At 57.1% G+C, this 115,343-nt stretch carries 103 protein-coding genes and 2 pseudogenes (1 of these 105 running past the window's edge); 66 read left to right on the top strand and 39 right to left on the bottom strand.

Annotated elements, in window-relative coordinates; genetic code table 11:
• From ASF29_RS00005 to ASF29_RS24805, 3 genes and pseudogenes are all read left to right on the top strand, one after another.
• Positions 1-636: electron transfer flavoprotein subunit beta/FixA family protein (locus ASF29_RS00005; protein WP_062447168.1), on the top strand; the 636-nt coding region annotated here is incomplete at its 5' end.
• Between the two features lie 23 nt (positions 637-659).
• Positions 660-1,420 (top strand): electron transfer flavoprotein subunit alpha/FixB family protein (locus tag ASF29_RS00010; protein ID WP_244473452.1); only part of this gene is annotated, 761 nt, incomplete at its 3' end.
• A 1-nt stretch (position 1,421) separates the two neighbouring features.
• Positions 1,422-1,689, top strand: a pseudogene (locus tag ASF29_RS24805) (FAD-binding protein); the annotation flags it as partial.
• A gap of 212 nt (positions 1,690-1,901) precedes the next feature.
• On the opposite strand, the pseudogene ASF29_RS23720 reads toward ASF29_RS24805, so the two are convergent.
• Both ASF29_RS23720 and ASF29_RS00020 read right to left on the bottom strand, forming a co-directional pair.
• Positions 1,902-2,382, bottom strand: a pseudogene (locus ASF29_RS23720) (DDE-type integrase/transposase/recombinase); the annotation flags it as partial.
• A 259-nt stretch (positions 2,383-2,641) separates the two neighbouring features.
• A complete protein-coding gene (locus ASF29_RS00020) occupies positions 2,642-3,355 on the bottom strand; it encodes a GntR family transcriptional regulator (RefSeq protein ID WP_062447175.1) in 714 nt (237 codons plus the stop codon).
• A gap of 232 nt (positions 3,356-3,587) precedes the next feature.
• Here ASF29_RS00020 and ASF29_RS00025 point away from each other — a divergent pair, with 232 nt between their 5' ends.
• From ASF29_RS00025 to ASF29_RS00060, 6 genes are all read left to right on the top strand, one after another.
• Positions 3,588-4,679 carry an ABC transporter ATP-binding protein gene (locus ASF29_RS00025; RefSeq protein WP_062447177.1) on the top strand — a complete coding sequence of 364 codons (1,092 nt, stop codon included), beginning with the start codon at positions 3,588-3,590 and terminating at the stop codon, positions 4,677-4,679.
• A 36-nt stretch (positions 4,680-4,715) separates the two neighbouring features.
• A complete protein-coding gene (locus tag ASF29_RS00030; RefSeq protein ID WP_062447180.1) occupies positions 4,716-6,005 on the top strand; it encodes a PotD/PotF family extracellular solute-binding protein in 1,290 nt (429 codons plus the stop codon).
• Between the two features lie 117 nt (positions 6,006-6,122).
• Positions 6,123-7,007, top strand: coding sequence for an ABC transporter permease (locus ASF29_RS00035; RefSeq protein WP_244473470.1), 885 nt, complete (start codon positions 6,123-6,125; stop codon positions 7,005-7,007).
• 4 nt (positions 7,008-7,011) lie between these two features.
• Positions 7,012-7,830, top strand: coding sequence for an ABC transporter permease (locus tag ASF29_RS00040; RefSeq protein WP_062447186.1), 819 nt, complete (start codon positions 7,012-7,014; stop codon positions 7,828-7,830).
• Positions 7,831-7,840: 10 nt separating this feature from the next.
• On the top strand, positions 7,841-8,587 hold the full coding sequence (locus ASF29_RS00045) for an aspartate/glutamate racemase family protein (protein ID WP_062447189.1): 747 nt from the start codon (positions 7,841-7,843) through the stop codon (positions 8,585-8,587).
• A gap of 1,052 nt (positions 8,588-9,639) precedes the next feature.
• Positions 9,640-10,149, top strand: coding sequence for a hypothetical protein (locus tag ASF29_RS00060; protein WP_156462484.1), 510 nt, complete (start codon positions 9,640-9,642; stop codon positions 10,147-10,149).
• A gap of 402 nt (positions 10,150-10,551) precedes the next feature.
• Here the strand turns inward: ASF29_RS00060 and ASF29_RS00070 are convergent, their stop codons facing one another.
• The 6 genes from ASF29_RS00070 to ASF29_RS00090 all read right to left on the bottom strand — a co-directional run bounded on the left by ASF29_RS00070 (position 10,552) and on the right by ASF29_RS00090 (position 17,472).
• The gene (locus ASF29_RS00070; RefSeq protein WP_062447202.1) at positions 10,552-11,397 is read right to left on the bottom strand and encodes a DUF4167 domain-containing protein; all 846 of its coding nucleotides are present in this window, start codon (positions 11,395-11,397) and stop codon (positions 10,552-10,554) included.
• A 95-nt stretch (positions 11,398-11,492) separates the two neighbouring features.
• Positions 11,493-11,762 (bottom strand): hypothetical protein, encoded by a 270-nt coding sequence (locus ASF29_RS24235; RefSeq protein ID WP_156462485.1) that lies wholly within the window; start codon positions 11,760-11,762, stop codon positions 11,493-11,495.
• A gap of 23 nt (positions 11,763-11,785) precedes the next feature.
• Positions 11,786-12,610 carry a peptide chain release factor N(5)-glutamine methyltransferase gene (gene prmC, locus ASF29_RS00075; protein ID WP_062448533.1) on the bottom strand — a complete coding sequence of 275 codons (825 nt, stop codon included), beginning with the start codon at positions 12,608-12,610 and terminating at the stop codon, positions 11,786-11,788.
• A gap of 38 nt (positions 12,611-12,648) precedes the next feature.
• Complete coding sequence (gene prfA / locus ASF29_RS00080) at positions 12,649-13,728, bottom strand: peptide chain release factor 1 (RefSeq protein WP_062447204.1); 1,080 nt, start codon at positions 13,726-13,728, stop codon at positions 12,649-12,651.
• Positions 13,729-13,757: 29 nt separating this feature from the next.
• Complete coding sequence (ptsP, locus tag ASF29_RS00085; RefSeq protein ID WP_062447206.1) at positions 13,758-16,025, bottom strand: phosphoenolpyruvate--protein phosphotransferase; 2,268 nt, start codon at positions 16,023-16,025, stop codon at positions 13,758-13,760.
• Between the two features lie 166 nt (positions 16,026-16,191).
• Positions 16,192-17,472, bottom strand: coding sequence for an aspartate kinase (locus ASF29_RS00090; protein ID WP_062447208.1), 1,281 nt, complete (start codon positions 17,470-17,472; stop codon positions 16,192-16,194).
• Positions 17,473-17,816: 344 nt separating this feature from the next.
• On the opposite strand from ASF29_RS00090, the gene ASF29_RS00095 reads away from it, so the two are divergent.
• Complete coding sequence (locus ASF29_RS00095; RefSeq protein ID WP_062447211.1) at positions 17,817-19,670, top strand: DEAD/DEAH box helicase; 1,854 nt, start codon at positions 17,817-17,819, stop codon at positions 19,668-19,670.
• Between the two features lie 58 nt (positions 19,671-19,728).
• Here ASF29_RS00095 and ASF29_RS00100 read toward each other — a convergent pair whose 3' ends face one another.
• Complete coding sequence (locus tag ASF29_RS00100) at positions 19,729-20,559, bottom strand: SH3 domain-containing protein (protein ID WP_062447214.1); 831 nt, start codon at positions 20,557-20,559, stop codon at positions 19,729-19,731.
• Positions 20,560-20,779: 220 nt separating this feature from the next.
• On the opposite strand from ASF29_RS00100, the gene ubiG reads away from it, so the two are divergent.
• Positions 20,780-21,526: a bifunctional 2-polyprenyl-6-hydroxyphenol methylase/3-demethylubiquinol 3-O-methyltransferase UbiG gene (gene ubiG / locus ASF29_RS00105; protein ID WP_062447216.1), complete on the top strand. Its 747-nt coding sequence runs from the start codon at positions 20,780-20,782 to the stop codon at positions 21,524-21,526.
• Positions 21,527-21,552: 26 nt separating this feature from the next.
• Here the strand turns inward: ubiG and ASF29_RS00110 are convergent, their stop codons facing one another.
• The 4 genes from ASF29_RS00110 to ASF29_RS00125 are packed head-to-tail and all read right to left on the bottom strand — an operon-like array spanning position 21,553 to position 23,903.
• A complete protein-coding gene (locus ASF29_RS00110) occupies positions 21,553-21,981 on the bottom strand; it encodes a DUF1178 family protein (protein ID WP_062447219.1) in 429 nt (142 codons plus the stop codon).
• On the bottom strand, positions 21,978-22,838 hold the full coding sequence (locus ASF29_RS00115) for a carbon-nitrogen hydrolase family protein (protein WP_062447222.1): 861 nt from the start codon (positions 22,836-22,838) through the stop codon (positions 21,978-21,980). The genes ASF29_RS00110 and ASF29_RS00115 overlap by 4 nt, the downstream gene beginning before the upstream one ends.
• Before the next feature lie 33 nt (positions 22,839-22,871).
• The gene (gene grxC / locus ASF29_RS00120) at positions 22,872-23,126 is read right to left on the bottom strand and encodes a glutaredoxin 3 (RefSeq protein ID WP_062447225.1); all 255 of its coding nucleotides are present in this window, start codon (positions 23,124-23,126) and stop codon (positions 22,872-22,874) included.
• Positions 23,127-23,171: 45 nt separating this feature from the next.
• On the bottom strand, positions 23,172-23,903 hold the full coding sequence (locus tag ASF29_RS00125) for a ComF family protein (protein WP_062448535.1): 732 nt from the start codon (positions 23,901-23,903) through the stop codon (positions 23,172-23,174).
• A 106-nt stretch (positions 23,904-24,009) separates the two neighbouring features.
• Between ASF29_RS00125 and ASF29_RS00130 the strand changes: the two genes are divergently transcribed.
• Positions 24,010-24,906, top strand: coding sequence for a methyltransferase domain-containing protein (locus ASF29_RS00130; RefSeq protein ID WP_062447228.1), 897 nt, complete (start codon positions 24,010-24,012; stop codon positions 24,904-24,906).
• Between the two features lie 10 nt (positions 24,907-24,916).
• On the opposite strand, the gene ASF29_RS00135 is transcribed toward ASF29_RS00130, so the two are convergent.
• Positions 24,917-25,114 (bottom strand): Flp family type IVb pilin, encoded by a 198-nt coding sequence (locus ASF29_RS00135; protein ID WP_062447231.1) that lies wholly within the window; start codon positions 25,112-25,114, stop codon positions 24,917-24,919.
• 210 nt (positions 25,115-25,324) lie between these two features.
• Here ASF29_RS00135 and ASF29_RS00140 point away from each other — a divergent pair, with 210 nt between their 5' ends.
• The 3 genes from ASF29_RS00140 to ASF29_RS00150 are packed head-to-tail and all read left to right on the top strand — an operon-like array spanning position 25,325 to position 29,720.
• Positions 25,325-25,900, top strand: a complete 576-nt coding sequence (locus tag ASF29_RS00140; RefSeq protein WP_200925495.1) for a PAS domain-containing protein — start codon at positions 25,325-25,327, stop codon at positions 25,898-25,900.
• Between the two features lie 33 nt (positions 25,901-25,933).
• Positions 25,934-29,344 carry a chemotaxis protein CheB gene (locus ASF29_RS00145; protein WP_062447236.1) on the top strand — a complete coding sequence of 1,137 codons (3,411 nt, stop codon included), beginning with the start codon at positions 25,934-25,936 and terminating at the stop codon, positions 29,342-29,344.
• Complete coding sequence (locus ASF29_RS00150) at positions 29,334-29,720, top strand: response regulator (protein WP_062447239.1); 387 nt, start codon at positions 29,334-29,336, stop codon at positions 29,718-29,720. Before ASF29_RS00145 ends, ASF29_RS00150 begins: the two co-directional genes overlap by 11 nt.
• 695 nt (positions 29,721-30,415) lie before the next feature.
• Here ASF29_RS00150 and ASF29_RS00160 read toward each other — a convergent pair.
• Positions 30,416-30,610, bottom strand: a complete 195-nt coding sequence (locus ASF29_RS00160) for a hypothetical protein (protein WP_062447246.1) — start codon at positions 30,608-30,610, stop codon at positions 30,416-30,418.
• A 377-nt stretch (positions 30,611-30,987) separates the two neighbouring features.
• Here ASF29_RS00160 and ASF29_RS00165 point away from each other — a divergent pair, with 377 nt between their 5' ends.
• Positions 30,988-31,773: a ThuA domain-containing protein gene (locus tag ASF29_RS00165; RefSeq protein ID WP_062447248.1), complete on the top strand. Its 786-nt coding sequence runs from the start codon at positions 30,988-30,990 to the stop codon at positions 31,771-31,773.
• Positions 31,774-31,779: 6 nt separating this feature from the next.
• Positions 31,780-32,829, top strand: coding sequence for a Gfo/Idh/MocA family oxidoreductase (locus ASF29_RS00170; protein ID WP_062447253.1), 1,050 nt, complete (start codon positions 31,780-31,782; stop codon positions 32,827-32,829).
• A gap of 56 nt (positions 32,830-32,885) precedes the next feature.
• Here ASF29_RS00170 and ASF29_RS00175 read toward each other — a convergent pair whose 3' ends face one another.
• Positions 32,886-33,149 carry a hypothetical protein gene (locus ASF29_RS00175; protein ID WP_062447256.1) on the bottom strand — a complete coding sequence of 88 codons (264 nt, stop codon included), beginning with the start codon at positions 33,147-33,149 and terminating at the stop codon, positions 32,886-32,888.
• Positions 33,150-33,298: 149 nt separating this feature from the next.
• Between ASF29_RS00175 and ASF29_RS00180 the strand changes: the two genes are divergently transcribed.
• Positions 33,299-33,808, top strand: a complete 510-nt coding sequence (locus ASF29_RS00180) for a 2'-5' RNA ligase family protein (protein ID WP_062447259.1) — start codon at positions 33,299-33,301, stop codon at positions 33,806-33,808.
• Positions 33,809-34,026: 218 nt separating this feature from the next.
• Complete coding sequence (locus ASF29_RS00185; protein ID WP_062447261.1) at positions 34,027-35,388, top strand: hypothetical protein; 1,362 nt, start codon at positions 34,027-34,029, stop codon at positions 35,386-35,388.
• A gap of 79 nt (positions 35,389-35,467) precedes the next feature.
• On the opposite strand, the gene ASF29_RS00190 is transcribed toward ASF29_RS00185, so the two are convergent.
• Entirely contained in the window at positions 35,468-36,367 is a 900-nt protein-coding gene (locus ASF29_RS00190) for a LysR family transcriptional regulator (RefSeq protein ID WP_062447264.1), read from the bottom strand.
• Positions 36,368-36,593: 226 nt separating this feature from the next.
• Here ASF29_RS00190 and ASF29_RS00195 point away from each other — a divergent pair, with 226 nt between their 5' ends.
• The 6 genes from ASF29_RS00195 (at position 36,594) to ASF29_RS00220 (ending at position 42,931) form a co-directional block, all read left to right on the top strand.
• The gene (locus ASF29_RS00195) at positions 36,594-37,283 is read left to right on the top strand and encodes a hydrolase (RefSeq protein WP_062447268.1); all 690 of its coding nucleotides are present in this window, start codon (positions 36,594-36,596) and stop codon (positions 37,281-37,283) included.
• A gap of 69 nt (positions 37,284-37,352) precedes the next feature.
• On the top strand, positions 37,353-37,640 hold the full coding sequence (locus ASF29_RS00200) for a XapX domain-containing protein (RefSeq protein WP_062447272.1): 288 nt from the start codon (positions 37,353-37,355) through the stop codon (positions 37,638-37,640).
• A complete protein-coding gene (locus tag ASF29_RS00205; RefSeq protein ID WP_062447274.1) occupies positions 37,640-39,622 on the top strand; it encodes an amidohydrolase in 1,983 nt (660 codons plus the stop codon). The genes ASF29_RS00200 and ASF29_RS00205 overlap by 1 nt, the downstream gene beginning before the upstream one ends.
• A gap of 148 nt (positions 39,623-39,770) precedes the next feature.
• The gene (locus tag ASF29_RS00210) at positions 39,771-40,214 is read left to right on the top strand and encodes a DoxX family protein (protein WP_062447277.1); all 444 of its coding nucleotides are present in this window, start codon (positions 39,771-39,773) and stop codon (positions 40,212-40,214) included.
• Positions 40,211-41,809: an MFS transporter gene (locus ASF29_RS00215; protein WP_062447280.1), complete on the top strand. Its 1,599-nt coding sequence runs from the start codon at positions 40,211-40,213 to the stop codon at positions 41,807-41,809. The genes ASF29_RS00210 and ASF29_RS00215 overlap by 4 nt, the downstream gene beginning before the upstream one ends.
• A 285-nt stretch (positions 41,810-42,094) precedes the next feature.
• A complete protein-coding gene (locus tag ASF29_RS00220) occupies positions 42,095-42,931 on the top strand; it encodes an alpha/beta hydrolase (RefSeq protein ID WP_156462512.1) in 837 nt (278 codons plus the stop codon).
• A 75-nt stretch (positions 42,932-43,006) separates the two neighbouring features.
• Here the strand turns inward: ASF29_RS00220 and ASF29_RS00225 are convergent, their stop codons facing one another.
• Entirely contained in the window at positions 43,007-43,897 is an 891-nt protein-coding gene (locus ASF29_RS00225) for an AraC family transcriptional regulator (protein WP_062448537.1), read from the bottom strand.
• Positions 43,898-44,181: 284 nt separating this feature from the next.
• Here ASF29_RS00225 and ASF29_RS00230 point away from each other — a divergent pair, with 284 nt between their 5' ends.
• The gene (locus ASF29_RS00230) at positions 44,182-45,015 is read left to right on the top strand and encodes an AraC family transcriptional regulator (RefSeq protein WP_062448540.1); all 834 of its coding nucleotides are present in this window, start codon (positions 44,182-44,184) and stop codon (positions 45,013-45,015) included.
• Between the two features lie 218 nt (positions 45,016-45,233).
• Complete coding sequence (locus ASF29_RS00235; protein WP_156462486.1) at positions 45,234-46,502, top strand: EAL domain-containing protein; 1,269 nt, start codon at positions 45,234-45,236, stop codon at positions 46,500-46,502.
• Positions 46,503-46,514: 12 nt separating this feature from the next.
• On the opposite strand, the gene ASF29_RS00240 is transcribed toward ASF29_RS00235, so the two are convergent.
• Complete coding sequence (locus tag ASF29_RS00240) at positions 46,515-47,039, bottom strand: flavin reductase (RefSeq protein ID WP_062447288.1); 525 nt, start codon at positions 47,037-47,039, stop codon at positions 46,515-46,517.
• 282 nt (positions 47,040-47,321) lie between these two features.
• Between ASF29_RS00240 and ASF29_RS00245 the strand changes: the two genes are divergently transcribed.
• From ASF29_RS00245 to ASF29_RS00295, 11 genes are all read left to right on the top strand, one after another.
• Positions 47,322-48,293, top strand: a complete 972-nt coding sequence (locus ASF29_RS00245; RefSeq protein ID WP_062447291.1) for a LysR family transcriptional regulator — start codon at positions 47,322-47,324, stop codon at positions 48,291-48,293.
• The gene (locus ASF29_RS00250; protein ID WP_062447294.1) at positions 48,277-49,779 is read left to right on the top strand and encodes an NAD(P)/FAD-dependent oxidoreductase; all 1,503 of its coding nucleotides are present in this window, start codon (positions 48,277-48,279) and stop codon (positions 49,777-49,779) included. The genes ASF29_RS00245 and ASF29_RS00250 overlap by 17 nt, the downstream gene beginning before the upstream one ends.
• A 34-nt stretch (positions 49,780-49,813) precedes the next feature.
• Positions 49,814-50,731 carry an ABC transporter permease gene (locus ASF29_RS00255; protein WP_062448542.1) on the top strand — a complete coding sequence of 306 codons (918 nt, stop codon included), beginning with the start codon at positions 49,814-49,816 and terminating at the stop codon, positions 50,729-50,731.
• Between the two features lie 10 nt (positions 50,732-50,741).
• A complete protein-coding gene (locus tag ASF29_RS00260) occupies positions 50,742-51,599 on the top strand; it encodes an ABC transporter permease (RefSeq protein ID WP_062447295.1) in 858 nt (285 codons plus the stop codon).
• Positions 51,596-52,780 carry a Xaa-Pro peptidase family protein gene (locus ASF29_RS00265; protein WP_062447298.1) on the top strand — a complete coding sequence of 395 codons (1,185 nt, stop codon included), beginning with the start codon at positions 51,596-51,598 and terminating at the stop codon, positions 52,778-52,780. Before ASF29_RS00260 ends, ASF29_RS00265 begins: the two co-directional genes overlap by 4 nt.
• 8 nt (positions 52,781-52,788) lie before the next feature.
• Complete coding sequence (locus tag ASF29_RS00270) at positions 52,789-53,799, top strand: ABC transporter ATP-binding protein (RefSeq protein ID WP_062447301.1); 1,011 nt, start codon at positions 52,789-52,791, stop codon at positions 53,797-53,799.
• A complete protein-coding gene (locus tag ASF29_RS00275; RefSeq protein ID WP_062447305.1) occupies positions 53,796-54,731 on the top strand; it encodes an oligopeptide/dipeptide ABC transporter ATP-binding protein in 936 nt (311 codons plus the stop codon). Before ASF29_RS00270 ends, ASF29_RS00275 begins: the two co-directional genes overlap by 4 nt.
• Positions 54,732-54,734: 3 nt before the next feature.
• Positions 54,735-56,996, top strand: coding sequence for a molybdopterin-dependent oxidoreductase (locus tag ASF29_RS00280; protein ID WP_062447307.1), 2,262 nt, complete (start codon positions 54,735-54,737; stop codon positions 56,994-56,996).
• A gap of 141 nt (positions 56,997-57,137) precedes the next feature.
• Positions 57,138-58,643 (top strand): ABC transporter substrate-binding protein, encoded by a 1,506-nt coding sequence (locus ASF29_RS00285; RefSeq protein WP_062447310.1) that lies wholly within the window; start codon positions 57,138-57,140, stop codon positions 58,641-58,643.
• 79 nt (positions 58,644-58,722) lie between these two features.
• The gene (locus ASF29_RS00290) at positions 58,723-60,453 is read left to right on the top strand and encodes a DUF885 family protein (RefSeq protein ID WP_062447312.1); all 1,731 of its coding nucleotides are present in this window, start codon (positions 58,723-58,725) and stop codon (positions 60,451-60,453) included.
• On the top strand, positions 60,441-61,289 hold the full coding sequence (locus ASF29_RS00295; protein ID WP_062447314.1) for an alpha/beta hydrolase: 849 nt from the start codon (positions 60,441-60,443) through the stop codon (positions 61,287-61,289). The genes ASF29_RS00290 and ASF29_RS00295 overlap by 13 nt, the downstream gene beginning before the upstream one ends.
• 154 nt (positions 61,290-61,443) lie before the next feature.
• Here the strand turns inward: ASF29_RS00295 and ASF29_RS00300 are convergent, their stop codons facing one another.
• The 5 genes from ASF29_RS00300 to repA form a co-directional block, all read right to left on the bottom strand.
• Positions 61,444-62,433: a tripartite tricarboxylate transporter substrate binding protein gene (locus tag ASF29_RS00300; RefSeq protein WP_062447316.1), complete on the bottom strand. Its 990-nt coding sequence runs from the start codon at positions 62,431-62,433 to the stop codon at positions 61,444-61,446.
• A gap of 104 nt (positions 62,434-62,537) precedes the next feature.
• A complete protein-coding gene (locus tag ASF29_RS00305; protein ID WP_062447318.1) occupies positions 62,538-63,152 on the bottom strand; it encodes a biliverdin-producing heme oxygenase in 615 nt (204 codons plus the stop codon).
• A gap of 59 nt (positions 63,153-63,211) precedes the next feature.
• Positions 63,212-64,516: a plasmid replication protein RepC gene (repC, locus tag ASF29_RS00310; RefSeq protein ID WP_082453316.1), complete on the bottom strand. Its 1,305-nt coding sequence runs from the start codon at positions 64,514-64,516 to the stop codon at positions 63,212-63,214.
• A gap of 195 nt (positions 64,517-64,711) precedes the next feature.
• On the bottom strand, positions 64,712-65,725 hold the full coding sequence (repB, locus tag ASF29_RS00315) for a plasmid partitioning protein RepB (RefSeq protein ID WP_062447321.1): 1,014 nt from the start codon (positions 65,723-65,725) through the stop codon (positions 64,712-64,714).
• Positions 65,722-66,936, bottom strand: a complete 1,215-nt coding sequence (gene repA, locus ASF29_RS00320; protein WP_082453317.1) for a plasmid partitioning protein RepA — start codon at positions 66,934-66,936, stop codon at positions 65,722-65,724. Before repA ends, repB begins: the two co-directional genes overlap by 4 nt.
• Positions 66,937-67,250: 314 nt before the next feature.
• Here repA and ASF29_RS00325 point away from each other — a divergent pair, with 314 nt between their 5' ends.
• On the top strand, positions 67,251-68,621 hold the full coding sequence (locus tag ASF29_RS00325; RefSeq protein ID WP_062447324.1) for an FAD/NAD(P)-binding protein: 1,371 nt from the start codon (positions 67,251-67,253) through the stop codon (positions 68,619-68,621).
• Positions 68,622-68,863: 242 nt separating this feature from the next.
• Here the strand turns inward: ASF29_RS00325 and ASF29_RS00330 are convergent, their stop codons facing one another.
• Complete coding sequence (locus ASF29_RS00330) at positions 68,864-69,934, bottom strand: NAD/NADP-dependent octopine/nopaline dehydrogenase family protein (protein WP_062447327.1); 1,071 nt, start codon at positions 69,932-69,934, stop codon at positions 68,864-68,866.
• Between the two features lie 42 nt (positions 69,935-69,976).
• A complete protein-coding gene (locus ASF29_RS00335) occupies positions 69,977-70,438 on the bottom strand; it encodes an Lrp/AsnC family transcriptional regulator (protein WP_062447329.1) in 462 nt (153 codons plus the stop codon).
• A gap of 684 nt (positions 70,439-71,122) precedes the next feature.
• Between ASF29_RS00335 and ASF29_RS00340 the strand changes: the two genes are divergently transcribed.
• From ASF29_RS00340 to ASF29_RS00385, 10 genes are all read left to right on the top strand, one after another.
• Positions 71,123-72,223: an extracellular solute-binding protein gene (locus tag ASF29_RS00340; RefSeq protein WP_062447331.1), complete on the top strand. Its 1,101-nt coding sequence runs from the start codon at positions 71,123-71,125 to the stop codon at positions 72,221-72,223.
• 90 nt (positions 72,224-72,313) lie between these two features.
• A complete protein-coding gene (locus ASF29_RS00345; RefSeq protein WP_062447332.1) occupies positions 72,314-73,297 on the top strand; it encodes an ABC transporter permease in 984 nt (327 codons plus the stop codon).
• Between the two features lie 10 nt (positions 73,298-73,307).
• Positions 73,308-74,099 (top strand): ABC transporter permease, encoded by a 792-nt coding sequence (locus ASF29_RS00350; RefSeq protein ID WP_062447335.1) that lies wholly within the window; start codon positions 73,308-73,310, stop codon positions 74,097-74,099.
• A 4-nt stretch (positions 74,100-74,103) separates the two neighbouring features.
• On the top strand, positions 74,104-75,174 hold the full coding sequence (locus ASF29_RS00355; protein WP_062447338.1) for an ABC transporter ATP-binding protein: 1,071 nt from the start codon (positions 74,104-74,106) through the stop codon (positions 75,172-75,174).
• 79 nt (positions 75,175-75,253) lie between these two features.
• Positions 75,254-76,720 carry an NAD(P)/FAD-dependent oxidoreductase gene (locus ASF29_RS00360; RefSeq protein WP_062448546.1) on the top strand — a complete coding sequence of 489 codons (1,467 nt, stop codon included), beginning with the start codon at positions 75,254-75,256 and terminating at the stop codon, positions 76,718-76,720.
• Between the two features lie 101 nt (positions 76,721-76,821).
• A complete protein-coding gene (locus tag ASF29_RS00365) occupies positions 76,822-77,328 on the top strand; it encodes a CMD domain protein (RefSeq protein WP_062448548.1) in 507 nt (168 codons plus the stop codon).
• A gap of 1 nt (position 77,329) precedes the next feature.
• Positions 77,330-77,908, top strand: coding sequence for a peroxidase-related enzyme (locus ASF29_RS00370; RefSeq protein WP_062447340.1), 579 nt, complete (start codon positions 77,330-77,332; stop codon positions 77,906-77,908).
• Positions 77,908-79,251 carry an MATE family efflux transporter gene (locus ASF29_RS00375; RefSeq protein ID WP_062447343.1) on the top strand — a complete coding sequence of 448 codons (1,344 nt, stop codon included), beginning with the start codon at positions 77,908-77,910 and terminating at the stop codon, positions 79,249-79,251. Before ASF29_RS00370 ends, ASF29_RS00375 begins: the two co-directional genes overlap by 1 nt.
• Positions 79,252-79,477: 226 nt before the next feature.
• Positions 79,478-80,545: a D-alanyl-D-alanine carboxypeptidase family protein gene (locus tag ASF29_RS24810; RefSeq protein ID WP_082453318.1), complete on the top strand. Its 1,068-nt coding sequence runs from the start codon at positions 79,478-79,480 to the stop codon at positions 80,543-80,545.
• A gap of 15 nt (positions 80,546-80,560) precedes the next feature.
• Positions 80,561-81,373, top strand: coding sequence for a hypothetical protein (locus ASF29_RS00385; protein WP_062447345.1), 813 nt, complete (start codon positions 80,561-80,563; stop codon positions 81,371-81,373).
• Positions 81,374-81,397: 24 nt separating this feature from the next.
• Here the strand turns inward: ASF29_RS00385 and ASF29_RS00390 are convergent, their stop codons facing one another.
• The gene (locus ASF29_RS00390; RefSeq protein ID WP_062447347.1) at positions 81,398-82,045 is read right to left on the bottom strand and encodes a GntR family transcriptional regulator; all 648 of its coding nucleotides are present in this window, start codon (positions 82,043-82,045) and stop codon (positions 81,398-81,400) included.
• Between the two features lie 152 nt (positions 82,046-82,197).
• Between ASF29_RS00390 and ASF29_RS00395 the strand changes: the two genes are divergently transcribed.
• From ASF29_RS00395 to ASF29_RS00405, 3 genes are all read left to right on the top strand, one after another.
• Positions 82,198-83,592, top strand: coding sequence for a malonyl-CoA decarboxylase (locus ASF29_RS00395; RefSeq protein ID WP_062447350.1), 1,395 nt, complete (start codon positions 82,198-82,200; stop codon positions 83,590-83,592).
• Positions 83,593-83,618: 26 nt separating this feature from the next.
• Positions 83,619-85,133 carry a malonyl-CoA synthase gene (locus tag ASF29_RS00400; protein WP_062447351.1) on the top strand — a complete coding sequence of 505 codons (1,515 nt, stop codon included), beginning with the start codon at positions 83,619-83,621 and terminating at the stop codon, positions 85,131-85,133.
• Between the two features lie 91 nt (positions 85,134-85,224).
• A complete protein-coding gene (locus ASF29_RS00405) occupies positions 85,225-86,571 on the top strand; it encodes an SLC13 family permease (RefSeq protein WP_062447354.1) in 1,347 nt (448 codons plus the stop codon).
• Between the two features lie 123 nt (positions 86,572-86,694).
• Here the strand turns inward: ASF29_RS00405 and ASF29_RS00410 are convergent, their stop codons facing one another.
• Positions 86,695-88,029, bottom strand: coding sequence for an aspartate aminotransferase family protein (locus ASF29_RS00410; protein WP_062447356.1), 1,335 nt, complete (start codon positions 88,027-88,029; stop codon positions 86,695-86,697).
• A gap of 149 nt (positions 88,030-88,178) precedes the next feature.
• Here ASF29_RS00410 and ASF29_RS00415 point away from each other — a divergent pair, with 149 nt between their 5' ends.
• The 4 genes from ASF29_RS00415 (at position 88,179) to ASF29_RS00430 (ending at position 93,392) form a co-directional block, all read left to right on the top strand.
• Positions 88,179-88,727 carry a cupin domain-containing protein gene (locus tag ASF29_RS00415; RefSeq protein ID WP_062448549.1) on the top strand — a complete coding sequence of 183 codons (549 nt, stop codon included), beginning with the start codon at positions 88,179-88,181 and terminating at the stop codon, positions 88,725-88,727.
• Between the two features lie 331 nt (positions 88,728-89,058).
• On the top strand, positions 89,059-91,134 hold the full coding sequence (locus ASF29_RS00420) for an exopolysaccharide transport family protein (RefSeq protein WP_062447359.1): 2,076 nt from the start codon (positions 89,059-89,061) through the stop codon (positions 91,132-91,134).
• A gap of 36 nt (positions 91,135-91,170) precedes the next feature.
• Positions 91,171-92,436 carry a hypothetical protein gene (locus ASF29_RS00425; protein ID WP_062447360.1) on the top strand — a complete coding sequence of 422 codons (1,266 nt, stop codon included), beginning with the start codon at positions 91,171-91,173 and terminating at the stop codon, positions 92,434-92,436.
• Between the two features lie 41 nt (positions 92,437-92,477).
• Positions 92,478-93,392, top strand: a complete 915-nt coding sequence (locus ASF29_RS00430; RefSeq protein ID WP_062447363.1) for an ATP-grasp fold amidoligase family protein — start codon at positions 92,478-92,480, stop codon at positions 93,390-93,392.
• Between the two features lie 23 nt (positions 93,393-93,415).
• Here the strand turns inward: ASF29_RS00430 and ASF29_RS00435 are convergent, their stop codons facing one another.
• Entirely contained in the window at positions 93,416-94,714 is a 1,299-nt protein-coding gene (locus tag ASF29_RS00435) for an oligosaccharide repeat unit polymerase (protein ID WP_062447367.1), read from the bottom strand.
• A 110-nt stretch (positions 94,715-94,824) separates the two neighbouring features.
• Positions 94,825-96,060: a glycosyltransferase gene (locus tag ASF29_RS00440; protein ID WP_062447370.1), complete on the bottom strand. Its 1,236-nt coding sequence runs from the start codon at positions 96,058-96,060 to the stop codon at positions 94,825-94,827.
• Positions 96,061-96,373: 313 nt separating this feature from the next.
• Between ASF29_RS00440 and ASF29_RS00445 the strand changes: the two genes are divergently transcribed.
• The 4 genes from ASF29_RS00445 to ASF29_RS00460 all read left to right on the top strand — a co-directional run bounded on the left by ASF29_RS00445 (position 96,374) and on the right by ASF29_RS00460 (position 101,841).
• Positions 96,374-97,480 carry a glycosyltransferase family 4 protein gene (locus ASF29_RS00445; RefSeq protein WP_062447374.1) on the top strand — a complete coding sequence of 369 codons (1,107 nt, stop codon included), beginning with the start codon at positions 96,374-96,376 and terminating at the stop codon, positions 97,478-97,480.
• A complete protein-coding gene (locus ASF29_RS00450) occupies positions 97,477-98,556 on the top strand; it encodes a glycosyltransferase family 1 protein (RefSeq protein WP_062447380.1) in 1,080 nt (359 codons plus the stop codon). The genes ASF29_RS00445 and ASF29_RS00450 overlap by 4 nt, the downstream gene beginning before the upstream one ends.
• An 84-nt stretch (positions 98,557-98,640) precedes the next feature.
• Entirely contained in the window at positions 98,641-99,915 is a 1,275-nt protein-coding gene (locus ASF29_RS00455) for a glycosyltransferase (protein ID WP_162237872.1), read from the top strand.
• Between the two features lie 75 nt (positions 99,916-99,990).
• Positions 99,991-101,841 (top strand): alpha/beta fold hydrolase, encoded by a 1,851-nt coding sequence (locus ASF29_RS00460; RefSeq protein WP_062447387.1) that lies wholly within the window; start codon positions 99,991-99,993, stop codon positions 101,839-101,841.
• On the opposite strand, the gene ASF29_RS00465 is transcribed toward ASF29_RS00460, so the two are convergent.
• A complete protein-coding gene (locus ASF29_RS00465) occupies positions 101,825-102,298 on the bottom strand; it encodes an Lrp/AsnC family transcriptional regulator (protein ID WP_062447389.1) in 474 nt (157 codons plus the stop codon). The genes ASF29_RS00460 and ASF29_RS00465 overlap by 17 nt on opposite strands.
• 266 nt (positions 102,299-102,564) lie before the next feature.
• Here ASF29_RS00465 and ASF29_RS00470 point away from each other — a divergent pair, with 266 nt between their 5' ends.
• From ASF29_RS00470 to mmsB, 6 genes are read left to right on the top strand one after another with little or no spacing between them, the layout of a single operon-like run.
• Positions 102,565-103,692, top strand: coding sequence for an acyl-CoA dehydrogenase family protein (locus ASF29_RS00470; protein WP_062447392.1), 1,128 nt, complete (start codon positions 102,565-102,567; stop codon positions 103,690-103,692).
• Positions 103,693-103,744: 52 nt separating this feature from the next.
• Positions 103,745-104,977, top strand: a complete 1,233-nt coding sequence (locus ASF29_RS00475; protein ID WP_062447395.1) for a 3-methyl-2-oxobutanoate dehydrogenase (2-methylpropanoyl-transferring) subunit alpha — start codon at positions 103,745-103,747, stop codon at positions 104,975-104,977.
• A 1-nt stretch (position 104,978) separates the two neighbouring features.
• Positions 104,979-105,992, top strand: coding sequence for an alpha-ketoacid dehydrogenase subunit beta (locus tag ASF29_RS00480; protein ID WP_062447398.1), 1,014 nt, complete (start codon positions 104,979-104,981; stop codon positions 105,990-105,992).
• Between the two features lie 2 nt (positions 105,993-105,994).
• Entirely contained in the window at positions 105,995-107,227 is a 1,233-nt protein-coding gene (locus tag ASF29_RS00485) for a dihydrolipoamide acetyltransferase family protein (protein WP_062447401.1), read from the top strand.
• Positions 107,228-107,235: 8 nt separating this feature from the next.
• On the top strand, positions 107,236-108,627 hold the full coding sequence (gene lpdA / locus ASF29_RS00490; RefSeq protein ID WP_062447404.1) for a dihydrolipoyl dehydrogenase: 1,392 nt from the start codon (positions 107,236-107,238) through the stop codon (positions 108,625-108,627).
• Positions 108,628-108,652: 25 nt separating this feature from the next.
• A complete protein-coding gene (gene mmsB / locus ASF29_RS00495; RefSeq protein ID WP_062447407.1) occupies positions 108,653-109,534 on the top strand; it encodes a 3-hydroxyisobutyrate dehydrogenase in 882 nt (293 codons plus the stop codon).
• 60 nt (positions 109,535-109,594) lie between these two features.
• On the opposite strand, the gene ASF29_RS00500 is transcribed toward mmsB, so the two are convergent.
• The 8 genes from ASF29_RS00500 to rpmB form a co-directional block, all read right to left on the bottom strand.
• Positions 109,595-109,831 carry a hypothetical protein gene (locus ASF29_RS00500; protein WP_062447409.1) on the bottom strand — a complete coding sequence of 79 codons (237 nt, stop codon included), beginning with the start codon at positions 109,829-109,831 and terminating at the stop codon, positions 109,595-109,597.
• A gap of 123 nt (positions 109,832-109,954) precedes the next feature.
• Entirely contained in the window at positions 109,955-110,644 is a 690-nt protein-coding gene (locus ASF29_RS00505; protein WP_062447412.1) for a TfuA-like protein, read from the bottom strand.
• On the bottom strand, positions 110,644-111,819 hold the full coding sequence (locus ASF29_RS00510) for a YcaO-like family protein (RefSeq protein WP_062447415.1): 1,176 nt from the start codon (positions 111,817-111,819) through the stop codon (positions 110,644-110,646). Before ASF29_RS00510 ends, ASF29_RS00505 begins: the two co-directional genes overlap by 1 nt.
• 2 nt (positions 111,820-111,821) lie before the next feature.
• Positions 111,822-112,046 (bottom strand): hypothetical protein, encoded by a 225-nt coding sequence (locus tag ASF29_RS00515; protein WP_062447418.1) that lies wholly within the window; start codon positions 112,044-112,046, stop codon positions 111,822-111,824.
• A gap of 11 nt (positions 112,047-112,057) precedes the next feature.
• Complete coding sequence (locus ASF29_RS00520; protein WP_156462487.1) at positions 112,058-113,875, bottom strand: hypothetical protein; 1,818 nt, start codon at positions 113,873-113,875, stop codon at positions 112,058-112,060.
• 5 nt (positions 113,876-113,880) lie between these two features.
• Positions 113,881-114,315: a helix-turn-helix transcriptional regulator gene (locus tag ASF29_RS00525; protein ID WP_062447423.1), complete on the bottom strand. Its 435-nt coding sequence runs from the start codon at positions 114,313-114,315 to the stop codon at positions 113,881-113,883.
• A 174-nt stretch (positions 114,316-114,489) separates the two neighbouring features.
• Positions 114,490-115,125 (bottom strand): queuosine precursor transporter, encoded by a 636-nt coding sequence (locus ASF29_RS00530; protein ID WP_062447426.1) that lies wholly within the window; start codon positions 115,123-115,125, stop codon positions 114,490-114,492.
• Positions 115,126-115,236: 111 nt separating this feature from the next.
• Positions 115,237-115,343, bottom strand: the 3' portion of a protein-coding gene (rpmB, locus tag ASF29_RS00535; RefSeq protein WP_062447429.1) for a 50S ribosomal protein L28. The gene runs 190 nt beyond the window's last position; 107 of the gene's 297 nt are visible here — the last part of the coding sequence; the start codon falls outside the window, past its right edge; it ends in the stop codon at positions 115,237-115,239.

Here is a 115,343-nt window from a genome sequence, read left to right on the forward strand (position 1 = left end):
TTCGACGAAATCTCCGTTGAGGAGGCTTTGCGCTTGAGAGAAGCTGGCAAGGCCGAAGAGGTTGTGGTCGTATCCATCGGCCCGGCAAAGGCGGAAGAAACACTTCGCACCGCACTCGCAATGGGCGCAGACCGCGCCATCCTGATCGAAACCGATGAGACGGTGGAGCCTTTGGGCGTTGCCAAGCTTCTGAAATCCGTCGTGGAAGCTGAAGCTCCCGGCCTCGTCATTCTCGGCAAGCAGGCGATCGACGACGATAGTAACCAGACGGGCCAGATGCTGGCAGCATTGCTGGGCTGGGGTCAGGGCACATTCGCATCCAAGGTCGAACCTTCAGACGGCAAGGTTTCCGTCACCCGCGAAGTCGATGGCGGCYTGCAAACCGTGGAGCTCAAGCTGCCCGCAGTGGTCACGACAGACCTGCGTCTGAACGAGCCGCGTTATGCGTCACTGCCCAACATCATGAAGGCCAAGAAAAAGCCTCTCGACAAGAAATCGCCTGCCGACTTCGGCGTCGACATCGCCCCACGGCTCAAGGTTTTGAAGACTGAGGAACCGGCAGGTCGCAAGGCCGGCGTGAAGGTCGGCTCGGTCGGCGAGCTCGTATCGAAGCTCAAGGCCGACGGCGTCCTTTAAGAATTAGGATAGGGAGATTACACATGGCCATTCTTCTTCTGGCAGAACACGACAATGCAACCCTTTCCGACCAGACGGCAAAGACGCTGACGGCCGCAACGCAGATCGGCGGCGATGTCACCGTTCTCGTTGCCGGTTCCAACGCCAAGGCGGCCGCCGATGAAGCGGCAAAGCTTTCCGGCGTCTCCAAGGTCCTGTTGGCCGACGACGCAGCCTATGCCAACCAGCTGGCGGAGCCGCTTGCAGCGCTTCTCGTATCGCTGGGCGCATCCTACGACGTCATCATCGCGCCGGCCACCGCATCCGCCAAGAACGTGCTGCCGCGCGTAGCGGCCCTGCTGGATGTCGCTCAGGTCTCCGAAATCATCGAAGTSGTTTCACCCGATACCTTCAAGCGTCCGATTTACGCTGGCAACGCCATTCAGACCGTTCAGGCAAGCGAYGCGAAAAAGGTGATCACCGTTCGCACGTCCACCTTCGCGCCTGCCCAGTCGGGAGGCACCGCAAGCGTCGAGACGGTGTCGGCGGCAGAAAATCCTGGCGTATCGTCCTTCGTATCGGATGCCTTGGCGTCGTCCGATCGTCCGGAACTGACCTCTGCCAAGATCATCATTTCCGGTGGCCGTGCGCTGGGTTCGTCGGAAAAGTTCAAGGAAGTCATCCTTCCGGTGGCCGACAAACTGGGTGCAGCCGTCGGCGCATCCCGCGCGGCTGTGGACGCTGGATATGCGCCCAACGACTGGCAGGTGGGCCAGACCGGCAAGGTGGTAGCGCCGCAGCTTTANTGCAGCCGTCGGCGCATCCCGCGCGGCTGTGGACGCTGGATATGCGCCCAACGACTGGCAGGTGGGCCAGACCGGCAAGGTGGTAGCGCCGCAGCTTTACATCGCCGCTGGTATTTCCGGCGCGATCCAGCATCTTGCGGGCATGAAGGACTCCAAAGTCATCGTCGCCATCAACAAGGACGAGGAAGCCCCGATCTTCCAGGTGGCCGATTACGGTCTCGTGGCCAATATTTTCGACGCCCTCCCTGAGCTCGAAAAAGCACTCTGATCTACGTTTCGGAGGTAAATATCCTAAACCACTTAGACTGGCAGCGAATATGTACTCGGCATTGGGAAAAGAACTTTATGCGAGTAAATTCGAGGTGCTGTCGCGCTCGGCGCTCGGATAATTTAGTGTCGCGTATTCCTATTGGTTGAAGGGGCGATATCAACTTAAGGTGAATCTGGATGCATCGGAGACTTCTGCCTTGGGGATTCATCTCAAGCCATGGCCCCGGCTGCAGCTTTCCACTCTGCGATCGCCTGGATGCGGTGAACCCGGGTTTGGAATGCGGAGCGTTTGAAGCGGGGTGGGACGAGGAGGAGAGACGAAGCGCTGAAGGCCTCCCGGCGATCGGAGGCCTTGCATCATCCGCTCCCGTTTTCGCAGCGGCACATGAGAACTCTCGGCCCGGTCGTTCAGGCCCTTGTGAGATCGGTGTTCGACGCGGGACATGATCTGCCGCCGGGCCGCTCCATAGGAGCGCAACTTGTCAGTGATCATCCGCTTCGGTGCGATGCCCTGCTTCTTCAGAAGGTGGGTCGACAGTCGTCTGTCAGCCTTGGTGTTGAGGCGGTTTTGAATAATTTCATCAAGCACATACCCGTCCTGTTCTACGGCTCGCCAGACCCGTTGTCTCCTGCCGTAAATGGTGATGACGACCTCGTCCAGATGCCACACATCGTTGCCGCTGGGCTTCTTGCATCGCACGCCGCTCCTCACAAGGCATTACCGTGACATCGCCGCGCAGTCAGATGGCGAGCGTATTGAAACGACCCGTTACATAACGTTCGTGAACGCGCAACCTTTCAGTAATAAAGGAAATCAAACTTTTCTGCCGCGATTGTCTGCGCAAGTGCCGGAAGGGAAAAAAGTTTAGCTGGCTTCCCGTTTGTGAATCGCTTCATACAGTAAAATGACTTGCGTCGGGAAATTGAGCACCCAAAATGACCTGACGGTCTCAAGACATCGCCAGCGCATCCTTCAGGGCGAGGCCGTGTTTGGATTGGAGATCAAGGTCCGCTTCGATGTGATCGATATGATGGATCATGAATGCGGAAGCGCGCTTGCCATCGCGCGCTTCCAATGCATCGAGAATAGCAGAATGTTCCGAATGGCCGCAGCTGGAAATGCCGGAGCGCCCGTAGAGCGCAATGACCAGCGAAGAGCGGGCAACCAGCTCTTCCATGAATTTCTGCAGGATCGCATTGCCGGAGACAGCGGCTATCATGAGGTGAAAATCTCCCGAAGCCTTGATCTCGGCCCGCCGCGCCGCAGGGCCGCGTTCACTCATGTAACGCGCCTCCTCGTCGAGCTGACGGCGGAACCTGGTGATGTCGGCGGCGGTAATACGTTGCACAGCCTCAGCTACGATGCCCGGCTCGATCAGCCGACGGGACGCAAAGATTTGTCGCGCCTCGTCCGGTGAGGGGTGAGAAACGAAGGCGCCGCGATTACGCTCGGTTTTCACAAGACCTTCGAACGCCAGCATCTGAAGTGCCGCGCGCGCGACAGTGCGACTAACCTCGAACAGGGCGCCAACCTCTGCTTCCGATAGCTTTGTGCCCGGCGCAAGCCTGCGGTCGATGATCGCATGCCGCAGCGCCTCCCGGATCGCCAAGGCCCGATCCTCGGAGGCCGCTTCCGGCAGAATGATTTTTTCGCTGAGATCCATGACGCCATCCTATGCGCCCCTTTTAGCCTGAAGGAGCTATGGCTGCCAAGCTAGATGTTTTCGATACACAGTGAAGATTGCATACAATTTGGCCTCGTTTGGCACACGATAGCCCGAAAATTACGCATTGCCGTGATGAAGCTGCCTAACATCCAAAAAATAGCAAATTAAATCATACATTTAAGTAAATTGGCACGGCGAATGCATTCATCTTTTCGACAAGGAGTGCCGCATGAGCAAAGCCGCTGAAATCGATATCGTCTCGGTCTCCAAAGTATATGGAGCGACCACCGCCGTCCATGCCATCAGTCTGAAGATTCCGGCGGGCACCTATTGCTGCCTTCTTGGGCCATCTGGCTGCGGCAAGACGTCGACACTCAGAATGATTGCAGGACACGAGACCATTTCTTCCGGCGATGTGCGGCTGGGCAATACTGTCGTTACCGACTTTCCACCAGCCAGACGCGGCACGGCGATGATGTTCCAGTCCTACGCGCTGTTTCCCCATCTTGATCTCGTCGACAATGTTGCGTTCAGCCTCAAGATGAAGGGTGTAGGAAAAGAAGAGCGGCGTACCAAGGCGATGGACATGCTGCGCCTGATGCAGCTCGAAGCCTATGCGACACGCCGCCCGGCCCAGCTTTCCGGCGGTCAGCAGCAGCGTGTGGCACTTGCCCGTGCACTGATTACCGATCCGGAAGCACTGCTGCTGGACGAACCGCTTTCGGCGCTCGATCCTTTCTTGAAAATCCGGATGCGGGCGGAGCTGAAGAAACTGCAGACTTCGCTCGGCATCACTTTCGTGCATGTCACCCACAGCCAAGAAGAAGCCATGGCGCTGGCGGATCTGATTGTCGTCATGAATGACGGGCGCATCGAGCAGGCCGCGCATCCACGCATCGTGTTCGAACAGCCGGCGACGGCGTTCGTTGCCCGTTTCATGGGCGACCACAACGTGATTTCTGGCAGGGTCGTTGAGAGCGGTGAAGGAAAAATCATGCTGTCCGTGCCGGCTGGCGGTGATTTTCTGGCAACGGACAAAGGCTCGGAATCCCCTGAAGCAACAGCCGACATCGCTGTGAGAACGGACCATGTCCGCATCGGTCCACCACTGGAAAAAGGGTTGGGCTTCACCGGCTCCGTCACCAATGTGGAATATCGCGGTTCTTCGGTGAAGCTCAGCGTCACCGGTGCCGGCATCGAGGATTTCACGGCCATCCTTAGCGACAAACAATTTTTCGCCACGCCGGTCAAAGTCGGAGAGGCGATCCCGCTTTGCTGGGATGCCGAGGACGCAGTCGTCCTCGGACGTCTCAAGCACTGAAACCAACCTAAAAAACCAAACAGAGGAGAACAGGCAATGACCGACAAGCAGAAGATCAAGACGGGTGTATCCCGCCGCACGTTCCTGAAAACCGCGTCAACGGCGGCTGGCCTTGCCGCCGGTTCCGGTGTCATCACAGGCTTTCCGACCATCTGGGCACAGACGCCGATCACCCTTCGGCAGTTCGGTACAGGCGTTTCCAACATCAACGCCGTTGCCGAACAGTGCAAGAAAGACCTCGGTATCACGCTGGAAATGACGGCAACCGATTCCGATGCCGCCGCCCAGCGTGCCGTCACCCAGCCAAACTCCTACGACATTGCCGATATCGAGTACTGGATTCTCAAGAAGGTCTACCCGGCCGGCGTCATCCAGCCGATGGATGTGAAGAAGCTGAAATATTACGACAAGGTCGTGCCGCTGTTCAAAGACGGCAAGCTGAAGCCCGACAGCGTCATTGCGCAGGGGACTGCACCGCACACGGTCGGTTTCGTGGAAAAGCCAGGTACCAAGACCTTCGCCAAGGGTGAAACCCAGTGGTTCACCATGATGCCGACCATCTACAATGCCGATACGCTGGGCATCCGGCCAGATCTCGTCGGGCGCGACATCACCTCCTGGGCCGACATCATGGACCCGAAGTTCAAGGGCAAGACCTCGATCCTCAATATCCCTTCGATCGGCATCATGGATGCTGCGATGATCATGGAGGCCATGGGCGAGATCAAATATGCCGATAAGGGTAACATGACCAAGGCGGAGATCGACAAGACGATCGACTTCCTGATCAAAGCCAAGCAATCCGGCCAGTTCCGCGCTTTCTGGAAGTCTTTCGATGAGAGCGTCAATCTGATGGCATCCGGCGAGGTGGTCATCCAGTCCATGTGGTCGCCGGCCGTCGCCGTCGTTCGGTCAAAGGGCGTAGCCTGCAAATATCAGCCATTGAAGGAAGGCTACCGCGCCTGGGGTGGCGGTCTTGGCCTCGCATCGCATCTGAAGGGCGCTCAGCTCGATGCAGCCTATGAGTACATCAACTGGTACACATCCGGTTGGGTCGGCGCCTATCTCAACCGTCAGGGCTATTACTCAGCCTGCATGGATACCGCCAAGAACTTCATGACGGCGGACGAATGGGGCTATTGGATCGAAGGCAAGGCCGCCCAAGGCGATGTTCTTTCACCGGAAGGCAAGGTCATGGAAAAGGCCGGTGCGGTTCGCGATGGCGGCGCATTTGAAGATCGTATGGGCAAGGTCGCCTGCTGGAACTCGGTCATGGATGAAGACCGCTATATGGTTCGTCGCTGGAACGAATTCATCGCAGCCTGAGCCATTTCGTGGGTTAACCCTCCCCTCTCGGGGAGGGCAATCTGCGGGACCGCGTGCGCCGAACGAAATCAACCGCAAAGAGGAACATGAGACATGGCGACGACGACATCTGCCGACATGGACGGGATCAAGAGCTCGAAAAAGGCTTTTCGCCTTTCTCCAGCTGCGATTTCCTATCTGCAGGCGACGCCGCTGACCGTTATCCTCGGCGGTTTCCTGCTTTTACCCATCCTGATGATCCTCGTCGTCAGCTTCTGGGACTATGATTTCGCTCAGATGTATCCCGACTTTCTATCCATGAACTACACCGAGACGCTGGGCTCGTGGGTAACGTGGAAGATTTATGTCAACACGTTGAAATACGCTCTCATGGTCTGGGTGCTAACGCTTTTCATTGGCTTCTGGGTTGCCTATTTCCTGGCCTTCCACATCCGCACGACAGCCATGCAAATGGTTTTGTTTCTGGTCTGCACGGTGCCGTTTCTCACGTCCAACATCATCCGGATGATTTCATGGATACCGGTGCTTGGGCGCAACGGCCTGGTCAACTCGACGCTGATCAACTCCGGCATCATCTCCGAACCCGTCGAATGGCTGCTGTATTCGGATTTCGCCGTGGTGCTTGCCATGGTCCATCTCTACACGCTTTTCATGGTGACGCCGATCTTCAACACGCTGATGCGCATCGACAAGGCTCTGGTTGAAGCCGCCCGCGATGCCGGGGCGACAAGCTGGCAAACGCTCACCAACGTCATCCTTCCGCTCGCCAAGCCCGGCATGGCAATTGGCACCATTTTCGTCGTAACGCTTGTAATGGCCGACTTCTCGACCGTGCAGGTCATGTCTGGCGGCCAGAGCGCTTCTGTCGCCTTGATGATGAAGAACCAGATGTCATTGCTGCAATATCCAGCCGCAGCCGCCAACGCCGTGGTTCTGTTGGTTCTCGTCCTCATGATGGTCGCGGGCATTCTGCGCATCGTCGATATCCGCAAGGAGCTTTGAGCCGATGTATGCCGACAAGCGATCCCGCGAATTCTATGTCCTGGCGATTTTCTTCACCGTCTTCGTGCTTTTCCTCTACGGTCCCCTCTCGGCCATCCTGATCCTCTCATTCCAGGGGCCAAACGGCGGTCTTACATTCCCGCTCAACGGCATGTCGCTGCGCTGGTTCGCCAATCTCTTCGAAACCCAGGCAGTCGGCGATTTCGGTGGATCCTTCCGCCGCTCTGCCGTCCTCGGCATCATGGTGATGCTCGTCACGGTCGTCGTATCGCTGCTTGCCGGTCTCGCATTTCGCCGCCGCTTCATCGGCTCGACCGCACTTTTTTACCTCGCGGTCGCAAGCCTGGTCGTGCCATCGATCATCGTCTCGCTCGGTATCGGCGTTGTGTTCCAGCAACTGGGGTTCCAGCCAACCTGGTATACGTCGGCCTTCGGCGCGCATCTCACCTGGACGCTGCCTTTCGGCGTCTTGATCATGTTCGCGGTCTTCAATCGCTTTTCACCCGTCTACGAGGAAGCGGCACGAGACCTTGGTGCAAGCTCATGGCAAACGTTTTCGAATGTAGTCCTGCCGATGATCGCGCCGAGCCTGATCGGTGTGGGCCTATTCGGTTTCACGCTGTCCTACGACGAATTTGCACGCACGCTCATGACTTCGGGGACGTTCAATACGCTGCCACTCGAGATTTACGGCATGACGACCAACGTCACGACACCGGTGCTGTATGCGCTCGGGACAGTGACGACGGTCTTCTCTTTCTTCGTTATCGCCGGAACGCTCGGCTTGATCGTCCATCTCAACCGCCGTCGTCTGCGGCCCTGAAGTGAGTTCCATGCGCATTCTCATCGTCAATCCGAATACCACCTCCAGCATGACGGCAACGATTGCCGATTCTGCGCAGCGTGTTGCCAATACCGGCACCGAAATCGAGGCCGTCACCTCTTCCATGGGCCCGGTCTCGATCGAAGGCTATTACGATGAGGCGTTTGCCGTACCCGGTCTGTTGATCGAGATTGCCAAGGGCGAGAAGGCAGGTGCGGAGGCGGCGATCATCGCCTGCTTCGACGATACCGGCCTTGATGCAGCCCGCGCTCTGGCACAAATTCCGGTGATCGGCATCTGCGAGGCAGCCCTCGCATCGACCGCTTTCATCGCCCAACGCTTCACGATCGTGACGACCATGGAGCGTTCGCGCCTGCCGCTCGAACATCTCGTTCATCGCTACGGCATGGGTGGTCGCTGCAAGGTTCGCGCGGCGGATATCCCCGTCCTTTCGCTGGAAGATCAGACATCGAATGCACGCGATCGGCTGCGCAGCGAGATTGCCGTGGCTCTGCGAGATGATGGGGCCGAAGCAATCGTGCTCGGCTGCGCCGGCATGGCGGACCTCACCGCCGAATTGCGCGCCGAGTTCGGCGTACCTGTGGTGGATGGCGTGGCTGCCGCCGTCAAACAGGCGGAAGCACTCGTCGCACTTGGCCTTTCCACCGCCAAACGAGGCGCCTACGCCTCGCCCGTCTCGAAAACATATAAGGGTTTGCTGGAAAGCTTCGAACCTCGAAAGCTCGCAGCGCTGTAACATTCGCGGCTTATGTGAGTGTTAAGCCTAAACTTACTCAGCAACACCACAGCCTTTATCGTCGCATTTCAACGTATAGGCCCTGCTCTGATCCGGCGACTGATATGTACAGGATGTCAATTTACCATCCTCCTCGCGCTTCTCGGTTTTGACTAGCGTCCATCCATTTGCATCTGCCTCGGTGCATTTAAGGAAGTGAATTGTTTCCGCCTCGCAACCGAAAAGTGGAAGCGCCACCAGCGCCATCTTGAAATGCTTTAGCCTCATCTTTGTCCTTGAATTGCGAAATTTACGGGCTTGAACTGAATCGACTCAACCCACCAAAAGCTGAAAAGAAGCATCTTTAGGACGCTGAATGCCATTTTCCATCCATTTTTTTTGATTAAAATCTCGCTAAGGTAGAATATAAGTTTCATTGCCTTTTGAATCCATGCACCAAGGGGTTTGCTGATGGCGCAGTGATCACAGCGGGATGGCTAACGGCTTTAGATCGATATTTCCTGTCAAATTGGAATCCGAGTGATTGATAATCTTCTGATAGCTTCCATCCCCTTCGCTATTGCGGGAGCGATAGTGACCTACGTCCAGCTCAATCGGGGCACATACCGCTTTGTGGTCACTAAGCGTCTCATATTTATTCTTGCTGTTTGCGCCATAGCGACGACACCGCTCAGTTGCATGATATGGGAGTGGCGGTCTTGCTCTTATCTACCGCTCCAAACGGAACTGTTCTTTCTCGGCTATTTCGGCGCGTCCTTACTTCTGATCTGTGCGCCGACATTGGGCGGCTATGTGCTGGGTCAAGGGGCTGGAGCGCTGATGCAAAGCATCACAACCCGAATAAGGGGCTGACGTCTCAAACACGGACTGCTGGCATCGGATTGGACCCGCCGCCTGCCTTCATCTGCATCGGCTTCAAGCTACTTCAAAACCCGGCCCGCCATGTCGGCCGACCCAAAAACCGTCAGTTGACGCGCATATCCACCACTCCATTTTTCGAGAAACTTTCCACCACAGAATGGATCTGAGAGGCCGTTATGAAGAGATGGGCATTGAATACTGGAGCAGCAACAGTTGTTACCATACTCGGCTTCGCCGCGCCGGCTGCTGCCGCTGACAACGGGATTGAAACATTTTTCGCTTCTCAAGGCTGCGCCGTGGGGCCATCAACCATTGCGGCTGCAATCAGCCACGGCTTTGATCGATCTGCCATTGAGGACTACGTTGCAGGTGCGCGCGCAGCGGCCAAAACGCAAAAGGTGGGTGACTGGCTTGTTCTGGCGCGGGACGTCTGCGAAATTCGACCGCCCATGGTCGACAGTGAATTAAAGCTGAGCGACCCGGAAGTTCGACAAAGCCTTGTGGCTGAAGATAACGAGACCAATGATGGCTATGCCGGTTGCGTTCTCGACGGATCCAAATTGTTCGAAATCGTTCAGTCATCGCGTGGGTGGACTGCCGACAAGGCGAACGCCGAGTATCTTCGCATGCTCAGTGCCGGGCTTGTTTCCGGCGACCTCGCATTTTACTCGCCCGACTGGCTTCGAACGCCTCGGGCGTGATGCTGACGATCGGCGAGTGCAGGAACCTCCCGCAGATGCCCGACATCAGACGCAGTCACCAGCTTCTTGTCGAACATTTCGATGCATTGATACGGGGGGACACAGCAGCGGAAGCGACATGCGATTCGCACGGTGTCCCAAGCGGGAAGTTTGACGAAGTTGCCGAGACAGTCCTGGGTGAAAAGCCCTTGAATGCATGGATGGGATTTGAAATCAAATTCATTGCCATGGGCGCTGGCTGGCATGAAGGGGTGACTGCTACGCAAAGGGGACGGCCCCGACCGCCCATGTGTCGATAGTCGTAAGCCACGTCACGCAGCAAGCGAGGCTTTCGCTTTTCTCTAAAAGAAAAACCCCGGCGAACCGGGGTTTTTCAAGCCGTATAAATGAGACTGATACAGATTACTCTGCAGCGTTTTCCAGCTTAGGTGCAGCGTCGTCGCTGGTAGATTCCGCTGCTGCTTCGCCCTCTTCACTCCCTGCGGCGCGACGTGGGCGACGCGGACGCGGGCTGGTGCTGCGTGGGCGGCGTGGGGCGCGTTCGGATGCAGCAGAGTTGACCTGCGCTTCCTCTTCCACGGCCACTTCCTTCGGCGTACCGTCGATAACCGGTTGCGGTGCAGAGCTCGCATCGTAGACAGGCGCTGCGGCAACGGGAGCGACGGTGTTTTCATCCTGCTCTTCTCGCGGCTGGCGTTCCTGACGGGCAGGCCGCTCGCGACGGTCGCGGCGTTCGTTGCGGTCCTGACGCTCCGGGCGATCCTGTCGCTCCTGCCGTTCAGGCTGGTCGTTGCGCTGGGACTGATCGTTACGCTGGGCGCGCTGCTGGTTGTGATCCTGTTCGCCGGGCATGGAGACCACGACATCGTCGTTGTCATCGCCGTCGATATCGTCACCATCGCGCTCCTGCTGGAACTCGCCGCGATCATCGCGCTGGAAACGTTCCTGCATCTGCGCCTGGGCAGACGCAATGATGCGGTTGTAATGTTCCGCGTGCTGGAGATAGTTTTCGGCCATGACGCGATCGCCGGAGCTCTGGGCATCACGGGCGAGCGTCGCGTATTTTTCGGCTATATGCTGGGCAGTGCCGCGGATCTTAACATCGGGGCCGGAGCTGTCATAGCTTCTGGTCAGCGGGTTGCCGCCTTTGCGGTTGAAGTTGTTGTTGTTACCACCACCACCGCCACCATTGTTATTGTTGTTGCTACCACGCCCCCGGCCGCGCTTGTTTTGCTGTCCTGGCCTCATCAATTGCTCACCTGAATTCTGTTTTGCTAATGATTCACGTTGTTCGTTGCAAAAGCGGAACCGGCATCACGGCCAATGTCCCGAAGTTGCGCCCATCACGCGCCTTGACCTCTAAAGGACAAGGCCTCGCGTTTCGTGCCCGGATGCGCAAATGCTGCATCAAGCTGCCTGCGAAGAAAGTTTACTGATTCACATGCCGGGAATGCCCAGCCTTTCAGGGTTCTCAAAAAACCCGCTTCGGGACTGATCCAAACCATGGCGAATCTAAAATCCGCCGTCAGCCACCCTGCATGTGGCCGCAAACTAGCCCGCTTCCTGCGGAAATCCAAGCCTTTTCTTTTGCTTTGCAAAATAACCTTGAACAAAACACAGATCCGAACGATTTCGCCTATCTGCAAAAGACAAGCGCGCGGTCGTTGCCACCATAATCCCTGAAAGCCTCCAGACAGCGGTAGCCGTTTTGCGCGAAGATTTCGGTCACATCGATTTTCTGATCGTAGCCGATCTCGACCCCGATCAGCCCGCTATCCCTCAGAAAAGGTCCTGCTTTTTCGGCGATGACACGATAGGGCACCAAACCATCGTTACCGCCATCAAGCGCCAGCAACGGATCGAAATTCCGCACCTCGCGATCCAGCGTTTCGATAATATCAGTCCTTATATAGGGCGGGTTCGACACGATTATGTCAAAGCAACCGGTGATCTTATCGAACCAGTTGCTCTCGACAGTCCGAAATCGCGAGGACAGGCCATGCAGCTCGGCATTCTTTTGCGCAGTGGCCATTGCATCACGTGCGATATCGCTGCCTACCCCTACTGCCTGCGGGCACTGGCTGAGAAGTGCAAGACAAATGGCACCAGTGCCGATACCCATATCGAGAATCTCTGCACGGCCCGTTGTCTTGGCAATATGTTGCAGATGCGGCAGCAGGGCGTCGACCAGCACCTCCGTATCGGGCCTTGGCTCCAGCGTGCCGGACGACAGAAGCAGATCAAGACCATAGAACTCGCGATGACCGAGAATGCGGTGAACCGGCTCGCCCGCGGCCCGCCGTGAGACCATGGCTTCGATGCGGTTCAACTCTTCTCCACTGACAGCGCGGGTGCCATTCAGCACGAAATCGGTCAGTGAAAAACCGACGACCTCGCCAACGAGGAGACGAACATCGGCGAGCGGATCAACGATATTGGCATTGTCCAAACGTTTTCGCATGTCCCCGACAAGGGCCTGTACGGTTATCGCGGTCTCGCTCACTGCTGCTCGCCGAGCTGGGCCAGTTGCCCTGCCTGATAATCGGAAATCAGCGCATCGACCATCTCATCGATATCGCCTTCGATCATGCGGTCAAGCTTGTAGAGCGTGAGATTGATGCGGTGGTCCGTGACGCGGCCCTGCGGGAAGTTATAGGTGCGGATGCGCTCTGACCGGTCGCCCGAACCGACCTGGCTCTTGCGGTCGGCTGACCGTTCGCTGTCCACCTTCTGGCGTTCGATATCGTAAAGGCGCGAGCGCAGAACCTGCATGGCCTTGGCGCGGTTCTGGTGCTGCGATTTTTCCGACGACGTGACAATGAGGCCGGTGGGCAGGTGGGTGATACGAACCGCGGAGTCCGTGGTGTTGACGTGCTGACCGCCAGCGCCCGACGCCCGCATCGTATCGATACGGATGTCTTCGGCGCGGATTTCGATGTCGATTTCTTCCGCCTCCGGCAGAACCGCGACCGTTGCTGCGGAAGTGTGGATCCGTCCGCTGGCCTCCGTTTCCGGCACGCGCTGAACGCGGTGGACGCCGGATTCGAATTTCAGCTTGGAGAACACGCCGCGCCCGGTAATGGTGGCAATGATTTCCTTGAAGCCACCCGCCTCGCCTTCGCTGGCCGAGAGGATTTCCACCTTCCAGCCCTTGGTACTGGCAAAGCGTTCATACATGCGAAAAAGATTGCCCGCGAAAAGGGCTGCTTCGGAGCCACCGGTACCTGCGCGAATTTCGACGATGGCACTTTTCTCATCCGCCGCATCCTTGGGCAGAAGAAGGATTTGCATGTCCTTCTCCAGCTGTTCAATGCGCTCCGACATTTCGGGAAGCTCTGCTTCGGCCAGATCGCGCATATCGCGGTCGGTAGACTTGTCAGCCAGAAGAGCTTCGAGATCGGCGACTTCGGCAAGCGCCTTCTCATACTCTCGGATGGTTTTGACCACCGGCTGCAATTCCGAATATTCCGACGCCAGCTTCACATAGACATCAGCGGCAGGGCCAGCCGACATGCGCGCTTCGATTTCACCGAAACGCCGCTCAAGCTCACGCATTTTTTCGACGGGAAGCTTCGCCACCTGTCACGCACTCCAATTTTTCTTGGCTTTCAAATAGGGATGGAATGGGTCGCTGCAAAGCGCAAAAGCAGCTGACGCGTGCTTTCCACCGACTTGTTGTCATCAAGCGCCGCTTCCAGCTCCTCCGACAGGGTCGTCACATCCAGCCCCAGCAGCATGGCCTTGACCGGGCCGATGGAGGTTGGAGACATGGAAATGGAGCGGAAGCCAAGCCCGATCAGCGCCATGGCCGAGAGCGGCTTGCTGGCCATTTCTCCGCACAGCGTGACCTGCGTGTTGTTGCGCGTACCGGCACGGACGATATCGCGCAGGATACGCAGGAAGGGCTTGCCGAGATTGTCGAAACGATCCGACACACGGGCATTGCCACGATCCACCGCCATGGTGAACTGAAACAGATCGTTGGAGCCGACAGAGACGAAATCGACTTCGGCCATCAGCTCATCCAGCTGCCACATCAAGGACGGCACTTCGAGCATGGCGCCGAATTGCAGCTTGCGCGGCAGGGAATGGCCGAATTTCGACAGGTGTTGAACTTCCTTTTGCAGAAGCTCCCGCGCGACGCGGATTTCCGAGACTTCGGTGATCATCGGCAGCATGATGCGCAGTTCGGCACCCGAGGCAGCACGTAAAAGAGCGCGAAGCTGGGTGCGCATCAGGCCCGGACGGTCGAGCGACAGGCGGATCGCGCGCCAGCCGAGGGCGGGATTTTCCTCTTCCTGACCACGCATATAGGACACGACCTTGTCGCCGCCGATATCGAGCGTGCGGAAGGTGACGGGCTTGCCCTTGGCGTTGCGCAGAACGCTGCGATAAAAGGCTTCCTGCTCCTCGCCCTTCGGCATATTGGAAGCGATCATGAATTGCAGTTCGGTGCGGAACAGGCCGATGCCGTCAGCGCCGGATTCGTCCAGTTGCGGCAGATCGACCAGCAGACCGGCATTCATCTTGAGATCGACTCGCTGGCCGTCCTTGGTGACGGGTTCGACATCGCGCAGTGCCCGGAACTGCTCCTGACGCTTGGCGCGAAGACGCACCTTCTCTTCGTAAGCGCGCTGAAGATCGATAACCGGGCGCAGATGCACCTGCCCGTCATCACCGTCGATGATGATGGGATCATTGTTCTCTGCCAGCGCCACAATGCCTGCGGCCTGTCCGATGATGGGGATGCCCATGGCGCGTGCGACGATGACGACGTGGCTGGTGACCGCGCCGTCTTCCAGCACGAGACCGCGCAGCTTTTCACGCGGATAATCCAGCAATTCGGCAGCACCCATGGCGCGCGCCAGCACGATGGCATCCGCCGGGAACTCCTGCTCCGGCCCGCGGCCGCCATAGCCGATCAACTGACGGAGAAGACGGTTGGCGAGATCGTCGAAATCATGCATCCGCTCACGCAGATAGGGATCGGTCAGGCGCATCATGCGCGCCTTGGTATCGCTCTGGACCTTTTCGACCGCAGCTTCCGCCGTCAGGCCGTTGCGAATGGCCTCTTCCATGCGCCGCACCCAGCCCTGGTCATGGGCGAACATGCGATAGGTTTCCAGCACTTCGCGGTGTTCGCCTTCAGTGGCAACATCGCGGCGCTGGAGCATGTCATCGATGGACAGGCGAAGTGAGCCGATGGCTTCGGCCAGACGACGGGTTTCCATCTCGGCATCTTCGTTGAGAAGATTGGTCACGACGATGCGTGGATCATGCAGAACGACATGGCCAAGGCCGATGCCTTCGCCATAGGCATCGCCATCGATGGAGACGGCCCGTGTCAGGTCCAGTTCCACGCCGGGGCGGGTGATTTTCTTCAATTCACCGCTCGCAACGATTTCCGCGATAAGCATCGCAGTTGTCTCAAGCGCTTCAACTTCATCCTCCCGGTATGTTCGGCTGGTCTTGTTCTGGACGACAAGAACGCCAAGAGTGCGACCAGATCTCAAAATCGGCACACCAAGGAAGGAATGATAAATTTCTTCACCTGTTTCAGGGAGATAGCGGAAAGCAGGATGGGCCTGCGCGTCGGAAAGATTGAGCGGTTGGGCAGATGCGGCGATGGTGCCGACAAGGCCCTGCCCCATTTTCAGCTGAGCCAGATGGACTGCGTCTTTATTGAGTCCTTCGGTGGCATAAAGCTCCAGAACGCTGTCGGAGCGAAGCACATAAACGGAGCACACTTCAGCGACCATGTTGCTGGCAATCTGCCGAACAATCTGGTCTAGGCGCTCCTGCGGCTCAAGGTGCTCCGCCATCATCTCGCGAAGCCGCTTGAGCAGGACGCGTGGACCTGCAGAAAGGTCTCTCATCGCGTGTGCTCCCTGATACCTGGGCATGCAGACCGACGTGATCTGCATGAAGATCGATCAAATCTATACCGCCTGCACAGCAAGCCGCAAGGCAGGGATGCACAGTCGACCTAACATCTGCCACGCCACCCCCAAGAATCGGATGACGTGTATCGATGTTATGGAATCAACTCTTATCCAGACCGTAAGCAGAATGCAAAGTACGAACTGCAAGTTCCGCGTAGGCACCATCAATAAGGATGGAAATCTTGATTTCCGACGTCGTGATGGCCTTGATGTTGATATTCTTTTCAGCAAGCGCCTTGAAGGCGCTCGCGGCCACGCCAGCATGGCTGCGCATGCCGATACCGATGACTGAAACCTTGGCAAGGCCGGTTTCGTTCTGGACGACGTCGAAGCCGATCTGCGCCTTGTTGTCTTCCAGGACCTTCAGCGCCTTGGGCGCATCGCCCGAAGGAACGGTGAACGTCATGTCGGTGCGCGAACCATCTTCGGAGATGTTCTGCACGATCATGTCGACATTGATATGGGATTCGGCCAGCGGCCCGAAGATGGCCGCCGATACACCTGGCCGGTCCGACAGGCGGCGCAGCGAGATTTGTGCTTCATCCTTGGCATAGGCGATGCCGGTTACGACTTCCTGTTCCACGATTTCTTCCTCGTCACAAATCAAAGTACCGGGCGGATTGATGAGGTCGCCCATGCCCGGTGCATCGGGATCCTCGAAGCTGGAGCGCACGAAGGTCCGGACCTTGTGCACCATGGCAAGCTCGACGGAACGAACCTGCAAAACCTTTGCGCCGAGAGACGCCATTTCGAGCATTTCCTCGAAAGCGACTTTCTTCAGGCGGCGTGCCTTTGGCACGATGCGCGGGTCTGTCGTGTAGACGCCGTCGACATCGGTATAGATGTCGCAGCGATCTGCCTTGACGGCAGCGGCAATGGCGACAGCCGACGTATCCGAACCGCCGCGACCCAGCGTCGCGATGCGGTTATCCGGTCCCAGACCCTGAAAACCGGCAACCACCGCGACCTGACCTTCGCCCATACGACGAATGATATCAGAACCGTCGATATCCAGAATGCGGGCAGCACCGTGCGCATTATCCGTGCGGATGGGAATCTGCCAGCCCTGCCAGGACCGTGCATTGACGCCCAGCGACTGCAGGGCAACGGCCAGGAGTCCGGATGTGACCTGCTCGCCGGAGGCGACGATGGCGTCATATTCGCGGGCATCGTAAAACGATGCGGCACCGGCAGCACCGGCGACTTTGGGCGTGTTCTGAACCCAGTCCACCAGTTCGTTGGTCTTGCCGGACATGGCGGATACGACCACGGCCACTTCATGGCCTGCATCCACTTCGCGTTTCACATGCCGTGCGACATTATGAATGCGTTCGAGGTTGGCGACGGACGTGCCGCCGAATTTCATGACAATGCGAGCCATAGTTGACCAGTACCATCCCATTTTGCCACCTGAGCGGTGGACAAGAGCACAATCCAGTCGGTCCCTTCTGACAAGGGGCCTCAAGTTGCGGGTCTCATAGCGAAAAGGCATGGTCCACGCAATGCCGTTTATGAACCATGCGGTACGCCTTTTCGCCGATCCCGGCGCCGGAGAGGCCGGCCCGACGGTGACGAGCGTACCGCTTTGGTCTGTACAAACGCCGCCATTCGCAGTATGAGCGCGGCAATTCAACTGGCCAAATGGCCTAAATGGCCCGTATCGGCTGCTTTATAACCTCAAGGTTTCGAGCGGATGCGGGCAGTCCCATATCCGAAAGACGGTAGATGACAGACACCCAGGGTATCGCCCCGGCGATTGCACAGGCGTTGGAAAAACGCGGCTATAAAGATTTGACACCCGTGCAGAAGGCCATGCTCGCGCCTGAACTGGATGGGCAGGACGCGCTGGTTTCCGCCCAGACGGGTTCTGGCAAGACGGTCGCTTTCGGCATTGCGATTGCCCCCACGCTGTTGCAACAGAACGGTCGTTTCGGCCCAGCCGGTGCACCGCTCGGTATCGCCATTGCCCCGACGCGTGAACTCGCCATGCAGGTAAAACGCGAGCTGGACTGGCTCTACGAATTTACCGGTGTTTCCATCGCGTCCTGCGTCGGTGGCATGGACATCCGCTCCGAACGTCGTACGCTGGAACGCGGCGCTCACATCATCGTCGGCACGCCGGGTCGTCTCTGCGACCACATCAAGCGCGGCGCTCTCGACCTTTCGTCCATCCGCGCCGTCGTGCTGGATGAGGCTGACGAGATGCTCGACCTTGGCTTCCGTGAAGATCTGGAATTCATTCTCGAGGAATCGCCTGCCGAACGCCGCACCCTCATGTTTTCGGCAACCGTGTCTCGCAGCATTGCGAAGCTGGCCGAAAGCTACCAGAAAAACGCCGTGCGCATCGCAACCGCGTCCGAGCAGAAGCAGCATGTGGACATTGAGTACCGCGCTCTTTTGGTAACGCCGTCCGACCGTGAAAACGCAATCATCAACGCATTGCGCTATTACGAAGCCCGCAATTCGATCGTTTTCTGCTCTACCCGTGCAGCGGTGAACCATCTGACCGCGCGGTTGAACAATCGCGGCTTTTCGGTCGTGGCCTTGTCTGGCGAACTTAGCCAGAACGAGCGCACGCATGCTCTTCAGGCCATGCGCGACGGTCGTGCCCGTGTCTGCGTTGCAACCGACGTGGCTGCGCGCGGCATCGACCTGCCCGGTCTGGAACTCGTGATCCATGCGGACCTCCCGACCAATTCGGAAACTCTTCTGCACCGTTCAGGCCGTACAGGTCGTGCCGGTCAAAAGGGCGTCAGCGCCATCATCGTGCCCGTCAGCCAGCGCCGCAAGGCAGAACGTCTGCTGGACGGCGCAAAGGTCAGCCCGGCATGGGTACGCCCACCGACAGTGGAAGAAATCACCGAGCGCGACGGCGTAAGACTTCTGGCCGATCCATCGCTCAATGAAGATGTGGGTGACGACGAGCGCGATTTTGTGGCCAAGCTTCTGGAACAGCACGGTGCCGAAAAGGTCGCCGCCGCCTTCGTGCGTCTGTTCCATGCGGGCCGTTCTGCACCTGAAGACATTTCCGAAGTGTCCATGGAAGCGCGCAAGCCACGCCGGGACAGCTTCGAGACGGTCGAAAACAATGCGCCACGCCGTGATCGTTCCGACTTCGCTGGCAGCGAGTGGTTTACACTTTCTGTTGGCCGCAAACAGAATGCCGAGCCGCGCTGGCTGATCCCGATGCTGTGCCGCTTCGGCAAGCTGACGCGTCAGGATATCGGCGCTATCCGCATGCAGCAGACCGAGACCTATGTAGAACTGGCCGCCGATGCGGTGGATCGTTTCACGTCTGCGCTGGGCAAGGACATGATGCTTGAAAAGGGCATCCGCGTGAAGGCCATGGAAGGCAAGCCGGAAGCAACCGGTGCCGTCCGGGAAGACACCCGCCCACCCAGAGCGCAGAAGAAGTTCGTGAAGTCCGACCAGTCCAGCGGTCGTCCGGGCGACGACAAGCCATGGAAAAAGAAGGCCAAGCCTGCAGGAGATTACGGCTCAGGCGCGAAGCCGGCGAAATACGAAGGCAAAAAGGACAAGCCTTTCGAAAAGCGCGGACCGAAAAAGCAAGATCGCTAAAAGATAAAACCCGGCGGAAATGATCCGCCGGGTTTTTCTTTATCGAGCCAACGCCCAGTTATGGGCAGTTGAGAGCGCCAGGAGTGCAGTTGGCACGCTCGCCATCCTGTGGCGGTCTTTGTGCACGGTTCTCGTCGGGGCGACGTCGACCCTCTTCACTCTGACGGCGCTGGTCACCTCTGTTCCAATCGCGGTTGCGATCACGATCCTCACCTCTCATGCCGTCACGGCCACGATTGTCGTTGTTGTCCCAACGCTGGCGATCGTCGCCACGCATGGGCGGACGCTGGCGATCATTCTGGTTCCAGTCGCCGTGGCGCTGTTCCCATCGACCGTCATTCGGACCGCGACCACGCTGGTCGCGCGACTCATCCCGACCACGTTGATCGCGCCAATCGTCGCGGCCGCGCTGGTCACGCCAGTCATCGCGAGGGCGTGGGCGGTCGAAATCGGCACGCGGCGGCGGCGCATTCCAGTATCCGCCAGACGGGCGGCGCCAGCGGTCTCGCTCGCGATAAAAATCACGGTCGCGGTAATAGCGGTCCCAATAGCGTCCAGCTTCGAAGGTAATGATGGGAACGCCGAGGTCACGGTAGTAGCGTGGCTCCACATAGACGCGGTTCTGGCGATAAATGGCCTGGACATAACGGCCAGCGACCCAGCCGCGACCGTAGCTGAAGGACACGTCGCACCATGGCGTATCCGACAGGCACCCATGGATCGTCAACGGCGCGCCGTTCGGAATGACCACGACGGCTGGATATGCCGTGCTTGGTCCGGAGCGCATATTGACGTTGGCGGTGGAAAAGCCTTGTGTCGCAGCTTCGGCCAGCGCCGGGGCGGCGACCAGCGCAAGCAGCGCAAAGGCACCTAACAGTTTCTTCTTCACTTTGTTTCTCCCTCAAGCAGAGCTTGGCCGCCGAAATCGGCATTGAACACGGTCGAAAATACGCGCCTCATGATGAACGCAGCATGAAACGAAAATGCCCGTATTTCAGTTCCTTGCGACAGATAAGCGCGGTCGCCGCAACGTCTGTGCCGCCCACCGCCCCTTGACTTCACCGGGCAATCATCCGACTTCAGGGGAACAAACAGTTTGGAGCAGCACCATGAGCGAGACCGCAAAAACGACCATCGACCAGAGCGAAGTGGACCGTTTCTCCGCCATGGCGGCTGAATGGTGGAGCCCGACAGGAAAGTTCCGCCCGTTGCACAAGTTCAACCCGGTGCGGCTGGACTATATTCGCAGCCGTGCCTGCGAGAACTTTGGCCGCAACGTCAAGGCTCATCGCCCACTGGAAGGTTTGCGCGTCCTTGACATCGGTTGCGGTGGCGGCTTGCTCTCAGAACCCATGGCCCGCATGGGTGCAGATGTCGTTGGTGCCGATCCTTCCGAGAAGAATATCGGCATTGCATCCACCCACGCTCGGGAAAACAACGTCACCGTCGACTATCGCGCCGTGACTGCCGAGCAATTGCTGGCTGCAGGTGAGACGTTCGATATCGTTCTCAACATGGAGGTGGTGGAGCACGTGGCCGACGTCGATCTGTTTGTCACCACCTGTGCAAAGATGGTGCGCCCGGGCGGACTGATGTTTGCAGCAACCATCAACCGGACACTAAAAGCTCGCGCATTGGCAATCTTCGCAGCCGAAAACATCCTGCGCTGGCTACCGCGCGGCACCCATCAATATGAAAAACTGGTGCGTCCCGACGAGTTGGAAAAGCCGATCATGGCCGAGGGCATGAGCATCATCCACCGCACCGGCGTCTTCTATAACGTGCTTCAGGACCGGTGGAACCTGTCGCCCGACATGGACGTCAACTACATGTTGCTGGCCAAGCGTACGGTCTAGAGAGTGGCCTTGTTGAGGTTTAACATCTAATTGACGTCATCGGGCAAAACCGGCAGCGGGGCAACATCGATCCCCTCCTCGATCAGCGCTTTGGCTTCCTGCGGGGAAGCCTGGCCGATAATGCCACGGGCCTTTGCCTCGCCGTAGTGAATCTTGCGGGCCTCTTCCGGAAATTTATCTCCGACGTCATCGGTATTGGCGCGGATCGTCGCCAGTGTTTCCTTGATCTTTGCAAAAGCCTCGCTCTTGGCCGCGTCCATTGCCAGTGTGCGTGTCGCCTCACGTTTTTTCGCGGTGGCGACGGATGGCGCCATCAGAGCCTTGGCAACATCCGATGAGCCACAGACCGGACAACTGACCAGTCCACGACCCAGCTGGGCGTCGAAATCAGCGCTACTGGAAAACCAGCCCTCGAATTCGTGGGCTTTTTCGCAATGAAGCGAATAGCGTATCACTGCGCAGCGCTCCTGGCGGCACCCAGGTTGCCGACCTTGTCGAGCGTAAAGTCGCGGGCGTTTTTCAGATTGGGAATCTTGCCACGCGCCTCCGATACGGCTGACGGTTCGATATCCGCATAGATGATCTCCTCGCCCTCGGCCCCGGCAACCGCCAGCACGTTGCCCCAGGGGTCGATGATCATGGAGTGACCGAAGGTCTCGCGCCCGTCCTCATGCGTGCCGCCCTGTGCGGCGGCGATCAGAAAGGCACCGTTCTCGATGGCGCGCGCGCGCAGCAGAATTTCCCAATGGGCCTCGCCAGTCTGTTTGGTGAAGGCAGCGGGAACGGTGAGGATCTGCGCGCCCGCCACCGCCTCGGTGCGAAACAGGGATGGAAAGCGGACGTCGTAACAGATGGCAAAACCGAAGGTTGCCAGCGGCAGTTCCGCGATGCGGGCATCCGTGCCTGGCTCGTAGGCAGAGCTTTCGCGCCAGCTTTCACCATTGTCGAGATCGACATCAAACATGTGGATCTTGTCGTAGGTGCAGATGCGTTCGCCATCGGGCGCAAACAGGAAGCCACGATTTGCGATCTTGCCATCGGGACGGGCGATGGCCGTGGACCCAACGTGAACATAGATACCCAGTTCGCGTGCGAGTTTGGCAGCCGTCAAAACGATGATATCGCCTTTCTCGTCCTTCAGCGCGGCGCGCAAGGCATCGCGGTCCTTCTGGATGGCACCGGTCATTTCAGGCGTCTGCACATAGACCGCGCCCTGTGCCGCCGCCTCGCGAATGAGACGTTCCATGGTGGTGGCGTTGGCCTTCGGGTCCACGCCCGAACACATCTGGATTGCAGCGGCCTTGAAGCTCATCTTTCGTTCCCTTTTGTCGTATTTTTTTAAAACTCAGGCAGCCAGAAGCGGGTCCAGCTTGCCTTCCCTGTCCAGCGCATGCAGGTCATCGCAGCCACCGACATGGTGGGTGCCGATGAAGACTTGCGGAAAGGTGTTGCGGCCGGACTTGTCCATCATTTCCTGACGATAGTCCGGATTTGACGTGGCATTATATTCGGTAAATGCAACGCCCTTGCTCTCCAGGAGAGCCTTGGCCTTGGCGCAAAAGCCACAATAATCGCGCGTGTAAATCGTAACGGATGCCATCTTGTCGAACCCTCGCACTGTCAGCCAAACCACTGGTCTGACGTGTCATATAGGCCCGGAAATCGCCATTGCAAAGGTCAAAACAGTGACATCTGCGGCACCGGCCGTCTTCAGACGGCGTGCGGCCGCAGCGACAGTGGCGCCTGTGGTGTAGACGTCGTCCACGAGAACGACACGCTTTCCCATGATATCGGCTTCCCGTCCCGCAGCGATGGCGAAGGCACCCCGTACGTTCAGTTTGCGGGCTTGGGCGGAAAGCCCAACCTGACGGCTGGTCGGTTTGACCCTAACCAGCGTGGAGGCTAGAAAGGATTTTCCCGACAAAGCGGCCAGATGACGGGCAAGCTCTGCCGACTGATTGAACCGCCGGGCCAGAAATCGCCGCCGATGCAGGGGTATCGGAACGATGCAGTCGCAGGCAGCAACCGTACCGTCACTGGCGCGCAGCATCCACGATGCCATCAGACGCGCAAGATCGGTACGGTCCAGGTATTTAAGTTGATGCACGAGCTTGCGGGCCGGTCCGTCGTGAACAGTTGCCGCCCGCAGTCTTTCGAAAGGTGGCGGCGAGGCGATGGCTTCGGCGCTGACTATCCCGCGACCGTGATCATAGGTGAAAGGAATGCCCAGCACCTCGCAATAGGGGCGTTCGATGAAACGGATATCCGCCCAGCACGCTACGCAGAAAGCACCGTCATTCTGGGTCTTGCAGCCGCAGCCCAGGCAGGACGGTGGATAGATGAATCGACCGACACCGCGAAAGAAACCGCGCAACATGCCGAACCCGCCCTCGTCCGAAAACAGCTTTTCCGATTGACCCATGCGGTTGACAATAGGCGCGAACGGGTGCCTTTGCGACAGCAAAGTTTGGATGGATAACGGCATGGACATAGTTTTCGACCCGGCGCTGGTGGAGCAGAACCGCAAACGGGCGTCGCGCCTTGGGGACGACAAGGTGCTGTTTCTGCTGGATATAGCAGCCGACGAACTGGCAGACCGCATCGCCATTGTCGAGCGCCATTTCGATCATGCTGTCGAGCTGCACGGTGCAACGGGCGTGACCGCGCGACGCATGATGCAGACCGGTAAGGTCGGAGATGTCTTGCGCGTGGAGACCGATGCCGTCTTTGCCGGAACGGATACGCCCTTCACCGTGGCCCCTCTGGAACAATTGCCGCTGGAACCGGCATCCGCCAACCTCATCGTCTCGCCGCTGACGCTGCATTTGACCAACGACACCCCCGGCACGCTGATACAAATCCGCCGCGCCTTGAAGCCGGACGGTCTTTTTCTGGCAGCCATTCCCGGCAGCGGCACCTTGCAGGAATTGCGCGATGTGCTTCTCACCGCTGAGGCGGAGCTGAATGGCGGCGCAAGCCCGCGCGTCATTCCCTTCGCCGATGTGCGCGATGTGGGTGCGCTTTTGCAGCGGGCAGGTTTTGCACTTCCGGTCACGGACGCGGAGACCTACACGGTGCGCTACGATTCCATTCTTCCGCTGATGCGCGATCTACGCGCCATGGGCATGGCAAACCCTCTGGTCGGAAGAAGCCGGAGGCCGTTGAACCGGCGCTTCCTGACGCGCGCTGCGGAAATCTACGCCGACAAATATAGTGATCCCGACGGACGTATCCGCGCGACCTTCTCGATCATCTATGTGTCCGGTTGGGCGCCGCATGAAAATCAGCAGAAGCCACTGAAGCCGGGTTCGGCGAAAATCCGTCTGGCCGATGCGCTGAAGACGGCTGAAATCACGTTGCCTCGCCGCGACGACACATGAGGAAATGCCATCACGCCATGGCGTTTGCAAACGTATCCGACAGAAGCGTGAAAATCGCGATCAGATTGTCGCGAACACCTTCCAGGCCCAAAATCATCGCGCTGGATATGATGGCAATGATAAGGCCGTATTCGATTGCAGTGGCGCCCCGCCTATCGACAAGGAGTGCAGCCAGCTTGCGCATCATCCATTCCGTTGTGTCCGTCATCCCCGAAGTCCCCGATCGTTCCGTGCAACAAGGCCACGGCTGAAACCGGTGCAGTCTACCGAGATAAGGTGTGTAATGTGTTACACAGTTCAGGTGCCAGCCGCAGACGGCCCTTTCAAACGGATCGGTATTTTCCTATCTGCTGTAAGAGCCTTTTTCAAAACAGCATGTTATCGTAAAAGGCGATGTCAATCATGAATGAAGAGCGTTATGCCACAGCTTGAAATCGACCGTCCGCTCCAGGATTTCTTCCAAAAATCGTCGATTGCGCTTGCTTTGTCTTTTGCCGACGATGACCACCATCTGGCTTTGGTCAACCAGCGTTTCTGCGACCTGACAGGCTATGACAGCAGCTACGTCATCGGCAAGAATTGCCGGATGCTGCAGACGAGCCCGACCGGAGTGCACGCCGAAAACGCCGAAGCGCGGGCCAAGATCAACGCTTTCCTGGAGGTCGACGGCCCTGAGACCGTGCGCACCACCATCATCAATTTTCGCAATGACGCCACCCCGTTCGTCAATCTTCTGTTCATGTCGAAACTGAAGGCGACATCGGGGCAGGTGCGCTATATTCTGGCATCGCAGTTCGATGTCAGCCGGGCGCACACGCACTTGCTACAAGCCTACGACGTGGAACTGGGTGACACGCTAAAACGGATCAAGCCGCTGCTCGACGACCACAACATCATGATCGAGGGCACGCTGGCGACCATCGCAAATTCCACGACCACGATCGCCCAGGCAAAACTAACATTGGCTGAGCTGGAACAAAACTCCCCCTATTGATCGTTCAGCCTCTGCAATTTCAAGGACGTGTGTTTGTCTCAAGAGTATAGTGTTCCTGCTGTTCCCGTTGTCGGCGTCGGCTCTTCCGCTGGTGGACTTGAAGCGCTGCGCGAAATGTTGAGCGCCGCCGAGGTGCCGACCGGGCTTGCCTTCGTGGTGGTCCAGCACCTCGATCCGCATCACGAAAGCATGTTGGCCGAACTGCTGGACAGGCACACGAGACTGACCGTGCTGCAATGCGAGGGCGGCGAATCCATCGAGGCCGATACGGTTTTCATCATACCGCCGGGAAAAGGGCTCAGCATTGAGAAGGGGCGACTGGTCCTCAATGACTTCGCCCAGCCGCGCGGACTGCGCCGACCTATCGATGATTTCTTCATTTCTCTTGCCAACGACCAGCAGTCCAATGCCGCCTGCGTCATCCTGTCGGGTACCGGTGCGGATGGATCGACAGGACTTCGTGCCATCAAGGAAAATGGCGGGCTTTGCGTGGTGCAGGAACCGTCCACTGCCAAGTATGACGGCATGCCGGTTTCTGCCACCGGTACCGGGCTGGTCGATTTCATACAACCGCCTCAACAGATTCTGTCATGCATCGGCGGCTTCTTTTTCCGCAAGAGCCAGGGTTCGAACCGGGCGGAAAGCTCCAGGATTGCCGACATCGTCGATGACCTGTGTACGGCGCTTCGCCGGACTGTCGGCCATGACTTTGCCGGCTACAAGCAGACGACATTCGTCCGACGTGTCGAAAGACGCATGCATGTTCTCGGTATTAGCAAGGGTTCGGACTATCTCGAGCGTGTGCAGACCGACAACGACGAATGCGATGCCCTGTTTCGCGACCTGCTGATCAACGTCACGCGCTTCTTCAGGGATCGCCATTCTTTCGACGTGCTGAACGATGTCGCCATCACCACCCTCATGCAGGAAGCGGCAGGCAGTGAAGACGGCGTACGGGTTTGGGTGCCGGGCTGTTCCAGCGGGGAGGAGGCCTACACGATTGCCATCCTGTTTGCCGAAGCGGCGCGACACCTCGGACTGCCGTGCAACGTGCAGATCTTTGCGACCGATATCGACGAGAGCATGCTGAAGATTGCGCGCGAGGGCTCCTATCCGATCGCCTCGCTGGCCGACATCCCGCACGAATTGCAGGAACATTACGTCATCCCTCACAAGGAGCGCTTCAATTTCATCGGCCAGATCAGAGACATGATCCGTTTCTCCGGTCACAGCCTCATCAAGGACCCGCCCTTTTCCAAGGTCGATCTGGTCTCGTGCCGCAACCTGCTGATTTATTTCGACGACAAGCTGCAAAAGACCGTCATGCCGTTGCTGCACTATGCCATCAGGCCAGGCGGTTTCCTGTTTCTCGGCTCGTCGGAAACCGTTGGCCGCTTCGACAGCGTCTTTTCTGTCGTCGACCAGAAAGCGCGACTGTTCCAGCGCCTGCCCGGCTCCCCGACCTATCCCATTCCGCTTCCGGGCGAGCGGCAGGATCGTCGCCCCGTGATTTCGCGAACGCAGGAGCAGAAAGTCTCCGAGAGCATCGATGAGCTGGCCGCCAGCCGACTGATGGAACGCTATGTTCCGGCAAGTGTCGTTCTGGATAATGATGGCCAGATCGTTGCGGCCTACGGTCGCCTCTCGCGCTTCTTCGAATTTCCTGTTTCCGGTGCAAGCGAAACCAGCGCCGCCACATTGGCGCGCCCCGGCGTCAAGGAACAGCTGGGGGCCCTGGTGCGTCAGGCACGAATGGCGCGCAAACGCATCGTTGCCCGCAACGTCGAGGTCGTCACCGATTTCGGATCCCTCAAAACCGACATCATCTGCGACCCGCTCGACGACAACGCCTATCTCGTCGTCTTCCAGGAGACGTCCATCTTCACGCCTCTCGACACAAGCGAACTTGTCGAGATGGAGCAAGGCGATGGCCATGTCGAGGCGCTGGAGCGCGAATTGCGCTCCGCCAAGCATCGGCTTCGTTCTGCTACCGAGGAACTCGAGACAGCGAATGAGGAACTGAAGAGTTCCAACGAAGAAATGATGTCGATGAACGAGGAGCTTCAGTCGACCAATGAGGAATTGACGACCGTCAATGACGAGTTGAAGACGAAGGTCGACGAAGTCACCGTCGCCAACACCGATCTTCGCAATTTCTTCGATTCCACCAGCCTTGCGGTAATCGTGCTGGACAGCGGCATGCGATTGCGTTCCTACACCAGAGCCGCGACCGCAATATTTCCCCTACAGCCGACCGACCGCGGGCGCCCGCTCTCGGATGTCGCCAGCCGTTTTCCGTCTCTGGACTTCGTCACCCGCGTCCAGAGCGTCATGGCCAACGGTGTCGAATATAACCAGACAGTGATGGACCGCGATCAGGAGCGCACATTCTCGCTGCGTATCCTGCCCTACCGGACCGCCGACGGCATGATTGACGGTTCGACCATTGTCATGACGGATATTTCCCATGCCATCAACGTGGAAAGCCAGCTCGCCGCCGAACGGGAGCGCCATCAGCTGGCCATCGAGGCCGCGGGCATAGGCGTTTGGGAATATTTGCCGGATCGTGGTGAATTCGTACTGGGTGGTGCAGCCATGGAGCTTCTCCAGACCAGAAACGGAACACCGGCGCTGCAGTCCGTACTTCAGAATTTCAACGACCCGGACCGCCACCAGCTGCGCGAAGCTCTGGAAACGGCCATCAACGACCATACCGGCTTCGAGCTGACATCGCGCATCGTGGGGACCGACGGTCGGCCACGATGGCTGAAGACCTTCGCCCGGCATGTGGCGGAAAGCGATCCCGGCAGGGTCATCGGCGTGAGTGTGGATGTGACGGCGGAGTACGAGCTTGCCGAAGCCCGCGAGCTGATGCTCAACGAAATGAACCACCGGGTAAAGAACCTTTTCGCGATGATTGGCGGCATCCTGCGGATCGCTTCTCGCAAGCATGATACCGTGCGCGGGCTGGTAGAGGACGTGGAAGGACGGATCCTGGCTCTTGGCAGCGCCCATTCTCTGGCGTCCAACCAGAAGCGAAGCTCTGCGGTGAGCCTTCACGATCTCATCGAAACCATTCTGACCCCCTATGAGCGCCACGCGGCAATCGAAATCGATGGCCAGGATTTGAAGATTGCAGCGACCTTCATCACGCCGTTGACTCTCATTCTTCACGAGTGGTCGACCAATGCTCTCAAGCATGGTGTTCTTGGGAAACCCGATGGTCGCCTGCGTATCGAATGGGAAGAAGTGGACGACAAGATCAACTTGGTGTGGAACGAAATCGGCACTGAGGTCGTTGAGGTGCCAGGGGCAGCTGGATTTGGGACAGTTCTCCTGACCAGTGCTGCCAAGCAGATCGGCGGAACTGTCACCACCAAGGTCGACGGCGCAAGCCTGACGCACATTCTGACGATACAATCCAAGGTTAAACATGACGCATAAGACAGTGTTGTTGGTGGAAGACGAAATCTTCGTTGCAATGGATATCCAGATGACCTTAGAGGATGAGGGCTGGACCGTCGCGGGACCCTTTCCCAGCACCGCCGAAGCACTGTCCTATCTCGACAAAGACACGCCGACTTGCGCCATTCTCGACGTGCGCCTGACGGATGGCGATGTCTTTCCGGTTGCCGACCGCTTGCGTGAGGCATCCGTACCCTTTGTTTTCCACTCCGGCCACGCGGATGGCCGAGCGCTGGAGGAAGCCTATCCGGAATCGGCTTTCTGTCAGAAGCCATGCCTGCCAACGAGCCTCGTTCAGCAGGTGGAGCGACTTGTTCGCAGTAACAGACCTGTACGCCAAGTAGCTGCCGGATAATTTCCCAGATCACAAACGCGTTAATTTCGCACTTTCGCGCGGAACGGTTTGGGCTCACGATCATTTAGCTTTCAAGACGACGCCATGGCTCCCTCCAAGGAGCAATTGCGTCGCGTTTTGATTCAAGCTTGAGAAAGATCGCCGCTATGACCCATAAGACGTTGGTCGAGGTTTCTGTAAGGGACCGAAATGGTACGATGATCCCCTATGGTATCATGAACAGCGAACAGGCGGCGGAACTGCCAGCTGATTATGAAATCGCTGTTGCCCACCCGGCGCGAGACCGGGAGACGGAAACGCGAGAGCAGAGCGCAGAGCGCAGAGCGCAGAGACGCATGCCTGCTAGAGCGCGTCAAACAAATACTCGCCTATAGCACGCGAGGCGGATCATCATTTTCATCGGGATTGGGGAGCGGCGAATCGTCAGGGAGCGTGTCGGGCTCAGGCTCTGTTATGGGTGGAATGTCAGGCTGAGGCGGGACGGGAGGAGTTTGGCCAGGTGTTGGTACTGGTTCAACTGGGATGACGGACATTCGAATACCTCATGTAAAGCGGCGGGCAGTCTGTTTCCGACGTCGCCTCGCGGTCCACTTTCGTTCGCCGCTTCCGGTCCTGTCAGATACGGAACTGCCCGCCTCCTAGGTCACGCTTGGTAAACGTTTATCCTGAAGAGCGGTTCCACCAGACTTGGGGTTTCAGGCAAAGCCCAGTGCATTTCGGGCAATCTCACGACGGTCGCCATAATCGCGTAGATGTGCGTTATGGCCATCTTCACGAGCAACCACCCGGCTGACCTGCAGGTCGGGCATTTGAAGAAGAGCGTCTGCGTAGGTCCCCGTCTCCTCTTCGGAGATAACCGGCTGTGGTGCGGCTTTCAAAAAATCAAACATGGCTTCCTCCCATTTGATGTTCTAACGCTCAGTTGACGCCCCTGTTCCCTCCACCGTGACGCAACAACCGATCGGGTGCAAAACAATCTTATACCACGGGTTTTTGACAATCCGTTACGCGCAATCGTCTGGACTGAGAGGAGGGTCGAAGCACGCAACCAAGCCTTGAATCCACCTGTCAAGAAATCGCCCCATTGAGCCGCAGTATGACCCCGCAAGACGACATGGGTGGAACGGGGGCGGCAGCCGCGAGTTCATGCCTTCAAACGAGATTTAGAACCGGCACTCGACAGGCACGAGCAAGGCCACGACAATCTTCACCAACCTTTTCACCGGCTGTTGACCCAAGCAGCACCGGATCAGCAAGGAGCATAGACATGACCATCAATACCGTCGTCTGGGGCGAGAACATTCACGAGCACATCAACGAAACCGTTCGCTCACTCTATCCCAACGGCATGCACACCACGATCGCCGACGCGCTGAACCGCGAGCCGGAGGTCAATGCCACCACCGCTACCTTACAGGAGCCGGAGCATGGCCTGTCGCAGGCCCGTCTCGACAAGACGGACGTATTGGTGTGGTGGGGTCACAAGGATCATGGGGCCGTGGACGACGAGATCGTCGAGCGTATTGCCAAAAGGGTCTGGGAAGGTATGGGCCTCATCGTTCTCCATTCGGGCCATTTCTCCAAGCCGTTCAAGCGTCTCATGGGTACGCCATGCGCCCTGAAGTGGCGCGAGGCAGGTGAACGGGAACGGCTGTGGACAATCAATCCGCGCCATCCGATCGCAACCGGCCTGCCGGAGCATTTCGAGCTGGAAAACGAAGAAATGTACGGTGAGCAGTTCTCCGTACCCGAGCCTTTGGAAACCGTCTTCATTTCCTGGTTCCAGGGCGGCGAAGTCTTCCGATCAGGCCTGACGTGGCGCCGGGGTGCGGGCAACATATTCTATTTCCGCCCTGGCCATGAAACCTATCCAACCTATCATGATGAGAACGTCCAGAAGGTCATCGGGAATGCCGTGAAGTGGGCCTATAATCCGGCAGCGGCCTTGACGTCGATTCACGACGCACCCAACGTCCCCGTCGATGAAGCGCTGGAACCTATCGAAGAACGTGGACCAAAGCTGCATGCGGCTGGCGAAGCAGGATACAGGTAAATCAATATGAGACTCGTCATTCTTGGAACTGGCGGCATGGCCAATACCCATGCCATGCATTTTTCGCTGATATCGGGCGTCGAACTCGTCGCAGCCATCGATGTCGACGATGTGGTCGTGCGCGCCTTTGCTGCCCGTCACAATATTCCGGAAACCTTCACGTCACTGGACGATGCGATTGCATGGGGTGAATTCGACGCGGTGGCAAATGTCACCCCGGATGCTATTCACCACCCCACCAGCCTCAAACTTCTGGCCGCCGGCAAGCACGTCTTTTGTGAAAAGCCACTCGCCGAAACATACGCCAAGGCTGCGGAAATGGCGGACGCCGCGGAAAAGTCTGGTCTGGTCGCGATGGTCAACCTCACCTACCGCAACGTCGCGCCGCTTCAAGTCGCCCGGCAGATGGTTCTCGAAGGCAAGATCGGCAAGCTGCGACATCTGGAAGCCTCCTATCTGCAGAGCTGGCTGGTCTCGAAGGCCTGGGGTGACTGGATGACGGAGAGCAAATGGCTGTGGCGCCTGTCCACCAAACATGGCTCGAACGGCGTGCTGGGTGATGTGGGCATCCACATTCTCGACTTCGCTTCTTACGGTGCCGGCAGCGATGTCGAGCGCATCTTCACGCGATTGAAGACCTTCGATAAATATGAAGGCAACAGGATCGATGTTTACGACCTCGACGCCAATGACAGCTTCACCATGACGGCGGAACTGGAGAATGGCGCGATGGGTGTCATCCATGCCAGCCGCTGGGCAACGGGCCACCTCAACGAATTGCGGCTCCGGCTTCATGGCGACAAGGGTGCTGTTGAAGTCATCCACACGCCGGATTATTCGACGCTGCGCGGGTGCCTTGGCGAGGACGTGGAAAAAGCGATTTGGCGCAACATCGACGTCGAGCCGGTGGAAACGAATTACGAGAAATTCGCAAAGGCAGTGATGGAAGGCTCAAAAGCCGACCCGGACTTCCGTCACGCCGCAAACCTGCAGAAAGTTCTCGACCTATCCATCGTAACGGACCGGGAGAGGCGAGAAATCGCAGTCTCGGCCTGATACCTCTCTGAAACGAACCGGCAGGCCGTGCCTATGCGCGGCCTGCCTTTCACATTTTAATGAATCGCAACGTCGTCTTCATCCGTCAGAAAACTGCGAATGCCATCCTTTTCGCAGGTAGCAAGAAACTCTTCCCAGGCATCTTTGTCCGTGGCGAAAGGCTCGTCCCAAGAGGTCACGTCGTCCTCTTCGCTCACGACCTCCATCGTCCAGTCATTGTTGGTTCCAGCAGGGCGGAAGATGTCGACGAGAACCGTCACGCCATCATCTTCGAATTCACCTGAGAATTCCGAGTGTTCCAGTTTCTGTTTCTTCGACATCGCCCTCTCCGGTATTGATGTGTTTGCCACGTTGGGGCTCGCCCACCCCGCTTGTGGCTTCGCGTGGGATCATATCGAAGGCCTGTCTGTTTTGTAAGCGCCGGTGTCAAGGCTTCGGCCACGCCAAAGAGAGTTGGGAAGGAGATACGGTGAAAACGCGACAGCCCCTCATCCTCGCGGCGAAGATTCCAGACCGTGATCTCGAGCCCTTCGATGTCCTGCGGAAAGCTCATTTTCCACCTGACAGAAATGTCCTGCGTGCGCATCTGACGATGTTTCATCGCTTGCCGGGGGAATATGTTACGCGAATCATTGATCGTCTGGCTGAGGTTGCGGCGCTGCAAAAGCCGTTTCAAGCGCAAGTTACCGGTCTTCGTCATCTTGGCGGCGGTGTCGCCTTCACAATCGCGAGCCCTCAGCTTCACGCCATCCACGCTCAGCTCAGATCGGACTTTGCGTCATGGCTAGGCGGGCAGGACATGCAGAAATGGCAGCCTCACATCACCGTTCAAAACAAAGTCTCGAAACCCGTGGCCGACGAGTTGCATGGACGGCTTGTAGCCGACTTCAGGCCACACAGTATAGAAACAGCCGGTCTTGACCTGTGGCGCTATATGGATGGGCCGTGGGAACACGAGGCATCGTTCGAATTCGACTGACTGTCGAGGTTTTCGAGAGGTTTTGCCGGAATGGGCGTCTTGCTGAGCGATTTCGAGACGCTTTTTCGTTCTGCCAGCGCGTTTAAATGCCTTGAACTCACGCTTTGAAATATTTGGTCACTTAAAATGACTTCCTATTTCTCCCCCATGCGGGCATGTGATTATCAAAGCTCTGCGGAGCACTCACACGACAACCGATGTAGCAAAGAGCTGACACCATGGAAAATCCGCTTGCACTGACGCAGCGTTCCGAAAACAGCATTTTTCGCGAAGGCGATGTTTTCGTTCTATTCGGCGAATTGTTTGGCCGCGGTTATGCGACGGGCCTGCTCGAAGAAGCGCGCGCTGCTGGCATGGACATCGTCGGAATAACAGTGGGTCGGCGTGACGAGAACAATGTTCTGCGTCCGCTGAATGCCGAAGAATTGTCGGATGCCGAAGCACGGCTGGGCGGCAAGATCATCAACGTGCCGCTGATGGCCGGTTTCGATCTCGATGCCCCCGCCGGTAGCCCTACGCCGACCGATCTCGTCGCGAAAATGACGCTGGACAGCTGGCAGACCGACACGCTGGACTGGGCCTATATCGACCAGTGCCGTGATCTGGGCACGGAACGGTTCACTGCCGCGCTTTCGGACGTGATGTCCATTCTGGACGGCATGATTCCCGCAGGACGCAACGTTCTGTTTGCGCATACCATGGCTGGCGGCATCCCCAAGGCCAAAGTGTTTCTCGCCATCGCCAACCGCATCTACAAGGGACGCGGTGCGCGCCACATGTCGTCGCAGACGCTGCTCGACAGCGATATGGGCAAGCTCATCCTGCAGAATTTCGATGAGGTTTCGGCAAACACGTTCCGTCATCTCATCGAGCAGAGTGCTGCAATCCGCAACCGCGTGGAAGCTGCCGGAAATGAGGTTCGCTATACCGCCTATGGTTACCATGGAACGGCGATCCTGATTGACGGCGAGTACCGCTGGCAGACCTATACGAATTACACGCAGGGCTATGCCAAGATGCGCCTGGAAAAGATTGCCACCGAAGCCTGGGCTGAGGGCGTGAAGGCGACCGTCTACAACTGCCCGGAAATCCGCACCAACTCTTCTGATGTTTTCACCGGTATCGAGCTTCCTCTCATTCCTCTGCTCCTCGCTTTGAAGAAAGAGAATGGTGGCGCTTGGGTGGAGCAGCAGTGGCAGGCATGCGAGAAGCTGCTGGCAGACGGCTTTACCATGGATGACGTGCTGCGGAAGATCAAGGATATGCAGGCCAGCGACGTCATGCGTCCGTTCTATGACTTCACGGCTTGGCCGATGCCCAACAGCCAGGATCAGGCCGATCTGACCATCGGCACGTCGAATGAAATCACCCAGATGCACCGTGACAACAAGTCTATGATCAGCGATCTGCTGAGCAGCTTGGTCGTGGAAGCAACCGGGCAGCTGATTTTCGGCAATTCGTCCAAACCGGCTGGTCCCGTTCAGTGGCTCAACCACGATATCGTCGCCCGTCAGTTGAACGCGAAGCGTGGCCACGCATCGGTCGGCACCTCCGCTGCCTCGACTGCCGTCTTGGCTTGATACGACATCAAAGGCGGCGGCCAAAGCGCCAGCCGCCTTCTTTTCGCACATACGCCAATCAACCTTTCCCCCAAATCGTCTAATTCATCTCCGCCATGAAGACGGGTGCCTGCTGCTCGAAAAATTTCGAGAAGGACGCGATACGTGGCGGCAAGGCCTGATATGGCGGGTAATACAGCGTCAGCCACAGCTCTGGCGGTGCCCAACCCTTTAAGACATGCACCAGCCGACCGCTGCGCAGATGCTCACCGACGTGAAAGCGCGGCAGCATGGCGACGCCCGCACCTGCCGCGGCCATACTGGCCAGCACCTCGCCGCTATTGGCGCTGAAGGCACGGCCTGCCGAGACAGTGGCGCTTGCGCCGCCATCCGACAGCACCCAATGCTCACGCCTGCTCTCCCCGCTATAGGCAAGACAATCATCAGGCGTCAGTTCGTTTGGATGTTTCAAATCGACGAACCGGCTGCCAGGCGCAGCAACCAGAATGCGCGGGACGACACTGATCTTGCGCCAGATCGTGAACTTGTCCGACGGCGCTGCCGAGATGCGGATCGCCAGATCGTAATCCTCATCGACGATGTTCACCATGCCGTCGGTGAGCGAAATTTCAAAGCTGATCTTCGGGAATTGCGCGTTGAAGGCTGAGAGGATGGCCGTCAACACCTGCTGACCGAACCATGTCGGTGCACTGATTCGCAAGCGACCCTGATCGGCCTTGTGATTGTTCAGCAGGTCCTTGCGGGCATTTTCCAGCGCATCGAAAGCGGGCTTGATCTGCGCCGCGTAGATCGCGCCATCGGTGGTCAGCGAAACCTGCCGTGTCGTTCGGACGAACAGTTGCACGCCAAGCTCATCCTCCAGCGCAGCGATGGCTCTCGTTACGGCCGCTGGCGTCATGTCCAGTTCTCGCGCCACCTGCGCGAAATTCCGCTTCTCGGCTGCGAGAAGAAATGTGCGAAGCGCCTTGTAGTCATTCATCGATTATTTCACCTGCTGCAATTCAATAACAATAATTATTGCAATTCTCCGCACAGAGCAAGCCACCTAGATTGCAATCACACCGGCCGGAACGGATGCGGGACAGCAACAGGATTTGTCCCGAACCGCTTCAAGGTCACTTTCAAACAATGGGGCGGCATAACGTTCAAGACGTGCCGCTCCCCCTGCGCCATTCAATGCAACCAACACTTCGAAAGGAAATTCCATGTCCAAGCTTCAGGTTCTCACACCACAGAACAGCCAGATGATCTTCATCGACCAGCAGCCGCAAATGGCGTTCGGCGTTCAGTCGATCGACCGGCAGGTGCTCAAGAACAATGTTGTCGGACTTGCCAAGGCGGCGAAGATTTTCAACATCCCCACCACCATTACCACGGTGGAGACCGAAAGCTTTTCCGGCAACACCTTTCCCGAGCTTTTGGGCGTGTTTCCTGAAAACGACATTCTCGAGCGGACTTCGATGAACTCGTGGGACGACCAGAATGTACGCGATGCGCTGGCCAGGAACGCCAAGGGCGGCCGCAACAAGATCGTCGTTTCCGGCCTGTGGACGGAAGTTTGCAACACGACCTTTGCACTGTCTGCCATGCACGATGTTCCCGACTATGAGATTTACATGGTGGCCGATGCATCCGGCGGCACATCGTCTGACGCGCACAAATACGCCATGGACCGCATGGTGCAGGCAGGCGTCATCCCGGTCACCTGGCAGCAGGTGTTGCTGGAGTGGCAGCGTGATTGGGCTCGCAAGGAAACCTACGATGCGGTGACCTCGCTCGCCAAGGAATATTCCGGCGCGTACGGCATGGGCATCGACTACGCCGTGACCCACGTCCACGGCGGTGCCGAGCGTGTCAAGCACGGCAAGCGCATCGGACCGAACCCGGCACGCTAAGTTTCCTCAAGGTGCCGTTTCGAAGAACACCCTTTGAAACGGCCCTCCTTCCAATCGAGGACTTAATCCATGAAAGTCTATCTTCTGTCTCTTGGCGCCGGACTTCTTGTCAGTCTGGTCTACAGCCTGCTCAACGTCCGCTCTCCGGCACCGCCGGTCATCGCGCTGGTCGGGCTGCTCGGCATTCTCGTGGGCGAACAGATCATTCCTTTCGCCAGGACGCTATTGGCCCGGGAGCCCGCTGCAATTTCCTGGATCCACCAGATAAAGCCTCACATGTTCGGTCATCTGCCGAAGGGTACGGTCGGTGAAAGAGACGTGGCATCGCATGGGAAAACACCTGCGGAGCACAGCTGATGACCACACGTCGCACCTTTCTGGGCGGGGCGTCCAGTCTTGCCCTTGCCAATCTCTTCTCTTCCGCCGACGCCGCCAATCATTCCACGACCGGAGCAGAAACCATGCATGCCGACCTCATATTACATCGCGGTCTGATCACCACTCTGGACAGATCGAGACCGACGGCTAGCGCCGTCGCCATCAAGGACGGAAAATTTCTGGCTGTGGGCGAGGATGCCGAAATCATGGCTCACGCCGGGCCTGATACGAAGATCGTCGATTTGAAAGGCAAACGTGCCCTTCCCGGGTTGATCGACAACCACACCCACGTCATTCGTGGTGGCCTGAACTTCAACATGGAGCTTCGCTGGGATGGCGTGCGCTCGCTGGCCGACGCGATGGACATGTTGAAACGGCAGGTGGCCATCACCCCCGCGCCGCAATGGGTGCGCGTCGTCGGTGGATTTACCGAACATCAGTTTGCCGAAAAGCGCCTGCCGACCATCGAGGAAATCAACGCGATTGCCCCCGATACGCCGGTGTTTCTTTTGCACCTCTACGATCGGGCACTGTTGAACGGAGCCGCCTTGCGCGCAGTGGGATATACGCGCGAAACACCAAATCCGCCCGGCGGTGAAATAACGCGCGATGCCAACGGCAATCCAACCGGCCTGCTGCTGGCCAAGCCGAATGCGGGCATCCTTTATTCCACCTTGGCAAAAGGTCCAAAACTTCCACTCGACTATCAGGTGAATTCCACGCGCCACTTCATGCGGGAACTGAACAGGCTGGGCGTCACGGGCGTTATCGACGCGGGCGGTGGATACCAGAACTATCCCGACGATTACGAAGTGATTCAGAAACTGGCGGACGAGGACCACATGACGGTTCGCCTGGCCTATAATCTGTTCACGCAAAAGCCCAAGGAAGAAAAGCAGGATTTCCTCAACTGGACGAAATCCGTCAAATACAAGCAGGGCAACGATTATTTCCGCCACAACGGCGCTGGCGAAATGCTGGTATTTTCAGCCGCCGATTTCGAGGATTTTCGTGAGCCACGCCCCGAACTGGCGCCGGAAATGGAAGGCGAACTGGAAGAGGTGGTTCGCATTCTCGCGGAGAACAGATGGCCCTGGCGTCTTCATGCGACCTATGATGAAACGATCTCGCGGTCACTGGATGTATTCGAAAAGGTCAACAAGGATATTCCGCTTGAAGGTCTCAACTGGTTTTTCGACCATGCCGAAACTATCTCCGACCGATCGATCGATCGCATCGCCGCTCTTGGCGGTGGCATAGCAACCCAGCATCGCATGGCCTATCAGGGCGAATATTTCGTCGAGCGTTACGGGCATGGCGTTGCCGAGGCGACGCCGCCGATCAAAAAGATGCTCGAGAAGGGTGTCAATGTTTCCGCAGGCACGGATGCCACCCGTGTGGCCTCTTACAATCCGTGGGTCTCCTTGTCCTGGATGGTGACGGGAAAGACCGTGGGTGGGATGCAGCTTTATCCGCGTGCCAATTGCCTGGACCGCGAAACGGCCTTGCGTATGTGGACGGAGAAAGTCACTTGGTTCTCCAATGAGGAAGGCAAGAAGGGTCGCATAGAAAAGGGCCAGTTTGCCGATCTGATCGTCCCCGACAAGGACTTCTTTGCCTGCGCAGAAGATGAAATCTCGTTCCTCACCTCAGACCTCACCATCGTTGGCGGCAGGATCGTCTATGCTTCGGGAGACTTCAAAGCTCTGGACGAGAGTGCCTTGCCGCCCGCCATGCCGGACTGGTCGCCCGTGCGCACATTTGGTGGCTACGCCGCTTGGGGCGAACCAGCCGGTGCTGGTCAGCGCTCTTTGCGCCGCACGGCGATTTCCACATGCGGCTGCGCCGGCGACTGTGGCGTCCACGGTCACGATCACGCCGGCGCATGGACGTCGAAACTGCCCATTGCAGATCTCAAAGGTTTCTTCGGCGCCCTGGGTTGCTCGTGCTGGGCGGTTTGAACTTCAGGCGGGCGGATGGACAGTCTCTGCCCGCCAGCCACGTCGATAATTGCGATTTTCGCAACTAAATAGAAACAATTGATGCAATTGTTGGTCACATCAATCACGGCCAATATCGCTCCAACGCAAACACTTTCAGGAGCAGATCATGACAGACCACAGCACCACACAAAATGCGCCGAAAACCACCCTTTCCAATCTTCTGAGGTCGCCTGTATCGCAAAGGTTGGCACTTCTGGCTCTTTGCGCAGCCTATATTCAGGGGCCAGTGACCAAGATCTTCGATTTTCATGGGGCCATTGCCGAAATGAACCATTTCGGCCTTTCTCCGGCACCGGTCTTCGCAATCGCGGTCATCGTCTTTGAACTGGTGGCTTCGGCCATGGTCATTTCCGGCTTTCTACGCTGGGCGGCGGCTTTGTCACTTGTCGGCTTCACACTTCTGGCGACGCTGGTTGCACTGCGGTTCTGGGAACTGCCCTCCGGCATGGACCGCATGATGGCGACCAACGCATTTTTTGAACACCTGGGTCTGGCAGGCGCCTTCATCATCGTGGCCGCGATGGATCTTGCAAAGGGAGCCGGCAAATGACCGCGATAAAATCTCCGGTCAGCAGCTTCGCACCGCTTGCCCAGCCCGTCTTTGCCGTTTTGTGGGCGGCCACCGTCCTGGGCAATACCGGCAGCTTCATGCGCGATGTCGCCAGTTCCTGGCTTATGACGGACCTTTCCGCATCCCCGGCAGCGGTGGCGATGGTGCAAGCGGCAGGCACATTACCGGTCTTTTTGCTGGCAATCCCCGCCGGCGTGCTGACCGATATTCTCGACCGCCGAAAATTTCTGATCGCCGTGCAACTCCTCCTCGCCTCCGTCAGCCTGACCCTGATGGCGCTTGCTCATACAGGCATGCTTTCGGTCAGTTCGCTGATCGCGCTGACCTTCGTGGGTGGCATCGGAGCCGCCTTGATGGGACCGACCTGGCAGGCAATCGTGCCCGAACTGGTGAAGCGGGAGGATGTCAAAAGCGCTGTCGCTTTGAACTCGCTGGGCATCAATATCGCCCGCTCCATCGGACCGGCAGCCGGTGGTCTGTTGCTGGCGGCATTCGGTGCCGCCGTCACCTATGGCGCCGATGTGGCAAGCTACCTGTTCGTGATCGTCGCCCTGTTATGGTGGCCACGGGCAAAGGACGGCAATGATGCATTGGCCGAAGGTTTCTTCGGCGCATTTCGTGCCGGGCTGCGTTACACGCGGGCCAGTCGTCCGCTGCATGTCGTGCTGGTACGTGCGGCTATATTCTTTGCCTTTGCCAGCGCCGTATGGGCCTTGCTGCCTCTGGTCGCCCGGCAATTGCTGGGCGGAGATGCGGGCTTTTATGGTATCTTGCTTGGCGCGGTCGGGGCCGGCGCAATCGGCGGCGCATTGGTGATGCCACGCCTTCGCGAGCGTTTGGACGCTGATGGCTTGTTGCTGGCAGCAGCACTCGTGACCGCGATGGTTATGGCGACCCTGTCGATTGCTCCACCCAGATGGCTCGCCATCGTCGCACTTCTCTTTCTAGGCGCTGCCTGGATTACGGCGCTGACGACACTCAACGGGGCGGCGCAGGCCATTCTCCCCAACTGGGTACGCGGTCGCGGCCTTGCCGTCTATCTCACCGTCTTCAACGGAGCCATGACGGCCGGTAGCCTGGGCTGGGGTGCCGTAGGTGAGGCCGCAGGCGTGCCCGGCACGCTTTTGATCGGCGCGGCCGGATTGCTCGTTGCCGGTCTGGTCATGCACCGCCTGAAGCTGCCTGCTGGCGACATGGACATGGTGCCGTCCAACCACTGGCCGGAACCGCTGGTCGCCGAACCTGTTGCCCATGATCGCGGCCCTGTCCTGATCCTCATCGAATACACGATCGAGAAACATCACCGCACCGCTTTCCTGCATGCCATCGATGCCCTTTCTCATGAGCGTCGTCGAGATGGTGCCTATGGCTGGGGTGTGACTGAGGACTCTGCCGATCCACAAAAGATCGTCGAATGGTTCATGGTGGAATCCTGGGCAGAGCATTTGCGCCAGCACAAGCGCGTCTCCAATGCCGATGCGGATTTGCAAGGCAAGGTTCTGGCGTATCACGTTGGCTCCGAAAAGCCTGTGGTCCGACATTTCTTGACGATCAACCGTCCTGGAACACTGTGAACGGCCCATGATTATTGCAATAAAGACAATTATATCGAAACAATTGATGCAATTGTCGATCTCGCCAAACCACTGCAATGTGCCTTCATCAGACAAACGCAGCATCGGCAAAAAAAACTAGCACGAATATCGAAGGAACCTAATATGCCCGAGACCCTTCTGACCATGACCCGACGCGGTGCGCTGCTTTCCGCAGCCGCTGCAACCATCACCATCGCAGTTCCCGGCAGGGCGGCACGCGCTGCCACAGCTTCCAAATCAACCACCAGCACAGGAGATCATACAATGGGCTACACCACCACCAAGGACGGCGTCGAAATCTTCTTCAAAGATTGGGGTCCAAAGGATGCCCAGCCCATCGTGTTCCACCACGGCTGGCCATTGTCATCAGACGATTGGGATGCGCAGATGCTGTTCTTCCTCTCGAAGGGCTACCGCGTCGTGGCCCATGATCGCCGCGGCCATGGTCGTTCCGCGCAGGTTTCGGACGGCCACGATATGGACCACTATGCCGCAGATGCCTTTGCCGTCGTAGAGCATCTCGATCTGAAGAATGCCGTTCATATCGGCCATTCAACAGGCGGTGGCGAAGTCGCCCGTTACGTGGCCAAGCATGGCGAACCTGCTGGTCGCGTCGCAAAGGCCGTGCTCGTCTCTGCCGTGCCGCCACTGATGCTGAAGACGGCAGCCAATCCTGAAGGCCTGCCCATGGAGGTTTTCGATGGTTTCCGCTCTGCCCTTGCCGCCAACCGCGCGCAATTCTTCCGCGATGTTCCCTCCGGTCCCTTCTATGGCTTCAACCGCGACGGCGCGACTGTGCATGAAGGCGTCATCCAGAATTGGTGGCGTCAGGGCATGATGGGCGGCGCCAAGGCTCACTATGATGGTATCAAGGCATTTTCCGAAACCGACCAGACGGAAGATCTCAAGGCCATCGGCGTGCCGACACTGGTTCTCCACGGCGAAGACGACCAGATCGTGCCGATCGCAGACGCTGCACACAAGGCCATCAAGCTTTTGAAGAACGGCACCATCAAGACCTATCCCGGCTTCTCCCACGGCATGCTTACTGTGAATGCCGACGTGTTGAATGCCGATCTTCTGGCCTTCATCAAGGACTGAGGTCTTTTTCTTTCGATACAGACTATCCGCCCATGACGAATGGGCGGATAGTCTATTCGGCCCATGCCTCTTGTATCAGTGCCTGTTGCGCAAACGCCATTGCTGGGGTGTCATGCCAACGACGGCCTTGAACTCCATTTCGAAACGATGTTCATCCATGAAACCGCACGCTGCGGCGACGTCGGCAACATTGTCGCCACCTTTGCCGAGATAGGATTTCGCCCGTTCGATCCTGCTCTGCAGCAACCAGGTTTCAATCGTCTGGCCTGTCGTTGCCTCAAAGGCCGGGCAAAGCACCGCTACATCGAAACCGGTGGCAGCGGCAATATCCGTCAATGTGATGCTGCGCGACAGGTTGGCGGTCATGTACATTTTGACGCGACGCTCCTGCATCGCTGTCAGCCGCCCGGATTCGGCGAGATGCTGACGCGGCGACTGGCCGTAACGGTGAGCAAGATGAGCGAGAAGGGCAAGACCAATGTGCGGAAGCAGCGTATCGCGAACCTCATCTGGCATTGCGAACATCGGCATGAGCGCAGCACCGATGTTGCGCACGACAGGGTCATCCACCCCGCGGCAAATGCTGAAATTCTCGATATCCGGTTCGCCTGCCTGTGCGGTCAACTCTAGGAAATGCGCAGTCGGGATATGAACGGCGAGTGCCTCAAAACGACCGCGGATCGATATCGCAGCCCCTTCCCTGAGGCTGACAAGACAGATGGAGCCACGGGGATACCTCTTAACAGGCGTCAATCGCTGATCGGCCAATATGTCGGCATGTTCGACATCGACGAGATAGAGCATAAGCAGAAAAGCATCATCCCGCTCCAACTCCACACGATGATCCTTTTCACAGGCGAGTTCGAACTCCAAAACCGTAAGCCTGGCTTTGCTGAGCGGTCTGATGACGAGTTCGTTGGCGACCTTCACCCCGAACCCCTTCAAAATTCTGTCGCTGACTGCCAACAATTCACTCACAATCTATCGATATTCCCCAACTGAGATCGAAGGTCTAGAGTGACGATCTCAGTGTACGGGCAGTTCTATCCGAGGATCGGTCGCCAATCTTGTAGAAAAGCGTCATTGCCCTGAAGTTTTGTTTTTAAGTCGTGATACGCATCATCAGGCGTTCGACAGGCGACGTCTGACATTTTTTAACCGAAAGATTCCTCATGGCCCCTGCATCCGACCATCAAGCCCGAACCGCTGGCAGCAGGACAGTGGATGGCTTCGGCTGTGCGCTGAAGCAACTGTCGGTCAATCAAAGCCTTGCATCGTCGAGTTTCGATATCTACCGCAAGGCAACGCAGTCCAGCCTGCTGGATCAGGTCCAGACACCGGCAAGCGATCAGGGCTTCGTGATCGGAGTTGCCCTTCAAGGTGGCCATACACGGCGCATCTTTCGTCCGCATCACGCCTCAAGCCACGATTTCACGGAAAATGCGATCTATATTCGCGATCTCGCGCAGGACTACAAAGCCGACCTTTCCACCCCTTTCGACTTCATGATGTTTCAGCTGTCGCCCGCATCGCTGGCAACAATCGCCGACGACTGCGACATGCCCGGCGTACGGATGCTATCCACGGAAACAGCGACGAAAGACATCGTGCTTGCCAATCTGGCGCGTGCGCTGATACCGGCACTGGCAAGACCCGCAGAGGCGAATGCGCTTTTCGTCGATCAGATGACGACGGCGATCGGCACCTATCTGATTCAGCGTTATGGCGGTCTGGCCGTCCCTTCCGCCAACAGGCCGGCAGGCCTGTCTCGTGCGCAGGAGGAAATGGCAAAAGACATCTTGCTGGAAAGACTTGACGGTGAGGTTCTGATTTCAGAGGTGGCGCAGGCCTGCAACCTGTCACGCGGTTACTTCATCCGCGCCTTCAAAGAAGCGACGGGCATGACGCCCTATCAGTGGCTTCTGAGCAAACGCATCGACAGAGCCAAGGAATTGCTGCGCTCCTCCAAGGCTTCGCTGGCAGAAATCGCGATTTCTTGTGGTTTTGCGGATCAGAGTCATTTTACCCGGGTCTTCTCCACCGCCGTCGGTGCCGCACCTGGTCTGTGGCGACGAAACGCTTGATCGTTCGGGTTCCGATCTTTTCCATTTCTCACAGGAACGACTGATTCTGCGCCCTTGCGTTGCGCCAGTTACCTTACGTCAAAATTTCTTGTTGCTGGCGTCGCTCAATTGAGAACGTTCTGATAAGCTCGCTGAAATCAGCTCAGCAGCGAGTTCCATTGTTTAAAAAAAATCCAGCCGGTCCTCATTACAGGACACAGAGACAACATAGTCAACATTTGCAATTCGTCTGTCGCACTGCGCTACCCGTTGGCGTGTTTGTCAGCGGATTGTGGCTCGTTGTTTTTGCATTGATGCAGAACTGGCCGCTTGTCGTGACCGAAGGGCTTCTGTTTGCCGTCATATCGGGAGGATGGCTTGCCGCGCGAAGGGGTTACATTTCATTTGGCATGCTCGTCTCGCAGATCGCTTGCGTCCTCTTTCTCGTCAGTTTCTCCCTCCTGTTCGATGTCCCCAACGAAGCCGTCCCACGCGTATCGCACATTTACCTTCTCATCATTGCGCTTGCCGGTTTCGCCAACTATCAACTTGATCCGACCCGCTTCCAGCTCGCTATCATCCTCACCTCGATTGCTTTTTTCATCCTGTTTTCCGTTTGTCCGCTGAGTTACGATTTTGCGACGCCGCTTTCCGACGATATCAGGAGCGTTACGGCCTGGATCCATGCGACAATGGCCGCTGCCTTGCTTTGCGGTGGCCTTTTGCTGATCCAGCGCAAGTTGGGGCCGGACAGTAAAAACGCCCGAGACCTGAGGACGGCCCTGGCTAGGGAACAGTTCGAACTTTTCTTTCAGCCGCAGGTCGACGGCGGCGGTCGATTGATCGGCGCCGAAGCGTTGCTTCGCTGGCGGCATCCACGGCTGGGCTACATTGCTCCGGATGAGTTCATACCCGTGGCGGAACGTGCCGGGCTGATGCCTCAGCTGGGCGGTTGGGTACTGGAACGCGGCATCGAGACATTGTGCGCCTGGCGCGATCATCCGGAAACCAAGGATCTGGTCCTGTCGATCAATGTCAGTCCCGATCAGCTGTTTCAGGACAATTTTGTCGGCAACGTCATATCGGCCCTGTCGGCGGCATCGGTCGAACCACACGCGCTCAAGCTGGAATTGACGGAAACGATGTTTGTCGCCGAAGTGGAGGAACTGATCAGCAAGATCAAGGCCCTGGAAAAGCATGGCATCGGTATTTCGCTCGATGATTTCGGAACCGGCTATTCCTCATTGAGCTATTTGCAGAGACTGCCATTGGAGCAGTTGAAGATCGACCGCAGCTTCGTGCGTGCCGTGGCCACCGAACGTGGTGCAAGACTGGCGCGCAACATATGCCAGATGGGTCACGATCTCGGCCTCCACATACTGGCGGAAGGCATCGAAACGGAGGAGCAATACCGCTTCATGCTGGATTGCGGGTGCAGCACGTTTCAGGGCTTTTATTTCGGACGACCCGTGGCACTGGATGTTTTCAGGCAACGTTTCTTCGGCTGAGATCACCGCCTGTCAGAGCTGGCGATATCCACGTTTGAAATAGATCAGCGCCTCTTCGCCCTCGCCCGCAACAGTCTCGAGCACATCACAGACCAAGATATCGTGGGTCCCGCCATCATGAATGGTGCGAATGCGGCAATCGAAGGAGCAGAGCGCCCCGGCAAGCACGGGCGAGCCCGTCTCAAGCGTCTTCCACTCACCGGCTGCGAAACGCATATCGGTCGGCGTCTTGCCGCCGAAGAGATTGCTCAACGGTTCCTGATCTGCCGAGAGCGTATTGACTGAGATCACCCCGTTCCCGACCACGAACCTGTATGTGGAGGAATTCTTGTTGAGGCAGACCAACAGCGTCGGTGGATTGTCCGAAACGCTGCAGACGGCAGTCGCTGCAAACCCTGCCCGACCTTCCGGCCCATCGGTGGTGACGATGTTGACGGCACCGGCCAATTGCGACATGGCGTTGCGATAATCGAGGCTGCGTTGCTCCGCAGTCTTGGACTCCATTGCGGCATCCTTTTCGAGAAACGATATTTGCATCTAAACGAAGCTTCCTAACAAGTCATCAAGCCATCCCGCCCTTTTCGTTCCGGCATTATGTTCTGCGACCCCTTAGGCGCGTGGGATTGCAGTCTGAAAAAACCGTACGATCCCGTTATGAGGACGAACGGCGGAACAGAATCCAAAAAACACTTTCTAGACCGAAAAAACAACTATTATTGCCTAGTTTCTGAGCAAATATCTGCGTTGCATATTTTTCATATCATGCAATATTTGAATTGCTGAATATCAATGCTGCGAAACACGCATGATAGGTCGATAATGGAAATCAAGCAGCTTGAAGTGTTTTTGGCAGTCATGTCGGCAGGCAGCATCACTGCTGCCGGGCGATTGCTTGACCGTTCGCAGTCACAGGTCACGCGGCTGATCCAGGAACTGGAGGCCTCGATCGGTTTCGCATTGTTCGAGCGCAACGGGCCCAGAATCACGCCAACGCCCAAGGCCATTTCCTTTCACTCCGAGGCCGAGCGTTTTTTGAGCGGCATGGGTCAGCTTCGGGAACGGGCAAAAACCATTCTGGCCGAGGAACTGCCGCCAATCGAAATCGCTGCAATTCCGGCTTTTGCAAGTGGTCTCGTCCCGCTGGCGCTCGCAAAACTGCCGCAAAGCGTTTTACCGCGAAACGTGCATTTGCGCAGCGTTTCGGCGGAAACCGCCGTGCAATCGGTTTTGGGTCGTACCGCAGATTTTTGCGTGGCATCGCTGCCCGTCGAGCATCCCGGTCTGGAGGTCCACGGGCTCTTTCAGTCGCCTTGCGTCGCAGCCGTCTCGTCCAGCGATCCGCTGGCTCAACAACAGACGATTTCCATCAGCGATTTGGGCGAGCGTTGCGTGATCACCATGGCAAACCCATTCCGGCTGCGGCGTCGCGTCAATCACGCATTGGAGGCTGCGAATGTCCGTCCTGCACGGCTGGTCGACACCAATGCTGCGATCAATGCCCTGCAACTGGCCTCCACCGGGTTCGGGGTTGCGATCGTCGAACCCGCAACGGCCTATGGCGTGCAGCTCAGAAATATCGAGATCAGGCCGCTTGATGTCGATATCCCGTTTCTCTGGGGCATTTTTTCCGCCTCATCGAAACCGCTGCCCGAAAGCGCGCGAGAGTTGATCCAGTTGATCATCCGCATCTCTTCTGCGCGCATGCCCGGTTTCGTCGCACATGATCCGGCACATCTCGAACGCGTTGCCGACGCCACCTTCGGTGTCGATTCTCATGCAAAGGAGTTTTGACGTGACCGATGCTTCATCCGCCTCGGCAGCGGGCCTTGCCAACCTTGAGCAAAGGCTTGCAGAGGACCTGTCCTTTCTCGAACTGCCGCCCAAGGAGTGGGTGCCGGTGACGACGCACGACGGCCAGCGTGTTTACGATACGGTCGTGATCGGTGCGGGGATGTGTGGCCTGGTCGCTGCGGCGTCGCTGAAAATGCTAGGCATCCGAAACGTCGTGTGTCTTGACCGCGCGCCAAAAGGGCTTGAAGGCCCATGGGTCACCTATGCCCGAATGGAAACGTTACGCTCACCCAAACAACTGACAGGGCCGGCGCTCGGCCTGTCGGCGCTTACGTTTCGTGCGTGGTTTGTCGCTCAGTTCGGCACCGACGCCTGGGACGGGCTCGGCAAAATTCCGAAGGGCCAGTGGATGGACTATCTGGTCTGGTACCGCAAAGTGCTGGATCTTCCGGTGCGTAACCGCATTGCCGTAACCGACCTCGAACCGCTCGGCGATGCGCTCATCGCAGTCACGACGAACGATCTCGATAGCGGCTCGACAGAACGTATCTACGCGCGTCACGTCGTTCTCGCGACAGGCCGTGATGGACTCGGCAGCGGGTATGTACCGCCTTTCGTGGAAAAGATCGACCGTCAGCTCTGGGCGCATTCCGCGGCAGATATCGATTTTGCAGCGTTGAAAGGCAAGCACATCGCTGTCGTCGGCGCGGGCGCTTCGGCAATGGACAACGCCGCGACTGCCCTGGAGATGGGTGCCGCCGGTGTCGACATGATTATTCGGCGAAAAGACCTTCCGCGCATCAACAAATTTACCGGCATTTCCAGCCAGGGCGTCGTGCATGGCTTTGCCGGCCTGAGCGATGACTGGAAATGGAAGTTTCTGCAACATACGCTCGGCGCCCAAACGCCACCACCGCGCGATTCGACGCTGCGCGTGTCACGCCATCCAAACGGTCGCTTCTTTCTTGGCACGGGCCTGAACGGTGCACACCAGGACGGTCGAAGCGTGGTTCTGGAAACCGCTCGCGGCGACATGAGCTATGATTTCGTGATCTTCGCGACGGGCTTTACTGTCGATCTCGCCAAGCGACCGGAGCTCACACGCTTCGCCTCGCAAATACGCTTCTGGAGCGATGTGTTCGACCCCGCAGCCGGGATGGAAAATGGCGAGCTGGCGACTTCCCCCTATCTCGGTCCCGATTTCGAGTTTACCGAAAAGGCACCCGGCAGCAGCCCTGCGCTTCGGCTCATTCATTGCTTCAACTACCCTGCCTCGCTCAGCCATGGCAAACTTTCGGGAGACATACCGGCGGTCAGCGATGGCGGACGCCGGTTGGCCCGCGGCATCGCCCGCAGCCTTTTCGTCGCTGATCGTCAGACGCATTTCGACAATCTGGTGGCCTATGAGACGCCCGAGTTGCTGGGCGACGAATGGACCGACTCCGCAGAAATGATCCCGAGCCTGATGAAAGGTGCGGCTGAATGACGGTGAGCAAAACCGATACCGCTGGAGCGACGCTGTGAGCCGTTACCTTCTCGTCAAGCTGGCCGAGGCCGCGCTCGCCATTTGGGGGGTGGTGACGATCGTGTTCTTCGTCAGTCGTGTCCTCGGCGATCCCGCCGTGCTGCTGGTGCCGGTGGGTGCCAGCCAACAGGATATCGATACGATCCGCACCGCGCTCGGGCTCGACAGGCCGATCATCGAACAATATGTCGTGTCGCTTCTGTCCATGCTGCGGGGTGACTTCGGCATGTCGTTCCAGCAGGGACGGCCCGCAATGGATATCGTGCTGGAGCGTATGCCGGACACGGCACTTCTTGCCGGTACTGCTTTGGTGTTCGGCTCCATCATCGGTGCGGTTTGCGGCGCGATCGCGGCATTGAAGCGCGGGACGATTTCGGAACTCATCGTGATGGTGGCTGCCCTTCTGGGTCAGGCGACGCCGGTTTTCTGGCTCGGCATCATGCTCATCCTGATCTTTGCGGTCGATCTGGGCTGGTTCCCCACGGGTGGTGCCGGGACATGGGCCCATCTGGTATTGCCGGGATTGACCCTGTCCGTCTTCGTCTCAGCCTCGATTGCTCGTTTGCTGCGCTCATCGCTTCTGGACATCATGCGAGAGGATTACGTCCGCACGGCGCGGGCAAAGGGTCTTTTGCCGCGCACAGTATTCTTCTGGCATATCGCGCGTAATGCGCTGATCCCGGTCGTCACCATGATCGGCATCATTGCAGGTGAGCTTCTTGGCGGTTCGGTGGTTATCGAGACGGTATTCGCATGGCCGGGCGTCGGTCGCGTCATCATGCAGGCGATCCAATCGCAGGATTTTCCGGTCATTCAGGCGGGTGTGGCTCTGATCGCCGCCATCTTCATCGTGGTCAACCTGCTGGTCGATCTCCTGTACGGGGTTCTCGATCCCCGTATTCGTCGACGATAGGAGCGGTGCCATGAAATCTTTCTTCCTCGCCCTCATCAAAAGCCGCGCCGGTCTGTTCGGTTTTCTGCTGGTGATCGTTTTCGTCCTGGCGGCACTGTTTGCGCCCTATCTTGGTCTGCCGTCACCGACGCGGTCCAATCTTGTTGCCCGCATGGCCGAACCGACCTGGACAGGCATTTTTTCGCCCGGGGCGCACCCGTTGGGCACCGACGAACTTGGACGCGATATTCTCTCCCGCATCATTCATGGCAGCCGCATCACGTTGGCAATTGCTGCGGCCTCCGTCGTACTCGGCGGCATCGTCGGGACTCTGCTTGGCATCGTCGCCGGTTATTATCGTGGTATCGTTGACCGCATCCTGATGCGTGTCGTCGACATTCAGCTGGCTTTGCCTCTGATGCTGCTTGCACTTCTGGTCGTGGCTGCCCTCGGACCATCGACGCGCAACCTGATCATCGTCCTGGCGCTGACCAGCTGGCTGCGTTACGCCCGTATCATCCGCGGCCAGGTTCTGGCCCTGCGCGAGCGCGAATTCATTCTGTCCGCCCATGCGATAGGCGCTGGAACATGGCGCATCATGATCAAACATCTTCTGCCCAACGTCATGACGCCCGTGCTGGTCATCGCCACGTTGGAACTTGCGCGCATCATCATCATGGATGCGGCACTCTCCTTCCTCGGCCTTGGCGTACAGCCACCGAACCCAAGCTGGGGCCGCATGCTGGCCGATGGCAGGGTCTATATCTCGACGGCCTGGTGGATCGTCACTTTCCCCGGTGTCGCCATCGTGCTGACCGTGCTCAGCATCAACCTTCTGGGTGACTGGCTGCGCGACTATTTTGATCCGAAATTGAGGACTATGCGATGACCCAAAACCACACCCTGCCGCCACGCGTCGGACGTCTGAAAGCCGGGATGGCCAGACATGGCATCGACGTGATCGTATCCTTCAAGCCGGAAAACAGCTTTTATTTTACCGGCTTCAACCCGATCATCTATTCGCATCCGGTCATCGCGATCCTGACGCGTGATCATGATCCGATCATGCTCGTACACGCGCTTCGCGACGATCATGGACGTGCCAGCGCCTGGGTTCCCGATATCCGGCTCTACGGTTCCTGGTCCACGAAGATCACGATGGGACCGAACTGGCAGGATGCATTGGCCTCCATTCTCGGGGATCTCGGGCTTGCCGGAAAAACCGTCGGCATCGAGGAAGAATTCATATCCATCCATCGCATGAAGCAGCTGCGTGCAGCTCTGCCGGATTCGCATTTTGCGGATGCCAGTCACCTGATCGACCAGTGCAGACTGATCAAAGACCCGGACGAAATCGCACATGCGCGCATTGCCGCCCGTCTTGCCGACCTTGGCATGGATACGGCCGTATCCACTCTGGCCTCAGGTGGTAGCGAACGCGAGGTCGCCATCGCTTCCATGCACGCGATGAACACGCTATGGGCCGCGGAATATCCCGATGTCGAGGTTGCCGATTTCGGCTCTCTGGAAGGTGGCGTGCAGAACGGTATGGCGACTTGGGTCCTGTCGGGACCTCGCATGTTCTTCAATTGCGACAATCCCACCCAGCGCAAACCGCAACGCGGCGAGGCCGTCTCCGTTCTGATCTGGACGATCGCCAACGGCATCCATGCGGAAAACGAGCGGACCATCGCCATGGGTCCATTGCCAGATGCCAACCGCCGCGCCCTCGACGCCATCTTGGAGATACGCGAAGAGGTCGACCGTCTGATCAAGCCCGGCACGCCTTACAAGGATCTTTTCGAAAAGACCCGTGAGGGGCTGCAGGCACGTGGTTATGGAGCAAATATTCCAGGCCGTATCGGCCATGGGATAGGGCTTGGAGCGCACGAGCATTCATCGCTCGATGCAGCATCGTCTCTGGTGCTTGAGCCGGGCATGCTGTTCACCTTCGAACCCAATATCCGCGTGCCTGGTATGTGCGCAACGCAGATTTCCGACACGGTTCTCATCACTGAAGACGGACGCGAATATCTCACCCGCTCGGCTGGCGGCTATCTGGAGGTCTAGGGGCAGACATGGCGCCATTGCTCGAAGTCCGCAATCTGACTGTCGCATTCGACACGCCGTCCGGCACGGTGCACGCCGTCAATGACGTCTCCTATACGCTGGAAGAGGGTGAGACCCTGGGCATCGTCGGGGAATCCGGTTCGGGCAAGAGTGTGCACGCGCTGTCCATGGTCGGTCTGATTGCATCGCCGCCCGGTCGTATCGTGGGTGGTGAGGTTCTGTTCAGAGGTCGTAACCTGCTGACACTGTCCAAACGCGACCTTTTCGAGGTGCGCGGGCGGGAAATCGGTTTCGTTTTTCAGGACCCTATGACCTCGCTCAATCCGGTTCTGACCATCGAGCGGCAAATTGCCGAACCGTTGCGGCGGCACTTTGGAATGTCGGCAGCGGCTGCGCGCGCCCGTGTGGTCGAACTGCTCGAACTGGTTGGCATTCCCGATGCCGCTCGCCGGGCAACACAATACCCGCACGAGTTTTCCGGCGGTATGCGCCAGCGCGTGATGATCGCCATCGGCATTTCCTGCAATCCGAAACTGCTGATCGCCGACGAAGCAACGACCGCGCTTGATGTCACCGTGCAGGCGCAAATCCTCGATCTGGTGCGTGATCTCAAGCGCCGCATCGGTACGACGGTCATCTGGATAACACACGACATGGGGGTTGTTGCCGGTCTCGCCGATACGGTTCAGGTCATGTATGGCGGCCGCATCATGGAGCGCGGCCCGGTTCGCCCTGTCTTCCACGATCCGCGCAGCGCCTATACCTGGGGGCTGCTGAAATCGCTGCCGCATGGCGGCAAACGCGGTATCAACAGGCTCTATCAGATCCCCGGCACCCCGCCCGATATGAGCAAGCCGCCTGTGGGGGACCCCTTCGCGCCCCGCAACCCTTTCGCTACACCGCGTTGTTTCGAGCAGGTGCCGCCGCTGGTGGATGTAGTGGGAAGCGAGCCGGGCCACAAAGTCGCCGCCTGGTACGACCTGAAGGCTGACCTTGCCAAGCAGGAGGTCCAGCCATGAGTGATATATCGCTTTCCCCTGCCGCAGCGGCGCAGTCTCTTGTTTCCGTTCGCAACCTCAGCAAGCTCTATGGCGGCGAGAAGCGTTTTCTGGGCGGCAATGCGCCGATACTGAAGGCCGTGAACGATGTGAGTTTCGATATCGCACCGGGCGAAACACTCGGGCTCGTCGGCGAATCCGGTTCGGGCAAGAGCACGACTGGTCGCATCCTGCTGCAACTGGAAGCACCGAGCGGCGGCGACATTCTCTTCAAGGGGCAAAATATCACCGGCCTTTCCAAGTCGCTGCTGAAACCTTACCGGCGTGACATGCAGATCATCTTTCAGGATCCCTACGCCTCGCTTAATCCGCGCATGACGGTGGGGGAATTTGTTGCCGAACCTCTCGACGTGCATGGCCTGAGCGGCAATCGCAGCGAAAGGCAGGACCGGGTTGCTGGTCTTTTCAAGAAAGTCAGTCTCGATCCGTCCTTCATGAAACGCTATCCGCATGAATTTTCCGGTGGGCAACGCCAGCGCGTTAACATCGCCCGGGCGATTGCGCTAGACCCGGCTTTCATCGTCGCCGATGAGCCGATCACGGCGCTCGATGTCTCGATCCAGGCACAGATCGTCAATCTGTTTCAGGATTTACGGGATGAGCTGGGGCTGACCTATCTCTTCATTGCCCATGATCTGTCGATGATCCGTTACCTCTGCCACCGCGTCGCTGTCATGCTGCGAGGTCGCATCGTCGAGATCGGACCATGTGAGGCCATTTTCGCTAACCCGCAACACCCCTACACACAGGCGTTGCTGTCGGCCATTCCAGTGCCAGACCCCGATATCGAGCGTAGCCGCAAGCCGATCACGTTCGATGTCGGGACCAATCTGCCGTCCGAGACGGCGCAACTGCAGCCGCTCGGTGGCGGTCACTTCGTGTTACGGAGCTGAGCGATGCACCTCTTCGCCACGCATTTCGGTACCTATGAAGTCGCTGAGGATGCGCATGGCAAACCCCGCCTTTTGCCGTTTCGACACGATCCTGCCCCCTCGGAGATGGGGCTTGGATATCTGGCGCTGGCCGATCATCTGCAGCGGGTTCGAGCGCCAATGATACGCAGGTCGTGGCTGGAAAGCGGTCCGCTTGCTGGTACCGGCAGGTGGCGTGGCAATGATGAATTCGTGACGGTCAGCTGGGATAAGGCCGCGAATCTGGTCGCAGACGAAGTTCGGCGCGTGTCATCGATCCATGGCAATCAGGCTATCTTCGGCGGTTCTTATGGTTGGGCGAGTGCTGGCCGGTTTCATCACGCGCAAAGCCAGCTCAAACGCCTGCTCAATCTTGCAGGCGGTTTTACGTCTTCGGTCAATACCTATTCCTATGGCGCGGCTGGCGTGCTGCTGCCTCATGTGCTTGGCGCAGATTACAAGGATGCCTGCGATACTTCGCCATCATGGAACGACATCGCCGACCATTGCGATCTACTGGTTGCCTTCGGTGGCTTTCGCCTGACCAACACACAGGTGGAAGCGGGCGGCACCGGTAGCCATCGCGCTGCCGAATGGCTGAAGCGCTGTCAGGAGCAAGGGACCGAGATCGTCATCTTCAGCCCCGCAGCCAGCGACGCGCCCGCTGGAAAAAATGTCCGACACATTCCGCTTCGCCCCAATACCGATGCTGCAGTCATGCTCGGCATGTGCCACACGCTGCTTGTGCACGGCCTGCTGGACCGCAGTTTCCTGACCCGCTGTACAGTCGGGTTTTCGGAGCTTGAGACTTATCTGACCGGTAAGATCGACGGTGTTGCCAAGGATGCCGCATGGGCCTCATCCATTTCAGGCGTCCCCATGGATGCGATCGTGGCGATCGCCAAGAACCTGAATCATCAGCCGAGCCTCATCAATGTCGCCTGGTCGTTGCAGCGGGCGCAGTTCGGCGAACAGCCCTTCTGGACGGCAATCGCGCTTGCCTGCATGGCAGGTCACGTCGGCAAGGCTGGCTGCGGCTTTGCCTTCGGCCTCACCGCCGTCAATTCCGTCGGCCAGCCCGTACGGCGTCTGAAAGGCCCTGCTTTCGATCAGGGCCACAATCCCGTCAGACAATATATTCCCGTTGCGCGCATTACCGAGCTTCTCGAAAATCCCGGCGGCACGATGGATTACGACGGACGCGTGCTTACCCTGCCTGACATCAGGCTGATCTGGTGGGCAGGAGGCAACCCGTTCCATCACCATCAGGACCTCAACCGGTTGAGACAGGCATTTCAAAGGCCGGAGACCATCATCGTTTCCGAACCGATGTGGACGGCGACGGCGCAGATGGCCGATATCGTTCTGCCATCCGCCCTTCCGTTCGAACGCGATGACATCGCCGCATCCTCTCGCGACAACTGGCTCGTCTACAGCCGTCGCGTGGTACAGCCGCCAAACGGCATTCTCAGCGACCACGAATTTTATGGGCTGGTCGCCGATCGGCTCGGTTTTCGTTCAGAGTTTGATGGCGGGCTGTACATTGATGAATGGCTGGTCAAAATCTACGATGGATATCGCGATCGGTACCCGGAACTACCGGATTTTCCATCCTTCCAAGACCGTGGCTTTGCCGCGCTTGACGAAGGCGCGGACGCACCGGCACCGGCAGATCATTTTCGCCGGTTTGCAAACGACCCTCGTTCAGCGCCGCTGAAGACCCCGAGTGGTCGCATCGAGATTGGCTCGGAGGCAATTGCGGCATTCGGATATGACGACATGCCGGGCCATCCGGTGTGGATGCCGCCTGCGGAATGGCTTGGTGCACCGCTTGCAAAAAAACACGGATTGCATCTTCTTTCGCCGCAACCAGCCCACCGTCTTCATGGCCAGTTGGAGCTTGGACCAGCAAGCCAGAGCGCAAAACGCCATGGTGCCGAACAGTTTTCGCTGAGTTCCGCCGATGCTGCCCGCCTTGGGTTACGCGACGGGGACCTCTGCGAAATCTATAACGACCGTGGCCGTTTGGTGGCAGCGCTGGCCGTGGATACCGGCCTGATGCCGGGTGTGATCGTGCTGCCGACAGGAAGTCGGTACTCCCCGGATGCAGAGGGCGTCGATCAGGGCGGCAACCCGAACACGCTCACCGACATCGCACCTGCCTCTACCCTGTCGCAGGCCACCGCGCCGAATTCCTGCCTGGTTTCGGTTCGTTTGTGGAAACGGATCGGGCGGGAGGCTGCATGACCGATCATGGCACCGGTTTTCGCGGCATCGGTAATTTCGAAATGCTTTCTAAAAGATGTGCATTCCACGGAAGCCGATTTCTTGAAATCTTATACAACTGCATGAAAAGAAAAGATAATTATGATCACTAGGAGATGGAATATGAAAAGCAGACTACCCATGGCGGCCGTGGCCGCCGCATCATTCGCCGCACTGATATCATCCACCGCGCTGGCGCAGGAAAAGACCCTGACGATTGCCGTGACGAATATGATGAATACGTTCGATCCGCATATGACCGCTTCGGTCGGCACCGATCTCAGCCTACTTAGCCACATCTATCCTTCGCTGGTCCTGCGGGGACCCGATCTAAAGATTGCGCCTTCGCTCGCCACGGAGTGGAGCAATGTCGATGATCTGACATGGCGCATCAAGCTGCGCTCCGACGCCAGCTTCACCGATGGTGAAAAGATCGATGCGGAAGCGGTGAAGTGGAATTTCGACCGCGTCCGTGATCCCGCCGTCAATGCCCGCATCAAGGCGTGGTTCACGCTGATCAGCGATGTGAAGGTCGTCAGCCCGACCGAAATCGAAATCAAGACCAGCTCCCCCTACCCGGCCTTGATCGATCAGCTCTCGATGTTTTTCCTGTTGCCGCCCAAATGGGCCGCCGAACACAAACCGGCAACGGAAACGGCCTCGGGCGGACCATATGTGATATCGTCGGTCAAGGCAGGCGACAGCATCACGCTGGAAGCCAATCCGAAATATTGGGGCGAAAAACCCGCCTTCGACAAATACGTCATCCGTGTCATCCCAGACGCGGCAAGCCGCGTTGCTGCCCTTTTGGCGGGTGAAGTCGATTTCATCAACTCCATCCCGACCACCGAGATCGAGCGTATCAAGACTAGCGGCAATGCCCAGGCGGGCGCCGTGCCGAGCACACGCACCGTGTTCATCAAATTCAACACGCTCAAAGCTCCGCTCGATAACAAGCTGCTGCGTCAGGCACTGAATTATGCTGTCGATAAGGAAGGCATCGTCAAGGCGATCTTCAATGACCAGGCGGAAGTCGCGCATTGCCAGGTCACATCGAAGAGCTATTTCGGTTTCAACCCTGACCTCAAATCTTACCCCTATGACCCCGATAAGGCGGCGGAGTTACTGGAAGAGGCAGGTGGAGCACCTGAAGAACCGATCGAATTGGAAGTACCGACAGGCACTTACCTGAACGGCGAGGAAGTGGTTCAGGCGGTTGCAAGCCAGCTTGAAGAGATCGGCGTGAAGACGAAGATCACCGAGATGCAGTTCAGCACCTATATGGACAAGTATCTGAAGGCCAAGGATCTCGGTCGCATGAGCCTTCTCAGTCAGGCATGGCCGACCATCGATGCCGACGGTCTTCTGACACTCTTTGCGCCCGGCAACATGTATGCCTATTGGGACAATGCCGATTTCGGCAAAGCGTTGACCGATGGCCGTTCCACCATGGACAAGGCCAAGCGTCTGGAAGCCTACAAAAAGGCGACCGAAATCATGTGTGACGAGGCGCCTGCCCTCTTCCTTTACACGCAGCCGACGACCTACGGCCTGTCGAAGAAGATCACCTGGGCAGCCCGTGGCGACGATTGGGTTCGCGCCTTCGACATGAAGCCAGCTTCCAACTAAACAAACTGGCGCTTCGCGTTAGCGCGGAGCGCCTCCTTGCCACCGGTTTCAGGTGGCCAAGATATGTCCCGGAAATGCCATGCCCACTGTCGATTTTCCTGCCGACCGGACACTCACCGATATCGCCGCGCGCGAGTGGTCGTTCCGACGTCAGCATATGGTGCGGGAACTCGGGGCCCATGTGCCGCTCAAAAGCGCGCTTCCCAAATTGGATCCGGCCAGTCAGGCGGAAAAACTGGCCTTCTGGACGGCCATCATCGGCGAACTCGACGTACTGAATGGTCATGCGCTCTCGCCGACTGGACGCGAGGACCAACTTGTGCTGCGCCAGCAGGTGGAAGCGCTACGCCTGTCCCAGCTATACCGAGACTACGAGCGGCCATTCAATGCTTTCACCAGCTTTTGGGATGACACCGCAGCTTCCATCCGCGAAGAGAGTTTCGACCACGAACACAAATATCGTGATGCCATCCACATGATGTACGACTTGCCACGTTACTTCGACGAGGCAACCGCAAATATGAAGCGTGGTCTGGAACGGGGTTTCAGCCAGCCTAAGATCATCATGCCGGCAGTCATTCGCACCATCGAAGCCGTATTGACGCAGACGCCCGAGCAAACCGATTATTTTCGGCCCTTCCATACGATCCCACGAACCGTACCGATCGAGGTTCGGCGCGAGCTTGTTCAAAAAGCGAGAACGGCGATCAGTGAGGCTGTGATGCCTGCTTATGGGCGACTTCTCACCTTCATGCGTGACGTCTACGCGCCCAACGCGATGACGAAAATCGCCGCTGCGGAACTTCCAGACGGGCCTGCCTATTATCGTGCCAAGGTGCGTGAATTCACGACGCTCGAAATGTCTCCCGATGAGATTTACCGATTGGGGCTCGCAGAGGTCGAAAGCTGTAACGCCCACATGTTGGCGACCGTTCGCGAAAGTGGTTTCGATGGGTTACTTGCAGAGTTTCTGGTATTCCTGAAATCCGAGCAGCAATTTTATCCAACCTCACCGCAGGATCTGCTGATGCGGGCTGCATGGATCACGAAAAGGGTCGAAGCGAAGCTCGACCGGTTTTTCGACGTTCTGCCCCGCCGCCGCTTCGCCATCGAGGCGGTGCCGGACAATATCGCGCCCAATTATCCGATGGGTACCGGTGCGCCAGGGCTTTACCTGCTCAACACCTTCGATCTGGCATCCCGGCCGCTCTACCTCCTGCCTGTGCTGACATTGCACGAGGCCGTGCCGGGCCATTGTTTCCAAATGTCTCTTGCTGCCGAGAACCTGTCACGCCCACCTTTTCGCGCGCAGACCTACGGCATTGCCTATGGAAATGCATGGGCGCTTTATTGCGAAAAGCGGCTTGGCGTCGAGATGGGCATATACGAAACGCCTTACGAACTGTTCGGCATGTGGAGCCTGCTGACACTCAGGGCCGTACGCATGGTCGTGGATGTCGGCGTCCATGCCAAGGGCTGGAGTTACGACCGCGCGCGCGACTATATGGCTGAAAAGACTGGCCTGCCCATGCCGGTCATAGAGGCTGAACTTACGCGCTATATCAGTTGGCCCGGTCAGGCTCTGGGCTATTATCTGGGCATGATGACCATTGAGCGCGCACGCGAAAAGTCTGAGCGCATGCTTGGCCAAGCTTTTGACATCAGCGCTTTTCATGACCGGATTCTGGCACTGGGCCCGGTTCCGATGACCGTGGTCGAAGACAGTATCGACCGGATGATCACTGAGCATCTCGACAGCCAGGCAAAGCCTGAAGCACAAAAGACAGAGGATATCTCATGCCGACAGTAACGCTGAACGGAGCCACCTTCGTCTACGACGAAGCCGGCGATCCAAACGCCGAAACGATCATCGCCCTGCATGGCGGTCGCGGTATCGGTGACCGCAAAAGCGAGTTCAAAGCCTATAGGGTTCTTTCGGATCGCTACCGGGTCATCGCCTATGACCAGCGCGGATGCGGTGAAACCAGCCTGACGCCACCCTATACGTTCGAGCAACTGGCAGACGATGTCGAGGCATTTCGCGTCAACCTGTGCGATGGCAGAAAGATCATTCTCGAAGGCGGCTCTTTCGGGGGCATGATCGCACTTACCTATGCGATCAAATACGGCCAAAATCTCTCTCGCCTTATCCTCCGCGGAACGGCTGCAAGCTATCATCACGAGGATGATGCGATGGTCGTCTTCAAGGAACGCATCCACAAGGCGCCGAGCGCATCGCTGGACATGCTCGACAAGATGTTTTCCGACAGGGTGATAGACGATACAGAACTTCGGCTGATCTGGCTGGCTCTACAGCCGCTCTACTACGAAAAATTCGATCCCGATGCTGCGCTTGAGCGCACCCGCACGATGCATCTCCACGCAGAAACGCATAATGCCCTGTTCAAGGAAAAGCTCTACGACCTACGTGACCGTTTGAAGGAGATTTCAGTGCCGACGCTGGTCATTTGTGGTGCACAGGACTGGATTTGCCCGCCAAACCATTCGCGCCTGATCGCCGAAAGCGTTCAAAATGGTGAGCTGCTTGAGGTTCCCAATGCCAATCACTCGGTCCATGTCGAGGCGCATGAACACGTCATTTCGGCAATTCGCGACTTTCTCGGGCGAACGGCGGATGACGCTTGAATTCTTTATGGCACTGAGGGTTTGAAATTCTGCCAAACCGTAGTGGTGAAGAGCCCTAGAGACGCTTCTAAGCCGCTATATCCGCTTTCCTCTGCGCAGGTCAGCCCAAAAAATTTGGGCTGACCGTTGATCAGGTTCACAAGCCTCTGCCAGATCAGTCCATCTGTATGTTAGCGTCCTTGACCACAGGACCCCATTTCGCAATTTCCTGGGACACATGCGTTTTGAGCTCTTCGGGGCTGGAACCCACGATCTGGGCGCTGAAATCCGCCATGCGTGCGGCGACGCTAGGGTCTGCCAAGGCTTTTTTGGCAGCAGCGTTCAGGCGGTCTATCGCTTCTGGCGGGGTGCCCGCAGGCGCAAAGAGCGCGTTCCAGGTATATGTCTCATAACCCGGCACGGTTTCCGCAATGGTCGGTACATCGGGGAAGGATGACGCCCGTTCCTTGGTGGTGACCCCGAGTGCGCGCAATGTGCCCGATTTGATGTGCCCTGATGAGGACGGCAGGTTGTCGAACATGATCGAAACCTGATTTCCGAGAAGATCGTTGAGAGCCGGTCCAGACCCCTTATAGGGCACGTGCTGCATGCTGACGCCCGCCATGCTTTTGAACAACTCGCCGGAAAGATGAAGCGGCGTGCCATTACCGGAAGAGGCATAGGCGTATTTATCGGGCTCCGCCTTCAAAAGAGCCACCAGTTCTGCCACCGTATTGACGGGAAGTTTCGGATTGACGACCAGGACATTGGGCACGACCACAAGCAATGAAATCGGCGCAAAGTCTTTTTCGGGATCGTAGGGCTTTGTCTTGAGAATCAGAGGATTAAGGGCGTGTGTGGCGACGGTGCCCATGAGGACGGTGTATCCATCCGGCTCCGCTCTTGCGACCCGATCGGCACCCAGATTGCCACCCGCGCCGGCGATATTTTCAACGACGACCTGCTGACCGAGATCGTCACCCATTTTCTGCGCGATAACGCGTGCAACGACATCCGTAGAACCGCCTGCCGCAAATGGAACGACCAGCGTTATCACCCTATCGGGAAAATTCTGTGCCTGTGCAGGATTGCCTAGCGAAAAAAGTGAGACTGCAGATGCGGCAAGCGCCAGAGCGGTACGCCGTGTGATAGATCGATGCGTCATTGAACCTCCTGTGGAGTGGCCTCCCCGCCACCGCGCCATAGTAGCCCAACCGGACCTGAGAGCAAGTCGCCTTCCGCACACTGCGCTCGGTTTGACACCAAGCCTCAGATCATCATCCGCTTCGCATACTCATGGACGGCCCGGAAAGCAGCCTCGGCACCGGCTATGGCGCGGTCTTCTTCATCCTGATCCAAGGGGACAGCATCAAGCGCTGCAACGAATGTGCGCCAATGCAGACCGCGGCCTTCCGGTGCTCCGGCCAGATGGCGTGCTCCGAAGGTTTCATCCAGACCGAGCTTGGCTGCATCTTTGAGCAGGAACGCGGCGCCGAGGTTCGATCCTTCGACGACATAGAGCCATCCCAACGCCTCGGGCAGGTCAAAATCCTGATCGTTCGCCTGAAAACGGGCGGCCGGTGTCTCTGGCTGACCGAGGCCGAGATCCTGAAGGTCCTGGGCAATGAAATCTAGGCGTCTGCGACCCTTTAAATCCGGCAGCAAGGCGTCGAGTGTTTCATTCGAGAAAAAAGCATCGAGGTCACTGTGAAACAAATGTTGTGTTTTGACGAATTTGCCGAAATTCTCCCGGCTTTCGAAAGGCTTGGCAGACATGATGAAGCCATCGAGTTCCTCATGCGCCTGGCGGGTCGCTGCCTTCAGGCGTTTTGTTCTGCTGGGCTCGATCGCCAGTGGGGTCTCGGCCAAAGGGGCAACGGTCATGTCATTCCTCGTTATCGTCGTTTTAGCGGGCATAGAAATCTTTCAGATCGGAGTCAAGATTAATGCTGCCCTGCGAAAGCATAGTTCATGATCTGTGTTCGTCCACTGGTCAAATCGTTCTTTGAGACCATCTGCACCTTCAATAGGGCCATAAGCATCGGTTTGATGGAGAATTTGCCTGCCAATGCTTTTTCCGTAAGGCTGCGCAGGTATCCCCCCGGAGATTGAATTGTCGCCGATCTCTCCAAAATACACGCTATGATTGTGTTTGTAGCCTGTGCTCCCAATGTCTTTTCTGCCTCTTGATAAGCCGAATGGCTGATTGAAAGCATGTTTTTAACAACATTGGTCGCCTGTTTGAGTTCCTGCCAGCTTCCTACAGCGCCATTTGGTCCATAAAGCGATATTTCTGGGCATGCCTTGATGACGGTTTGAAGATCGAAACTGTCTCTCTGATAGCTGCTGGAATCTTTCGTGATCGTGACCTCTTTCACTTTTTCATCTGCATCACTGGTCGAGACGGAGGTGATATCTACTGTCTTCGTTGCGTTATCCACATGCTCCGGTTCAAAAATGGATTCGGATTCTGAACTCTGTATAAGCCGCTCATTTTGATAGGCATTGGCGCTTATTTTTTTTGTTTCTATATGTTTTTCCAATTGGTTAGCCATATCGTCGCGCAGGCTGGTCAAATAATCGAGGATCAAGGTGAGATGGGGTGCCTTAGCCTTGCGATCCAGCATGGATTTTGCCGAGAAGTAACGTTGCTGAAAGAGTTCCCAGTCTCCATCTGCCTGTTCCTCAAGCGCGATTTCGGCAAACTTCACGATATCGCGTCTGCACAGGCTGATTTTTTCCCGCAATCTCTGAAGCTGCAAGCGAGCCTCGATGACCTGCTGGGCCAATGCCTGGATTTCGTCGGCACGGGTAATCAATGGAGCGAGGGAAAAACCGTATGCGTCGCTTATTTCGCCGTTGCGATCTTTGCGGGCATAACGCTTTCCATTGGGGCTGTCCTTTCGCAGGATCAGACCAGCATCGACCAGAGCGGAGAGATGACGGCGCAGAGTTTGCTCCGGCATACCGTGGGCACGAAGAGAAAGCTGTTGGTTTGATGGAAACACGACCAGTCCGTTTTCTTCGGACAGTTCCGTGTGCGGATAAAAACTGATGAGCGCGTTGAGGACCGCGAGAGATCGGTCACTCACGCCAAGTAGCGGACGGGCTTCGCAGGTCGCACGAAACACCTTCCATTTATCGATCGATCGATTGGGATCAATCACTTTCGATGCGAACTGACTTGCCAGACGGCCAAGGGACATCCCCCGCCGCCCGAAAGGCGTCGCTAAATTATCGCTATTCATGTCTTTCACCTTCAAAAAGGCAAAAGAAAATCGCCCACCGAAGAAATTTCGATGCCAAGACTCTTGACTATGATTCGCGGAAATGAGATTCTTTGGGTGCTTAGATCAAAGAAAGGCTTCCGTGCGGCAACGTGCGGGGGCTTTTTTCTTTTGGGCTTGCTGCTCCTGTTAAAGTTTCAGTTGGTTGAACTCAGTTCACTGCTTGGAGCGATGCTCTTCAAACAGCGCCTGTAAGTGATCAAGGACAAAGGCTGCAAACTCTGGCGCCTGACGGCGATCAATTGAGATATCGACCCTATGATCGGACTCGACGATCTTTGCGAGTTTCTGACCGTTTTGGGTGGCTAGGACGCCCGTCTTCTTTGGCTCTGCCTTCGGTTTCAAAAACTCCAGAATAGACTTGAAGCGCTCTTCGGACGGTAAACGGGCAACACTCTCGTCACGCAGATAGGCACGTGCGGCATCATTGACCTTGGATGAGGACAGCTGTTCTGCAAGATCCATCCAGTTGCGTCGCCCGACGCCGGGAGCGGGGCCGATGCTGTCGACGATGTCATCGGGGATGCGCCCGACAACCGACAGCATGTTGGAGAGGTCACCCTTATATAGCGACATCGCAGCCATGATGGTCTCGCGCGGGAAACGCATCTGAAGCTTCTGAGCGAAACGCGCTTTTTCAATATAACTGAGGTCACGACGTTCGTTATTTTCCTGGCCCTGAGCCACGACCAACTGTTCGTCGGTAAGATTGCGGACGACGGCACGAACGGGGATGCCGATTTCGGCTACAGCACGCAGGCGACGATGACCGAAGGCCACCTGATAACGACCGGGATGATCCGGGTGAGGGCGAACAAGGATCGGAACCTGTTGCCCCTGCTCGCGGATTGCTTCCACCAGTCCGACATCCGCCTCGAGAGACGAAGGCATGCGGTCTGGAATGAAAGACGGATCGACATCTGCCGGATCGAGCGCGACAATGGTCAGCCCTTCGGCAAGTTTACGCTCGATTTCTTCTGCACGCTTGGAGCGCTCGGAGACTTCGTTGAGAGACTGTCCGATCATGCCGACGGGTGAATTGATGACATCCGTCACCAATTCCGGGGACCCGAGAATTGGGCGGATACGCGGACGCGCCCGTTCGACAGGCGCTTCTGTATTGTCAGTGTTCTTGCCGCCCAGATTGGCGAAGATTTCTTTTCTGCTCATACGGCCCTACCCCAGGCTTTCTTGATCAAGCCTTCTATTTCAGCATTCACATTCGTCATGGATTCCAGCGCACGGTCATAAGTTGATCGCGTGAACTGTGTACGCTCCACTTCAAACAGCGTTTGGTTGGTCAAACCCGCATCGGACACGGCTGTTGTCTTCAGCATCGGATGGTTCAGCACATGTTCGCCGAAGATGGAGCGCAGGAAAGCGACCATCTGGTTTTGTGGACCGTCGCTGGGTTCGAAGCGGGTGACGAGATAACGCATCCAGTGATAATCGGAACGCGCTCCGGCACGACCGATCTCTGCAAGGAGATCACCGGTCATGGCCAGAAATTGGTTCATGGACATCACGTCGAGCATTTGCGGATGAACGGTAACGAGAACCGATGTGGCAGCCGTCAAGGCAGACAGGGTGAGATAACCCAGCTGCGGCGGGCAGTCGATGACGACGACGTCATAAAAGTTTTGCGCCTGTGCAATAGCCTGTCCAATGCGAGCGAAGAACAAGGTATCGCCCGGTGCTCGACGCATCAAAGCCCTCGGCGTGTCATGCTCAAACTCCATCAGTTCGAGATTGCCAGGGATGATGTGGAGATCGGGAATGTAGGTTCCACGGACGATCTCGGCGATGGGCCGCTGCTCGCTGTCGTAACGAATAGCGCCATACAGTGTCTCATTCGGTCCAACATCCAGTTCAGGCTGATGTCCGAACAGAGCCGAAAGACTAGCCTGTGGATCAAGATCGACCGCGAGAACTCGGTATCCCCTAAGTGCGAGATATTGCGCAAGGTGGGCCGACGTTGTGGTCTTGCCGGAGCCGCCTTTGAAATTCATGACCGCGATGACCTGAAGCTCTTCGCCTTCGCGGCGGTGCGGCAGGTAGCGTCGTGTTCCCCGTGCGCCCTGGTCAAGAAACTTGCGGATGACATGAATGTCGTCCACGGAGTAGCTGCGACGGCCGCCGGTTTGTGATGCGTTCAGTTCCGGCTGTTCGGCAGCGATCTGTCGGAGATAGGCTTCTCCGATGCCAATCAGCTTAGCCGTTTCGGAAGGCGAGAAATTTCGCATGCTTTTTTCAGCAAGTGGTGCGAAGGTGTTTGCGTTGTGCGCTTGAAGCTGTGCCGACAGCGCGGCCGAATGCTGAAGGATAAGCCCCGTCAGGTCGGGCGCTTTCTCAGCAGATTTCAGATCGGCACTTTGAGTCATATCAGGGTTTTCCACTTGTTGGATCAGTTGCGTTATTTTCCGCTGAAATCGGTTTTTTCCGCAACTGAGATATAAGCGCCGATTCTCTTTTTGGCGCAATAGGCATTCGCAACCACCAAACATGAATCTTTTCAGCTGGCTAAGACCGATTTTTCGCGTGAATGAGCGCGATATTTTCGAAGTTAGCCGCGGCTAACAGCATTTGACGCACAGGCATCTAACGCCGCTAGTGAAATGAAATTAGAAAAGCTTCAGTTTGCCTTTCTGCTGGAGATAGGGTTTTCTCTGCCGACTTTAATGATTGGAGTGTCTCAGTGAAGTATGACGTCGCCGTAGTAGGCTCGGGTTTTTCCGCGATCAGTCTGGTCACGAATCTGTTGCAATGTTTGCCGAGCAATTCGTCAATCGCCATCGTCGGCGACGACTCAGCCTTCGGCCGAGGAACCGCCTATCGCACCGAACTGCATCTACATCGGCTGAATGTGCCGGCGGCGAGAATGAGCGCGTTCTCGGATAGGCCGGGTGACTTTATGGAGTGGTTGGCCAGGAAAGGTCGTGACGTCACCGGTAGCGGCTTCGCGTCTCGCCACGACTATGGCCTTTATCTTCGTGACACGCTTGCGTCCCTTTTGCGCAGCCAACATCACCGGGCGCGGGTGGACTTCGTTAAGGCCAAAGCTATTTCCTGTTACGGCTGCGGTGACGACGAGACCGTGTTCAGATTGAATGACGGAAGAGAATTGACGGCTTCCGCCGTTGCCTTGTGTCTCGGTGTTGGAACCGCCAGTTTGCCGCGGCTAACTTCCGACGCGGACATGGGGCTGTTGAGACGTGTGGTGAGAAATCCCTGGCGAATGGGTTGGCTGTCGCGTGTCGGCATTGACGATACGGTTGTGATCCTGGGGTCCGGATTGACGATGATCGACCAAGTGCTGTCTTTGCGTGATCGCGGTCATAGGGGGCAGATCCATGTAGTCTCACGTCGAGGCTTGGTACCGCATTCCCATAGTGCCGTTCCGGTCGACCCGGTGGAGCCACGCTTTAGAGATAAGCGAATGGGGCTGAGCCACTTGCTATTCGATCTTCGCACGCAAGTTCGGTCAGGCAGTGAATGGCGCGGCGTGATGGACGGGCTTCGCCACGAGACGCAGACCTTGTGGCAGGGATTGACCCAAGAACAGCGATCAAGGTTTCTCCGACATGGGCTGGCGTGGTGGAACATTCATCGGCACCGAGTTGCGCCACAGGTGTACCGGCAATTCGATCGCCTGATCAAGGACGGCACTGTGACCGTTCATGCGGGGTTCGTGTCTAAAATCTCACGGGCAGAGCAGGGCAATGAGCTCGTTTTCCGGCAGCGGGGAACGTCCAATGAGAAGATTTTGAGTTTTGACTGGCTGGTGAATTGTACAGGCATGGAACGCGCTGGCATCGGCCATTCCCCCTTGTTGCAGGATATGGTCAACCGGCAAATGCTCGACACCGATCCCCTTGGACTGGGTGTCCGCGTCGACGAAACGTCCCGACTGCTAACAGTTGAAGGAAACACGCATGCTGCGTTGTTCGCTGTAGGAGCCTTGACAGCCGGGCAGTTTTGGGAAATTACTGCTGTACCCGACATAAGAAACCAGACTCGAGAAGTCGCCGAATCGATTTCCAAGTTGATGTCAAAGAAGACATCCTGAGCGTCCGGACATCAAAAAATCAACCATACTAGGTGTTGAAAGAAAACTGCGGGTTGGTTTTCATTGGATGGTATTTTGTCAATCAAATCAGGTTTCTATACTTGCGGTGTTTTTAGCTTCTGAGCCGCGAAACCGACGCTGTACGTCGCGGTTCTGAACTATCGACGGAGCTGGGATTGCGAAATCTGTCGAGAGGCCGCGGCAAACTGCATCGGCCTCTCTGGTATCATGACAGATTATGATCAGAAGCCATCAGCGCAGAGCCGCTTGAGTTGATCGAGCGTCATGTCCGATAGCGCAAGTTCCGGCAGAAGATCGTTTTCTGCGGAAAGATCGCGTCCCGTTGCTGCCGCCAGCAGCGTTGTTCCCGCTTCATGCAACACTGCAGGTTTGCCGGTCATGCGCCCCAGAAGGGCGGTTGGAACAAGACCAAACGGCACGTCCTCGAAAATATAGCGGCTGTCGATGGTCGACGGCCCCATGCCGCCCCTGCCTTCGCTGTGCATCTGCTGGTTCATTTCAGAGACGCTTCCCATGGGGACATGAAACGACAGCGAGAAGTGTTCGAAGACGGTGCGAACTGAAAGCCCGAACGTTTCGGCAATGGCCAAACGCTCTGCGTCAAGGGATTCGATAACGCTTCCCACTGCTGGGGTTACGTGTTCGCCTTGTCCCCACGCCTCCCCTTTTTCCATTCTCGTCAGGTTCAGGAGCGCAATGCCCAGATGGTTTTGCGGATTGAGATTGCTGAGCGCTATAGCCAGAAGACCATCGCGTGCGACGAAGCGGTCGCCGAACAGCTTGGTGCAGAGTGCCAGACCTTGATCGATTGCCGATTGTGGCAATGTCGCGATGTCGACCTTCTGACGAACGGTGTTGATCTTGACGGAGGTTTCGCTTTGCTGGCGCGCGGTCAGCAACGTCGTTCCCCAGACGGAGATCGGCAATTGCACGCCGCGCTCCGCGAGACGCTTGGACAGATAAAGAGCGCCAAACGAGCAGTGGGAACTGATGATGACATGCTGATGCGATTTTAGAGATGGTGCAGCGGCATCAAAGGCTGCGCGATGCCCGTAGCCCGGCATGGCGATGATCACGACATCAGCCGTGTCTATGGCTTCGGCGCAGTTCTTGGCGACCCTAACCTGGCTCTTGTGTTCGAACGAGCCGGTCGCCTCCAATGCCTCGCCGGCTGCCAGTGCTTTTGCTCCTTCGCCGGACGGAGACCAAAGCATCGGGTCGTGACCCTCTTTAGCGAGATAGGCCGCCATTCCAAAAGCTATAGATCCGGCTCCGAGGATGCTGATGCGCATGTCTTTTCCTTCAATGGTCATCGGTTGGCCGATGATTGTCTGTTACATGTATTTGGTCGGGAGTGCCGTCGTGAATTTCATTTCTTCCATGGCTATGGAGGAACTGAGATCCGAAAACTCCACGCGGCTGATGAGATTTTTGTAGACCTGATCGTAGACGTCAATGTCTGGAACGACCGTCCGCAACAAATAGTCGGCATCTCCGGTCAGGCGGTAGGCTTCCAAAATTTCCGGTATGTCTCTTATTTCCTTTCGGAAACTATCCAGCCACGTCGTTGTGTGGCGAGGAACTTTTACGGAAATGAAAACGGTCATGGGCACATTGGCCATCCGCCTGTCGATCAACGCGACGCGGCTTCGGATCAGCCCCATGTCTTCCATCCGCTTGATCCGCCGCCAACACGGCGTGTGCGACAATCCGACTTCGTTTGCGATATCAACGACGGACTTTTCCGCGTTTTGCTGGAGGATTTCGATGATCTTACGGTCTATGTGATCGAACATGGAATGCTCCAAGCGACAATCTATAAGAACGCCCAACCCGCGTATTCCAGAGTTTGTTGCGCGAATGTCAATTAACTCTGCTTCAGCCAAATGGCGTGACAATGGCCGCTTATCCGCATGATTGCTTTAAATAGTTGCTTTTTGCAACGGTGATGACAAAATATGCATTAGTCATATTTTTTGCCGTTAATGGATAGAGCGTAAATTCTAACTATTATAGTTGGTTTTAATAGGATGAAGTTGCATGGAAACTGAGGTTTGCGCGATAAAAAAGCATGACATTCGCGATCATGGCTTCGTATTGTTGTGGTCGTGAAAGAATAGAGGGTAGAATTTGAAGTGTATGGTCGGATCAGAATTATTCTTCGGGAAAGTGGGGTCGCCCTTACAGATGCACAGCGAGGCAGGGGCGGAATGTGCGGCCAAGAAGTCTGAATCGGGCAGATGTGGTAATGCGCACCTTTGATTTCCAAGATATCGTTCTGGTGACAAAAGCAGGGTGCCAGGCCTGTCTCGGCCTGAAATGCACGATGCTGCTTTACGTCGATGCTGCCTTGATGGTCCATTCGACGCGAGACACTGTGCGACACCGGTAAGCGGCGTTGCGATTCCGATACGCTGAGAGTGGGGTGTCGATTCGCAAGGCCGGGGGACCCGTTCATTTGAACTAGACAGGAGAGAGACATGAAAGACTTCATCCAGACACGCCGCTCGGCACTGAAAATTCTGGCGACCGGAACAGGCATTCTGGCCGCACCATCGATCATCCGGCCAGCGTTTGCGCAGGAAAAAGTCGTGAACATCACGACCTATGACAAATTCGTTCCTCAGGAATTCATCGATCAGTTTCAGAAGGACACGGGCATTCAGGTCCGCGTGCGCCTGACGGATGACCAGGGCAAGCAGTACAATCTTCTCTCTGCCGAAGGTGCCAAGCCCTCCACCGACATCGTGACGGTGACGGGTCACCGTCTGTCGCAGTTCATCAAGTCAAATCTGCTGGCACCGCTCGATACGGCACGCATCAAGAACTGGGACAAGCTGGCGAGCGCTTACAAGGGTGCGCCGCAGTTGACGGTCGATGGCACCATTTACGGTGTGCCCCTTCTTGCCGGTTTCGAAGGGCTGGTCCGCAACACCGATTACACCAAGCCGACCGACAGCTGGTCGATCATGTTCGATGACGAATTCAAAGGTCTCACCTCTTACATCATCTCAGACTTTCTATCGATCACGATGCGCTATCAGGGGACGGATGGCGACTATGTGACCTATGAGAACAAGCCCGATGTCGCCCAGGAGGCCACGAACAAAGCGCGGGACTTCCTCATCAAGCAGAAAGACAAGGTGCGCAAATATTATGACGCTGGGTCCGAAGTGCAGCAGATGTTCCTGAACGAGGACATTTACGTTGCCCAGGCATGGTCAGGTCCTGCAGCCAAGCTGATTATGGACGGTCATCCCGTGGAGCTTTCGGTGCCCAAGGAGGGAACATACGGATTCCTTTATTCCTTCAACGTCGTCAACAATGCTCCCAATGCCGAAGCTGCCTACACGTTCCTCAATGCCATGATGGCCTCTCCGGAGATCGGTGCGGCCTTGACGCGTCAGACCGGCTTCGCATCGACTATCGATGGTGTGGACAAGATTCTCAACGACCGCGAACGCGCTGCGAACGCTCTACCGCAGGATCAGATGGAACGCATCCAGTTCTTCAGTTCCGTCAATCGCGCCATGAAAAACGATATGATCGAACGAGCATCTGCGGAGATCAAGGCGGCCTGACAGGACGTGTTTTCGCAATTTGCAGGCTCCATACCGGGGCCTGCAAGTCAACGAACTCAAGAGCTGGAACACAGAGCCGGGAACGAATGAATGGCGCAACATAGTAGGACGCAATCGGATGGACATGCCAACGCAGGCAGCGCCCGATATGCAGGCTGGATCGGCAGGGTTGCACAGTCGGGTCTGTATCAGACGACAATCGGTGCATTGGCAAACAGCAGACGGGCACGCCTCGTGCTGCTACTTGTGGTTCCGGTGGTGTGGATCGTCATGCTGCATATCGGGCCGATCTACCAGATGGCGCGCATCAGTATCATGACAGCCTATCCGGTGCCGGAAAACGCGGACGCGGCTTATACGCTGGAGAACTACCGACTGTTTTTCCGCGAACCGCTATATTTCGTTCCGTTTGTTCGCAGTCTCATATTTGCAGCTGCAGTCACCATAGCGACGCTGATCGTGGTGTTTCCTGTTGCCTATTACGTCGCCAAGATCGTCAAGCCGAGGAACCGGACGCGGGCTTTGCTTTTGCTTCTCATTCCATTCTGGGCAGGCGAGCTGATCAGAACATTCTCGGTCATTATGCTATTGGCCAATCGCGGCGCGCTGAATGTGTTGCTGCGCGAACTGGGCTTCATCGATCGGCCCATTCCCATGCTCTACACCTATTTCTCGTTGAGCTTCGGCGTCATCTATCTGATTGCGCTTTTCATGCTTCTACCGCTCTATTCTGCCATTGAAAAAATACCACCACAACTGGTCGATGCTGCAGCAGACCTCGGGGCAGGACCATTCACTCGGTTTCGCAAGGTCATCCTTCCGCTCGCCAGAGATGGCATCGTGTCCGGGTGCAGTCTCGTCTTTCTGACATCGGTCGGTGTCTTTGCAGCCCCGTTGCTTCTGGGTGGCCCGGGTACGGTCATCTTTCCGGAAATCATTGCGAGCCTGTTTCACGGGTCGAGCGACAAATGGCCAGCCGGTGCAGCCTTCTCCGTTGTGATGCTTGCCGTGTCGCTATCGACGGTCGGCATATTCATGCGCGTGGCCGGTGGCCGCTCGGTCAGATTGATGTGAGGGTAGACAGATGCGCCAATATTTCAACGATGCTCCCAAAACGGCACTGTCCGCTTCCTACTGGCTATTCGTCATCTATCTCCTGCTGCCTCTGGCGTTGATGATGGCCATGAGTTTCAAGGACGCCAACTTCATCGCATTCCCGATCGGCAACTGGACATTGGACTGGTACGGCAAGGTCTTGCAGGACAAGCAGTTTCTACACGCTGCCGGCTACTCGATTTTCATTGCGGTATCGACGACGATATTCGCCACCGCCATCGGGCTTTGGATTGCGCTCCTGATATCTGCGGAAGGAATCTGGGGTAGGGCGATCATTTTTGCGCTGGCCTGTCTGCCAGCAGTGGTGCCCGGTCTGATCAATGCCATTTCGATGCGAATTTTCATTCGTGTGCTGGATATTCCCACCGGCACCGGCGCAGTCATTCTGGGTCATACGGTGCATGCCGTTCCCTTCGTGGTCATCATGGTGCTGACGAGATTGCGCTCGATGCCGAACAATCTGATCGATGCCGCGCGTGACCTCGGCGCCGATAATTTCATCGCATTCGTCCGTGTCACCATTCCGTTTCTTGCGCCGGCGCTGATCGGCGGGATGATTTTCTGTGTTCTCACCAGTATCGACGACTTCGTTCGGACGTTCTTCCTCGGGGGATATCAGACGACGCTTCCGATGTTGATTTTTGCCAAGGTGCAAAGCGGCATGTCGCCGGAAATCAATGCCATGGCCACGATCGTTCTCCTCGTTACCGCCTGCGTCGGCCTCTACGCCGAACACTTTACACGCCGTTCAAGGACCTGACCCCATGCAGCCAGTCGTTCACTTTCGCAACGTCAACAAATATTACGGCACATCGCTTGCCGTCGATAATCTCGACCTTGCCATTGCGCCCGGGCAGTTCGTCACCTTGCTTGGCCCTTCCGGATGCGGAAAGTCGACCACATTGCGCATGTTGGGTGGGTTCGAGACGCCATCCTCGGGAGAAATCTTTCTTGATGGAAAGGACATCACGCGACTTCCTCCCAATAAACGCAATGTCAACATCGTCTTTCAGGACTACGCGCTCTTTCCGCATCTGACCGTCGCCCGCAATATTGCCTTCGGCCTCGAACTGAAGGGTTTGCCGTCCGATGCCATTCACAAGCGGACCCAGGAGCTTCTGAGCCTCGTTCATCTAAAGGATTTTGCCGACCGGACGCCGGATCAACTGTCCGGTGGGCAACGCCAGCGCGTCGCTTTGATGCGTGCCCTTGCGCCCGATCCAAATGTCTTGCTCCTGGACGAACCTTTGAGCGCGCTCGATGCGAAGTTGCGCCAGCAGATGCAGATCGAACTGAAGTCCATCCAGCAAACCACCGGCAAGACCTTCATTTTCGTCACCCACGACCAGGAAGAGGCACTGACCATGTCCGACGTGATCGTGGTCATGAACAATGGCCGCGTGGAGCAGATGGGCGATCCGCATACGCTCTATTCCAAGCCGCGCAGCCGATTTGTCGCCAGCTTCATCGGCCAGAGCAATTTTCTGGACTGCGAGGTCATCTCGGTGGAGGGCGGTATGGCCGCGCTGCGCTGGGAAGGCAACGTCATCCATGCCAAGGTCGATACCAGACAACCCGCAATCGGCGAACGGGTAACGGTGGCGCTCAGACCGGAAGCGCTCCACTGCTCAAGTGAAAAGCCGATGGACAGGCTGGGTCTTTCGGGACGTGTCCTGCAACGTATTTTCAAGGGAAATCACACGTCGCTGGTTATCGCGCTCGCCAACGGGCAGGAGGTCACGGCACAGCTCGACCTTGTCGCGCTGTCGCAAGTGTCTGGTGACGAGGTTTGGATCGGTTGGCGCGAAGAGGACGCCGTGATTCTGGCGGACTAAGTGGCAAGTGCAGGAATGGCGTGGAGCGACAGCAAGCTGAAAACCATCTGCAAAACATATGCGAACAAAGGATTTATCGATGACCACCGAGGAGAACCCAGGATTGGCGCAGCTCAATGAGCGTGTCCGGCAGGATCTCGAATTTTTGAATTACCCGGCTAAGGATTGGTCGAAACCCGTTCAGTCTGCTGACGGAAGGCCGGTGAGTAACGTGGTGATCATTGGTGGAGGGATGTGCGGTCTGGTTGCCTGGCATGCGTTGACCCGTGCAGGTATCGGCAATGTCCGCGTTCTCGACAGGGCAGCGAAGGGTGCTGAGGGGCCATGGGTCACCTATGCCCGAATGGAAACGTTACGGTCGCCGAAGATTTTGCTGGGTCCAGCGCTCGGCATGGCGTCCCTGACCTTCCGGGCTTGGTTCACCGCTCAACACGGTGTCGAGACATGGGATGAGCTGTTTCGCATACTTCGACCGATGTGGATGGATTATCTGAACTGGTATCGGGATGTGCTGTCGATTCCGGTGGAAAACGAGACGCATGTCACGCGCATCATGCCCCGACCGGATGGTCTGCTCGAGCTTGAAATTCAGGACGGAGAGCGCGCTTCGATCCTTACACGTAAAGTGGTGATGGCGACGGGACGTGATGGTCTGGGCGAGCCTGCGATACCGTCCTTCGTCAATGCGCTCACACGTCACGAGGATTGGGGGCATTCCGCCGACATGATTGACTTCGGTGCGCTGCGCGGCAAACGCGTCGTCGTAATCGGTGTCGGCGCTTCTGCGGTTGATAATGCCTCGGAAGCGCTGGAAGCGGGTGCGGGGGAAGTCCGCCTGCTTGCCCGCCGCAAGAAGATGCCGACGATCAACAAGCTGATGGGCATCGGTTCCTATGGCGTGACGGCGGGATTTCCGCAGATATCACCGCAATGGCGTTGGCGGCTGATGGATTATTCGACCAAGCAGCAGACGCCGGCACCGCACAATTCGACATTGCGCGTCAGCAAGCACTCCAACGCCTATTTCCATTTCGATTGTGCAATTGCGTCGATGAGAAAAGAAGGCGGCGAGATTGTCGTTACCACCACAAATGGCCGCATCTTCAAGACGGATTTTGTCATCCTCGGCACCGGTTTCAACATCGATCCCTTGAGCCGAAGCGAGCTTGCGCCTTATCAAGACCAGATTGCCTGCTGGCAAGATCGTTTCATTCCACCCGCAGATGAAGCCAACCCTTCGCTTGGACGGTTTCCGTGGCTCGAGGATGACTTCTCCTTCACCGAGAAGAAGCCCGGTGCGGCACCGTGGCTCAAGGATATTCACTGCTTCAACTACGGCTCGACCATGAGCCTTGGCAAGGTAAGTGGCGACATTCCGGCCATCAGCGAAGGCGCGCTGTGGCTTGCGCGCGGCATTGCCGGTCGTCTTTTCATCCGCGATATCGATTATCATTGGGATGAGCTCTTGGCTTATGAGAAACCTGAACTGGACGGGACGGAATGGGTGGATGCCGACGCGGTCGCTCCCGAGCAGAAGTCCGCCTGACGATGCCGCCCTGAAAGGCCACTTCTGGTCTTAATCATTTAAATTCGACATGTGCCTGATGCGCTGGACAAGGCAGGACGCAAGACTGAAAGGATATGGACATGATAACCACAGCCGATGGTGACGTCATCAACACCGCATTGGGCCTGGCGGCCAATTCGGATCTGGCAAAACTGCGCGAGCGGCGCGCCAAGCTTCAGCAATTCACGCAATCAAGCTTCAACGCGGCTTTCCATCCACAAGACCCGCGTAACTTCTCCTACGCGGAGCGCGCGGCCTTTGCGCTTCGAATGGCCAATCTGTGGAATGCGCAAGAACTGGCTGGACAATATAAGGCCCTGCTCGAAAAGGAAGGGTCGACAGAAGCGCTGCTGGATATCGCCATGCCGGGATACAAGCCTGCGGATGAAACCAGCCGGCTTGCCGCCATCTTGCGCCATATCGACCTCGTCACCTTGTCTCCGAAGGAGGCGACGCGTGAAAACATCGAAAAACTCTATGCCGCAGGTCTGGATGACCGGGATATCGTGACGCTCGCCGGCCTGATTGCTTTCGTCAACTATCAGGTTCTTGTCGTCGCCGGTCTCAAAATGCTGAGGGATAACTGAAATGTCCGATGCTATTCACGAATTCACGCTCGATCCGCTGATCTGGAAACCTTACGTCAAGCCGGTTGACCTGGCGGAAGCGACCGCAGAACAACTGGATGCGATGAAGGTCACGCCTTCAAACACGAAAGTATCGGATTACGTTCTCGTTCTTGCGCAGGAAGCGGAGATGCTCGCCGAGCGCACGCCCCTTTTCAACGACATTATGTATAGCGAAGGTGGACTTTCACGTGGTGGACGTGAAATCGGTGCTTTGGCCGCGTCCTTCGTCAACAAGTGCATCTACTGCGCGTCGGTCCACGCCAATCGCTATATCCAGCTTGAGAAGAAGCCCGATGTCATCGAAGAAATCTATGAAAAAGGGTTGGATGCAGACCTGCCGGATTTCGAGCAGGCACTTTTCAATTTCGGCGTCGATCTGACCGAACATCCAGACCATGTCGGTGTCTACCAGTTCTATCATCTTCGCGAAATCGGACTTGACGACCTGGAGATACTGGATCTGATCCATGCGGTTGCGATTTTCGGTTGGGCCAATCGGCTGATGCACACACTCGGCGAGCCGCATCGGAAAGCCTGATGTCACAAATGCGTGTCGAGGCACCGGAAGAAGCGGCAAGGGCGTTCGACGTGACACATGCCGGTGTCTTGCGCATCGCCGTTCCCATGATGATCGCCTATCTCTCAACGCCTTTGGTCAGCCTCGTTGCGACTGGCGTGATCGGGCAGTTGAGGGACGAAGCCTTGATCGGCGGGGTTGCGCTGGCCGCCGTCATCTTCGACGTGATCTTCGTTTCCTTCAACTTCCTGCGCGGTGCGACGACCGGTTTTACGGCCCAGGCTGTAGGCGCAGGTGATCGTCGCGCCGAGCAGCGCATGTTGCTGGGCGGTCTCGTTATAGCGCTGGTTTCCGGGTTGCTGCTTCTGTTGCTGCATGTTCCCATCGGCAAGGCAGGGCTTTTCATTCTCGGAGCCAATGGTCCGGTCGCAGATGCTGCGTCCATCTATTTCGGTTGGCGAGTGTGGTCGGCACCATTCGTGCTGATCAATTTCGTCATTTTCGGATGGGTTATCGGGCGCGGGGAGGCGGTCGCAGCCCTGATACTGCAAACGGTGCTGAACGGCTTGAACATCCTGCTGAGTTTCTGGTGGGTGCTTGGACTTGGTTGGGGCATTGCCGGGGTCGCCATCGCCGGTCTGGTCGCCGAAGCCGTGACGGCATTTCTGGGGCTGTTTCTCATTCTGAGACGGACCGAGAAGAGCCTGTGGGAAATCCCCGACGTCAAAAGCCTGCGCCTGCTGTTTTCAGTGAATTCCGACATGATGATCCGCTCACTGTCGCTGCTGATCGGCTTGTCCTTCTTTACCCGCCAAAGCGGCATGCTGGGTATCGATATTCTGGCTGCCAACACCATTCTTCTGCGTTTCTATTTTTTCGGTGTCGCCTTTCTGGATGGAATTGCGACGGCTGCAGAGCAGCTTGCCGGGCGCGCTGTCGGTGCCCGTTATCGACCTGCTTTCGACCGAATGATTACGCTGACCACCTTGTGGGGGTTCATTTTCGCGGCTCTTGTTTCAGCCGCCTTTCTCGTCAGTGGCTCATGGGTCATTTCCATGACGTCGCCTACGGATGACATAACGGCTCTGGCAACCACCTTCCTTCCCTATGCCGCAATCCTGCCGCTCATCGGCGTGGTCGCTTTCCAGATGGATGGCATCTACATCGGCGCAACGTGGTCGCGGCAGATGCGAAACCTCATGCTGATCTCTTTAGCCATATATTTTGCCGCATGGTCGGTGCTCCAGCCTGCCTTCGGCAATCATGGCTTGTGGATCGCGCTTATCCTGTTCCAGAGCATTCGCTCCATCGTCTTCCGCTGGATGCTGCCACGCCTTGCGGCCAAGACCTTCAAGGAAGCCTAACGGATACTGGTCCGGATATAAAAAGCCTGAGGCCTACAAATTGTCTTATCTGCATTGCAATTGCGTGATGTCAGGCGACAAAACGTTCGAATAAAAGGCCGCGAAGTCATTTCTGGAGATTCGGGTCCGGCTACTAAGACCCCGATCTCCGTCGTTCGTGCCTGTACCTGAATGGCATCTCGTGCCATGACGGTCCTGGTTGCGTGGAGTATGAGACATGTTAAAAATGAGTTTGACCCGAGGCATCGGGATGGGTTTGGTCTGTTCGACAGTCCTTCTGACGAGCGGTGCCGCCGAAGCCACTCCGGTGCTGGTCGTCGATACGGCGAACCACCAGGTGCTCTATCAGGAAGAAGCCGGTGTGCCGTGGTATCCGGCCTCTACGACCAAGCTGATGACGGCGCTGGTGGTTTTCGAAGCATTGCGCTCCGGGCAGGTGACCCTCACCACACCGGTGGTGATGACGCGCAACGCCACGAAACAGGCTTTTCTGGAATCGGGTCTGACCCTTGGTCGGACGATGACGCTGGAAGATGCCTTGTTTGCGACGATAGCCGCGTCGGCCAATGATGTTGCCGTGGCACTGGCGGAAGCGGTGGCCCCCACTGAGGCTGAATTCGTTCAGCGCATGAATTCCGAAGCGCAAAGGCTGGGCATGACGGCAACCCATTTCGCTAGCCCGAACGGGTTGTTCAACCGGACGAACTATACGACTGCCCGCGATCTTGCACTTCTTGGCATGGAAATTGACCGGCTTTATCCGGAATATCGCCGTTTCTTTCAGGCGTCAGCCGTTACCATCGATGGCAAGGAAATTAAGTCCAACAACGCGCTGTTGACCCGTTTCAACGGGACGGTTGGTATGAAGACCGGATTTTTGTGCGCGTCGGGGCGCAATTATGTGGGACTGGCCGAACGCAACGGAAAGCGCTTGATGGTGGTAATGATGGGCGCCACCACGGAGCGAGAACGCGACGAGCGATCCGCGCAATATCTGACACAGGCCTTCCAAGGCCAGCTTCAACCGGCTGGCACCGTAGAAGCCATTCAAAACCGTCCGGAGGTTGCGCCCGAGGACATGCGCATTCGTCTCTGTACGGACAAAAGTGTCGCCTATGAAGCCGGTCGCGAAGCACTTTATCCTATGGGCCTGCCCGGTCGGGAAAGTTTCCTTAACGACCAAATCCCGGCGCAGGTTCATGCAATTGCCACCTGGCCCGGCGATAATGCTGCCGATGTGCCTGTTCCGCTTGAGCGTCCACGCGTTCAGCACGGTACAGGTTCTGCAGGATAAAATCGGGACGTCTCCATGCGTGGCTATGTGTTCACTGGAAAAGTAGAGCTGACACGGCGTTCGTTGATCGCCAGTCTGCTTGCGGCAGTCGTAGCATCTCCGGCGTTTGCTGCACCCTCATGGCGTTACGCCCGCCCGGTCACGATCACAGCCGATGATATCGAATGGTTTCGTCGCGCCCGCGCGCTCTGGATTGATTGTGAAGCGGGAGCGCCTGCCATTATCCCACAGGGCATGGACGAAGATGCCTATTGGAACGCGTTCGAGAACCCGGCTTCGGATGCCCTCCAGCGAATGGAGAGGGTCATCTGCGCGTTCTTCCTTCATGCCAGCTTTTCACCGGGTCGCTATACATTGAGCCAACCAGTCAAAGGGTTGAGCAGCTTCGAGGTGACGGCGAATCATGTTCGACTGTTGCAAACAACGAGCTGGCGATCGAGTTCTATCGATTGCAAACGACCCTATGGCGATTTCACTCATTTCGAGATCGACATGGCAAGGGCGCTTGGCCTGCCTATCACCGAGGGTGCGGAGGGTTATGCCGAGATCGGGCCGGAAAACGAGTCGAAAATGGTCGCCTTGCACGAGCGAATGCTGTTTGTGCTGCAATGTTACGTGGAGCATGCAGCCATGGAGCCAGGGGACTGGTTCATACCCTTCGACGGATGGGAGGGTATCATCCATCCACGCTGCGTCCCGGTCAGCGACCAGAAGATCAAGATCTATGAAAGCGCCATGGCTGCGATTGCGCTTCGAGGCATCGTGGAAAGCGATTACGATCTCGTCGTGCCGAAACTAAAGGCCTCTTCCGATCTGTTCTCACTGTAGCACTGGCAGCAATCACCGGCAGCGTCATCGCGCCATGCTGGCGACGAGGTCGCTGAAACGCTCGCCCTGAATGCCGACATGACCGCGCAGCAGGCGGCGCGCTTCTTCGCCATCGCCGGTGAAGATGGCGTCGACGATGGCGCAATGTTCCTGAAATGATGTCGAAAGGCGGTTGCGCACCCGCAGCTGCAAGCGACGATAGGGTCGAAGTCGCCGGTGCAGTTGGGCGCATTGGGCCTTGAGAAAATCGCTCTGGCTCGCGTCGTAGATGGCGATGTGGAATTCTTCATTATCATAATAATAGGCGTCACTGTCTCCAGCCGCCGCCGATCGTTCGCAGCGAGCATGGGTCAGGGTAATTGCCTCACGAGATGATGTGTCCAGACGTCTCGCAGCGAGCGAGCCCGCAAGGCCTTCCAGCTCGGCCATGACTTCGAACATTTCATAGACCCGATGCGGACCGGGATCAATCACGACCGCGCCCCTTCGTGGTCTGATTTCGATGAGACCAATGGCGTCAAGCTGCATCAATGCCTCTCGCACCGGCGTGCGCGATACGCCGAAGCGTGTTGCGAGCACTGTCTCGTCAAGTCGCTCGCCCGGAGCGAACTCATTCGAAAGAATTGAATTTTCAATTTCGTCCCGCAGCCATCGGCCTACTTTTTCGGACATCTTTCTCACCTTCGAATGCAATAACCATATTCTTGTATACAAGATACTTGACAACGTGTGCCAGCGCTGAGAGTTTGGATGCTAACGATAAGCGTTGGGAATGGAAAGCTGCTAATACAGCTTTCTCGACTGGAAACCGAGGGAGAGCGGTGATGTCTGAAACGTCATTCTTTATGGACATGATCCAGAACATTACCGACCGCGGGCGGAAACTTCTGTTTTCTGGCCCCCGTGTGACGGATGTGGCTGCCAATGCCGACACCGAGACACTGTGCGAAATGCTGCTGTCGAGCCGCGGCGAAGCGTCGGGCATGGCGCTTGCGGCAGAAATTCTCGATCGCTGGAGCGTTCTCGATGCCGAGGGGGCGCAGCGGTTTTTCCGTCTGCTTTCCGATAAATTCGGCCCAGATACCGCAAAGCTCGAAGAGGCTATCGCAACTTACAGCACGGACAGGAGTTCAGCAGCGATCCTCGGCCTTCATCAAGCGGCCGAACCCAGACGGCAGGAATTGCTTCGCCGGTTGAATCAGGCGCCGAGCGGAACTGCCAAGCTTGTCAGAATGCGGGAGCAACTCCTGTTGCTCAAAGACAAGGACGAGGGTTTTCAGGCGCTCGACGCGGATTTCACGCATCTTTTCAGTTCCTGGTTCAACCGAGGCTTCCTGACGTTGCGGCCTATCGACTGGGCGACGCAGGCCAATATCCTGGAAAAGATCATCGCGTATGAAGCCGTACACAAAATCGCGGGCTGGGATGAATTGCGCCGCAGACTTGCGCCATCGGACCGCCGTTGCTTTGCTTTTTTCCATCCGCGACTGGCCGATGAGCCGCTCGTTTTCGTCGAGGTGGCCCTGACGCGTGCGGTCCCGACCAGCATTCATGACGTGTTGGATGAAAGCCGCACGCAGATCGCGGCAGGTGAAGCGACAACCGCCGTCTTCTATTCCATATCCAATTGCCAGGATGGCCTGCGTGGCATTTCGTTCGGTAACTTTCTGATCAAGCAGGTGGTTGATGACCTGAAGCGGGAACTTCCGGGCCTCACCAACTTCGTCACACTGTCGCCGGTGCCGGGTTTTGCACGCTGGCTGGCTGGCATCCGCAAGGCAGAGGATGACACGCTGCTGTCGGAAACGGATCGTTCAACCCTGGCATTGATGGATGATCCATCGTGGAGCAGCGACGAGGAGACCGCCGGCAAGGTCGAGCGCGTGCTGTTGCCGATGGCGTCGCATTATTTCCTGGCAGCCAAGACATCCGATGGTCGCCCGGTCGATCCGGTGGCGCGGTTTCACCTTGGCAACGGCGCACGGCTGGAAAGGCTGAATTTCCTTGGCGATCGCTCGGGTAAGGCTATGAAGCAAGCTCATGGACTGATGGTGAATTATCTCTACAAACTCGATGATATCGTCGCCAACCACGAAGCGTTGGCGCAGCGCGGTGAGGTGGCTGCGTCGCCGTCGGTCAAAAGCCTTTTGAAGCAACGGGGCGAAATCAAAGCGGTGGCCAATAGTGCCGCATTTCAGAGCAAACCGCGCAAATCGTAAAACAACAAATGTGAGGGAGGGCATTCATGGGCAACCATCTTTTCGACGCAATAAGGGCAGCCGCTCGCAGCGATGCACCATTCATCGTCACCAACGGGGGACGGTCTTGGACCTATGGCGAGGCGATCGATCTTTCAGGGCGTATCGCGAACGCGCTCGTCAAGCTTGGCATTCAACCCGGTGACCGCGTTGCCGTTCAGGTGGAAAAGAGCGCGGAAGCACTCGTGCTCTACCTCGCCTGCGTGCGCAGCGGTGCCGTCTATCTGCCGCTCAACACGGCCTACACGCTGGCTGAGCTCGATTATTTCATCGGCGATGCGCAGCCAAGGCTGGTGGTTGTGTCGACCTCGGTTAGGGACAATGTGAAGACTGTGGCTGCCCCGCATGGCGCCATCGTCGAGACGCTGGATGCCGATGGTAACGGTTCGCTCATGACGCTGGCCGGTAACGAGCAGGCCGACTTTGTCGATGCGGCGCGCGCGTCGGACGATCTGGCCGCCATCCTTTATACATCCGGCACGACCGGACGCTCCAAGGGTGCGATGTTGACGCACGACAATCTGTTGTCGAACGCTCGGACCCTGCGTGAGATCTGGCGGGTGACGGCTGATGACAGGTTGATCCACGCCCTGCCGATCTTCCATACGCATGGATTGTTCGTCGCAACAAACGTCACGCTGCTTGCAGGCTCTTCGTTGATTTTGTTACCGAAGTTCGATCCGGAAGAAGTGCTGTCGCTCATGCCTCAGGCAACACTTCTGATGGGCGTACCGACATTCTATGTGCGCCTTCTCCAGAGCTCACGCCTGGACAAGCAGGCCGTTTCCACGATGCGCCTGTTCATTTCCGGTTCTGCGCCGCTGCTCAGTGAGACCCATGTGGATTTCGAGCGCCGCACCGGTCACGCCATTCTCGAGCGCTACGGCATGACCGAAACCAATATGAACACGTCCAATCCCTATGATGGCAAGAGAATTGCCGGAACCGTCGGCTTTCCACTGCCCGGCGTGACCGTTCGCGTCACCGATCCATCAACGGGAGACCTGTTGCCGGATGAGGAAACCGGCATGATCGAAATCAAGGGTCCGAACGTCTTCAAGGGTTACTGGCGGATGCCGGAAAAGACGGCGGCCGAATTTACCGCAGATGGTTTCTTCATTAGTGGCGATCTCGGCAAGATCGACAAGGACGGATACGTCCATATCGTCGGCCGCGGCAAGGATCTGGTGATTTCGGGTGGCTACAACATCTATCCGAAAGAGGTCGAAAGCGAGATCGATCAGATCGACGGTGTCGTGGAAAGCGCCGTCATCGGTGTGCCGCACCCTGATTTCGGTGAGGGTGTAACGGCCATCGTCGTGCGCAAGCCCGGTGCTTCCCTAGACGAACCGCAGGTTATTGCCGCACTGACCGAAAGGCTTGCGCGCTACAAACAGCCCAAGCGGGTGATCTTCGCCGAAGATTTGCCACGCAACACCATGGGCAAGGTCCAAAAGAACGTTCTTCGTCAGCGTTTTGCTGATCTCTACAACGTGAGCTGAGAGGGGCGCGTGTTGGTGAGGAACACGCGGCTTGGCTTTCTCGATTTGAAAACAGCACCACGGCGCGGGAGGCGTCGAAGGGAGGGGAATCATGGGTATTGAAATACTGTCTATCGGGCTGCTCATTGCGATGTTCGTCATCGCGACGATCCAGCCAATCAACATGGGTGCCTTGGCTTTTGCCGGCGCCTTCGTGCTCGGCACGCTCGTCATTGGAATGAAAACCAACGACATCTTCGCCGGTTTTCCGAGCGATCTGTTTCTGACACTTGTCGCGGTGACCTATCTTTTTGGCATTGCACAAATCAACGGCACCATCGACTGGCTGGTGGAAGGTGCCGTGCGGGTGGTACGCGGGCGGATAGGTCTCATTCCATGGGTGATGTTTCTCGTCGCAGCGATCATCACAGGTTTCGGCGCCTTGGGACCGGCTGCGGTTGCGATTCTGGCACCGGTTGCCCTCAGCTTTGCGGTGCAATATCGCATTCATCCGGTTATGATGGGCCTGATGGTCATTCATGGCGCGCAGGCGGGCGGCTTTTCGCCGATCAGCATCTACGGGGGGATCACCAACCAGATCGTGGCGAAGGCCGGGTTGCCATTTGCTCCGACCTCGCTGTTCCTCTCCAGCTTCTTCTTCAATCTTGCCATCGCCGTACTCGTCTTTTTCATTTTCGGCGGCGCAAAGATCGCGCGGCAGATTTCCGCTTCGCGTGAACCCCTGCCTGAACTCCATCCCGAAGGCGTGGCGGAAGCCATCCGCGGACATGGCGGAACTCCTGCGAAAGCCATCCGTGAACACGCTTACGGGACAGCCGGCGACACTGCGGCAAACCTGCGCCTGAACAGCGAACGCATCACGACGCTCATCGGCTTGACGGCACTGGGCGTGGGTGCTCTTATCTTCAAATTCAACGTCGGCCTTGTCGCAATGACCGTTGCCGTCGTTCTCGCACTGCTGTCACCGAAAACACAAAAGGCAGCTATCGACAAAGTCAGTTGGTCAACCGTGCTTTTGATCGCCGGTATCATCACCTATGTTGGTGTGATGGAAAAGGCAGGGACGGTGGATTACGTGGCACACGGCATCTCCAGCCTGGGCATGCCGCTTCTGGTGGCTCTGCTGCTCTGCTTTACTGGCGCCATCGTCTCCGCATTCGCGTCTTCGACGGCGCTGCTCGGTGCCATCATTCCGCTTGCCGTGCCATTTCTTCTACAGGGTCAGGTCAGCGCCGTCGGCGTCGTCGCGGCAATAGCGATTTCGACAACGATTGTCGATACCAGCCCCTTCTCTACCAATGGCGCCCTTGTCGTTGCGAACGCGCCTGATGACCGCCGTCAGGAGGTCTTGCGTCAATTGCTGATCTATAGCGCGCTGATCGCCATCATTGGACCTATCGTGGCCTGGCTGGTCTTCGTCGTTCCTGGCTTGGTGTAACCCATAGGTAAGGATTGAAACAGATCGCGGATGCCTCGGCATCCGCGACTTTTGCAAGGTTGAAATAAGATGGCAGAGCCTGGGTTTCGAGCTATGCCATCCTTTTTTTGATAAAGAGCGGGCTTATGCAGTGCGTTTCAACACGTCACCGATGATGGAGACGATGTCTGCGATCTGGCTTTCCTCGATGATCAGCGGTGGAGACAGGGCGATGATGTCGCCAGTGACGCGGATCAGCAGGCCTTTTTTCAAGCATTCTACAAACACGTCGTAAGCGCGTGTGCCCGGCGCGCCATCGCGAGGAGCAAGCTCGATCGCTCCAACGAGCCCGAGGTTTCGGACGTCGAGAACGTAGGGCAGGTCCTTTACGGAGTGAAGAGCGTCCTGCCATGCCGTTGCAAGTGTGGCTGCACGGGTGAGAAGGTCCTCATCCTGATAGATTTCAAGCGTAGCGATACCGGCGGCACAGGCCACTGGATGGCCGGAATAGGTGTAGCCATGGAAGAGCTCGATCTGGTTTTCAGGCCCCTGCATGAGCGCATCATAGACTGCGCGCTTTGCAAACACCGCACCCATCGGAACAGCGCCGTTGGTGATGCCCTTCGCCGTCGTGACGAGATCCGGGACCACGCCAAAGTAATCTGTCGCGAAAGGCGTGCCGAGGCGTCCGAAACCGGTTATGACCTCGTCGAAAATCAGCAGAATGCCGTGTTTGTCTGCGATGGCGCGCAAGCGTTGGAGATAGCCTTCTGGCGGCAGGATGACGCCCGCGGAACCAGACATGGGTTCCACGATAACGGCAGCGATCGTTTCGGCACCATGCAGGGCGACGAGCCGTTCCAGATCGTCTGCCAGTTCCACGCCATGGGCTGGAATACCCTTTGAGAAGGCGTTGCGATCGAGATCGAGCGTGTGTCGCATGTGGTCGGCTGGGATTTGTGGGAAGACCCTGCGGTTGTTGACGAGGCCGCCAACGGAAATGCCGCCGAAACCGACACCGTGATAGCCCTTTTCGCGGCCGATGATGCGGCTGCGCGTTCCCTGGCCGATCGCGCGCTGATAGGCGATGGCGATTTTGAGTGCCGTATCGACAGACTCCGAACCAGAGCCGGTGAAGAAGACACGGTCGAGTCCCGCGTCAGGTCCGCCGGGAGACACAGCTGCGAGCTTCTCTGCAAATTCGAATGCAATCGGATGGCCCATCTGGAACGTTGGCGCGAAGTCCAGCGTGGAGAGCTGTCTTTCAACGGCTTCAGCGATGCGTCTGCGGCCATGGCCAGCGTTGACGCACCATAGCCCGGCAGTGCCGTCGAGAATCCGATTGCCGTCTATATCTGTGTAATACATGCCCTCGGCGCTGGCCAGAAGACGCGGCGCGGCCTTGAACTGCCGGTTGGCTGTAAACGGCATCCAGAAATTGGCGAGGTTCGGCATGTTCGATTTGCTGGTGTGGTCCATTGGAATCCCCCGTGTTTTGATGAGTCACTTTCCAGATTCTTGTGCTTCGAAACAAGCCCTTTTCTCGGTGGGCTCAACCCATTGATTCTTATCAGCACTGATGCCACTCTTTGCGTTATATTCAACATCTGCAAATCGAGGGTTCACAGGTGGTCGTCGATATCGGCAACAGGCTGCGGCATTTGCGTTCGCTTCATAATCTTTCCCAACGGGAGTTGGCCAAGCGGGCGGGGGTCACGAATTCGACGATTTCGCTGATCGAGTCCAACTCGACCAACCCTTCTGTCGGTGCGTTGAAACGCATTCTGGATGGCATTCCCATCGGTCTGGCAGAGTTTTTTGCCTTCGAGCCGGATAGGCCACGCAAGGCGTTCTACGCCGCCGAAGATCTTGTGGAGATTGGCAAGGGGCCGATTTCCTACCGTCAGATCGGTGACAATCTGTTTGGAAGAAGCCTGCAAATCCTGAAAGAATGCTACCAGCCGGGTGCTGGAACCGGCCGCGTTCCGCTGGTCCATGAGGGAGAGGAGGGCGGTATCGTTCTTTCAGGGCGTCTTGAAGTCACTGTCGACGACGAGCGACGTATTCTGGGACCCGGGGATGCCTATTATTTTGAGAGCAGACGGCCTCACACGTTTCGTTGTGTCGGGCCGGTGCCGTGCGAGGTGATCAGCGCCTGCACGCCGCCAAGTTTCTAGCCGCGAGCCAGGAGGCGCAGCGACGGCTTTGCTGATACTGTCTCTTTTCGTCTCAGATATCACGTCAGTAAAACGACTGACCATGCTCTGTGCGCGTGGCAGATGCCTGTAAAAAGCTTTTTTTCGAAGAACAGTATATTAACGGGTCGTCCCTAGACTGACGGATGGTCAATGCCCGCCGTGGGCTGTGAATCTGCCAGCGCGCCAGATGATCCGGCACGAATGCTCAGGATTTTGTCTGGATTGCAACATGGTGAGCAACGTTCAAGAGCATGACGATGTCAGGTAATCGCAACAGGTCGCGCAGCAAGAATATGGGATCGTGAACCGTATGGCCATCAACGAAACCACGTCTTACGAACCGCATTATCGCGAGCAGGCGACAGGCCCCAACAATCTTCTGCGGCTGGTTGCACTTTTGTGGCGCAACGTCCTGTTCATTATACTGATCGGCATTCTGTGTGGTGCGCTGGCTTTCGGTGTATCGCTGCTCATTCCCAATTATTACGTCGCTACTTCCCAGATATTACTCGACCCCGAAGGCTCGCGTGTGCTGGAAAGCGACTTGCCCGGCCAGCCGAGGGCCGTGGACTCGCACGTTCTGAACCAGCAATATATCATCACCTCGGCGCAGGTCCTGTCACGCATTGTCGAGAGTGAGAAGCTTTATGACGACCCGGATTTTGGGGCTGCCGAACCCGTTTATCCAGACAAGGAGCGGCGCAGCAATCTGGCGCTCGATGCCCTGCGCAAGGTAACGTCAGTAGCCGCCGTCGGCAAAAGTTTCGTCGTCAACATTTCGGTCAAATCCGACAGCCCCCAGCGCGCAGCGCAACTGGCCAACCTCATCGCAACGACCTATACGCAGGTTCGTATCGAGATGAACAGCGATGTTCTTCGGCGCACCGGCGGCGGATTGGCCTCGCAGCTCGACCAGCTGCGCAAGACCGTGGAGGACGGTGACCGCGCTGTCCAGGCGTACAGGGCTGAGCATAACCTTGCCGATATTCAGGGCCGACCCGACGTCGAGCAACGCATTGCCGATGCAAACACCGAGATATCCAGGCTGCAGGCCTCTGTCTCTGAAAACGAGGCGCTGGTCGCGGAACTCAATCGTGCAAGAAACGATCGCCAATATCTGCGTTCGATACCGGATACGTCGCTGACACCCGCGATCATTTCGCTGCGGGCCAGATATCAGGAAAGCCGCGAGGAAGAATCGGTTCAGGCAACATCGCTTGGCGCGCAACATCCGTCTTTGCAGGCAGCAAGGGCGCGCACGCAGTCGCTCGCCAATATTCTCGATGAGCAATTGCGAAATTTTGCAACGGCGACATCGGCCAATCTCGCGCGTTTGAAAAATCAGCTGGCACTTTCCACGTCTAATGTGAATGCGCTGAAGACCAGTCTCAACAGCGATGAGCAGACCATGGTTCGTCTGCGCGAGTTGCAGCGCAAACTGGACAGCGACCGTGCCGTTTATGAAGCGTTTCTGTTGCGAACCAAACAGCTTTCAGAGCAGCAGGGCGCTTCGAGCGAAAATCCGCAAATCATCTCCACGGCAGAACCACCTTTGCGCAAGGCGGGTCCACCGCGGGCATTGATGCTGGCCGGTGGGACTATCTTCGGGCTCATTCTCGCTGCTGGCCTGCTTATCCTGCGTGACCAGTTCCGCGATCAGCCCAGCGATTTGCAGATGGTACCGTCGCGGCGAAACACGCTTGCGCCAGCAGACGACAACAAGGCGCCCGCTGCGCTTTTGCCGGTATCGACTGCACCGGACGTTATAGCCACGCCCCCCGATACGAGAACCCGCACCGTGGTAAGAGCTTCGCAGGCGCAGTCCTTGAGCGCAACGGCAACGGAGGGGTTCCATCATCTTGCCCGGTCGGTGTCGTCAGGCCTGAAACCCGCAGGCAACCATTCCATTCTCGTGGTTTCCACTGGCCCCAAAAACCGTGCGCCGTATGGGGCATTCAACCTTGCGGCAGAGGTCTCGAAACTGGGACGCCGGGTTCTGCTCGTCGATGGTGCTCGCCACGATCCGCTCATGACGGCCCTGCTGTTGCCGCAGCATGATGAAGGCGACAGCGGCAATGATGCATTTTGCGATGTCGAATCTCTTCCTCTCTTGCGGTTTGCACCGGCTGACGGACTCTATGAAAGCGCGACCGGTTCTGAACCGAAAGACGAGGACGGTCAGGCTTTCGACCTCGTTGTGATCGACGGTGGAGTGGCGGCAAAATCCCGGATTGAAGCAAGCATTCGCCACAGTCTGGACGATACGTTCCTGATGCAGCACGAAGATGATACCGGCAGTGTCGTCATTGCGCTGGTGACTTTGGAAGAACAGGGTCTGGAGAATGTCAAAGTGCTGCGAATGACACGCTCCGGCCTGCAATATTGAGGAACGATTTTGGCTGAAAACAATAACAGGACAGCCATGCGTATCCCCTTTTTGCAAGGACGTTCGGTCACGGGATTGAACGTCATCTTCAATATGGGCCTGCGTGGCTCGACGCTGGTGCTGCGCTTTGCACTGTCCTTCTACATCGTCAAATTCATCGGTCTCGAAGCTGCGGGCGTTTATGGTCTGGCGCTTGGTGTCGTCAATGCCGCACCGGCGGTCCTGGGCTGGGGGCTGAACTACTTCATAGCACGCGATGTAAGCGGAAAGACTTCAGGCATCGCCGGGGTCTACATGAAGACCCGTCTTCTGGTAACGGTCTCGTCACTGGCGGCCATGACGGCGACAGCATTGCTGGTTGCATACGTCATGGGCCACGCGGTCATCCCACTGTATTTCCTCATTCTTCTGGTGATGTGGCTGGAAACGATCTCCTGTGACATTCACGTGCCGCTGATTGCGCAGGAAATGTCCAGCCAGGCCAATGTGCTGTTCTTCCTGAGGACATCGTCGTGGATTTTGCCCGTTGTTGGCCTGGGATTGATGTTCGAAGAATTCCGCAACATCGAAACGATCATGATCGCCTGGAGTTTGGGTTACATTCTCATGTTCTTCGGGCTCGTCTGCTTCCTGCGTCAGTGGCCCTTCCGCAGGATTCTTCAGGCGCCGATGCGGCTGCGATGGGCCAGAAAGCGGATGCGCAGGGCCTGGCTGATTTATATCAGTGACATGAGCAATGTCGGACTGGTTTATGCCGATCGTTATATCGTCTCGCTTTTGCTGACATTGTCGCTGACGGGCGTCTACACATTTTACTGGTCGCTCGCCAATGCATTGCAAACGCTGATTTCGACGGCGGTTTTACAGGTCGCCATTCCAGCCTTGTTCAAAGCCTACAATACCGGCTCCATGAAGGAATGGCGCGAGGTCATGATCTGGCAGTTTACCAAAACGGCAGCGGTCGCCTTTGGGCTGGGCGTGGCGATCTTCATCAGTGGAAACATTCTGGTTCATCTGATGAACATGCCCGAGCTGGGCCAGCATCAGGGCATTTTCGCCCTGCTGCTTCTGACTGCCGTCGTGCGCTCCTGCACCGATCTCATGGGGTTGGGGCTCAACAGCCTGCGCAAGGACGGTCATTACGCCTTCGTCAACCTGTCGAGCGTGCTGCTGTCCATCGGCATGAGCTTTCTTCTCATCAGCACCTTTGGCTTCATCGGTGCCGGACTATCTGCATTTTTCACGGCATTGGTCACCGCGACGATCTCAAGCACGTTGCTCTGGCGGGCATCGAGATCATAGCGTGACATCCCATATTCGTTTTCAATCAGGCGAGTGAACCCATGGCATCGGACCAGCCCAAGCATTCTCCAGGCCGCCGTCTTTTCAAAAAGCTTTACCATGCAGCGATACAAAGCCTGCCACTCAAACAGGCCACGCAGCTTCAATATTATCGATATCACAAGCTTTGGGCAGATCTGGATCATCCCAAAACACTGAACGAACACCTCTGCGCCCGCAAAATTGCCTGGACGGGCCCGCAATCAGATCCTCGGCTGATCACGCTCAGCGACAAGATAGCCGTCAAGGACTATGTTGCTGACGTTCTTGGGCCTGAATGGGTCACGCCCACACTCTGGCGCGGAAAAAATCTCGATGATTGTCCACCGCTGCCGTTTCCCTATGTCATCAAGGTCAACCATGGGTCGGACCGCAATATTTTCGTCTACGGCCCGGATGATCTGATCGGGGCAAAAGAGAAATGCGACCTCTGGCTCTCCGGTCGGACCGCCTGGCGTCTGGCCGAGGAGTGGTACAACCACATCGAGCCGGAAATCTTTATCGAGCCTTTTATCGGCGACGATGGCGAGGCGCCGGTCGATTACAAGCTATTCTGTTTCGAAAACGACATTCCCTGCATTCAAATTGATACGGCGCGTTTCACCGATCACAGACGCTGCTTTTATGACGAGCACTGGAACAAGCTCGATTTCGGCCACTACTACCCTCTGGAGACTGGCGATCTTCCGAAACCGCCGCATCTGGGTGCCATATTGGCATCTGCGCGCCGCCTTGCGCAGGGCTTCGAATTCGTTCGCATCGACTTTTATGATAAACCGTCCGGGCCGCTTTTTGGGGAGATGACATTCTGCCCGACATCAGGTTTTGGCGCGTTCCGCCCACCGTCCGTTGATGCCTGGCTAGGGACGTTCTGGAAGGACAAGCCGGCGGGCCATTCCTCAGCCCCCGCAGAATAGCACTACGGAATGAGGCGGGCGCTTTACCGTCTGGCTGGAGCGGCCTTGCCTTGCGATGCTGGCGTGTCCAGCAGGTAAGACAAAATGATGCCGCCGGTCAGCCAGGCGACGACGACATAGACGTAGTAAAAGCCTGGCGTAAAAACCGCGTTGAAGAGAAACAGGAAGGCGATGTAGCCGCAGGCCACTTTTCTCAAGCCGAGGCGGTTGGGCTGCAAATTGTCATGCACCCACATTTGCAGTTTGCCAAAGTAATAGCCGAAGAGCGTTGCAATGACGACAACGCCCGGAATGCCGAAATTCAGATAGGCCTCACCGAAGAGGGTTGGACGCAGACCGGCATGGAATTGCGGATCGAGGCCAGCAAGCGTGCTCGTGATGATGCCCATGCGGAAATCATTGCGAAACTCACTGATGAAGGACGGCACCAGCGCCGTATATCCTGCAAGATAGGTCATGCCGCGGTAGAAATGACCGTCGAAACCGCTCAATATCCAGGCGTAATCCCTGAAGTCGGAGAAGTTGTTGCCGTATAGTATTTGGTAGGACAGGATCTGCAGAATATCGACGCTGTCATTCCCGTCTGCTGTTGATCGCAATATGCCGATGATGATCGCAATCGCAACGAAGCCTGCAATCGAGGCTGTGAACGCCAGCAGGTTCTTGTAGCGGTATGCGATGATCAGGCACACGACGAAGACAAACAGCACCTCAATGCTGGCCCCACGTGTACCGATCATCAATCCCAGGGCGCTGCACATGAAGCCTGCAAAAACGAAAAAGCGGCTATGTCCGAAGCCATAAACCAGCAGGCTGAGAGTGATCGTCGGCAAGATCACCGAATATAGATTGATGGCGGGCCGCAGAGAGGTGTTTTCGAACGAAAATTGCCTGCCTTCGAAAGGCCGCACACCCAGTGCGATAAGCCCCATGGTGGCCAGGACGATGACGAACAGAGAAATCCAGACGCCGGGTTTGGTCTGCCAGAAAGCGTAGCCTTTTTCGACAAAGGTGAACATCGCGCTTTTCCCGGAACTGAACGTGGCCATCCCCATGCCCACCAGCACGAAAACCACGCCCAGAACCGAGAGATAGAAGGCCTCGTCGATATATTCCCTTATGATATAGATGGAATCGCCGACCGCTTCCATGTTCTGGTCGGAGGCCGCGAAAGGCGACATGAACAGGATGGGAAGGACGTTATAGCGAATCCAGAAATAGGATGAGAAGGTCAGCACGCCCCATTTGAAAAACGAGCTGACGTAATAGAGAAGAAAAACCAGCCAGCCGATGATGAATATGAGCCAAGCAAGATGGGACATGTCGAACCTTATTGCCCACGCATCGTTGCAGGACGCGGCATTGAGAACCGTCTCAATGACCGTCGCAGAAATCGGTTAAGAAGCTGTTAACCATCTTTACGTGCGGGAGGTCAGCGGACCGCTGCAGCCAGCAATATGGATTCCAGTCGACCATAGTAGCCGGATGATTCCGCCGTACCCTTGAAACCAGAAACGCCGGGGAAGTTTTCATCGCGCTTTTCCCACCACTGCTTTTGGCCGATGGTAAGCGCTTTGGCCATGAGCTGGGTGAGAACGTCGGGCTTGTCTGGATCATAATACCAGCCCGTTTGATGTTCGCGAAGAATTTCTGTCGTTCCGCCGCGCATGGTTCCAATGACGGGAATGCCATAGATAGGTGCTTCGACAAGGATGCGGCTTTGCGGTTCATGCCAGCGCGACGGAACGATCATCGCGTCCGCTACCCGGTAAATCTCCTCCGGCCTGACAAAGCCTTTGAATTCGATGCGCGCATCTGCGGATAGCTGCTTGAGACGAGCGATGTCACCGTCACGCCCCCGCCCGGCAATGATCAGCCTCGCATTTTGCCCCTGCGGCAAATCCAAAAAGGCGCGAACCATATCTTTCACACCCTTTTCGTCCGCTATGGCACCGAGATAGCCGAATGTGAATGTTGAGGTTGCGGGACGGTCCCGTCCGATCATGCCGGTGTCGAAGGTGTTTTCAGTCGCGTTGGTGTTGTGCATCACATGCCAAACCGCATCGGACAGAACGCCATTGCTGATAAAGCGATGGCGCAGGGCATCGCTGACCGCAATGACCGTCATGCCGCTACCGGTCATGTCACGCATTCGCCGGTTCAACATTGAGCAGTCCAAGCAAGGGCGTTCGCAATTGTCCCCATTGCGAAACATGCTGGTCTTAGGGCAAAGCAGACCGTAATCCCGTAAATGCAGGCAAAGCGGTATGTTGGCTTTGCGGGCTGCGATGAAAAGCGCGGGCTGCATATAGGCCGAGTTCTGCGCATAGATCAGATCGAATTTTTCCGTGACCAGAAACCGGGTCAATCGTTCCGGACAGATCGCGCCCATGGCGGTGCGCAGGTGCCAGCTCGCGCGGCGCAGAAAACCGGCAGACGACTTGCGGGGCAGCGGCAGATAGCTGTTGTTCCAGGGAAGGCGGACAACGCGAATGCCGCCTTGCAGGCGGGTTTCGCCCGGGGGGGCAAGTGCGTCGCCTTCCTTGCCCAATGCAAGCACTGTCACATCATGTCGCTGGCCAAGCTCTATGGCACCCAGGCGTGCGGAGATTTCCGCGCCGCCCTCCTCCTGTGGAGCAAAAGTCTGCGATACGATGCAGATTTTCAAATCCGCTTACCTCTACCTAAACTCAGCGCTGACCATTTACAGTGCCGGTACTTTATGGCCTTGCAACCATTTAAATATATTGAACATGAATGGCCGAAATTTTGTAGTTCGGCAGCAGCGCTATCAAAATAAAATGAGGGGTGTCAGGGCAGGAAAGACATGTGCACGTTGCATTGCACACAATATACTCATGCCGCATACTGTTTTCGCTGCTTGTCCTTTAATATTCTGTCTTGATTAAGGAATTTACGATTTAAGTTCTCTGCGAAAGGGCGGGTCGTCTTCGACCCGATCCCGTCGGCTGAGGTGGATCATGAAGATTCTGCATGTTTTCGAAACCATTCCTGGTGGTCCGGCAACCTATTTCAATGAAATAGTGCCGAGCCAGATCAGGGCTTTGGGCGCGGAAAACGTGCGGGTCATCGTGCCGGATGCTCATATCGGCTTTCTCAAGAACACCCCACCATCCTCTATATCGACATTCGTTCGGCGCAAACGATCCACCGCATTGCCTGCGCTTGCGCGCGCCATCCTGCACGAGGTGAAAGCGTTTCAGCCCGACATCGTCCATGCGCATTCAACCTTGGCCGGCGCGGTTTCCAGAATGATCGGCGCTTTGCCCGGAAAATTTCCACCCGTGGTCTATTGCCCGCACGGATGGGTCTTCGACATGCAGACGCTGGGGAGCCTCCGCCACCCGGCTCGATGGGCGGAACGGATTCTGTCACCTTTGGCCCGCAGCATCGTGGCCATATCCGGCTATGAATATGAGCAGGGTTTGAAGGCGGGCATTGCCGCTCACCGTATGATCGTCATAGAGAACGGCATATCGTCCGTCATGCCTGCCGCCACGCCCACGCAATGGGATGATACCCGTACGAAGGTTCTGTTTGTCGGACGTCTTGACCATCAAAAGGGTGTCGATGTGTTGCTGAGGGCGGCTGCGGAACTGTCGGAAACGGCGGTTTTCAGGGTCATCGGGGCTCACGTCACGACCAAGAACAACCTGACACAGAATATACCGGCCAATGTCGAACTGCTGGGATGGAAATCGCCCGAGGATATTGCCGGGCATCTGGCGGTTTGCGATGTGGTTGCCATGCCCTCGCGCTGGGAAGGCTTCGGGCTTGTAGCCTTGGAGGCGATGCGCTCGCGCAAACCTGTCATTGCCTCGGCCGTCGGTGGTCTGCAATCTGTCGTCAGCGATGGCAAAACGGGAATACTGTTTCCCCCAGGCGACCATCGGGCACTTGCTGCTGCTATTGCATCCCACGACAGTGAGGGCTGGGCAGCATTGGGTGCTGCGGGTTATGATCGTTTCATGGCGCGCTACCGCAGCGAGCGGACAAATGACGAGCTGATGGAACTCTACAGGCGCATACTGAACGAATGGCCGGATGAAAGACGCAGGATCGCATGACGAATTTCATCAATGGCCGGTTCCTGACGCAAAAAACCAGCGGCGTACAGCGCTTTGCCAGGGAGATCGTTAAGGCGTTGGACCGTCAGCTGACCGCAACGCGGGGCGGGGACGAATGGGTATTGCTCGCGCCACAGGGCGTCGTGATCGATATGCCTCTGTCCGCGATTACACAGCGCCATGTGGGCGGTTTTTCCGGCCATCTTTGGGAGCAGACACAGCTATTTGGCGCCGCGCGTCGAGGCAAACTCATCAATCTGTGCAACAGCGGGCCTGTTTTGCATGGAAAAAGCCTGACCGTCATTCACGACGCCATGATTTTTCGCACACCAGAAAATTTCTCGCGTCCCTATCGTGCGGTTCACGGAACGCTTGGCCACCTTCTTTCCCGTCGCGGACGCATTGCCACCGTTTCGGAATTCTCAAAGCGAGAACTGAATGAGACGATCGGTGCCAAGGACGTAACGGTTATCCCTAACAGTTGCGAGCATCTGGCATCCATCACGCCCGATGATGCCGTGTTGCAGCGCCTTGGCCTGACACCCGGTCGCTACCTGCTTTTCGTGGGCTCACCAACGCCGAACAAGAATATTCTGCGAGCCGTAGAGGCGATCTGCCTTATGGGTGATCAAGCCCCGGATTTCGTCGTCGTGGGTGCGGCCGCATCCACGGTCTTTCGGGCAGACCTGCCGGGTACCCAAAACGGGGTGCCGCAAAATGACTGTGTCAAATTTGCCGGTCGTTTATCCGACGAAGAGATTGTCGCGCTTTATACGCACGCGAATGCACTGGTTTTTCCAAGTCTCTATGAAGGCTTCGGTATTCCGCCATTGGAAGCCATGCTCCTTGGTTGTCCAGTGCTGTCGTCGAATATTGCGACATCCCAGGAGGTTTGTGGCGAAGCCGCGCTCTACTTCGATCCCAATGACCCGCACGACATCGCCCGTGCCATCGTCCATCTCGCAGAGAATCCTGATCTTCGTCGCGAAATGATTGATCGTGGCCATAGGCGTGCCGCTTTGTTTTCCTGGGATCGAAGCGCCTCGGCGCTGCTGCGTGCCGTGTCGGGACTTTGATGCTATGTTTACTCCTGCTGAAATACGATGGTTGCGACTGACAGCGCTGAAAGAGAGACGTGTGATGGAGACAATGCAAAGCCGATGAAAATCTGTATCGTCGCCCAGACATTCGCGCCTCAGGAAGAGGGCGGTGCAGAGATCGTTGCTCGCATGTGCGCGGCCGAGCTTTCACGTTTTCACGACGTCATCATTCTTTCTCTGGGGCTGGAAGGTGACGAGATCGCGCCTCCCGGCGAGACGGTCAACAGCGATGGCATCAGAGTTTTGCGGGTCAACTGGCACAACAGCTATCTCCCCGGTCCCCGCAAGCCGGCGGTCGGCAAGCTGGCAAAGTTTGTCTGGCATCTCCGCAGCGCACTGGGCGCGACATCTGCCGAAGAGGTCAAAGCCCTGTTGCTGCGCGAAAAGGTCGATCTCGTCTATGCGCATAATTCCGCAAGAATGCAGCCGGCCATCTTCGAGGCGACGAGTGCACTCAAGATTCCGCTTTGTCTGCATCTGCACGACTATGCCTTTCTTTGCCCGAAATCGAGCATGTTTCGGAGTTCCGGAAATTGCGAAAAACCGTGTGTCGAATGCCGAATCCTCACCGCTCGCATCAAATCCAGCCAGGGGGAAGGTGTCACCGCGATTTCCGTCAGCGATGCGCTTCGCCAGCGTTTCCTCAAAAATGGTGTCTTTCCGAAAGCGGACTGGCATGTCCTCTTGAATGCCAATCGCAGCGAGGCGCTGTTTAACGCACCACTGATCGGTCGCCGTGAAGGAAGGAGCGAGATCTTCACCTTCGGTTACCTGGGCGCGCTTGCAGAGGAAAAAGGAATCGAGGATCTGATCCGGTCCTTCCTGAAGCTGTCGAGTGACGAGCCCAGAACACTCCTCATTGCCGGTCGTGGCAGAGAGGACTATGAACGACATCTCAAGTCGCTGGCGGCAGATGCATCGATCCGGTTTCTCGGCTTCGTGGCACCGGAGGAGATTTACAAGGTCGCGGATGCCGTTGTGGTTCCGTCGCGCTGGCACGAACCTCAAAGCCTGATTTTGATGGAGGCTGCCACCTACGGCGTGCCGGTGATCGGTACGGAACGCGGCGGCACCCCGGAAATTCTGCGGGATTTGGGCACCGGTTGGTGCTACGATCCAGACAAGGAAACAGCGCTTGCTTCGGTCATGGAGCGCGCTCTTGCGATCGGGCGCGAAAACTGGTGGAAGCAGCGCGACACGCATTTTCCAGGCATCGAAGGCTTTGAAGGAACGTCGGAAGTATCCGGCTATTATAACAAGCTCAACGATATTCTGTCGGCGGCAAAAATGAGAAGTGCGGCTGGGCAAGCCAATGTTGACTTGCATCGCAAGTAAAATATCAAGCATTGATTAACGTGAATACGTCATGGTGCACGACTGTTGCTTGAGACATCCATTGGAGGGTGGGACATGAATGCCGGTTTCAACCTGCCGAAATTGGAGAAAAACAGCGAGCAGATCGCTGCCGATCATCCGATTGCGTTTGCAGATACGATCGGTCTGTTCCGTCCCGCTGATGCGCGAGCCCAATCCAGTTGTCATCCAACCGGTCCCGTCAGCGATACCGCGGTGCTTTTCGTGGGTTCCTGGGGTTTTGAGGAACTCTGTGCGCGCAAATTCTGGCAACAGCTTGCGGTGGAATTGTCGGCGCGTGGCATGGCCAGCATGCGTTTCGATTATCCTGGCACCGGCGATGCGTTGGATCATGCCGACTATGCCGAAGGCCTCACTGTTTGGCTGGACACGGTCAAGGCAGCCGCAAGGACGCTGAAACAGCTTTCCGGTGTCGACCGACTGGTGTTCATCGGCCATGGTATCGGTGGTGCGCTCGCATGGCGCGTGGCTGAAACGATGGAAGACGTTTCAGGTCTCGTGCTTGCAGCGCCCGCCTTATCTGGCCGTCACTGGCTGCGCGAATTCGTTGCCTTGAGCCGAATCGCAAATCAGGGTGCCATCCTGACGGCCAACAGCAGTTCTGGCCCCACCATGGGAGAGCAGGTCATCCCACCCACGGTGACTTCAGGCCTGAAAGCGCTCAACATAACCTCGGCGACCTCAGCGCCTGTAGACAATATTCTCTTGCTCCAACAGGAAAACCGACCGGCGGATGCGGCGTTTGCCGATCATCTGAACGCGCTGGGCGTGAAGATCGAGGCACAGATATTCGAAGACTACGAGCGGTTTATTCGCGACGTTCTTTTTTCCATTCCGCCAAATGGCGCCATCCGCACCATTGCTGCATGGGCAGAAAAGCAGGGGACTACGGTTGCATATGCCGACAAGCCCGAAAGCTTGACGGTTCCGTCCCATTCAAGCCTTGAGGCGGAGTGCTTTACCGAAACGCCGGTACGCTTTGGTGAGCATAACCGGCTTTATGGCGTCTTGTGCGAACCGCGGGGCGAGCGCAAGGGCGCGACTGTTCTGGTGCTACCGACCGGATATGAGCGAGCCTCGGGATGGGGGCGGATATCGGTTCGGCTGTGTCGGGACCTTGCCCGCACCGGTATTGCCAGCCTGCGCTTCGATATGGCCAACATTGCCGACAGTCCTGCTGTTCCAGGCCGCCCGGAACAAATCATCTATGGTGAAGGCCAATTGGCCGATGTCGATGCGGCGATGGATTTTCTGACGGAAAGAAAACTGTTTCCAGTCGTCGTCACCGGTCGCTGCAGCGGCGGATGGGCAGCCTTCCGAAGTGGCGTGCGCGACCTGCGTTTCAGCGGTGTCGTGCCCGTCAATGTGTTTGATTTCTACATTCCGCCGGATGCCGACGTCGAGGCGTTGCTGATCTCTTCACGCCAGCCACTTTCGAGCTATGGCGCAAAACTTCTGCGTGGCAGTTTCTGGCGCAGGGTCTTGCGCGGGGAAGTCAGGATACGCAACGGTATCGTCAATCTCTGGGCCATGGTGATGGGCAAGGCCATATCCTTTGCGACGCCGATCATGGTGCGATTTCCGTTTTTATCCCCGCGGTTTCGTACCCTGTCGCGTGACTTCAATGCCATTGCAGCTAACGATACGCGCATGTCCATCGTCTTTACGGAAGGTGATATCGGTGCTGCGATGCTCGAGACGAACTTTGGACCGCGTGGGCGTTTGCTGACCTGTCGCTACGGAAATCCGCGCATTGTCTTCATAGAAGACGCCGATCACAATCTAACAACCGCGGAAGCACGTCATGCATGGGCCGATGAGGTAAGGGACATCGCTATGCGATTTCCGCCGACACATCAGGATGGGTCTTCTACTCATCAGCTGTGAATGCCGCTGATCGCCTGACGAAGGTCTTCGTGGCGAAATTGGTTTGGATGCGTGCGACACCTGGGACTGTTGTCAGGAAATCCAGAAGTTGCTGGTAATGGGGAAGATCACGCACCATGGCATGTATCAGATAGTCCGAACTGCCACTGGTCTGATAGCCGCCAACGACTTCCGGCATGGAGGCGACGCTGTGCTCGAACGTGACCAGCGCATCCTTGATCTGCCGCTCCAGCGTGACCGAAATGAAGACCCCCATGGTTCCGAGCAGCCGGTTTTCATCAAAAACCGCGGTGTACCCTCGAATAATGCCTTCCTGCTCCAGCTTGCGAACGCGGCGCAGCGTGGGCGAAAAGGACAGGCCGATCCGAGCGGCCAGATCGCGCCAGCTGATACGTCCATCCTCACCCAGAACATGCAAAATCTTCTGATCGAAGGTGTCGAGGTCCATGTGGATCATTTGATCCCTCATTTGGGTAATTATTGGATCAAACGTATGTTATTGGCAACGGATGTCAATCAATTCAGCTTTGTCTATCGCTGGGTACGGTGGTACCGTGTCTGTGTGGCAGCGTTGATCGCGAGGAAACACCTTGCGCTTCGTGCTTCATCCTTGGAGGAGGGTGAGCTGCCGTGAACCGGGATCTTTCCAGGGAGGTGGAGAGTGACTGTTGATATAGAGCCCATCACCGCTGGCATAACCATCGCTCCATTGGTGGAGGCGATATGCTGCTGAGCGAATCCCAAACGCAGATCAGAGACATGGCGCGCTCGTTTGCGCGTGAGCGCCTGCTGCCCGGTGCAGCGCAGCGCGACCGCGAAAGCCGGTTTCCCAAGGAAGAACTGCGTGAGATGGGAGAGCTGGGTTTTCTTGGTATGCTCGTAACCGAAGATTTTGGCGGTTGCGATACAGGCGCGGTCGCCTATGCGCTCGCCATCGAGGAGATCGCGGCAGCCGATGGGGCCTGCTCAACAATTATGAGTGTTCACAACTCAGTCGGCTGTGTTCCGATTCTCAATTTCGGGACATGGGAGCAGAAACAGCGTTTCCTTCCCAAATTGAGCAGTGGTGAGTGGATCGGTGGCTTTGCCCTCACGGAACCACAGGCGGGCTCTGATGCGTCCAGCCTCAAGACACGGGCGCGGCGTGATGGCGACAGCTATGTCATCACCGGGACCAAACAGTTCATCACTTCGGGTAAAAACGGAAATGTCGTCATCGTTTTTGCGGTTACCGATCCGGATGCAGGCAAAAAGGGCATTACGGCCTTCATCGTACCGACCGATACGCCGGGTTACGAGGTCGTCAGGGTCGAAGACAAGCTTGGCCTGCACTCCTCCGACACTTGCCAGATCGCCTTTACGGATATGCGCCTTCCAGCTGCATTGCGGCTTGGCGAGGAAGGGCAGGGTTACCGCATTGCGCTTGCCAATCTGGAGGGCGGGCGCATTGGCATTGCAGCACAAGCGGTTGGTATGGCCAAGGCTGCGTTCGATGCCGCCAGACATTACGCCAGCGAGCGCAAGGCTTTCGGCAAGGCGCTTGAAGAACACCAGGCTGTGGCATTCCGTCTTGCAGACATGGCGACTCAGATCGAGGCGGCGCGCCAACTCGTTCTGTATGCTGCTGCACTGAAGGAAGCGGGAGAGCCCTGCCTGACGCAGGCATCAATGGCCAAGCTATTCGCTTCGGAGATGGCCGAACGCGTGTGTTCCGACGCGATCCAGATTCACGGCGGCTACGGTTACATGTCCGATTATCCGGTGGAGCGGATTTATCGGGATGTTCGCATTTGCCAGATTTACGAGGGAACGAGTGACGTCCAACGAATGGTGATAGCGCGCAATATTTGAATAGACAGCGCCGCTTGAGGAGGCGGCACGTTTCGTGGAGGAGCGAAAACTGATGACGGAAACCACGCCTTTGAGCCTGCATGTACCGGAACCTGCGGTGCGACCCGGCGGCCAGCCGGATTTCTCCAACGTCAAGATACCGGCTGCGGGTGCCGTGCCGAAGCCCGACGTGGATGCAGCTCCGGAGACGATGCGCGACCTGGCTTATTCCATCATCCGCGTTCTGAACCGGCATGGCGAAGCCGTCGGTCCGTGGGCGGGCACGGTTTCGGACGAGGACTTGCTGACGGGCCTACGCAACATGATGCGGCTGCGTGCGTTCGATGCGCGCATGGTGATGGCGCAGCGGCAGGGCAAGACATCTTTCTACATGCAGCATCTGGGCGAAGAAGCGGTGAGCTGCGCTTTTCGAAAGGCCCTGTCGAAAGGCGACATGAATTTTCCGACCTATCGGCAGGCCGGATTGCTGATTGCCGACGACTATCCACTCGTCACCATGATGAACCAGATTTTCTCCAACGAGATGGACCCTTTGCACGGGCGGCAGATGCCGGTTCTTCACTCCTCCAAGGAACACGGGTTTTTCACCATCTCAGGCAATCTGGCGACGCAATATGTGCAGGCGGTGGGTTGGGCGATGGCGTCTGCCATCAAGGGCGATACGAAGATCGCCGCCGCCTGGATCGGTGACGGCTCGACCGCCGAATCAGACTTCCATTCCGCTCTCGTTTTCGCCTCGACCTACAAGGCGCCGATCGTTCTCAACATCGTCAACAATCAGTGGGCTATTTCTACCTTTCAAGGCATCGCGCGCGGCGGGTCGGGCACCTTTGCCGCCCGAGGGCTCGGCTTTGGGATCCCCGCGCTGCGGGTCGATGGCAACGACTACCTTGCTGTCCATGCTGTGGGTCTATGGGCCGTGGAGCGGGCGCGCCGTAACCTTGGACCGACATTGGTCGAATATGTGACCTACCGTGCCGGTGCCCATTCGACATCGGATGATCCCAGTGCTTACCGTCCCAAGGCCGAATCTGAAGCCTGGCCACTTGGAGACCCCATTTTGCGCTTGAAGAACCATCTCATCTTGCGTGGCGTGTGGTCGGAAGAGCGGCATGAGCAGGCGCAGGCCGAAATCATGGACGAGGTGATCGACGCGCAAAGGGAAGCGGAGAGCCACGGAACGCTGCATGCGGGTGGAAAGCCCTCTGTTCGCGATATTTTCGAAGGAGTCTACGTGGAAATGCCGCCGCATATTCGCCGTCAGCGTCAGAAGGCAGGATATTGATATGAGCAGAATGACCATGATCGAAGCGGTGCGCAGTGCCATGGACGTATCGATGGCGCGCAGTGACGATGTCGTCGTCTTCGGCGAAGACGTTGGATATTTCGGTGGTGTATTTCGTGCCACGCAGGGTTTGCAGGCAAAATATGGTCGCACGCGCTGTTTTGATGCGCCCATCAGCGAATCCGGCATCGTTGGAACCGCCATCGGCATGGCGGCCTATGGCCTGCGGCCCTGCATCGAGATCCAGTTCGCTGATTATATGTACCCGGCTTACGACCAGATCACACAGGAGGCGGCGCGCATAAGATATCGTTCCAACGGCGATTTTACGTGTCCTATCGTCATCCGCATGCCGACGGGCGGCGGGATTTTCGGTGGACAGACACACAGCCAAAGCCCTGAAGCCCTGTTTACGCATGTTTGCGGACTGAAGGTGGTGGTTCCGTCTAATCCGTACGACGCCAAGGGATTGTTGATTTCCGCGATCGAAGACCCCGATCCTGTGATGTTTCTTGAGCCGAAGCGGCTCTACAACGGACCATTCGACGGACATCATGATCGCCCCGTCACGCCATGGTCCAAGCATACGTTGGGAGAAGTCCCAGAAGAGCACTATTCCATTCCCATCGGCAAGGCGGAAATTCGTCGCGCAGGCTCTGCGGTGACCGTGATCGCTTACGGCACGATGGTGCATGTGGCCCTTGCTGCGGCAGAAGAAACGGGCATCGATGCAGAGGTGATTGACCTCCGCAGTCTCCTTCCTCTCGATCTAGACTGCATCGTGCAATCGGTATCGAAGACTGGTCGTTGTCTGATGGTCCATGAGGCGACACTCACGTCCGGTTTTGGTGCGGAAGTTGTAGCGCTGGTGCAGGAGCACTGCTTCTACCACCTCGAAGCACCGATCAGTCGCGTGGCCGGGTGGGATACGCCTTATCCGCATGCGCAGGAGTGGGACTATTTTCCCGGTCCCGCTCGTGTCGGTCGCGCACTCGCCGAACTTATGGAGGCATGACCATGACGGATTTTGTGCTGACGATGCCTGATGTCGGGGAGGGGGTGGCAGAGGCTGAGGTCGTGGAATGGCATGTTAAGCCCGGAGACCCCGTGCGTGAAGACATGGTTCTGGCTGCGGTCATGACCGACAAGGCAACGATCGAGATTCCTTCGCCTGTTGCCGGTGTCGTAACGTGGGTTGCGGCAGATGTGGGTGAAACCGTGGCGGTTAAGGCGCCGCTGGTTCGCATCGCAAGGGAAGGCAGCGAAATCGCGGCTCCAGCAGACGCCGACACTGTCGAAACACCACAGCCGAAGCCAGATCAGCCAGCCTCGCCGACTGCGCCATCACTTCCGACCAAGGACGTGCCGGGTCTAAAGTCGCAAAAACCCGTTGCAGCCCCGGCTGTCCGTCGCCGTGCAATAGAAGCTGGCATCGATCTTCGTCAGATCGAGGGAACCGGTCCGGCCGGGCGGATAACCCACGAGGATCTCGACTCGTTCACCGCTCCCGGCAAAACGTTGGCAGAAACATCCGGCCTTGTAAAAAGGACGACGGTGGAAGAGGTCAAGATCACCGGCCTTCGCCGGAAGATCGCTGAAAAAATGTCACTCTCCGTCTCGCGCATTCCACACATCACCTACATCGAAGAGGTCGACGTCACCGATCTCGAAGAGTTGCGCGCCAAAATGAATGAAGGCCGCAGGGACGATCAGCCAAAGCTGACGGTACTGCCGTTCATGATGCGTGCCCTTGCAAAGACCATTGTCGAACAGCCCGGAATGAACGCGACCTTTGATGATGCAGCGGGTATCGTCAGCCGCTACGGAGCCGTTCACATCGGCATCGCCACCCAGACGCCAGCGGGGCTCGTTGTGCCGGTGGTCCGTCACGTCGAGGCGCGCAGCATATGGGATAGCGCGAAGGAACTTGCGCGCGTAGCCGATGCCGCCCGCGATGGCAGCGCACAACGCGAGGAATTATCCGGTTCAACCATCACCATCAGTTCACTGGGCGCTTTGGGTGGTATTGCGTCGACGCCTGTCATCAACCACCCGGAGGTGGCCATCATCGGCGTCAACAAAATCGTCACGCGCCCGGTCTGGGATGGCAACCAGTTCATACCCCGCAAGATGATGAACCTCTCTTCCAGCTTCGATCACCGCATTGTCGATGGCTGGGACGCAGCGCGCTTCATTCAGCGCATCAAAGCGCTTATCGAAACGCCTGCATTGATCTTTATCGAAAGCTGAGGGCTGGCATGAAAGAGATTACCTGCAAACTTCTTGTCATCGGTGCCGGTCCGGGCGGATATGTCTGTGCCATTCGTGCAGGCCAGCTGGGCATCGATACCGTCATCGTGGAGCAGGCAAGACCGGGCGGGACATGTCTCAACATTGGTTGCATACCGTCGAAGGCAATCATTCATGCAGCCGAGGTCTTTCACGGTGCCCGGCAAATGGCGGCGGGCTCGACCATGTTCGGGGTCCGGGTCGAGACGCCGAGCCTTGCTCTTTCCGAAACCATGGAGTGGAAAGACGGGATCGTCAGTCGTCTCAACAACGGTGTTGCAGCGCTGTTGCAAAAGGCGAAAGTGAAGGTTGTCGAAGGAAGCGCAAGGTTCAAGGACGGGAAAACCGTGCTGGTCGAGACGGTGACCGGTGTGCAGACCGTGCGTGCTGAAAATATCGTCATCGCAACAGGCTCGGTTTCGATGGAATTGACAAACCTGCCGTTCGGCAACAACGTTCTGTCATCCGCAGACGCATTGTCGTTGCGCGACGTGCCGAAACGGCTTGCTGTCATCGGTGGAGGTTATATCGGCCTGGAACTGGGCACGGCATTCGCGAAGATGGGTGCCGAGGTTACGGTCATCGAGGCCACAGAGCGCGTCTTGCCGCAATATGATGCCGATATCGTCAAGCCTGTCGTGAAAAGGCTGGGGCAGCTCGGTGCGACCATTCTGACCGACACCAGAGCAGAGAGTTTCGATGGTGCTCAAGTGACCATTGAGGCCAAGGGGCAGGCGCAGCGAACCTTAGCCGCCGACAAGGTGCTTGTGACCGTTGGACGCAAGCCACGCACGGAAGGTTTTGGTCTGGAGGAGCTGGATCTCGATATGGCGGGTGCGTTCATTCGCATTGATGAGCAATGCCGCACATCGATGCGCGGCGTCTTTGCCATCGGCGATATCACAGGAGAGCCGATGCTCGCACATCGCGCTTCGGCGCAGGGAGAGATGGTCGCAGACGTCATTGCAGGTACGAAACGGGCTTGGGACGCGCGCTGTATTCCTGCTGTCTGCTACACCGATCCGGAGATCGTCTGTGTCGGGCTGTCACCATCGGAGGCGCAGGCGCAAGGCGTCGACATATCCATCGGGCAATTTTCGTTCACCGCCAGCGGACGCGCTATGACCATGGACGACGACCGTGGCTTCGTCCGTGTGGTATCCCGTGCCGACAATCATCTCATTCTGGGTGTCCAAGCCGTCGGTGCAGGCGTTTCCGAGCTCTCAGGCGCATTTGCGCTGGCCGTGGAGATGGGCGCGCGGCTTGAAGATATCGCGGGCACGATCCATGCGCATCCCACACGAAGTGAAGCCTTCCATGAGGCCGCGCTCAAAGCGCTCGGTCACGGGTTGCACGGATAGGCGCATTATTGACAGGGAGGCATTCATGACATCCATCGGATTTATCGGGCTTGGTCATATGGGCGGCCCCATGGCTGCAAATCTGTTAAAAGCGGGCCATGCTGTACGGGGCTACGATCTGGTTGCCGAGTTGCTCGATACAGCCGCCGCGCAAGGTATCCTGCCAAGCCATTCGTTGGAGGATGTGGTCGAAGGCTGTGATGTCGTCATCACCATGTTACCCGCTGGCAATCACGTCATTTCCGTCTGGAATCAGCTTGTAGCGGTGGTGCCGGCTGGCACGCTGCTGATAGATTGCTCGACGATCGACATCGAAAGTGCTCGTGTGGCCCATAATTTGGCGCAGCAACATGGATGCCCATCACTGGATGCACCGGTGTCGGGAGGAACTTCCGGCGCGCAGGCCGCCAGTCTGACCTTCATGGCGGGCGGTGAAGACGAGGCCTTCGCCGCAGCCAAACCTCTATTGCAGGCCATGGGAAAGACCATCATTCACTGCGGTGGTGCCGCCATGGGGCAGGCGGCCAAGATTTGCAATAACATGATCCTTGGTATTTCGATGATAGCGGTCTCGGAAGCCTTCATTCTGGCTGACAAGCTTGGCCTCTCGCAGCAATCGCTTTTCGATGTTGCTTCCGTATCGTCCGGTCAATGCTGGTCGCTGACGACCTACTGCCCGGTGCCGGGTCCGGTTCCGACTTCACCGGCAAACCGCGATTACCAGCCGGGCTTTGCCGCCGCGCTGATGTTGAAGGACCTGATCCTTTCCCAGGACGCCGCTGCAACCGCTGGCGTCACGACGTCTCTCGGCCACGAAGCCATGGCGCTGTATCAGCGGTTCAACGATGCGGGCGGCACCGCGAAGGACTTTTCTGCGATCATAGAGATGTTGCGAAAATCACAATAGTACACCGGCCGAGACCGTATCGTCTCGGGGCCAAGACCGCGACTGGGGTGCTATAAAGTTTCAGCAATGGCCAGCGCGAACGGACGATAGGTTGATGATCTCGGCTTTCGAGAGATCGACATCCAGTTCGCTCTGCAGCGCCGCTTGCAACGCCTGCTTGGCAACGTCGATATACCAGCTGGCAGATGGCGCGCCGAGGGTTTCCGCAACACCTTCTGCATAGGTCAGCATATTGATGAGCGTGAGGAAATCTTCCTGGCGTTCATTGATTTCGGCATCGGTTCTAAAGGACGTCATTTGAAAACTCATCTTGGGGTTGTTGTGATTCTTTCTACGTCCATAATGAACTGGATGCGCGTTGCAAAACCGTTGCACACGCAGAGCTTGATTTTAGTGGTCAACTGTTCGCCTGTGCGTCGATCAAAAATACATCTTGCGAAATAACGGCGTCGCGTTGAATTGCCAGGGATCCGACGGCGACGACTTGCGGCTGCCCGTCATTGCTTCGAGCAAGGCGATAGCGTCTTGGCGTTTCTGATCCGTCCAGCATATGTCGATCATCGGCTGTAGCGTTGCGAGCTCAATGCCCGCCAGTTCTGCGATACGCTTCCAGCTTCGGCGTTTGAAGAAAAGAGCGCGTGCTGCATCCCGCAGTCTCTGACACATCGCTTCCTCCAACATATGGCGGGAGAATAGGGTGTCGATGGTGGCTTGCGCGTTGACAAGGGGGATCGTCAACGGCGAATAACCAAGTTCGGCAGGGCCAAAAAGCAGTGCCACATCGGCATCATCCACCCGCAGACCCGAAGCATAATCCTCAAATATCCTGCCGATGCCGATCATGCCGAAAGCAGAGCATTCTGCTGCACGCAGCGCACCCATGCTGGCTGCTCCGAAGACTATAATGTTTTTTGACAGGGCAAAGAGCAATTCCTTGTGCCAGACCGGGGCAACGGAGCCGAAGTTGCCGTCAATCAGGCCGATCGACGTCGCTCCATCGGCCAAGGCCCGCATGACGTCTCCTTGTGCGGCGGGCGGACGAAACTCCATATCTGTGGACACCAGGGCGCTGGCATCTGGAAGGCTTGGGCCGACGAAAACGATCTTCATCACAGAGCCCTGGAGAGGGCGCGGTTGCCGAAACGACGGTGGCGGTCACCGTCCGGATTTTCGAGCTGCGGCGCTATGACCTTGACCACGAAGGCTGGCAGCCAATCGGGTGCGAGATCGACCGCGTAGAGTTGAGTGATACCTGACGTCCCGAGTCTTGCGAGCACGGTTTCAAGGGGCGATGTACCGGGAGTGACGTTCAGTGATGGTAGCGTCTGAAAATCTCTGCAAGCTTCGGCTTCCATCGCCAGGAGCGTGGATGGATCGGCTTTTCGCACAAACATATTCGGCAACAGATCGTCTCTTGCGCCGGCAATAAAGGTCATTCTGGACTGCACGGCCTCGGTGATCGCTCTGCTCGCCGCAGCCAATGCAGACAGGGATGCACCAGCACCAAGTGTTATATCGACATGCCTTACCTGACCGCGGCTTCGGTTTTTTGGACCCAACAGTGCCACGACGCACGGAATTGCAAGATCCGTGGTGATGTCGAACAGAGCGATCTCCAGGCCCGCGCCTGCGATTTTCTCCAAGGCTTGCTGGATATCCGGATATTCGATGGTCTTGGGATCGATAGCCGAGTGGTACCGTTTGCGTGCTGGCGTTACCTGCCAAAGCGTCAAAGCATCCCGTTCGACGCGTTCCAATACGGCGTGCAAAAGCGCCTCGTCGCGGGTATTGCCCGAGGCCAAGCCGTCGGAAGAGCGCCAGTATCTTGGATTCTCCAACGTTCGGTCAAGGTGAATTGCCTCGAACGGCAACCATGGCCGATGGCTAGTCAACAGCTGCTCTGCCTGCATCCATTCGATATCTTCTGACGGCGCTACGGCTCGCGCATGCGGAGATAAAAGAAGATCAAGCGAGAAAACGAGCTCACCTTGTTCCTCCAGCCATGCTCGATTGGTCAGCACCCGTTTGCAAGCGGGGTTGGTCGCAACCGACCGCTCGATTGCCTCCATCACAGCCGATGTTTTGGCAGCATCGTCATCCATGCCCTTGCCTTGGGCGATGACGACTGCTTTTGCATTCGGCGTATAAGCACACCAAACGGGAATGCCGATATCGTCGAGACCTGTTTGCCGCGCAAGTCTCGTTATCCCAAGTCGACCAAGAAAGGGTGCAACTCTATCGAACGTTTCGCTTGGAGAGCACGCGCGGTAAGCGTCGACCGGCACAACTAGCCGTCGCCTTCGTGAACTCCGTGTACGCCGGTGCTATCCGCAGAGGCGGCAATCGCGAAGTCCACGCCCTTTGTGATGGTGACGCCCGATGCGCGCAGCGACGCTGCGTTCGCCAGCTCACCGGAAAGTGGCTCCTGAATGGCGGTGATCGTTCCAGCCTTCAAATCCGCCTGCCAGAGGGCCGCCTCACCCGAAATTCCTAAAATAACAACCTGAGTCATTCGATTCCCAATTAAAATCCGGCCTTTTTCAAGCCGTCACGATACATCTCGGTTTGCCACATTTCCTTGTGGGGAATCACGGCAAGCCAGCGATCCAAATCGAAACTTGGATTGTCTTCGAAGACTCTTGCACGATATACGCGAGCTTTGTCAACATCTCCCAACATGCCGTAGCAGGCAGCAGCAAGGCGCGCGGCTGGCCGTTTGTTGCTCATCTGATTGATGTAACCCAGCGACTGGTCGAACTGGTTGAGGAAGTAGCTGGCGCTTGCTGCTGTCCAGTAATAAATATCCGGCGATATAGGGTTGAGATCGATGGCCTGCTTGATTTTGATGATGGAGCTGGCAGGGTCGCTGTTATGGTTGAGCGTGTCTGCATAGCTGCACAAAACATCGGCATATTGCGGACTGAGGGTTTCGGCTTGAGACAATGCCGCCAGACTGTCGTCAATTTTTCCCATAAAAAGCCGGGAAACGCCAAGTTCCTTGTAACCGTTGGACGATTCCTCGTTCACCGCAATAGCGCGATCGGCAAGCCGTTCCGCGTCGATCAGCAATTGATCGTCTCCACGCGCGGTCAACAGCCATTCGACGCTGAGCGTGCGGGATAGGCCTGCAAATGCTTCCGAGAAATCGTTTCCGTGCTCCAGCGCTTCCTTGAAATATTTGCGCGCACGCCGGACAGACGGGAGGTTGATGTTGGAGAGGGATTGCAGCCCCTTAAGATACAGAAAATAAGCTTCCGGGCGCTTCGAGAAATCGGCCCGCGCGTTCTGGTGCGAGCCGATCTGCACCGTCAGTTCACGTTGAATGACTGCGGCAATGTCGATGCGGTGGGATGCGACGGCGATGGGCGACAGTTCGAAGCGTCCGGCCCAGATGATTTCTTCGGTCGGCGTGAAGATCAATTGCATAAACAGGTGCGTGTCGTTGCGCCGACTGTCGAGTGCATAGACCACCTTGTGGCGCTCGAGAACCGCAGCTTTGTCCTTCGATGCCTGAATGCGCGCGGACGTGTATGGTGCAACAACCGAAACCGTGCGGCTGCTGCAGAGCCCTATCGTCAGATCCTCGATCAACGCATCCGCAATCCTTCCATCCGGGTTGGTCCCCGTTGCGGCGGCTGGCGGAAGCAGAGCGATGCGTGGGTGTCCTGAAAGCGTTTGCGCAAAAGTCTGCGCGACAGGCTGGACAGTCTCGGCAAATGACATCGGCGTCGCTGGTACGGTCGCAGGCTCGAGCGGTCTCGTGCTCAGTCCGGAAGACAGAAGGGCCCGAATGTCATGGTCATCCGGGTCAGCCTCAAGCAGCAGGATTGCCGCGCGTTTCAAATCCGAATGCGCGTCGGGATGGCGCTGCTGCAAGTTGATCATGTCGAGAAACTGCGCGCGCAAGTCGCCAAGAATACGCAGCCTGACATCGCGGATCCATACGTCGAGCCCGGCTTTTCCCTCACCAAAGCCGGGAAGGAACTGCATGGCTACAGCGTCGCACAGCGCTTTGAGACGCTCCACCGGTGTTCCCGTGATATCGAAGTCGCCGCTCAGAACTTGCCGATCGACCGAGATATGGGTCGTGTCGATCAGCATGACGGGGCTGGATGCCTCTAACGTTGCCTGCGAAAACCGGCGCAGAGTCGAGCGCAAGTTCGTCGATGCGGCATCGGGATTGCCCGGCCAGAGCAGATTGGCGGCGTCCCTTCTTCGAACAGGCTTGCCGACATCGAGCAGATAGGCCGCCAATAGGAGAGATTGCGCTGGCACGTTCACCACGTTGCCCGCTTCATCTTCCAGATTGCATCGCCCTAGTGTCGCTAGTCTGAAAGCCATATCGTTCAGTGGGCAAGGGGCGCGGACGTCTCGGTCGTCTTTTGTATCTCGCTAGTGTTGGAGGTGCTCAGCGACTGAACGAGTTCGAGGACGCGGCGGCGCACGCGGCTGTCTTCAATGCCGCAGAAAGCCTTGGCGAGCGAGATGCCTTCCTTGGAGTTGAAGAACTGCGACAACATGCTGGGCACAGCCAGCGCTCTGTCTTCAGTGGCTTCCGGCGTTCCCTCGAAAAAATACGAGATATGAACGTCCAGCAGTTCCGAGATGTGCTGCAAACGGCTGGCGCCGACGCGATTGGTGCCCTTTTCGTATTTCTGAACCTGCTGAAACGTAATGCCCAGTCCATCGCCAAGCTTTTCCTGGCTGAGGCCCAGCATCACGCGGCGAAGTCGAATGCGGGACCCCACATGTATATCGGTAGCATTGGGTGATTTCTTCATGATGAGACGAACTCCAGAATCTGATAATTGGGATAAGACTGCCTTAAAGTTGCAATGATCGCAACGGGTCGACAGCTTGAATCCAGTGTGTATTTTCAAAGAATGCCTGGTATCACGCTGAAAACCGTGCTGTCAGCGACAAGATGCTTCGGATCGGCCCACCCGGGTCGACCACTAATGCGATGGTGCGGGCGGCATCGGCTTCAGAGTGTTCATCAGTGCGCCGTAAGGCAGCAGCATGACCAACCCCACTAGGACTTTAACGGTCAAATCTCCCAGTGCCCAAGATATCCAGCGCGGGGCCTCGTAGGCAAAGAGTCCGAGAACCGGTGCGGTTTCGACGGCAAAGGCATCGTTCGGCCCGATGAAGGAGAATGTGGCCGCAAAGGCAACGGAGAAGAAGAGTGCAGTGTCCAAGACGGAGCCGAGCATCGAACCCGCAAGCGGTGCACGCCACCAGCTTTGACGGCGCAGACTGTTGAAGACTGAAATGTCGAGCAATTGACCTACAAGATAGGCTGTGCCCGACGCAACGGCTATGCGCGGAATGGATGTCCAGAAAGACAGGGTGACGCCGACGATAAAGCCCGCCAGAACCACACGTCTTGCGATGGCAGGGCCGAACTGCCGGTTGGTCAGGTCAGTCACCAGAAAGGCGATGGGGTAGGTGAAGGCGCCCCAGGTTAGGAGATCAGCGAGATTGATGCCGAACAGCGTGCCGGACAGGGGATATTGAACAAGGATGTTCGAGGCCACCACGACCAGCGTCATCAGAAGAACGTAGATAAGCGTAAAGCGCAGGTAGGGCATTTTTTTATCCTGGGTGATGCCACCAGTTGGAGCCGAATTGAAAACAAGCAAAAGGCTTGAGCGGCACATGCCATTCAAGCCTTCTGAAAGTCAGTGATGTTGAAACTGCAATTAAGCAGCAGCAGTTTCAACAGTCTTCTTTGCGATCTGACGACGCAGCAGACGGGCGCGCATCGAAAGATCGTTTTCGCTGGACTTCAGCAGAAACGCATCCAGGC

The sequence above is a fragment of the Rhizobium sp. Leaf262 genome (assembly GCF_001422245.1).
Taxonomy (GTDB): Bacteria; Pseudomonadota; Alphaproteobacteria; order Rhizobiales; family Rhizobiaceae; genus Agrobacterium.

What these genes read in the sequence shown, in the direction of transcription:
- ASF29_RS00405 (WP_062447354.1), top strand. Translation starts at nt 85,225, where the DNA reads ATGGGTATTGAAATACTGTCTATCGGGCTGCTCATTGCGATGTTCGTC.
- ASF29_RS00470 (WP_062447392.1), top strand. Translation starts at nt 102,565, where the DNA reads ATGCTGCTGAGCGAATCCCAAACGCAGATCAGAGACATGGCGCGCTCG.
- ASF29_RS00130 (WP_062447228.1), top strand. Translation starts at nt 24,010, where the DNA reads ATGGACATAGTTTTCGACCCGGCGCTGGTGGAGCAGAACCGCAAACGG.
- repB (WP_062447321.1), bottom strand. Translation starts at nt 65,725, where the DNA reads ATGAGCAGAAAAGAAATCTTCGCCAATCTGGGCGGCAAGAACACTGAC.
- ASF29_RS00455 (WP_162237872.1), top strand. Translation starts at nt 98,641, where the DNA reads ATGAAAATCTGTATCGTCGCCCAGACATTCGCGCCTCAGGAAGAGGGC.
- ASF29_RS00215 (WP_062447280.1), top strand. Translation starts at nt 40,211, where the DNA reads ATGACCGCGATAAAATCTCCGGTCAGCAGCTTCGCACCGCTTGCCCAG.
- ASF29_RS00520 (WP_156462487.1), bottom strand. Translation starts at nt 113,875, where the DNA reads ATGGCTTTCAGACTAGCGACACTAGGGCGATGCAATCTGGAAGATGAA.
- ASF29_RS00335 (WP_062447329.1), bottom strand. Translation starts at nt 70,438, where the DNA reads ATGTTCGATCACATAGACCGTAAGATCATCGAAATCCTCCAGCAAAAC.
- mmsB (WP_062447407.1), top strand. Translation starts at nt 108,653, where the DNA reads ATGACATCCATCGGATTTATCGGGCTTGGTCATATGGGCGGCCCCATG.
- ASF29_RS00250 (WP_062447294.1), top strand. Translation starts at nt 48,277, where the DNA reads ATGCAAAGGAGTTTTGACGTGACCGATGCTTCATCCGCCTCGGCAGCG.
- ASF29_RS00500 (WP_062447409.1), bottom strand. Translation starts at nt 109,831, where the DNA reads ATGACGTCCTTTAGAACCGATGCCGAAATCAATGAACGCCAGGAAGAT.
- ASF29_RS00395 (WP_062447350.1), top strand. Translation starts at nt 82,198, where the DNA reads ATGTCTGAAACGTCATTCTTTATGGACATGATCCAGAACATTACCGAC.
- grxC (WP_062447225.1), bottom strand. Translation starts at nt 23,126, where the DNA reads ATGGCATCCGTTACGATTTACACGCGCGATTATTGTGGCTTTTGCGCC.
- ASF29_RS00480 (WP_062447398.1), top strand. Translation starts at nt 104,979, where the DNA reads ATGAGCAGAATGACCATGATCGAAGCGGTGCGCAGTGCCATGGACGTA.
- ASF29_RS00385 (WP_062447345.1), top strand. Translation starts at nt 80,561, where the DNA reads ATGCGTGGCTATGTGTTCACTGGAAAAGTAGAGCTGACACGGCGTTCG.
- ASF29_RS00170 (WP_062447253.1), top strand. Translation starts at nt 31,780, where the DNA reads ATGAGACTCGTCATTCTTGGAACTGGCGGCATGGCCAATACCCATGCC.
- ASF29_RS00445 (WP_062447374.1), top strand. Translation starts at nt 96,374, where the DNA reads ATGAAGATTCTGCATGTTTTCGAAACCATTCCTGGTGGTCCGGCAACC.
- ASF29_RS00240 (WP_062447288.1), bottom strand. Translation starts at nt 47,039, where the DNA reads ATGCAAATATCGTTTCTCGAAAAGGATGCCGCAATGGAGTCCAAGACT.
- ASF29_RS00515 (WP_062447418.1), bottom strand. Translation starts at nt 112,046, where the DNA reads ATGACTCAGGTTGTTATTTTAGGAATTTCGGGTGAGGCGGCCCTCTGG.
- ASF29_RS00340 (WP_062447331.1), top strand. Translation starts at nt 71,123, where the DNA reads ATGAAAGACTTCATCCAGACACGCCGCTCGGCACTGAAAATTCTGGCG.
- lpdA (WP_062447404.1), top strand. Translation starts at nt 107,236, where the DNA reads ATGAAAGAGATTACCTGCAAACTTCTTGTCATCGGTGCCGGTCCGGGC.
- ASF29_RS00430 (WP_062447363.1), top strand. Translation starts at nt 92,478, where the DNA reads ATGGCATCGGACCAGCCCAAGCATTCTCCAGGCCGCCGTCTTTTCAAA.
- ASF29_RS00140 (WP_200925495.1), top strand. Translation starts at nt 25,325, where the DNA reads ATGCCACAGCTTGAAATCGACCGTCCGCTCCAGGATTTCTTCCAAAAA.
- ASF29_RS00175 (WP_062447256.1), bottom strand. Translation starts at nt 33,149, where the DNA reads ATGTCGAAGAAACAGAAACTGGAACACTCGGAATTCTCAGGTGAATTC.
- ASF29_RS00295 (WP_062447314.1), top strand. Translation starts at nt 60,441, where the DNA reads ATGCCGACAGTAACGCTGAACGGAGCCACCTTCGTCTACGACGAAGCC.
- ASF29_RS00025 (WP_062447177.1), top strand. Translation starts at nt 3,588, where the DNA reads ATGAGCAAAGCCGCTGAAATCGATATCGTCTCGGTCTCCAAAGTATAT.
- ASF29_RS00220 (WP_156462512.1), top strand. Translation starts at nt 42,095, where the DNA reads ATGGGCTACACCACCACCAAGGACGGCGTCGAAATCTTCTTCAAAGAT.
- ASF29_RS00280 (WP_062447307.1), top strand. Translation starts at nt 54,735, where the DNA reads ATGCACCTCTTCGCCACGCATTTCGGTACCTATGAAGTCGCTGAGGAT.
- ASF29_RS00530 (WP_062447426.1), bottom strand. Translation starts at nt 115,125, where the DNA reads ATGCCCTACCTGCGCTTTACGCTTATCTACGTTCTTCTGATGACGCTG.
- ASF29_RS00525 (WP_062447423.1), bottom strand. Translation starts at nt 114,315, where the DNA reads ATGAAGAAATCACCCAATGCTACCGATATACATGTGGGGTCCCGCATT.
- ASF29_RS00045 (WP_062447189.1), top strand. Translation starts at nt 7,841, where the DNA reads ATGCGCATTCTCATCGTCAATCCGAATACCACCTCCAGCATGACGGCA.
- ASF29_RS00275 (WP_062447305.1), top strand. Translation starts at nt 53,796, where the DNA reads ATGAGTGATATATCGCTTTCCCCTGCCGCAGCGGCGCAGTCTCTTGTT.
- ASF29_RS00020 (WP_062447175.1), bottom strand. Translation starts at nt 3,355, where the DNA reads ATGGATCTCAGCGAAAAAATCATTCTGCCGGAAGCGGCCTCCGAGGAT.
- ASF29_RS00205 (WP_062447274.1), top strand. Translation starts at nt 37,640, where the DNA reads ATGACCACACGTCGCACCTTTCTGGGCGGGGCGTCCAGTCTTGCCCTT.
- ASF29_RS00300 (WP_062447316.1), bottom strand. Translation starts at nt 62,433, where the DNA reads ATGACGCATCGATCTATCACACGGCGTACCGCTCTGGCGCTTGCCGCA.
- ASF29_RS00165 (WP_062447248.1), top strand. Translation starts at nt 30,988, where the DNA reads ATGACCATCAATACCGTCGTCTGGGGCGAGAACATTCACGAGCACATC.
- ASF29_RS00375 (WP_062447343.1), top strand. Translation starts at nt 77,908, where the DNA reads ATGTCACAAATGCGTGTCGAGGCACCGGAAGAAGCGGCAAGGGCGTTC.
- ASF29_RS00160 (WP_062447246.1), bottom strand. Translation starts at nt 30,610, where the DNA reads ATGTTTGATTTTTTGAAAGCCGCACCACAGCCGGTTATCTCCGAAGAG.
- ASF29_RS00410 (WP_062447356.1), bottom strand. Translation starts at nt 88,029, where the DNA reads ATGGACCACACCAGCAAATCGAACATGCCGAACCTCGCCAATTTCTGG.
- ASF29_RS00370 (WP_062447340.1), top strand. Translation starts at nt 77,330, where the DNA reads ATGTCCGATGCTATTCACGAATTCACGCTCGATCCGCTGATCTGGAAA.
- ASF29_RS00095 (WP_062447211.1), top strand. Translation starts at nt 17,817, where the DNA reads ATGACAGACACCCAGGGTATCGCCCCGGCGATTGCACAGGCGTTGGAA.
- ASF29_RS00195 (WP_062447268.1), top strand. Translation starts at nt 36,594, where the DNA reads ATGTCCAAGCTTCAGGTTCTCACACCACAGAACAGCCAGATGATCTTC.
- ASF29_RS00150 (WP_062447239.1), top strand. Translation starts at nt 29,334, where the DNA reads ATGACGCATAAGACAGTGTTGTTGGTGGAAGACGAAATCTTCGTTGCA.
- ASF29_RS00305 (WP_062447318.1), bottom strand. Translation starts at nt 63,152, where the DNA reads ATGACCGTTGCCCCTTTGGCCGAGACCCCACTGGCGATCGAGCCCAGC.
- ASF29_RS00185 (WP_062447261.1), top strand. Translation starts at nt 34,027, where the DNA reads ATGGAAAATCCGCTTGCACTGACGCAGCGTTCCGAAAACAGCATTTTT.
- ASF29_RS00465 (WP_062447389.1), bottom strand. Translation starts at nt 102,298, where the DNA reads ATGATCCACATGGACCTCGACACCTTCGATCAGAAGATTTTGCATGTT.
- ptsP (WP_062447206.1), bottom strand. Translation starts at nt 16,025, where the DNA reads ATGAGAGACCTTTCTGCAGGTCCACGCGTCCTGCTCAAGCGGCTTCGC.
- ASF29_RS00435 (WP_062447367.1), bottom strand. Translation starts at nt 94,714, where the DNA reads ATGTCCCATCTTGCTTGGCTCATATTCATCATCGGCTGGCTGGTTTTT.
- ASF29_RS00345 (WP_062447332.1), top strand. Translation starts at nt 72,314, where the DNA reads ATGGCGCAACATAGTAGGACGCAATCGGATGGACATGCCAACGCAGGC.
- ASF29_RS00460 (WP_062447387.1), top strand. Translation starts at nt 99,991, where the DNA reads ATGAATGCCGGTTTCAACCTGCCGAAATTGGAGAAAAACAGCGAGCAG.
- ASF29_RS00035 (WP_244473470.1), top strand. Translation starts at nt 6,123, where the DNA reads ATGGACGGGATCAAGAGCTCGAAAAAGGCTTTTCGCCTTTCTCCAGCT.
- ASF29_RS00040 (WP_062447186.1), top strand. Translation starts at nt 7,012, where the DNA reads ATGTATGCCGACAAGCGATCCCGCGAATTCTATGTCCTGGCGATTTTC.
- repC (WP_082453316.1), bottom strand. Translation starts at nt 64,516, where the DNA reads ATGAATAGCGATAATTTAGCGACGCCTTTCGGGCGGCGGGGGATGTCC.
- ASF29_RS00265 (WP_062447298.1), top strand. Translation starts at nt 51,596, where the DNA reads ATGACCCAAAACCACACCCTGCCGCCACGCGTCGGACGTCTGAAAGCC.
- ASF29_RS00030 (WP_062447180.1), top strand. Translation starts at nt 4,716, where the DNA reads ATGACCGACAAGCAGAAGATCAAGACGGGTGTATCCCGCCGCACGTTC.
- ubiG (WP_062447216.1), top strand. Translation starts at nt 20,780, where the DNA reads ATGAGCGAGACCGCAAAAACGACCATCGACCAGAGCGAAGTGGACCGT.
- ASF29_RS00400 (WP_062447351.1), top strand. Translation starts at nt 83,619, where the DNA reads ATGGGCAACCATCTTTTCGACGCAATAAGGGCAGCCGCTCGCAGCGAT.
- ASF29_RS00190 (WP_062447264.1), bottom strand. Translation starts at nt 36,367, where the DNA reads ATGAATGACTACAAGGCGCTTCGCACATTTCTTCTCGCAGCCGAGAAG.
- ASF29_RS24810 (WP_082453318.1), top strand. Translation starts at nt 79,478, where the DNA reads ATGAGTTTGACCCGAGGCATCGGGATGGGTTTGGTCTGTTCGACAGTC.
- prmC (WP_062448533.1), bottom strand. Translation starts at nt 12,610, where the DNA reads ATGCGAAAACGTTTGGACAATGCCAATATCGTTGATCCGCTCGCCGAT.
- ASF29_RS00360 (WP_062448546.1), top strand. Translation starts at nt 75,254, where the DNA reads ATGACCACCGAGGAGAACCCAGGATTGGCGCAGCTCAATGAGCGTGTC.
- ASF29_RS00425 (WP_062447360.1), top strand. Translation starts at nt 91,171, where the DNA reads ATGCGTATCCCCTTTTTGCAAGGACGTTCGGTCACGGGATTGAACGTC.
- ASF29_RS00485 (WP_062447401.1), top strand. Translation starts at nt 105,995, where the DNA reads ATGACGGATTTTGTGCTGACGATGCCTGATGTCGGGGAGGGGGTGGCA.
- ASF29_RS00350 (WP_062447335.1), top strand. Translation starts at nt 73,308, where the DNA reads ATGCGCCAATATTTCAACGATGCTCCCAAAACGGCACTGTCCGCTTCC.
- ASF29_RS00450 (WP_062447380.1), top strand. Translation starts at nt 97,477, where the DNA reads ATGACGAATTTCATCAATGGCCGGTTCCTGACGCAAAAAACCAGCGGC.
- repA (WP_082453317.1), bottom strand. Translation starts at nt 66,936, where the DNA reads ATGACTCAAAGTGCCGATCTGAAATCTGCTGAGAAAGCGCCCGACCTG.
- ASF29_RS00290 (WP_062447312.1), top strand. Translation starts at nt 58,723, where the DNA reads ATGCCCACTGTCGATTTTCCTGCCGACCGGACACTCACCGATATCGCC.
- ASF29_RS00125 (WP_062448535.1), bottom strand. Translation starts at nt 23,903, where the DNA reads ATGTTGCGCGGTTTCTTTCGCGGTGTCGGTCGATTCATCTATCCACCG.
- ASF29_RS00135 (WP_062447231.1), bottom strand. Translation starts at nt 25,114, where the DNA reads ATGACGGACACAACGGAATGGATGATGCGCAAGCTGGCTGCACTCCTT.
- ASF29_RS00115 (WP_062447222.1), bottom strand. Translation starts at nt 22,838, where the DNA reads ATGAGCTTCAAGGCCGCTGCAATCCAGATGTGTTCGGGCGTGGACCCG.
- ASF29_RS00475 (WP_062447395.1), top strand. Translation starts at nt 103,745, where the DNA reads ATGACGGAAACCACGCCTTTGAGCCTGCATGTACCGGAACCTGCGGTG.
- ASF29_RS00355 (WP_062447338.1), top strand. Translation starts at nt 74,104, where the DNA reads ATGCAGCCAGTCGTTCACTTTCGCAACGTCAACAAATATTACGGCACA.
- ASF29_RS00365 (WP_062448548.1), top strand. Translation starts at nt 76,822, where the DNA reads ATGATAACCACAGCCGATGGTGACGTCATCAACACCGCATTGGGCCTG.
- ASF29_RS00090 (WP_062447208.1), bottom strand. Translation starts at nt 17,472, where the DNA reads ATGGCTCGCATTGTCATGAAATTCGGCGGCACGTCCGTCGCCAACCTC.
- ASF29_RS00285 (WP_062447310.1), top strand. Translation starts at nt 57,138, where the DNA reads ATGAAAAGCAGACTACCCATGGCGGCCGTGGCCGCCGCATCATTCGCC.
- ASF29_RS00420 (WP_062447359.1), top strand. Translation starts at nt 89,059, where the DNA reads ATGGCCATCAACGAAACCACGTCTTACGAACCGCATTATCGCGAGCAG.
- ASF29_RS00330 (WP_062447327.1), bottom strand. Translation starts at nt 69,934, where the DNA reads ATGCGCATCAGCATCCTCGGAGCCGGATCTATAGCTTTTGGAATGGCG.
- ASF29_RS00270 (WP_062447301.1), top strand. Translation starts at nt 52,789, where the DNA reads ATGGCGCCATTGCTCGAAGTCCGCAATCTGACTGTCGCATTCGACACG.
- ASF29_RS00070 (WP_062447202.1), bottom strand. Translation starts at nt 11,397, where the DNA reads ATGAGGCCAGGACAGCAAAACAAGCGCGGCCGGGGGCGTGGTAGCAAC.
- ASF29_RS00210 (WP_062447277.1), top strand. Translation starts at nt 39,771, where the DNA reads ATGACAGACCACAGCACCACACAAAATGCGCCGAAAACCACCCTTTCC.
- ASF29_RS00390 (WP_062447347.1), bottom strand. Translation starts at nt 82,045, where the DNA reads ATGTCCGAAAAAGTAGGCCGATGGCTGCGGGACGAAATTGAAAATTCA.
- ASF29_RS00505 (WP_062447412.1), bottom strand. Translation starts at nt 110,644, where the DNA reads ATGAAGATCGTTTTCGTCGGCCCAAGCCTTCCAGATGCCAGCGCCCTG.
- ASF29_RS00260 (WP_062447295.1), top strand. Translation starts at nt 50,742, where the DNA reads ATGAAATCTTTCTTCCTCGCCCTCATCAAAAGCCGCGCCGGTCTGTTC.
- ASF29_RS00245 (WP_062447291.1), top strand. Translation starts at nt 47,322, where the DNA reads ATGGAAATCAAGCAGCTTGAAGTGTTTTTGGCAGTCATGTCGGCAGGC.
- ASF29_RS00200 (WP_062447272.1), top strand. Translation starts at nt 37,353, where the DNA reads ATGAAAGTCTATCTTCTGTCTCTTGGCGCCGGACTTCTTGTCAGTCTG.